At 38.5% G+C, this 115,343-nt stretch carries 97 protein-coding genes, 1 tRNA gene and 1 pseudogene (2 of these 99 cut by a window edge); 47 read left to right on the top strand and 52 right to left on the bottom strand.

The annotated features are described in order from the left end of the window. The 4 genes from VOI17_RS14830 to VOI17_RS14815 form a co-directional block, all read right to left on the bottom strand. On the bottom strand, positions 1-2,702 hold the 5' portion of the coding sequence (locus VOI17_RS14830; protein ID WP_323758010.1) for an Ig-like domain-containing protein. Its footprint begins 2,230 nt before the window's first position; 2,702 of the gene's 4,932 nt are visible here — the first part of the coding sequence; it begins with the start codon at positions 2,700-2,702; its stop codon lies off the left edge, out of view. Between the two features lie 306 nt (positions 2,703-3,008). Further along, positions 3,009-5,540: a M14 family metallopeptidase gene (locus VOI17_RS14825; protein WP_323758009.1), complete on the bottom strand. Its 2,532-nt coding sequence runs from the start codon at positions 5,538-5,540 to the stop codon at positions 3,009-3,011. A gap of 79 nt (positions 5,541-5,619) precedes the next feature. Next, complete coding sequence (locus VOI17_RS14820) at positions 5,620-6,825, bottom strand: hypothetical protein (protein ID WP_323758008.1); 1,206 nt, start codon at positions 6,823-6,825, stop codon at positions 5,620-5,622. A gap of 75 nt (positions 6,826-6,900) precedes the next feature. Further along, positions 6,901-7,398, bottom strand: a complete 498-nt coding sequence (locus VOI17_RS14815; protein ID WP_323758007.1) for a hypothetical protein — start codon at positions 7,396-7,398, stop codon at positions 6,901-6,903. A 168-nt stretch (positions 7,399-7,566) separates the two neighbouring features. Between VOI17_RS14815 and VOI17_RS14810 the strand changes: the two genes are divergently transcribed. After that, on the top strand, positions 7,567-8,109 hold the full coding sequence (locus VOI17_RS14810) for a 2'-5' RNA ligase family protein (protein ID WP_323758006.1): 543 nt from the start codon (positions 7,567-7,569) through the stop codon (positions 8,107-8,109). Here VOI17_RS14810 and trhA read toward each other — a convergent pair. The 11 genes from trhA to VOI17_RS14755 all read right to left on the bottom strand — a co-directional run bounded on the left by trhA (position 8,106) and on the right by VOI17_RS14755 (position 21,214). Next, positions 8,106-8,759 (bottom strand): PAQR family membrane homeostasis protein TrhA, encoded by a 654-nt coding sequence (trhA, locus tag VOI17_RS14805; protein ID WP_323758005.1) that lies wholly within the window; start codon positions 8,757-8,759, stop codon positions 8,106-8,108. The two genes, VOI17_RS14810 and trhA, sit on opposite strands and share 4 nt — an antisense overlap. Continuing rightward, positions 8,749-9,567, bottom strand: coding sequence for an ion transporter (locus tag VOI17_RS14800; RefSeq protein ID WP_323758004.1), 819 nt, complete (start codon positions 9,565-9,567; stop codon positions 8,749-8,751). The genes trhA and VOI17_RS14800 overlap by 11 nt, the downstream gene beginning before the upstream one ends. A 92-nt stretch (positions 9,568-9,659) precedes the next feature. Next, the gene (locus tag VOI17_RS14795) at positions 9,660-12,665 is read right to left on the bottom strand and encodes a DNA polymerase III subunit alpha (protein WP_323758003.1); all 3,006 of its coding nucleotides are present in this window, start codon (positions 12,663-12,665) and stop codon (positions 9,660-9,662) included. 89 nt (positions 12,666-12,754) lie between these two features. Continuing rightward, positions 12,755-13,264, bottom strand: coding sequence for a hypothetical protein (locus VOI17_RS14790; RefSeq protein WP_323758002.1), 510 nt, complete (start codon positions 13,262-13,264; stop codon positions 12,755-12,757). 85 nt (positions 13,265-13,349) lie between these two features. Then, positions 13,350-15,641, bottom strand: coding sequence for a hypothetical protein (locus tag VOI17_RS14785; RefSeq protein ID WP_323758001.1), 2,292 nt, complete (start codon positions 15,639-15,641; stop codon positions 13,350-13,352). After that, on the bottom strand, positions 15,638-16,711 hold the full coding sequence (locus VOI17_RS14780; protein WP_323758000.1) for a S8 family peptidase: 1,074 nt from the start codon (positions 16,709-16,711) through the stop codon (positions 15,638-15,640). Before VOI17_RS14780 ends, VOI17_RS14785 begins: the two co-directional genes overlap by 4 nt. Beyond that, positions 16,711-17,679, bottom strand: a complete 969-nt coding sequence (locus VOI17_RS14775) for a hypothetical protein (protein ID WP_323757999.1) — start codon at positions 17,677-17,679, stop codon at positions 16,711-16,713. Before VOI17_RS14775 ends, VOI17_RS14780 begins: the two co-directional genes overlap by 1 nt. Positions 17,680-17,780: 101 nt before the next feature. Beyond that, positions 17,781-18,443: a TIGR02594 family protein gene (locus VOI17_RS14770; RefSeq protein ID WP_323757998.1), complete on the bottom strand. Its 663-nt coding sequence runs from the start codon at positions 18,441-18,443 to the stop codon at positions 17,781-17,783. Between the two features lie 109 nt (positions 18,444-18,552). Continuing rightward, on the bottom strand, positions 18,553-19,764 hold the full coding sequence (dinB, locus tag VOI17_RS14765) for a DNA polymerase IV (protein WP_323757997.1): 1,212 nt from the start codon (positions 19,762-19,764) through the stop codon (positions 18,553-18,555). Between the two features lie 441 nt (positions 19,765-20,205). Next, on the bottom strand, positions 20,206-20,670 hold the full coding sequence (locus VOI17_RS14760; protein ID WP_323757996.1) for a hypothetical protein: 465 nt from the start codon (positions 20,668-20,670) through the stop codon (positions 20,206-20,208). 16 nt (positions 20,671-20,686) lie between these two features. Next, positions 20,687-21,214: a Panacea domain-containing protein gene (locus VOI17_RS14755; protein ID WP_323757995.1), complete on the bottom strand. Its 528-nt coding sequence runs from the start codon at positions 21,212-21,214 to the stop codon at positions 20,687-20,689. A gap of 303 nt (positions 21,215-21,517) precedes the next feature. Here VOI17_RS14755 and VOI17_RS14750 point away from each other — a divergent pair, with 303 nt between their 5' ends. The 3 genes from VOI17_RS14750 (at position 21,518) to VOI17_RS14740 (ending at position 23,906) form a co-directional block, all read left to right on the top strand. Further along, on the top strand, positions 21,518-21,847 hold the full coding sequence (locus VOI17_RS14750) for a helix-turn-helix domain-containing protein (RefSeq protein ID WP_323757994.1): 330 nt from the start codon (positions 21,518-21,520) through the stop codon (positions 21,845-21,847). Positions 21,848-22,246: 399 nt separating this feature from the next. Further along, complete coding sequence (locus VOI17_RS14745; RefSeq protein ID WP_323757993.1) at positions 22,247-22,816, top strand: hypothetical protein; 570 nt, start codon at positions 22,247-22,249, stop codon at positions 22,814-22,816. Positions 22,817-22,994: 178 nt separating this feature from the next. After that, complete coding sequence (locus VOI17_RS14740; RefSeq protein ID WP_323757992.1) at positions 22,995-23,906, top strand: hypothetical protein; 912 nt, start codon at positions 22,995-22,997, stop codon at positions 23,904-23,906. 557 nt (positions 23,907-24,463) lie between these two features. On the opposite strand, the pseudogene VOI17_RS14735 reads toward VOI17_RS14740, so the two are convergent. Beyond that, positions 24,464-24,730 (bottom strand): annotated as a pseudogene (locus VOI17_RS14735) (type I restriction endonuclease subunit R, EcoR124 family); the annotation flags it as partial. Between the two features lie 113 nt (positions 24,731-24,843). Between VOI17_RS14735 and VOI17_RS14730 the strand changes: the two are divergent. The 11 genes from VOI17_RS14730 (at position 24,844) to VOI17_RS14680 (ending at position 39,774) form a co-directional block, all read left to right on the top strand. Beyond that, entirely contained in the window at positions 24,844-27,666 is a 2,823-nt protein-coding gene (locus VOI17_RS14730) for a DEAD/DEAH box helicase family protein (RefSeq protein WP_323757991.1), read from the top strand. 4 nt (positions 27,667-27,670) lie between these two features. Next, on the top strand, positions 27,671-31,033 hold the full coding sequence (locus VOI17_RS14725; protein ID WP_323757990.1) for an AAA domain-containing protein: 3,363 nt from the start codon (positions 27,671-27,673) through the stop codon (positions 31,031-31,033). Between the two features lie 12 nt (positions 31,034-31,045). Then, positions 31,046-31,312, top strand: a complete 267-nt coding sequence (locus tag VOI17_RS14720; RefSeq protein ID WP_323757989.1) for a WYL domain-containing protein — start codon at positions 31,046-31,048, stop codon at positions 31,310-31,312. 79 nt (positions 31,313-31,391) lie between these two features. Then, a complete protein-coding gene (locus tag VOI17_RS14715; protein ID WP_323757988.1) occupies positions 31,392-32,063 on the top strand; it encodes a DUF433 domain-containing protein in 672 nt (223 codons plus the stop codon). Continuing rightward, positions 32,060-32,485, top strand: a complete 426-nt coding sequence (locus VOI17_RS14710; protein ID WP_323757987.1) for a hypothetical protein — start codon at positions 32,060-32,062, stop codon at positions 32,483-32,485. Before VOI17_RS14715 ends, VOI17_RS14710 begins: the two co-directional genes overlap by 4 nt. An 82-nt stretch (positions 32,486-32,567) precedes the next feature. Next, the gene (locus VOI17_RS14705) at positions 32,568-34,061 is read left to right on the top strand and encodes a restriction endonuclease subunit S (protein ID WP_323757986.1); all 1,494 of its coding nucleotides are present in this window, start codon (positions 32,568-32,570) and stop codon (positions 34,059-34,061) included. Beyond that, positions 34,058-34,990 carry a GIY-YIG nuclease family protein gene (locus tag VOI17_RS14700; protein ID WP_323757985.1) on the top strand — a complete coding sequence of 311 codons (933 nt, stop codon included), beginning with the start codon at positions 34,058-34,060 and terminating at the stop codon, positions 34,988-34,990. The genes VOI17_RS14705 and VOI17_RS14700 overlap by 4 nt, the downstream gene beginning before the upstream one ends. 202 nt (positions 34,991-35,192) lie before the next feature. Beyond that, on the top strand, positions 35,193-36,482 hold the full coding sequence (locus VOI17_RS14695) for a hypothetical protein (protein WP_323757984.1): 1,290 nt from the start codon (positions 35,193-35,195) through the stop codon (positions 36,480-36,482). Next, complete coding sequence (locus VOI17_RS14690; protein WP_323757983.1) at positions 36,479-38,008, top strand: class I SAM-dependent DNA methyltransferase; 1,530 nt, start codon at positions 36,479-36,481, stop codon at positions 38,006-38,008. The genes VOI17_RS14695 and VOI17_RS14690 overlap by 4 nt, the downstream gene beginning before the upstream one ends. A gap of 453 nt (positions 38,009-38,461) precedes the next feature. Next, positions 38,462-39,298, top strand: a complete 837-nt coding sequence (locus tag VOI17_RS14685) for an SOS response-associated peptidase (protein WP_323757982.1) — start codon at positions 38,462-38,464, stop codon at positions 39,296-39,298. 71 nt (positions 39,299-39,369) lie between these two features. After that, positions 39,370-39,774, top strand: a complete 405-nt coding sequence (locus VOI17_RS14680) for a hypothetical protein (RefSeq protein ID WP_323757981.1) — start codon at positions 39,370-39,372, stop codon at positions 39,772-39,774. A 2-nt stretch (positions 39,775-39,776) separates the two neighbouring features. On the opposite strand, the gene VOI17_RS14675 is transcribed toward VOI17_RS14680, so the two are convergent. Next, the gene (locus VOI17_RS14675; RefSeq protein WP_323757980.1) at positions 39,777-39,938 is read right to left on the bottom strand and encodes a hypothetical protein; all 162 of its coding nucleotides are present in this window, start codon (positions 39,936-39,938) and stop codon (positions 39,777-39,779) included. Positions 39,939-40,355: 417 nt separating this feature from the next. Here VOI17_RS14675 and VOI17_RS14670 point away from each other — a divergent pair, with 417 nt between their 5' ends. Then, complete coding sequence (locus VOI17_RS14670) at positions 40,356-41,330, top strand: carboxypeptidase-like regulatory domain-containing protein (RefSeq protein ID WP_323757979.1); 975 nt, start codon at positions 40,356-40,358, stop codon at positions 41,328-41,330. 266 nt (positions 41,331-41,596) lie between these two features. On the opposite strand, the gene VOI17_RS14665 is transcribed toward VOI17_RS14670, so the two are convergent. The 4 genes from VOI17_RS14665 to VOI17_RS14650 all read right to left on the bottom strand — a co-directional run bounded on the left by VOI17_RS14665 (position 41,597) and on the right by VOI17_RS14650 (position 44,985). Continuing rightward, a complete protein-coding gene (locus VOI17_RS14665) occupies positions 41,597-42,640 on the bottom strand; it encodes a DUF6371 domain-containing protein (RefSeq protein ID WP_323757978.1) in 1,044 nt (347 codons plus the stop codon). A 124-nt stretch (positions 42,641-42,764) separates the two neighbouring features. Continuing rightward, positions 42,765-44,171 carry a DUF3987 domain-containing protein gene (locus tag VOI17_RS14660; protein ID WP_323757977.1) on the bottom strand — a complete coding sequence of 469 codons (1,407 nt, stop codon included), beginning with the start codon at positions 44,169-44,171 and terminating at the stop codon, positions 42,765-42,767. Positions 44,172-44,273: 102 nt separating this feature from the next. After that, the gene (locus VOI17_RS14655) at positions 44,274-44,645 is read right to left on the bottom strand and encodes a hypothetical protein (RefSeq protein WP_323757976.1); all 372 of its coding nucleotides are present in this window, start codon (positions 44,643-44,645) and stop codon (positions 44,274-44,276) included. A 61-nt stretch (positions 44,646-44,706) separates the two neighbouring features. Next, on the bottom strand, positions 44,707-44,985 hold the full coding sequence (locus tag VOI17_RS14650) for a hypothetical protein (protein ID WP_323757975.1): 279 nt from the start codon (positions 44,983-44,985) through the stop codon (positions 44,707-44,709). 129 nt (positions 44,986-45,114) lie between these two features. Between VOI17_RS14650 and VOI17_RS14645 the strand changes: the two genes are divergently transcribed. After that, positions 45,115-45,780 carry a helix-turn-helix domain-containing protein gene (locus VOI17_RS14645; RefSeq protein ID WP_323757974.1) on the top strand — a complete coding sequence of 222 codons (666 nt, stop codon included), beginning with the start codon at positions 45,115-45,117 and terminating at the stop codon, positions 45,778-45,780. 52 nt (positions 45,781-45,832) lie between these two features. Here the strand turns inward: VOI17_RS14645 and VOI17_RS14640 are convergent, their stop codons facing one another. From VOI17_RS14640 to VOI17_RS14625, 4 genes are all read right to left on the bottom strand, one after another. Next, on the bottom strand, positions 45,833-47,020 hold the full coding sequence (locus VOI17_RS14640) for a site-specific integrase (RefSeq protein ID WP_323757973.1): 1,188 nt from the start codon (positions 47,018-47,020) through the stop codon (positions 45,833-45,835). 137 nt (positions 47,021-47,157) lie between these two features. Next, positions 47,158-47,229 (bottom strand) — tRNA-Arg (locus tag VOI17_RS14635). Between the two features lie 204 nt (positions 47,230-47,433). After that, positions 47,434-48,069: a DUF2202 domain-containing protein gene (locus VOI17_RS14630; RefSeq protein WP_323757972.1), complete on the bottom strand. Its 636-nt coding sequence runs from the start codon at positions 48,067-48,069 to the stop codon at positions 47,434-47,436. Between the two features lie 108 nt (positions 48,070-48,177). Next, positions 48,178-48,792 (bottom strand): DUF3365 domain-containing protein, encoded by a 615-nt coding sequence (locus tag VOI17_RS14625; protein ID WP_323757971.1) that lies wholly within the window; start codon positions 48,790-48,792, stop codon positions 48,178-48,180. Between the two features lie 138 nt (positions 48,793-48,930). Between VOI17_RS14625 and VOI17_RS14620 the strand changes: the two genes are divergently transcribed. Beyond that, positions 48,931-50,388: an FAD/NAD(P)-binding oxidoreductase gene (locus tag VOI17_RS14620; RefSeq protein WP_323757970.1), complete on the top strand. Its 1,458-nt coding sequence runs from the start codon at positions 48,931-48,933 to the stop codon at positions 50,386-50,388. Between the two features lie 223 nt (positions 50,389-50,611). Here the strand turns inward: VOI17_RS14620 and hflX are convergent, their stop codons facing one another. Further along, positions 50,612-51,811 carry a GTPase HflX gene (gene hflX / locus VOI17_RS14615; RefSeq protein ID WP_323757969.1) on the bottom strand — a complete coding sequence of 400 codons (1,200 nt, stop codon included), beginning with the start codon at positions 51,809-51,811 and terminating at the stop codon, positions 50,612-50,614. A gap of 166 nt (positions 51,812-51,977) precedes the next feature. Between hflX and rfbC the strand changes: the two genes are divergently transcribed. From rfbC to VOI17_RS14545, 14 genes are all read left to right on the top strand, one after another. After that, entirely contained in the window at positions 51,978-52,523 is a 546-nt protein-coding gene (rfbC, locus tag VOI17_RS14610; RefSeq protein WP_323757968.1) for a dTDP-4-dehydrorhamnose 3,5-epimerase, read from the top strand. Continuing rightward, positions 52,520-52,729: a CpsB/CapC family capsule biosynthesis tyrosine phosphatase gene (locus VOI17_RS14605; RefSeq protein ID WP_323757967.1), complete on the top strand. Its 210-nt coding sequence runs from the start codon at positions 52,520-52,522 to the stop codon at positions 52,727-52,729. The genes rfbC and VOI17_RS14605 overlap by 4 nt, the downstream gene beginning before the upstream one ends. Further along, positions 52,710-53,261 carry a tyrosine-protein phosphatase gene (locus tag VOI17_RS14600; RefSeq protein WP_323757966.1) on the top strand — a complete coding sequence of 184 codons (552 nt, stop codon included), beginning with the start codon at positions 52,710-52,712 and terminating at the stop codon, positions 53,259-53,261. Before VOI17_RS14605 ends, VOI17_RS14600 begins: the two co-directional genes overlap by 20 nt. Before the next feature lie 5 nt (positions 53,262-53,266). Beyond that, on the top strand, positions 53,267-54,247 hold the full coding sequence (locus tag VOI17_RS14595) for an SDR family NAD(P)-dependent oxidoreductase (protein WP_323757965.1): 981 nt from the start codon (positions 53,267-53,269) through the stop codon (positions 54,245-54,247). 95 nt (positions 54,248-54,342) lie between these two features. Further along, positions 54,343-55,746 carry a tetratricopeptide repeat protein gene (locus tag VOI17_RS14590; RefSeq protein WP_323757964.1) on the top strand — a complete coding sequence of 468 codons (1,404 nt, stop codon included), beginning with the start codon at positions 54,343-54,345 and terminating at the stop codon, positions 55,744-55,746. Then, entirely contained in the window at positions 55,747-56,508 is a 762-nt protein-coding gene (locus VOI17_RS14585; protein ID WP_323757963.1) for a phosphosulfolactate synthase, read from the top strand. 6 nt (positions 56,509-56,514) lie between these two features. Then, positions 56,515-57,453 (top strand): DUF368 domain-containing protein, encoded by a 939-nt coding sequence (locus VOI17_RS14580; RefSeq protein WP_323757962.1) that lies wholly within the window; start codon positions 56,515-56,517, stop codon positions 57,451-57,453. Continuing rightward, positions 57,454-58,221 carry a shikimate dehydrogenase gene (locus tag VOI17_RS14575; RefSeq protein WP_323757961.1) on the top strand — a complete coding sequence of 256 codons (768 nt, stop codon included), beginning with the start codon at positions 57,454-57,456 and terminating at the stop codon, positions 58,219-58,221. It begins immediately after the preceding gene. Between the two features lie 93 nt (positions 58,222-58,314). Then, positions 58,315-60,345: an excinuclease ABC subunit UvrB gene (uvrB, locus tag VOI17_RS14570; RefSeq protein ID WP_323757960.1), complete on the top strand. Its 2,031-nt coding sequence runs from the start codon at positions 58,315-58,317 to the stop codon at positions 60,343-60,345. A 94-nt stretch (positions 60,346-60,439) separates the two neighbouring features. Then, complete coding sequence (locus VOI17_RS14565; protein WP_323757959.1) at positions 60,440-61,210, top strand: hypothetical protein; 771 nt, start codon at positions 60,440-60,442, stop codon at positions 61,208-61,210. 88 nt (positions 61,211-61,298) lie between these two features. Further along, positions 61,299-61,724, top strand: coding sequence for a DoxX family membrane protein (locus VOI17_RS14560; RefSeq protein ID WP_323757958.1), 426 nt, complete (start codon positions 61,299-61,301; stop codon positions 61,722-61,724). A gap of 85 nt (positions 61,725-61,809) precedes the next feature. Continuing rightward, the gene (locus VOI17_RS14555; RefSeq protein WP_323757957.1) at positions 61,810-63,045 is read left to right on the top strand and encodes a cysteine desulfurase-like protein; all 1,236 of its coding nucleotides are present in this window, start codon (positions 61,810-61,812) and stop codon (positions 63,043-63,045) included. 150 nt (positions 63,046-63,195) lie between these two features. Further along, positions 63,196-63,426, top strand: coding sequence for a hypothetical protein (locus tag VOI17_RS14550; RefSeq protein ID WP_323757956.1), 231 nt, complete (start codon positions 63,196-63,198; stop codon positions 63,424-63,426). Further along, positions 63,423-63,827, top strand: a complete 405-nt coding sequence (locus tag VOI17_RS14545) for a type II toxin-antitoxin system VapC family toxin (RefSeq protein ID WP_323757955.1) — start codon at positions 63,423-63,425, stop codon at positions 63,825-63,827. Before VOI17_RS14550 ends, VOI17_RS14545 begins: the two co-directional genes overlap by 4 nt. Before the next feature lie 62 nt (positions 63,828-63,889). On the opposite strand, the gene VOI17_RS14540 is transcribed toward VOI17_RS14545, so the two are convergent. The 4 genes from VOI17_RS14540 to VOI17_RS14525 form a co-directional block, all read right to left on the bottom strand. Further along, positions 63,890-65,794, bottom strand: a complete 1,905-nt coding sequence (locus VOI17_RS14540; RefSeq protein WP_323757954.1) for a DUF3857 domain-containing protein — start codon at positions 65,792-65,794, stop codon at positions 63,890-63,892. Beyond that, positions 65,791-67,704, bottom strand: a complete 1,914-nt coding sequence (locus VOI17_RS14535; protein WP_323757953.1) for a DUF3857 domain-containing protein — start codon at positions 67,702-67,704, stop codon at positions 65,791-65,793. Before VOI17_RS14535 ends, VOI17_RS14540 begins: the two co-directional genes overlap by 4 nt. Before the next feature lie 205 nt (positions 67,705-67,909). Further along, complete coding sequence (locus tag VOI17_RS14530; RefSeq protein ID WP_323757952.1) at positions 67,910-68,515, bottom strand: superoxide dismutase; 606 nt, start codon at positions 68,513-68,515, stop codon at positions 67,910-67,912. 31 nt (positions 68,516-68,546) lie between these two features. Further along, positions 68,547-68,996: a nucleoside deaminase gene (locus VOI17_RS14525; RefSeq protein ID WP_323757951.1), complete on the bottom strand. Its 450-nt coding sequence runs from the start codon at positions 68,994-68,996 to the stop codon at positions 68,547-68,549. Between the two features lie 154 nt (positions 68,997-69,150). Between VOI17_RS14525 and aspS the strand changes: the two genes are divergently transcribed. The 8 genes from aspS (at position 69,151) to VOI17_RS14485 (ending at position 78,890) form a co-directional block, all read left to right on the top strand. Then, the gene (gene aspS, locus VOI17_RS14520; RefSeq protein WP_323757950.1) at positions 69,151-70,896 is read left to right on the top strand and encodes an aspartate--tRNA ligase; all 1,746 of its coding nucleotides are present in this window, start codon (positions 69,151-69,153) and stop codon (positions 70,894-70,896) included. A gap of 75 nt (positions 70,897-70,971) precedes the next feature. Further along, a complete protein-coding gene (locus tag VOI17_RS14515) occupies positions 70,972-73,044 on the top strand; it encodes a GAF domain-containing SpoIIE family protein phosphatase (protein WP_323757949.1) in 2,073 nt (690 codons plus the stop codon). A gap of 17 nt (positions 73,045-73,061) precedes the next feature. Continuing rightward, positions 73,062-73,406, top strand: a complete 345-nt coding sequence (locus VOI17_RS14510) for an STAS domain-containing protein (protein ID WP_323757948.1) — start codon at positions 73,062-73,064, stop codon at positions 73,404-73,406. Beyond that, positions 73,396-73,815, top strand: coding sequence for an ATP-binding protein (locus VOI17_RS14505; protein ID WP_323757947.1), 420 nt, complete (start codon positions 73,396-73,398; stop codon positions 73,813-73,815). The genes VOI17_RS14510 and VOI17_RS14505 overlap by 11 nt, the downstream gene beginning before the upstream one ends. Positions 73,816-73,822: 7 nt before the next feature. Further along, the gene (locus tag VOI17_RS14500; protein ID WP_323757946.1) at positions 73,823-75,739 is read left to right on the top strand and encodes a peptidylprolyl isomerase; all 1,917 of its coding nucleotides are present in this window, start codon (positions 73,823-73,825) and stop codon (positions 75,737-75,739) included. Continuing rightward, a complete protein-coding gene (locus VOI17_RS14495; RefSeq protein ID WP_323757945.1) occupies positions 75,726-76,601 on the top strand; it encodes a peptidyl-prolyl cis-trans isomerase in 876 nt (291 codons plus the stop codon). Before VOI17_RS14500 ends, VOI17_RS14495 begins: the two co-directional genes overlap by 14 nt. Next, a complete protein-coding gene (locus VOI17_RS14490) occupies positions 76,558-77,919 on the top strand; it encodes a peptidylprolyl isomerase (protein WP_323757944.1) in 1,362 nt (453 codons plus the stop codon). Before VOI17_RS14495 ends, VOI17_RS14490 begins: the two co-directional genes overlap by 44 nt. A 5-nt stretch (positions 77,920-77,924) precedes the next feature. Further along, on the top strand, positions 77,925-78,890 hold the full coding sequence (locus tag VOI17_RS14485) for a MoxR family ATPase (RefSeq protein WP_323757943.1): 966 nt from the start codon (positions 77,925-77,927) through the stop codon (positions 78,888-78,890). Here the strand turns inward: VOI17_RS14485 and VOI17_RS14480 are convergent. Together VOI17_RS14480 and pheS are read right to left on the bottom strand one after the other, a co-directional pair. Continuing rightward, entirely contained in the window at positions 78,887-79,750 is an 864-nt protein-coding gene (locus VOI17_RS14480) for a 3-hydroxyacyl-CoA dehydrogenase NAD-binding domain-containing protein (RefSeq protein WP_323757942.1), read from the bottom strand. The two genes, VOI17_RS14485 and VOI17_RS14480, sit on opposite strands and share 4 nt — an antisense overlap. After that, positions 79,747-80,766 carry a phenylalanine--tRNA ligase subunit alpha gene (gene pheS / locus VOI17_RS14475; protein ID WP_323757941.1) on the bottom strand — a complete coding sequence of 340 codons (1,020 nt, stop codon included), beginning with the start codon at positions 80,764-80,766 and terminating at the stop codon, positions 79,747-79,749. The genes VOI17_RS14480 and pheS overlap by 4 nt, the downstream gene beginning before the upstream one ends. 73 nt (positions 80,767-80,839) lie before the next feature. On the opposite strand from pheS, the gene galE reads away from it, so the two are divergent. From galE to VOI17_RS14455, 4 genes are all read left to right on the top strand, one after another. Then, complete coding sequence (galE, locus tag VOI17_RS14470; protein ID WP_323757940.1) at positions 80,840-81,859, top strand: UDP-glucose 4-epimerase GalE; 1,020 nt, start codon at positions 80,840-80,842, stop codon at positions 81,857-81,859. A gap of 106 nt (positions 81,860-81,965) precedes the next feature. Further along, positions 81,966-83,279 (top strand): UDP-glucose/GDP-mannose dehydrogenase family protein, encoded by a 1,314-nt coding sequence (locus VOI17_RS14465; RefSeq protein ID WP_323757939.1) that lies wholly within the window; start codon positions 81,966-81,968, stop codon positions 83,277-83,279. Positions 83,280-83,281: 2 nt separating this feature from the next. After that, positions 83,282-84,265, top strand: coding sequence for a UDP-glucuronic acid decarboxylase family protein (locus VOI17_RS14460; RefSeq protein ID WP_323757938.1), 984 nt, complete (start codon positions 83,282-83,284; stop codon positions 84,263-84,265). 38 nt (positions 84,266-84,303) lie between these two features. Then, entirely contained in the window at positions 84,304-85,701 is a 1,398-nt protein-coding gene (locus VOI17_RS14455; protein ID WP_323757937.1) for a capsule assembly Wzi family protein, read from the top strand. Positions 85,702-85,725: 24 nt separating this feature from the next. Here the strand turns inward: VOI17_RS14455 and VOI17_RS14450 are convergent, their stop codons facing one another. Both VOI17_RS14450 and VOI17_RS14445 read right to left on the bottom strand, forming a co-directional pair. Further along, complete coding sequence (locus VOI17_RS14450) at positions 85,726-87,051, bottom strand: exopolysaccharide biosynthesis polyprenyl glycosylphosphotransferase (RefSeq protein WP_323757936.1); 1,326 nt, start codon at positions 87,049-87,051, stop codon at positions 85,726-85,728. Positions 87,052-87,198: 147 nt separating this feature from the next. Next, positions 87,199-88,698 carry a capsule assembly Wzi family protein gene (locus VOI17_RS14445; protein WP_323757935.1) on the bottom strand — a complete coding sequence of 500 codons (1,500 nt, stop codon included), beginning with the start codon at positions 88,696-88,698 and terminating at the stop codon, positions 87,199-87,201. A gap of 248 nt (positions 88,699-88,946) precedes the next feature. On the opposite strand from VOI17_RS14445, the gene VOI17_RS14440 reads away from it, so the two are divergent. Continuing rightward, a complete protein-coding gene (locus VOI17_RS14440) occupies positions 88,947-89,630 on the top strand; it encodes a hypothetical protein (protein ID WP_323757934.1) in 684 nt (227 codons plus the stop codon). Further along, the gene (locus tag VOI17_RS14435) at positions 89,627-91,306 is read left to right on the top strand and encodes a capsule assembly Wzi family protein (RefSeq protein ID WP_323757933.1); all 1,680 of its coding nucleotides are present in this window, start codon (positions 89,627-89,629) and stop codon (positions 91,304-91,306) included. The genes VOI17_RS14440 and VOI17_RS14435 overlap by 4 nt, the downstream gene beginning before the upstream one ends. Here VOI17_RS14435 and VOI17_RS14430 read toward each other — a convergent pair. The 5 genes from VOI17_RS14430 to VOI17_RS14410 all read right to left on the bottom strand — a co-directional run bounded on the left by VOI17_RS14430 (position 91,303) and on the right by VOI17_RS14410 (position 96,696). Continuing rightward, positions 91,303-92,358, bottom strand: a complete 1,056-nt coding sequence (locus VOI17_RS14430; RefSeq protein WP_323757932.1) for an NAD-dependent epimerase/dehydratase family protein — start codon at positions 92,356-92,358, stop codon at positions 91,303-91,305. The two genes, VOI17_RS14435 and VOI17_RS14430, sit on opposite strands and share 4 nt — an antisense overlap. Positions 92,359-92,392: 34 nt before the next feature. Further along, positions 92,393-93,160 carry a WecB/TagA/CpsF family glycosyltransferase gene (locus VOI17_RS14425; protein ID WP_323757931.1) on the bottom strand — a complete coding sequence of 256 codons (768 nt, stop codon included), beginning with the start codon at positions 93,158-93,160 and terminating at the stop codon, positions 92,393-92,395. A gap of 47 nt (positions 93,161-93,207) precedes the next feature. Beyond that, positions 93,208-93,762, bottom strand: a complete 555-nt coding sequence (locus VOI17_RS14420; RefSeq protein ID WP_323757930.1) for a glycosyltransferase family 9 protein — start codon at positions 93,760-93,762, stop codon at positions 93,208-93,210. A gap of 363 nt (positions 93,763-94,125) precedes the next feature. Continuing rightward, a complete protein-coding gene (locus VOI17_RS14415; RefSeq protein ID WP_323757929.1) occupies positions 94,126-95,517 on the bottom strand; it encodes an O-antigen ligase family protein in 1,392 nt (463 codons plus the stop codon). A gap of 24 nt (positions 95,518-95,541) precedes the next feature. Then, positions 95,542-96,696, bottom strand: coding sequence for a glycosyltransferase family 4 protein (locus VOI17_RS14410; protein WP_323757928.1), 1,155 nt, complete (start codon positions 96,694-96,696; stop codon positions 95,542-95,544). Between the two features lie 341 nt (positions 96,697-97,037). Here VOI17_RS14410 and VOI17_RS14405 point away from each other — a divergent pair, with 341 nt between their 5' ends. Next, complete coding sequence (locus tag VOI17_RS14405; RefSeq protein ID WP_323757927.1) at positions 97,038-97,925, top strand: class I SAM-dependent methyltransferase; 888 nt, start codon at positions 97,038-97,040, stop codon at positions 97,923-97,925. A 191-nt stretch (positions 97,926-98,116) separates the two neighbouring features. Here VOI17_RS14405 and VOI17_RS14400 read toward each other — a convergent pair whose 3' ends face one another. The 13 genes from VOI17_RS14400 to asnB all read right to left on the bottom strand — a co-directional run. Beyond that, the gene (locus tag VOI17_RS14400; protein ID WP_323757926.1) at positions 98,117-99,028 is read right to left on the bottom strand and encodes a glycosyltransferase family 2 protein; all 912 of its coding nucleotides are present in this window, start codon (positions 99,026-99,028) and stop codon (positions 98,117-98,119) included. Further along, positions 99,012-100,259 (bottom strand): oligosaccharide flippase family protein, encoded by a 1,248-nt coding sequence (locus tag VOI17_RS14395; protein ID WP_323758074.1) that lies wholly within the window; start codon positions 100,257-100,259, stop codon positions 99,012-99,014. The genes VOI17_RS14400 and VOI17_RS14395 overlap by 17 nt, the downstream gene beginning before the upstream one ends. A gap of 61 nt (positions 100,260-100,320) precedes the next feature. Further along, positions 100,321-101,391 carry an exopolysaccharide biosynthesis protein gene (locus VOI17_RS14390; protein ID WP_323757925.1) on the bottom strand — a complete coding sequence of 357 codons (1,071 nt, stop codon included), beginning with the start codon at positions 101,389-101,391 and terminating at the stop codon, positions 100,321-100,323. Then, positions 101,388-103,898 carry an SLBB domain-containing protein gene (locus tag VOI17_RS14385; RefSeq protein ID WP_323757924.1) on the bottom strand — a complete coding sequence of 837 codons (2,511 nt, stop codon included), beginning with the start codon at positions 103,896-103,898 and terminating at the stop codon, positions 101,388-101,390. Before VOI17_RS14385 ends, VOI17_RS14390 begins: the two co-directional genes overlap by 4 nt. Before the next feature lie 167 nt (positions 103,899-104,065). Then, on the bottom strand, positions 104,066-105,193 hold the full coding sequence (locus tag VOI17_RS14380; RefSeq protein WP_323757923.1) for an MraY family glycosyltransferase: 1,128 nt from the start codon (positions 105,191-105,193) through the stop codon (positions 104,066-104,068). Positions 105,194-105,282: 89 nt separating this feature from the next. After that, the gene (locus tag VOI17_RS14375) at positions 105,283-105,948 is read right to left on the bottom strand and encodes a sugar transferase (protein WP_323757922.1); all 666 of its coding nucleotides are present in this window, start codon (positions 105,946-105,948) and stop codon (positions 105,283-105,285) included. A gap of 2 nt (positions 105,949-105,950) precedes the next feature. After that, positions 105,951-107,171 carry a polysaccharide biosynthesis protein gene (locus tag VOI17_RS14370; RefSeq protein WP_323757921.1) on the bottom strand — a complete coding sequence of 407 codons (1,221 nt, stop codon included), beginning with the start codon at positions 107,169-107,171 and terminating at the stop codon, positions 105,951-105,953. A gap of 1 nt (position 107,172) precedes the next feature. Further along, the gene (locus VOI17_RS14365; RefSeq protein WP_323757920.1) at positions 107,173-108,027 is read right to left on the bottom strand and encodes an NAD-dependent epimerase/dehydratase family protein; all 855 of its coding nucleotides are present in this window, start codon (positions 108,025-108,027) and stop codon (positions 107,173-107,175) included. Further along, complete coding sequence (locus VOI17_RS14360) at positions 108,024-109,208, bottom strand: glycosyltransferase family 4 protein (RefSeq protein ID WP_323757919.1); 1,185 nt, start codon at positions 109,206-109,208, stop codon at positions 108,024-108,026. The genes VOI17_RS14365 and VOI17_RS14360 overlap by 4 nt, the downstream gene beginning before the upstream one ends. Beyond that, positions 109,205-110,290, bottom strand: a complete 1,086-nt coding sequence (gene wecB / locus VOI17_RS14355) for a non-hydrolyzing UDP-N-acetylglucosamine 2-epimerase (protein WP_323757918.1) — start codon at positions 110,288-110,290, stop codon at positions 109,205-109,207. Before wecB ends, VOI17_RS14360 begins: the two co-directional genes overlap by 4 nt. Continuing rightward, positions 110,280-111,737 carry an alginate lyase family protein gene (locus VOI17_RS14350; protein WP_323757917.1) on the bottom strand — a complete coding sequence of 486 codons (1,458 nt, stop codon included), beginning with the start codon at positions 111,735-111,737 and terminating at the stop codon, positions 110,280-110,282. The genes wecB and VOI17_RS14350 overlap by 11 nt, the downstream gene beginning before the upstream one ends. Before the next feature lie 142 nt (positions 111,738-111,879). After that, complete coding sequence (locus VOI17_RS14345) at positions 111,880-113,997, bottom strand: bi-domain-containing oxidoreductase (RefSeq protein ID WP_323757916.1); 2,118 nt, start codon at positions 113,995-113,997, stop codon at positions 111,880-111,882. Next, a protein-coding gene (asnB, locus tag VOI17_RS14340) for an asparagine synthase (glutamine-hydrolyzing) (RefSeq protein ID WP_323757915.1) crosses the window boundary here: on the bottom strand, positions 113,997-115,343 show its 3' portion. Its footprint extends 546 nt past the window's final position; only the last 1,347 of its 1,893 coding nucleotides appear in the window; its start codon lies off the right edge, out of view; its stop codon occupies positions 113,997-113,999. Before asnB ends, VOI17_RS14345 begins: the two co-directional genes overlap by 1 nt.

Here is a 115,343-nt window from a genome sequence, read left to right as displayed (position 1 = left end):
GTCGTACCAATACTTGTTCCTCCAATAAATACTTCTACCGTGCTATTCGCCTCGGCTGTACCGTTAAAACTAAGCGTCTTATCATTAGTGACTTCGTCCGATCCATCTGCTCCGCTGTCAGCAGTAATGGCCGAAACCGCTGGGGCAGCGGGCGCGGTTGTATCTACTGTTACTGACAGGGCAGTACTGGCCACACTCTCATTGCCCGCGGCATCTTTCGCCTTGGCTGTTACACTATAGGTACCATCGGCTAAGATCGTGCCGCTGTGGTCATAGCTAAAATTGCCTGAACCATCAGCGGTAGTCGTACCGATGCTTGCTCCTCCAATAAATACTTCTACCGTGCTATTCACCTCGGCTGTACCATTGAAACTAAGCGTCTTATCATTAGTGACTTCGTCCGACCCATCTGCTCCACTGTCTGTAGATATCGTAGCAATGCTTGGGGCGACTGGCACATTGCCATCTACAACAAGTGCCTTGTTAGCGCCCAATGATTTAGCTTCAGCGGGGCTGGCCAAAGTCAGTATCGCAGCAATGTCAGCACCATCCTTTATGGTGCCTGAATTAAGCTCCAAAGAAGTGGTAGCTACATAGTCTAAATCGGTAGTAACATCACCTGCTTGCACCGTGTAGTTAAAGGTGAGCGTGGCAGTACCTGAGCCTGAGGCATAATCTGCCTTGCGGTCGGTGGCACCTGTTTCTAAGGTTAATTGTGGCGTGCCCGTCACGGTCACGGCTTTATCAAAGGTAATGGTGATCGGAATAACATCTCCTACCTTAAAATTACCATTTGCCGCAGTACTCGTCACATTAGTCACTACTGGGGAAAGAGCATATACACGCACATGGCCTGAATTAGCACCATTGCCAGCATTTAAATAGGCTCCTATGGCCACTGTTTTACCATCTGCACTTAGGCTGACTGATTGATCCAATCGACCTGATTGATCACCCTCTGCTTCTCCGTCAATATCTGCGCCCACCTGCACCCAAGCGGATCCATTGTACTTATAAATACGAACATGACCTGAAGTATCACCATTACCATCATTTCCCCAAGCTCCAATGGCCACCGTCTTACCATCATCACTCAGGCTGACTGAACTACCTGATTGATCATCAGCCGCCTCGCCATCAATATCTCCGCCCAACTGTACCCAAGTGGATCCATTGTACCCATAAACACGAACATGACCTGAATTAGCACCATTGTCACCATTGTAATTTGCTCCTATCGCCACCGTTTTGCCATCGGCACTCAGTCTGACTGATCGGCCTGAGTAATCACCAGCTGATTCTCCGTCAATGTCTCCACCCAACTGTACCCAAGCGGCTCCATTGTAGCCATAAATACGGGCATGACCTGAATCAGCTCCATTGCCATCATTGAAAGTTGCACCGATAGCTACTGTCTTGCCATCAGCGCTCAAGCTCACTGAAAAGCCTGAGTTATCACTAACCGCTTCTCCGTCAATATCTCCACCCAACTGTACCCAAGCGGCTCCATTGTACCCATAAATACGAACATGGCCTGAGTTTAATCCATTACCATCATTGCTATTAGCCCCCATGGCCACCGTTTTACCATCAGCACTAAGGCTCACTGAAAAACCTGATTGATCACCAGCCACTTCGCCATCAATATCTGCGCCCAATTGTACCCAAGCTGCACCATTGTAGCTATAAATACGAACATGTCCTGAAGCATTACCGTTACCATCATTTCCCCAGGCTCCAATGGCCACAGTTTTTCCATCTGCACTTAGGCTGACTGATCTGCCTGATTCATCATCAGCAGCTTCGCCATCAATATCTGCTCCCAATTGTGCCCAAGCAGCTCCATTGTAGCTATAAATACGAACTTGACCTGAATTAGCTCCATTGCCATCATTTTGATGTGCTCCTATCGCCACCGTTTTACCATCTGCACTCAGACTCACTGATCTGCCTGAGTAATCACCAGCCGCTTCCCCGTCAATATCTAAACCTAGCTGTTGGGTAATTTCTGAGCCTGTTAAGCCATTTTTCGGGAAAACATAAATTTTTAGGTCTTGTGTAGCTATCGCATTGCCATTATTGGCTGTCACGGTCAGCTCATATATGTTGTCGGTATTGGCATCTGCAGGAGAAGACCAGCTAGACAATACGGCAAAAGTGAGTAAACCCGTATTGGTATTGATACTAAAATCTGCCACATCGGTGCCGCTTAAGCTGTAGGTCACATTGGCATCTGTTGCCCCGCATGCACCATCATTGGCATTGACATCTAATACCGTAGTGGCAATCGTAGTCCCCTCCTCTACCACTGCCGAATTGGCGGATTCAAACTCTGGTGTAGCAACTAACTCATATACCGGTATATAGACCAAAGAATTGCCATTATCCTCATCGTTTAATCCTGATCCATAAAGAATATTTTTTTCGTCTTCAAGATTTGAAGAGTTAAAGTCAAATGGGGAGTCATTATCCACTTCTAAATGAGGTGCGTTAGCCGAAGATTGACTACCATAAAAACTTTCAATATTTACCGCAAAGGAACTTTGAACGGATGCATCGTTTTTAGAAAAAAGAAAAGCGGCATCTGACTGTTGAGCGGAAAGTTGATGCCCTGAAGCTATCGCTAAAAAAAATAGTACTAATAATAAGCTGAAAGGAGATTCAAGGACTTTTTCATTCGTGTCAAAAAAAAACATCATCATAAGGAACGTGACTTATTGGTTCAAACTATATGAATAAAGTAACAGATTAAGCATGCTAAATTCTATACATTTCATTTCAATTATGTTATTGGGAGAACAATAGTAAGACGCCACACTTAGCGTTACAACAAATCACCCAATAAAATCCTAAATATCAGTAAATAAAATATTTTTTATCAAAAAAAAAAACAACAATAAATAATCTAACCATATATTAAAGGCAATAAAAGATCAAATAACATATCTGGTTAAACGAAAAGCCCAATCACTCTATTGAGCAATGGGGCTTTTTTATCTTAATTGCGCTTACTGCCCTACAAAGAAAATTGAGTTGGCAACAAACAGCTTTCCGTTCTGCCAGAAGGCACGAAATAGTGGGTTATCGGCCATGTATACAATAGATCCTCTGCCGTAGCTTTCCACACCAAATACGACAGATTTGGCTAATCTTTCTTTGGCCTTATCTCCAGCTACGCCACTCACGTAAGACTCCACTCCTTCGATAATTCCAACATTGCCTCCACCAGCCAAGTAAGCATAACGGCTACTATTGTTTTTTAAGGTGAAGTAATAATCAGGATATCCGAAAGCGAGCGGGTTAGTATTGTCCACTTTCAACTTAAAGATTGCACCCGGCAAACGAGAGCTGGCGAAAAGATCACTTCTGTCGGCATAAGGCGTTAAAGCCTCTTTTTCCTTTTCTTCATCCGTTTTCTTATTGGCGTCCTTCTCGTCAGAATCAGTAGCGTAGGTTTTCAAACTGAAACCATCTTTTCCTGCAAAAGTATTTATAGATCGTTCGATGGCAATGATTTTTCCACCTCCACGTACCCAACTTTTTACGTCATCCATTCTGTTACCTCCCAAAGCACTTCCGTAAGAACCGCTTGGCAATACCAAGGTGTTGTAGTTGTCTAGGTTGATGCGTCCAAAATCGCTAACATCAACCATAGTGATTGGGTAGTTCAACTCTTGTTCCATGAAATACCAGAACTCACCAAAACCAAGTGAAGAAACACCATCTCCTCTTAAGACCAAGATTTTAGGCGCGTCCAAAAATTTCACTCCATTCGAGCCAAAGTCTTTACCCGTTTTCACAAAAGTAGTTGGGGTCGAAGTAAGGTTTCTGTCGTAAGTTTTTGCGGCACTTTTCACAATGTCGTCAAACTTACTGCCCATGTGCATGTTCCCTTTTCTGGTAATGATTAGTGTCCCAGGTGCATAAGAGTTACCTGCCACAGAAAAAGATTCTTCTGCAAATCTTAATTTGATGTCGTTTTTAAGCAAATGCCCTAAGAACTTAGCATCTTCTAACGTTTCCCATTTCAACAAATAAGCCGCTGGCTTGCTACCAACATTCACCTGTCCCTGTGGTTTGGTGTATTTAGCTGGCTTCACATCCATTTTGGTTTCAGTAGCATAAGCGTCTAATCCCATCATGTAAGGCACAGCCCAAGCGGTAATATCATAAGTATCGGAAGTGCTGGCAAAAGTATTTGGTTCAAAGAAGGCTTGAACCAAAACAGCCTTAGGTTGAAAAGCACTAATGATGATATCGCCATTCTGAACACCTGCATTTTCATTTTTACCCGTGAAGTAATTGAATGAAGACACTGCTTTGCTAGAAGAACCAATCCCGTAAACTATTTTTTGACTGTCTAAAAAGTCAGTTAATTTCTTCAGTTTGTCTGGGTGGTTTGTTCCTCTAACGATGTAAGTTTTATACTTTGCTTTAGGGTTGCTCACCCCTTTATTAAAGAAACTAGCAAACTCATCCACCATTTTTTCGCTGTATTTCGAAGCGGTTTCTACAGTAGACATTCCAGTGGTATAATGATGAGCAATCGCATCTTCCAACTTCAAAGTATCTCCTTCATCTGTAAGAATAGCCAAGTCGCTACTTCCCTGCTCGTAAGTCATACCAATAGCTCCGTTGAACATTGGATAAGAGTCACCGTAGCTTGGGTATAGCATATCGAAGCTTTCTTTGGTGAAAAATAACCAACCGTTCTCGTCAAAATACTTGGCGTGGTTTTTACCAATAATGTCTTGAAAATCTCTTTGCCATTGCGTTACCTGATCGTGAACTGGTTCTGCTGCTGGCGCAAAATAATAGGGACTGTTGCTCCCTTGCTCATGGAAATCCACATGGATGTGCGGCATAATAGTGTTGTAGAATTTCATGCGTTGCTGAGATTCTACTTGAGTCTGCCATGCCCAGTCTCTATTCAAATCGAACAAATAATGATTTGCTCTTCCACCTGGCCAAGGCTCATTATGTTCTGCTGCCTCTGGGCTAGGGTTAGGCGTAGTTCCTGCCACCTGATTGATCCAGTTAGAGTAACGATCGCGACCATCAGGGTTGATGCAAGGATCAAAAATCACCACCGTATTTTTCAACCACTCTTTTGAGGTGGTGTTGTCAGGCCTTGCAATTTCATAGAGGGTTTTCATGGCCGTTTCTGTAGAATTGGCTTCGTTACCATGCACGTTATAGCTCATCCATACAATCCCGATTTTCTTTCCAGAAGGCTCGCCTTCCATCAGTTTTGCTCTTTTTAAGTTGTCCGTACGAATGGTTTCCCAGTTGTCAATATTTTCTTGAGATGAAACTATGGCGGCTACTAAAGGACGTAGCTCATTGGTTTGGCCGTACTGATGAATCTTTGTATTGCTCAATTGATTGGTGACGTACTCATAGTAGTCTACCACTTTATAATTGGGTGTAAATCTTGTACCCAATTTATATCCCAAGAATTCATCTGGGCTTTTTAGTGTTTGGGCTTGGGTTCCAAAGCTGAATGCCAGAATCAAAAGGCAGAGAAGTAATTTTTTCATAGAGGTTGAATTATTAGCGAGGAATTTACGGCTATTTAGTTTGTTGCCAAACTTGATTTTTCTGATCGGTCAAATGAGCTTACTTCACCTCAACCACTTTAAGCTTATAAAAAGTAATCAAGTCGGGTTCTTCTTCTAGCTTGCTAATGTCCTGATGCGCCCAAAGAAAGCCCTTATTATCTGCCATATCGAAATGTGACACCTTATCAGGAAGTCTAAGTTCATCATTCATTCTAAGTCCATTTTTTATGATCAGATGTTTCTGTGGGTCTGCCTTCATCAAGCGCTCCCTAAAATCAGGAGAGTCTCGATCAAGTGCCTCAATATCTGAAAGCTTCATTCCTGAAGAGTAGACAATCACTTCAAAATCACCAAGCTTATAAACTCGCTCAATACTTCCGCTTTTGTCGCTAGGGCCACTTTCTCTTTGTTCTTTAAGGCCTATAGGCCCCATTGAAAAACCTTTAAATAATATGAATTCATCAAAAGGTATCTTCGTTTCACCAACTATTTCACCACTTGGCAATTCCACCTTGTACATTGTGGTGTCTCCTTTAAAAGCATAATAAAGAAAGTTACCCTTCACGTCTAGCTCCGGTTTCAGAAAGTAAAAAGCCTTGCCACTTGTTACAAACCTGCTATCGCTCGCTAATTTTCCTACAGGTTTATAGATTTCCTTATCCATACTTTCGGTTGTTAAGCTTTGTTCTTTGGCCAAATAGGGATCTATGAGTGTCATTATTTTACGGTCTTGGTAATATTCTGCGTTTTTATCACTGAACTCAGTTTGTGGCCCCATGTAGGCGACTAGCCGATTATGATCAATCCCTTTTATTTCAAACAAATGATTAAAACCCATGTAAACCATTCCGCCATGAGTAAAATCGGGTTTCATTGATTCCCTTAGATTAAAATCCATGTCATAGGTTTTAACTGTCATAAAGCCCATCAACGCTATACCATCTTCATAAAATTCACCAGAGAGTATATAATCCCCCACAGCTTGAGGATCTCCAGTTGGTCGATCCATCTTTTTTAGCACCACCCCTTCAGGACTTAAAACATAGGCTACTGGTGGGTTGGGCTGAATGGCTAAAAGCTCACCGGTTTGATCATTTACATCCGCGATGGACAGGCCTGAAGAGAGAAGGTTAACTTGGACGGAGTCTACAATTTGTAGTTCATAATTAGCAGCAACCTCTGCCACTTTTTCATTAGAACTACCACAGCTAAAGAGCAAGCTAAAAGCCGATACGAATAAAAAGTAAAGCGAGTATTTTTTCATAAAGTCAATTTCAACTTCGGAAATTAACTTATTTTCCACCTAAAGAAAAATAAATATAGATCGCAACCCATACACTCATTCACCAGCCTCTAATAAAATTGCTCGGGAGTACTTTCCATTATCGCCTGAGCCAAAAAGTAAACGAGTTTCAGACATTTCTTCTAGTTCCAATAGGTAATACTGAGATGCAAAATGATCTCCACTCGCCTCGCCTCTACTGTGCTCTATTATAAACTTGCCTGTGGCTTCATCATAAAAGTACTTTACCGTGGCTACTTGTTCGTCAGGCTCGGGCCAATAACAGCCTAAATCACCCAAAGTCACTTCAACTTCTTGGGCATCGGCTTTGAAAATGTAGACATCATCTCTATAGCAATCATTGAAATCACTCAATTCATTATTACTGTAGTTGGTATAATATGCAGTAACTCGCCAAGATTTTTCAGTATCACCATATACCATTTTTAGTTGCTCGGATGTAAACTTGATTTTTGGAGAATCATCATCGTTTTTACAACCCGTCAAAACAATGATTGAAAGTATAATGGCCAAGAAGTATTTAGGTGCTTGCATAAAGGCTTCAAATTTACGCAGTCGTTACCAAAGGCTGTGCCATAAACCTCACAATTGTAATTTTTTTAACAGAGAATTATTATGCCTAAACACCAAATTAAAATTCCTTGACCAAATGATCCCTGTTCAAAAAAGTAAGCCTAATTTTGAGTGCTAAAACCCACAACTGTGAACCGCTATTTCATCGCTATTCTTCCTTCTGAACCTTTGGCCTCTGAGATCATAAAAGTCAAACAGTATTTCGTGGAAGCCTATGGAAGCAAGGGTGCTTTGAGGTCGCCAGCACACCTTACTTTACACATGCCTTTTCAATGGAAAGAGAAGAAAGAAACCAAACTGATTGATTTACTTACGCAGACAACTAATGTAAACCCTTTTAAAATAGAGCTTGATGGTTTTGGCGCTTTCCCCCCTAAAGCAATTTTCATTAAGAATAAGCCTTGTGCCGAATTAAGCGCATTTCAGGAACAGCTCACCCGTTTTACTTGGCGCGAAATGAAGCTCTTTAACCCAACACATAACCGTGGTTTTCATCCGCACATAACCGTGGCTTTTCGAGATTTAAAGAAAGAAGGCTTTTATAAAGCCTGGCCAACGTTTGAACACAAGAATTTTGAGGGTGAAATTGAAGCTAATTCTTTCTGGCTGCTGAAACACGATGGCAAACAATGGCATCCGTTTCACGAATTTGTTTTCAAACCTGAAAATTAATTTCCGAAGGGAAGCACATATAAATAGACTGCTGCAAAATGAAATGCAGTTCCACCCATGACAAAGAGGTGCCAAATGGCATGATGGTATTTTAGTTTGCGCATCAGGTAAAAAATCACGCCTGCAGTGTAACACAATCCGCCATAGAGCAACAGGTTTACAGCATCGGGTGAGATTAATTCTGACAATCGAGAGAACAGGGTAAAGCCCAACCAACCCATTCCCAAATAAGAAATTAGTGAAAGCGCTTCGAGTTTACCTGTAAAGAAAATCTTGAAAATAGTGCCAACAAAGGCAATCGCCCAAACCGCTATAAGCACATTAATTCCCAAAGCTTCTTCACGCAGCACCACCCAGCAAAACGGAGTAAAAGTACCTGCGATTAAAACGTAAATGGCAATGTGATCTAGCTTCTTATATAATGATTTCCGTTGTTGGGATTTAACACTGTGATAGGCCGTTGAAGCGGCATAAAGCAAAACCATGCTCAGGCCAAAGACCAAAAAACCAACCTGTTTTTCAGTCGCATCCGCTGGAGTTTTCAGTAGTAATAACGCAGTTCCAATAATTGCCAAAAGAGCCGCAATTCCATGCGTCCATGCATTGGCCAGCTCCTCTTCTGGAGAATAGGCTTCTCCCTTATTTTTCATCTGGAAGTATTAACTGTGTGCCGCAAAATTTACAGTAGTGCGAGACGGCTTCATGCCCAGTTTGATGGCAGTTCGGGCACTTTACTTTCTTCCTTTCCGCATTGTCCTTGGTCAGTTCTGCCGTCACAATTCCTGTAGGCACGGCAATAATCGCATAACCCATAATCATAATGAACGAAGCCAATGACTGACCAATGACGGTTTGCGGGGCAATATCTCCATAACCTACCGTGGTGAGTGTTACAATGGCCCAATACATACTCACCGGAATACTGGTAAAGCCATTTTCGCCTCCTTCAATCATATACATGGCCGTTCCAGTAATCATTACTACCGTGAGTACAGAACCTAAAAACACCGTGATTTTATGCCGACTTGCCTTTAAAGCCCTGGCCAATTGTTCGCCTTCACCCACAAAGCGGCCTAGTTTTAAAATTCTAAAAACCCTGAGTAATCTTAATGCTCGAATGATAAGGAGGTACTGAGTTCCGGTAAAAACTAAGCTGATATAAGCAGGTAATACTGCCAACAAATCAATGATTCCGTAAAAGCTAAAGGCATATTTTCTAGGCGTTTCCGAAACGTATAAGCGTAGAATAAACTCAATGGAGAAGCCAATGGTGAGTACCCACTCTGCTATTTTAAAAAGCTGACCATAATGATCGTTGAGTGACTTAACACTTTCCAAAATTACTGCCAATACGCTAATTACAATGGCCCAAAGCAAAGCCACATCAAAGGCCTTACCCGCAGGGGTATCGGCTTCAAAAATTATGATGTAGATCCTTTTCCTCAGGCGTTTGTGCATACTCAAAAGTAGCAATTATTTGGAGATTCATGTATTATCAAGGGAATGCCGTCAGGTTTTTGAAAACCTAGTGAGTGTACCTGTATTGAAGTCTACCCATTACTCGCATGCCTTGAGGCCAATGCCAATCGTGGATCATGAATAAATGGAAGCTTTTGCATGTCTACAACTTCTAGGCTGAAAAAATCGAATTCCTCTACCACCTTGCCTGTAATTTCATAAATTCCTTTTCCTCTGAAAGGATGCTTTGCTGCTACTGGCGGAAAGTGCGTACTGTCTACAAAATAGCCTTCGCGGTCAATCCAAGTACCAAATTGCATTCGTTTTCCACCCGAAGTGGTGGTGCTTTTTACATGGATTAAGTAGCCCACCATTCTCACCAGCTTGTTTTTATGCTGCTCCATTTGTCTTGCCATTACTTCTTTGTGTGGCTGCTCTTTTAACAAATGGAAAGGATTACAAAGTGGAAAACCGAGCAACTCAATTTGATCGAAAGCATCTTCCAACAGATCATAGTTGAGTTCAGGTAATTTATAGTGTTTTACTTCTGGGTCGAAAAGCATTTTGGTTGGCTTGGTTTTTTTCTGCTGCCCTAGTTTCAGGTAAGCCTCCCAAAGCAATTCCTTTTTGGTGTAGCCCGTAAAACGAAAAGCATTGATTCGGATAAGCAAACTCAGCTGGTCGAGTGAAATTTGCACCCTTTTTAAAAAATGATCGAAGCTCATAAACACTCCGTTCCTTTGCCTTTCTGTGAGCACTTCCTGTACCGTGTTTTGCTCTAGCGCTCCAATAAATGCCAAACCCATAAAAATTGTATTGCCATAAATGGTGCAGAGTTGTTCACTTTGGTTTACACAAGGCGCTTGAATATCGGCACCGTGCATAAAAGCCTCGTGCGCATACAACTCCACACTGTAAAATCCTCCTCCGTTGTTCATAGTGGCCACCATATATTCCCTCGGATAATAGGCTTTCAGAAAAAGGCTTTGATAACTTTCGACCGCATAGCTGGCCGAATGCCCTTTGGCAAAAGCATAGCCCGCAAAGCTTTCAATTTGTCTCCAAATTTCTGCTGCCAACTGATGAGAATGGCCTTTGGCCGCGCAGTTTTCAAAATACTTATCGCGTACACTTTGAAATTCTTCTCTAGAACGGTATTTCCCCGACATGCCCCTGCGCAATACATCGGCTTCCGCCAAAGTAAGGTCGGCAAAGTAATGCGCCACTTTAATTACATCTTCTTGGTACACCATTACACCAAAGGTTTCTGGCATAATGCTCAGCATGGTGGGGTGGGCTTCTTTTCGTTTTTCGGGGTCGCGAAAGCGCAGAATGTATTGGCGCATCATACCTGATTTGGCCACCCCAGGCCGAATGACAGAACTGGCCGCTACCAAGCCCAAATATTCTTCCACCCTCAGTTTTTTGAGCAGCATGCGCATGGCGGGCGACTCTACATAAAAGCAACCAATGGCCTGTCCTTCGCGCAGCATGGCTTTGATTTTTGGGTCTTTTTTAAACTGAGCAATATTATGAATGTCAAAATTCGGGTCGTCAGGATGGTTTCTGGAAATGATTGACAAACTCTCCTTGATCTTTCCCAAACCGCGCTGACTCAGAATATCGAATTTATATAGGCCTACATCTTCAGCCACTACCATATCGAAATGAGTGGTAGGAAAACCCTTAGGGGGAAGATAGGTGGCAGTATAATAATGGATAGGCTTTTCCGAAATTAGGATTCCGCCTGCGTGAATACTCAGATGGCTGGGGAAATTCTCGATGTAATTTCCATAGCGCAAAACCAGCAAATGTAGCTCGTCCAAGTCCTCCACTTTAGCGGATTGGATATGATCAATTTCGTGTGGAGGCACACCGAGTACTTTGCCCAGTTCACGCACAATGGCCTTGAACTGAAAAGTACTATAGGTCGCCAGTAAGGCTGCATTTTTAAATTCCGAAAAGATGAAACTGGTGATGTCTTCTCTGTCTTTCCAAGAGAAATCAATATCGAAATCAGGTGGATTTTTCCTGTAAAGGTTGATGAAACGCTCGAAATAAAGATCGAGTTCTATGGGGTCTACATCGGTAATGCGCAGCAAATACGCCACCACAGAATTGGCACCACTGCCCCGCCCCACATAGAAATAGTCTTTGCTTCTGGCATACTGACAAATGCGCCAATTGATCAGAAAATAAGACATAAAACCTTGTTGCTTGATCACCTCCAGTTCGGTTTGAATACGGTCTAGAACTTTCTGGGTAGACTGCGGATAACGATAGTTAAAACCTTCTTTGCAAAGCCTTTCCAACATTTGATAATCCGCCTCGGGGCTACCGCAATAAGTGCGCTGATTCTTATTCAGGTTTTCCCCTTCAAAATCAAAATGGATACTGCATTCAGCCAATAGCTTTTCGGTATTGGTGACCATATAGGGATGATCGCGATACAATTTCTTTAATTCATCCACAGGGCGAATGAAATCCTCCGCGCTGCCTTCTTCTGCCTTGGGTAGTTTGCTCAGCAGTGTATTGTTATCGATGGCCCGCAACAAACGATGGGCATTAAAGTCCTTTTTCAGAACAACTCTTTCTCCCGTTTCCTTATCAATTTTACTTCTGAATGTGACCGTTGGCAACATTACCAGTTTGCTCTTCTCCATCTGATGTGGTGGATAGACCAGCTTAATTAAATCAGCAGGTTTTATACCAATAAATTCATCTTCGCGAAGCGAAAAATGGGTGTATTTCTGAAAAGGGTACACCACAAAAGCATACTGAAAAGCTGGAGCTCTGGACGGAATACATTCGCCCGAATGAAGAAACCGAGAGAGGTAATCATTGAGTTCTTTAAAACCCTCGTTGTTTTTGGCAACCGCCACAAACAATTGATCTGCTCCATTTCTGAAGTCAATTCCCAAAACTGGTTTAACTCCATATTTTGGTGCCATTCGCACAAAATTGAGACTGGCAGCTGTGCTATTAATATCGGTTAAGGCAAAAGTGTGTATCCCTGCCCGCTGCATTTGAGCAAGCAGTTCGGCTGTTTTAACAGTACCGTATTTAAAGCTGAAATAGGAATGGGTGTTGAGGTACATTTATTGTTTTCTAGCTAAAGCCTTGAAAACAAAAATACTAATTATTTTAGCGCACTAAAATAATTAGCTAAATGCCTGACGAAAGGTTATTAATTGGATAAACCCAAACTGGAAAAATCTATTTTTTTATCATCACTAGTAAAAAGCACACCATCGCCACCAGGAGTTAATAATCTGAAAGATCTTTCGCTGGTAGCATAGTAATGAATATTGCCATCAAAGTACTTCCAAATTTTTTCAACATTCATACCCTTTCTAAGTTCGGATATTTCTTTTGGTACTCTATTTTCAACTAAATAGAATTCCTTAATCGCCCCGGCCAAACTAGAAGCCGCCCGAGCATCCGCCTTTCCTCTTTGAAAAGTAAGTCTGTAAATTAAAGTGTCTGAAGAAATAAATTTATCATCCAATAAATTTACTTCATATAGTAATTTAACCTGATTTTCTCTAATCTGACTATCTGAAATTGACAACGCCTCTTTTATCAACCCATATTGAAACTCTTTCAAGCCAATATCTCTATCCTTCCCCCAGCCGATTAATCCACTCAATATTGCCCCAATCAATCCAAACAGTCCTGCTTGAAGCAAAAAACCCATAATGCCTAACTTTATTTGACTCTTTATCTATACTGCTTTTCATACATAAAGTGTTTTATGTTAGACACTTAACTTTAAGTTAACGCTACCGCGTTTTCGAATAAAAATTTAATACTGGAATATCTATTGCAATGAAGAACTGAAATCGTAGTAGTGAACTTTGTACATCTATTTTTGGTAACGTTAGATCTTCAGGAGTCAGCTCTACTTTCCTCAATTGTGGAGAATATTGAGCCCCAGCGCCAAAAGAAATAGGCGCCTTTGGTACACCATAAACTAAATAGAGCCCAGGAGCAAAAATATTTTCTAGCTTGATCTCTGGCAATTCAGACACTGATGCCATAGTGGAATTACCATTGGCATCTTTAATAGCTACCGAATCAGCTACATTAAATCTAAAGCTTGCCAACGCACCAATATCAATTAGAGAAGCAAAAGCGGAAAAAGAGGAGTACTTGTTTTTTATACTCTTTCGCCCAACACTTATACTAATGCCTACAGGGGTTGATAATCCAAAACCACCACTAAATTCATTTTTCAGTCCAATCGGACCGTCATTCAATTTTTCACGACTAAAGGCCGGACCAACATAAGCATTAAGCGCTAGATTGAATACAGTCTTCTTCTTAATCGAAGAGCTACCAGCGGGAAGAGCCACCGCTGCAATCATATTCTTCACTTCTTCCGAGTTTTGTGCCTCGGCAATACCTGCCGCAAGGTTTCCGTACTTCATTATTAATTGAGGTAGCTTCCCCAGCTTAGCCTCTAAAGAGACTATTTCTGATTTTAAAGTATCTGGAATTTTAAGCGTTTCTAAGGACTTAATAAGTTCGTTTAAATCAGGCATGTTACCCGAAGCCAAAGACTCGTAGTGTTTTTCTAAAACAGAAGCGTCTATGCTATCTCCTAAAGCATCAATCGCTTCCAATAAACCTTTCAGTTGCCTCTTAAAATCAATGATAAAGGCACTCTTTGCCGTCACTTCTCCTGAGGGTTTCTTTTTAATTTTTCGCAAGTCTTTCACTAAATCATCGACACTATTAATCGATGCATTATATTTAGCAAGATCATTGACAAAACCCTCAGAAAGGATTGTGCTAAGGTCAAGTACTGCAGGGAAGTATTTCTTTTGAGTAATATTCAGATACAAACCCCCTGACGTTCTGGCGATTGAAAGAAAATCTTTAATTTCCGCCTCTTGCTCAACCCCTATAAGTTCAGATAATTTATCAACACCTCTGAACTGCATTGCTTGCTCCATGAGGTCTAATGCTGCACTATAGAACTGAAAGTGGTTTTCATAATTTTTACTATCACTTTGGTTTAATGCTTTAACAGACTTTAGGGCTTCATCCACACGCTGTGCGTTCGCGGCAATCTCTGATATATAATTTCCTAATGCCTCTTTTTTTAATTCTGTTGTATGAACATCATCTAAAACTGTTCTAAAAGACAAGTCATCCTTGAATTCAATACCATCTGCCTTTTGGTAAACGAGTCCCAAATAGATTTTAAAGGCAACCTTGTCCTTAACCAGCAATGCCACTGAATCTGAAGGCACCCAATACCTTTCCTTCTGCTTTGACCTCAATGATTGGGAAATCAAATCTATACTTTCAAGAGATGGCTTATAATATTTTATGGGTGCGGTTGTTTTTGCTTCATTCTTTAGTCTCGTTATAACATCTCCGGGGTGTTTCCCAGATTGAAGATCTTCAGCAATAAGCAGCGCATCATTTAAAACAAACTTTACAGTAGGGTTTAAGTCGAAATATTTGTCGAGTTCCGATGAGTTTATCAGTCTTCTCAGGTTGGGTATTATGGTTTTGAGATCCTGAGTAAATGTCTCTCTCAACATATTGAGATAAGCAGAAATGTTATAGATCTCCTGATCAATGCTTTGGAGTAAGTCGTGAGTCTTAGGAAACATTATATTCAGTTCCTCAATTGAGTCCAATTCACTCTTAAACTTCTCGAAAAAGGTAGCCGTAAGTTCTTCTTTGGTTCGCTCCACTAGAAATTTAGCTAGGCCATCTGCAAAGTTGGTGACATTGATGCCACCAATCCCACCCAATAAGTCTGATTCTATTTTATTGAAATTCGATGAACTTTGAGCATTCAACGGAGCCACTCTGAAAAAAGGATTATTACCAAATACGTCAGAAACTTTAGATGGATCTTCAGTATCTAAATATTTAGCTAGAATTTCAGATGCTCGTTTATTAGCGGTATCCGTTACTGGAAAAAAAAGTATGCCATTTCGCTCTATGAACTTCAGTTTTTTCAAATCTAAAGCATCGTAATAGGGCATTTGCGCCTTAAGTGTTAAAGGTAAAAATAGTAATATCGCTAACAGTAAAATTACGCATTGTTTCATGAGTTGATCATTTCTAAGGCTAATAATGGGTTTATAATTTTTATGTTTTGAACAGAAGAATCACTACTGTCAATTAACATCTGTTTTAACTGGTCGGATTTAAAATCAGCATTTAATTGTCTAGCTCTTTGAAGCAGCAGGCAAGCAATGCCCGCAACAAAAGGAGTTGCTTGGCTCGATCCAGAAAGTGCCCTGTATGCGTTATTTGGATAAGTAGATAAAATATCTTTACCTGGTGCAAATAGCTCTGTGTAATTGGTATTGATAGAGTCTGAAAGAGGCTCTTGGCTTTCTGTACAACCACCTATAGAAATTGTAGAGTCAAACTTAGCTGGATAGAGCACATCGCTACCTGAAGCACCTGTCCTGTTGCCTGCCGCACATATCACAAGAATGGATTTAGCTGCGGCTTCCTCAATCGCTTTCCGAATATCAGTATTTAGCTTTTCCACCCCATTACTAATTGAAATAATATCCAAGTCAAGATCAATGGCTTTTCTTATTGCGTTAGCCATATATTGTGGCTGATCTCCATCAACATCATCGGTTATTTTCATAAAGAAAAAATCAGCATCAAAAGCTATCCCCTTAGTGCCAAAGCCATTGCTAGTCGACTTTATTATTCCGCTAACATGAGTGCCATGACCAGTGTAGTCATTAATATTTCCACTTTGTGTACAATCAAATAGCTGATTTGTTGATATTATTAGATCTGTATGAGGTAGGTCGATACCGGAATCAAGTATACCTACCTTTATCCCTTTTCCAGTAAGGCCTTGACCCCATAATTCATGAAGGTGGTAATCTCTGTGCCACCAAAAATTTGAGTCTTGATATAACCTATTTGAAATACCTAGCTCATTGATTTGGCTAAAGCCTCCACTCCATAAATAGTCTCCATTCTTGTCTTGATACCAAGTACCGTTGCCGTTAATTACTTGGGCATTGGTGTTAATTACATTAATCACCTCAACCTCAAAGCCAGGATACAAAATTCCCTTTTTATTACCCGACTTGATCCAAGGTTCGTTTGCTCTTATGTGTACTTCTTGTGTTGCTTTGACTGTCATTATCCTACAGGTTGAGGTTTTATGATTTTGCTTTGATTTTGCTGAGTGGTATTTCTAAGCTTATTAACTCTGCTGATCACATCATACCAAAATGGGGCTCCAAAAGAAATGGCCAAAACAGACAAAGCCATTCCAAAAAGAGCCCATAGCATTCTTAAGCCGCGCTCTTCGTAATAAGCCCAGCCCTGAGGCCATCCAAGCCCAAGCAAATTAATAGACCCCTCTAAGCTCCCACTGTAGAATTGAGTCAATTTTTCTTGAAGCGTGTCGACACCTTTTTTCTCTTCCCCCTCTTTTGGATTAGTTTTAAAGTATTCAGATGCTGAGTTTGCAAATTGAATTCTGAGTTGTTCATTTTGAGAAAGTGTTTCGTAGATTCTTACAGTATCAATATTAAATAACAGCACAAGTATCACACTGGTAATCAGAGTTACTTTTTTAATCTCTCGACTGAACCAATCTTTCATTCGATCACCTTGTTCATCGAACCAGCTTTCAAGCTTGTTCTGAAACTCTTTTATATCTTCACTGGCCTCTTTTGAGAAAGTCTTAATTAGACCAAGTGTTTCTGAGCCCTCAGGATTCTTAAAATTATCTTTGCCCACCTTATCTATGGACTGAGTTATTGTATAATTATCAAAATTTGACTCCCGCCCTACCTTTTTGGAGTCACCTCCAGTTCTTAGAACATCCATCAATACTTTAGAGAACTTATCGCTACTCAAATTAGAAAACCCCTTATTCCCATTTTCTGAAAGTCCCTTAATTAAGGGGTGTTCAAAAAAGAACTTCGATAAGCCTTGACCTTCTGAATCATCTAACAATTTGACAATACCTTTCTTAAGGTTTTTAGCTCTCAAGTCCATCTTTGAGGAAGCGTACTCCACCAAAAGCGTTACGAGAGTGCTGAATAAGAAGAACAGAAAGGAAAAACCTAGGACTATATCTAATATTTGTGAGTTGATCATGATCTATTGGTTTAGATAAAATGCTTCGTCTTTCTCTTGCCTTGTTAAAGTGACTATCTTAGTTGAGGTCATATCTTCTATGAATTATTCCACCCAGAACCCTAGGTTTGGAGCAAAGACTCTAACACATTAACTGATTGCTGTCCGTAAACCCCATCAATGGTCAGCCTGTTATTGGCTTGCAGCAGACGCAAAGCATCTTCGGTTTTTTGCCCGAAAACGCCATCGGGGTCTCCGCAAGGACAATGCAGTTGATTTAGAAGTTCTTGCAGCTTCATTACCTCTGAACCTCTGCTTCCTTTTTTCAATACAGGCTTGGGTATGGATAATTTCTTTTGTGCCTCAACCCTTCTAAAGCCTAGCACTTTTTGGGCATCATAGGCCGCTACTGATACGCTGTTAGCTTGATTTCCTCCTAGGCAAAAAACTTTATCTCCCTTTGGAGAAAAGCCTAAGAAAAAACCGACATGTCCTTTCCATGAGTGAACACTTTCTCTCCAAAATACCACAATATCTCCAGGCAATGGATCATTAACTTTCGTGCCTACCTGCATCCACGATCTGGCATTCGCTTTACCACTTTTTATATAACCCAGGCGATGGCAACAGAAATTAACAAATATACTGCACCACGGAGTTTCATCATCTTTAATGGTTTCGAAGCCTGAATCTTGGGCGTATTGCAGTATTTTTTTCTCATGCTCCGACCCTGGAATCTCACTTACACCCAATTCTTCAAAAGCTATTTTCAACAACTGACTCATACTTAACTCTAGTTATATATGATGAAGTAAGTAATTAAAAGCCTTATGAGAAATACCCACAAATAGGTATTTAAACACATAACTCAATGACAAAGAGCTGTTTATAAGATTATCTCCTCCTATTCGGCAACAGCGGAGGTGGTTCGCCATTAAAAGGATTAAAACGGCTGATGGTCCGAGCTTCCATACCGGCTGCGCGCATGACCACTCTATCTCCATATTTGTCGCGCATTTTGTCCATGGCATGATAAAGGTTGAGTTGCTCTTCTATATCTTCAAAAAGGTTAATCTGGTAACTTCCTTCTACCAAATGGCTAAACCTGACGCCAATCAGTCTGACTAAAAGTCGTTTATGGTAGAGTTTATTAAACAACTCCAGCACCTTAGCAATCAACACATGGTCTGCGGAAGTATATGGAATTCGGGACTGTAGTGTATAAGTGTTGAAATCGGAATAACGCACTTTGACAGTAACGCAAGAAGTAAGTTTTTGTCCCCTGCGCAACTGAAAGGCAAGGTTTTCAGCCATGGCCAGGAGTATACCTTTGAGTTTAATCACATCAATGGTATCTCGGTCAAAAGTTCTTTCGGTAGAAATTGACTTGCGTTCGTTGTAAGGCATCACAGGCGAATTGTCTAACGCCTGGGCTTTCTTCCAAATGCTCACTCCATTTTTACCCAGTACTTTTTCCATCAGTTCCATGGGCATTTCCTGAATGGTTCTGATCTGCTTTACCCCCAAACTGTACAGTGTCTGCTGCGTTTTTTCGCCCACCATAGGAATTTTACTGATGGAAAGCGGGGCAATAAAGGGCATTTCATAGCCCAAATCGACCTTTATTTGGTTGTTGGGTTTTGCCTCGCCCGTAGCTATTTTAGAAATGGTTTTGTTCTTCGATAAGCCGAAAGAAATAGGCAGCCCTGTTTCTTTGGTAATCCTTTTCCGCAGTTCCGAAGCCATGAGATAACTATTGAAAAACTTATCCAAACCTGTTAAATCAGCATAAAACTCATCGATAGAGGATTTCTCATAAAGTGGAACCGTCTCTTTTATAATCTTCGTCACATCCTCAGAATAGTTGGTATAAGTGGCAGAATTGCCTCGAATTTGAATGGCATCGGGACAAAGTTCTTTGGCCCGTTTCATAGGCATGGCCGAATGCACACCATAAGCACGTGCTTCATAACTACAGGCAGCCACCACCCCACGATCGGTAACTCCCCCAATAAGCACAGGTTTACCAATAAGCCTACTATCGAGCAGGCGTTCAACAGACACAAAAAATGTATCCATATCGAGATGAAGGATTGTTTTTTCCAATTCAGTAGTCTTTCCAAAAGCCAACGTAAATCTAATAATTTTAGTTAACTAAAATTATTAGATTTTTTAATTATAAATACTAAAGTAGTTAAGGGTTATTAGTTATGAGGAAGTAGACTAGGGGCGCGAGATGTCATCATGAGTTTATTTTGTGTTGAATATCATTACTGTAAGTACTGTAATTCGATTCAAAATAAATCGGAGGGGCGAGGCTATTATTGGGATTTAAAATAACCGAGTTCATTATTTAAGTTTTTTACCAGAACCTTAAATAAGACGTCTATGTCATAGAATATAAAAAGCCCCGATTTATGTAAAACCGAGGCCTTTTAGTGATCCCGACAAGAGTTATCAACTGATTGATTAACAGTTAAATATAAGAAAATTGGGTGACATTATGGGTAACATTATTATTCTCTCTTTTTACCAGTCCAAAAAAAATTAAGCTCCCAATAATTGAAATTCCTTAAGTTGCTTAGGCGTAATTGTTGGTGCAGAAACTACTTTTTTAATAACCTCTTTAACATCTGCCTCATCCAAAAATCCCAAATGATTATCGAAGTTATCATTAAAGCATTCTTTAATTCTATCACATGAAAGTCTAGTTATTTGGCTACAATTTACCAAACTATCATGCTTCAGAAACCCATTTTTACTTTTGAAAATATAGTGTTGTAAATCTTTAAAAACAGAATCATTTTGCATTAACCCGTTGTTTCTAGGGGTATTAATACAGACTGATCCAATAAAATCTCCAGATGGATTTTTCCCAAGTATTACTAGATACTTGACACTGCCACCTTGTTTAAATAGGTTACTGATTTTAATTACAGACCCACGTATAATTCTTTGTTCAATTAACTTTTCTTTATCGTTGTTCCCTAATAAATCCAGTAAAGATGGCATCTCAGGGAATTCAGAATTAATCTACAAAATGATTATTTTCGAGAGAAAGGGTTAGATATTCTAATGCAGCATTTGAGGCACCACCAGCTTCAGCAATTTCTTTCAGTTCCATAATTCTTAGACCAGATCTATTGGTGGCTCTATTCCATGCATCATCATGGGACTCATTGACAAGTTTAGGAGTAGGATAATTTCTAAAAGTATGGAGAGAATAATCAAGTGCCTCAATCATCGAGGGAGATAATTCATCCATATCTGGTTCAGCCAAAGGAGTTACAGTATATTTTTCAACCTTGAAAGAATCATCAAAACCTGAAAGAATATTATTGGACTTTTTGCCCAAGGACTTAAAGGTGTCATAGATAGTAGTTGGTACTGGCCCATTTGGTAACGCACAGTAATCATCATCCAGAATTGGCCTACCATATTTGGCCAAGTGGTATCTTTCGGCTAAATAAAGCAACTTGAAAGCTCGTAAGTAACCATCTACACCTATATCATTATAGATGTATAAAAGTACTGATCTTGCTCTCTCCGAGTCCATTGGGTAAGTTTTTATGGATTATTTAAAAACGCTGCAAAGGTACATAGTGAATATACAATATACAACAATCGTGCAGTTTTACAATTTATTATCAAATCAACCCTTTCTCAACCCTCAAAAGAACCTTTGTAGACTTGCTTCGCCAGCTTGAAACTCCCCCATGATGAGAGCAATCCCACGGCTACTAGTGATTGAGCTCGTTACCGCCTCCGCCTACTTCAAAAGAATTTTGCTAGCATACCAAGTTTTATCATCAAACTGAATTTTATACCACTTCTTTTATGTAAAATTTAATCAAATCGTATGGAAAATCCCTTTGAAGTAATTATTGAAAAATTAGAATCAATTGAACGCTTACTTAAACAAAACAAAGGAGGTGATGAAGTTACAGTTACTGACAAGGAAATAATGAACGCGATAGAGCTTGCGGATTATCTATCTATTTCAATGAGTCAACTTTATAAGCTAACCCATAACATGGAAATACCATTTTATAAGCCAACTGGAAAACACCTGTATTTCAAAAAATCAGACATCATTGAATGGGTAACAAAATTCAGAATAAAAACGGATTATGAACTAGAGCAAGAAGCCGCCAATCATATGCGGAAAATAAGAAGGCCAAGGCTCTAAATTGGTCGATTTTTAGTTAAAACCCCTTATTTGAATAGTGCCAGCTATACTAAAACGATCGTTTTAGCATATTTTAATTTAATATTATCCTTTGATAAAAATAAATGGTGTTGTCACTTCTAGCAAAAATATTAGATTGTACCATCAAAAATAGGCTTAGCACGTCTGAAACACTTAATCAAAACCCAGAACAAATTGCGAGAGATCGAATTGACCACATGCTCAAAGAGTCAGGATGGCTTGTTCAATCGGAAGGTTACGGGCCTGTTGTGGAGTTATTAGAGAGGATCAAAAGGAAGAAAAACAGAATACATAAACCTTCAAGCACGATGCTACAAATACAATATGTCCAAGGGGGAATACAGACGAAACAGATTTTAGATAATTTAAATAAGGAATATGCAATACACTCAGGAATTTATCTCTGCAGTATTAGAGGTCTTTAAGGAAGTAAAGGAAAATACTAGGACTGTATGGACTTCAGAAGGTCAAACTACATTGAGAATTAAGGCCGCTGATTTTCTTGTTGGAGAGGACTTAATCAAGACATCATCCAATGATGAAAGACTTCACTTAATTACAAATAGAGGTGAGAGTTACTCCTTTGAAGAATTAAGTCAATATCTTGAAGCGGAGCTACAGGATTATTTAAATGAATTAGAGTTACTAAAAAAAAAGAATGAAATCGAAGCCGCAAGAATTAAAAGAGAAGAGGAAAAGCATGATCTCGAAGTAAAAGTCCTCAATACTACCCTTTCAAGTAACAAAAGAGAAAAATATTTCAGGTGGTTAGTAGTCGGCTCATTATTAATTCAAACAGCAAGCTTTTTTTTACCGGAAGGTCCATTTAAAACAACTGAAAAAGAAGAAAGCAAAGTAGAAAGAGACATTAAGCCAAATTTGGACCTAAATGAAAAGAATGACTCGGTTTTGGTTAAAGAGGATACAATTGTGAATCCTAGAGAATAAGGAAAGCCCATTTATTGGGGATCATACCTCGCACAAAAGGAAGCATCAAAGACTTGACTCGACTGATGCCAAAATTGAGCAACAGTATGATTTAATACTCAATGAAATTTACACTTCTTATTAGGTGTAAAAAGGGGATATTGGTGATTGTTAATTTTAGTTGTAAAAACACTGAATAATGAAAGAATTATTAACTCTACTAGTACTATGTTGTTTCAGCAACTTTGTAAGTGGTCAGTTTATCCCTATTGAGTTTCACGGGGTTCATATAAATAGCGATCAATTAAAAGAGGATGCTGGCTGGAGTCAGTATGCTGATAAAGAAGGATACATGGTTTCTAACTCCATTCAAGGGTTTGATGCTGTATTTCAAAAAAAGTCATCCGAAGGAGTACAATTCAGCTTTGGCAAAAAGAATCCAACCTATTCATTCTATAAGAGCGTACTTTTTGATATTTCAAAGGATTTTGGTGCGGTGAAAAACGACCTGAGTATTGGCGAAGTCGATAATATGACACCTGACCAATTAGATAAATCCATTAAGAGGGGATTAGTATCAATAGATAAAACATTCATTACTCGGGGAACATATGTATCAATTGAATGGAACAATGAGTCGTTCTATGTTAAGTTTAGCACCCCTAAGATTGACAAACTAATTACGAATTTATCTCAAAGAATATTTTACGGGGTAAAAATAGACAGCACTAAATATGATAGAAAAGAATGGACAAAAATTGACAATGAACTTCGGCACAAAAGCGAATACTCTAGTCCATTCGAATATATAGCGTTAGATACTACCAATCAAGACGCCTCAATCTACATGTTCTATTCTGGTTTCGCTGGACTACATTTAATAAAGTCTACTTATCTAGAACTAAAGAATCAAAGTGGGCACAATTTCGATTATAATTTTCTACATGAAGAAGACTGGTTAGCCGAATTACTGACAGGGAAGGAAATTTCTGATATGTGGCTTGATGTAGAAAATGAACTACTAATAACCTTTTCTGTCGAAAAATTAAAGCTCTCTATATTGTTCATCCACACCAATACGGAAATATACAAAAAGGCAATTAAAAGATAGGTAAAAAGAGACTCATTCCACCCTACGGGTATCTAAATATATTAGTGCTAATTCGATTCTTGGAGCTAAATGCATTAGCTTTTTTAAATGGATTTGAAAACAGGTTTTTACATTGTCGAGGTCAATGATTCGGTCTTTTATTTTCTTTATGTGGCACAAAAAAAGGATTGAATATCCTATCAGATTGACAACTCAAGCCCTCAAAATTTGGAAAGCGGTGTAATGATACTGCATATAATTTGCAGCTTAATTTATGGATTTAAACATGCCAAAGAAGATTTCAAAAGACTCTCCTCTTGAAAATGTTAAAATTAGTAAGCTTGCAAAATTGGTGGCATTAATTCGGGCATTCAATAACTTAAAAAAGAATACTTAGAAAATGAATTTTATGCAACCGAACAAGCAGAAAGAGAGTACACCAGACTCATCTCAGAAGGATGGGGATCAAGAGAAAAAGCCACTAACAATGCTTCAAAATATGGCGATATTGAGCAAGGTAATAAGGGTGCAAAGAGAGAAGAGAAAGTAGTAAAAAATGGAAAATGGTACAGAGCCGACTTGTTTTTTGACTTATTGGCCGTTTTCAGATTGGCCAATAGTTTAAGAATGTAAGTGACATTGATTTCATCACGGTGTATCAATTCCAGTTCAAAGTCTACGTATTCCAGAATAGAGACTTTCTCTTTGTCGTTTCCTTGCTTTACTTTTTCGTGAAGGTCAAAGTACTTGCTTTTGTAATCTTCGAACTGTTGTTCAGGCATGGCCACAGCTTTAAAATGGACCATTTTTAAATTAAAACCCCTCATTTGATAAGCTCTATCCATACTAAAATCATCGTTTCAGTTTATTTTAACTGAATATTATCCTTTGATAGTGACAAATGGTGCGGTAGCTTCTAGCAAAAAGATTAGATTGTACCTTCAAAAATAGGCTTAGCATGTCTGAAACACTTAACCAAAACCCAGAACAAATTGCGAGAGACAAAATTGACCAAATGCTCAAAGAGGCAGGATGGTTGGTTCAGTCGAAAGACACCGTCAATTTATCTGCGGGAATTGGTGTAGCACTACGAGAAACCAACACCGAGTCAGGTTCTGCGGATTATATACTTTTTGTGAATGCTAAAGCGGTTGGGGTAATTGAGGCAAAGGCTGAAGACTTGGGCTATAAACTATTACAAGTAGAAGAACAGTCGGCCAGATATGCTAAGGACGCCATCAAGATTGGCAAATTCACATTAGAAAGTGAGAAGCCATTCGTTTATGAAAGTACCGGAACGATAACAAGATTTACAGACTACAGAGATCCAAAACCTAGAGGACGAAACGTGTTTTGGTTTCATAAACCTGAAACTTTTGCCGAATGGATCAAGCAAGGGAAAAGCCTAAGAGAAAGATTTTTGGCTACGCCTGCTTTGGATACAACTGGACTCAGACCGGCACAGATTAAAGCAGTCAATAATCTAGAATATTCCTTTAAAAAGAATCGCCCAAAAGCCTTAATTCAAATGGCTACTGGGGCGGGAAAAACATTTACAGCAGCAACATTCGTATACCGACTTTTAAAGCATGTAGATGCCAAGCGCATCTTATTTCTGGTGGATACCAAAAACTTGGGAGAGCAGGCAGAACAAGAGTTTATGACCTTTCAGCCCAACGATGACAACAGAAAATTTACGGAGCTTTACAATGTACAGCGTTTAACTTCTAGCTACATCGCTTCCGACAGCCAAGTATGTATTTCCACAATTCAACGCCTTTACTCTATTTTAAAAGGAGAAGAATTAGATGAAAGTGCGGAGCTCGATAATCCAGAAGAAAACTCCTGGATCAAACAACAACTGACCAAAAAACAGGCGATTCCTGTCGAATACACACCAAAAGTACCAATTGAGCAATTCGACTTTATTGTAATTGATGAATGCCATCGTTCCATCTACAATTTATGGAAACAGGTACTTGATTACTTTGATGCTTTTCTGATCGGATTAACTGCCACGCCCGACAAACGCACCTTTGGGTTCTTCAATGAAAATGTGGTTAGTGAATACACCTATGAAGAATCGGTAACCGATGGAGTGAACGTACCTTACGATGTATATACCATAGAAACCGAGATTTCGAAAAAAGGGGGATTAATCAAAGCAGGTTGGTTTATAGATAGACGAGATAAGCTGACCCGAAAGAAAAGGTGGACTCAAGAGGATGAAGACACTGAATACAAGCGCAACGACTTGGATAGAAAAGTGGTCAACCCGAGCCAAATCCGAAATATTATTAAGGGATACAAACGAGCACTTAAAACAGAGATCTACCCTAACAGAGTGGACAAAGATGGTGAATACGAAGTACCAAAAACATTGGTATTTGCCAAAACCGATAGCCATGCTGATGACATTATAAAAATCATCCGTGAAGAGTTTGACGAGGGAAACGACTTCTGCAAAAAAGTAACCTATAAAATCGAAGAAGACCCAAAATCAGTGCTGAATAGGTTTCGAAACTCTTATTATCCACGTATTGCTGTAACAGTAGATATGATAGCTACTGGCACAGATGTAAAACCTTTGGAGGTGTTACTCTTTATGCGTGACGTAAAAAGTGTCAACTACTTTGAGCAGATGAAAGGCAGGGGAACTCGTACTATTAATAGCGATTCATTACGACTAGTTTCTCGCACTGCTAAAAGTAAAACCCACTTTGTAATTGTAGATGCTGTAGGCGCTATAAAATCTAAAAAGACAGACAGCAGACCTTTAGAAAGAAAGCCTACCGTTGCCTTAAAAGATTTATTAGGTGCAGTGGCCATGGGCATAGCAGACGAAGATTTGTTCTTATCATTGGCCAACCGCTTAATCCGGTTAGAAAAACAAATCACTGATAAGGAAAAAGAGAAACTGCTAGAATATTCGGATGGTAAAAACCTAAAGCAAATCACTAAGGAATTACTCACCGCCTACGACTCGGATGAAATTGATAACAAAGCGCAGGCAGAAATTGATAAAATACCCATAGAAGACCGCACACCTGACCTCATTGAAAAAACTAAGCAAGCAACACAGGCAGCCCTTATACAACAAGCTACATCTACCTTTAACGGAGGGTTGAATGATTACCTAGAAAATGTTAGAAGAGAGCATGATCAAATTATAGATAGTTTAAACATTGACACCGTTACTAAATCAGAGTGGGACACTACTTCAGTAGACAAAGCGAATGAAATAGTAAAAGATTTTAGTGCCTACCTGGAAGCTAATAAAGACGAAATAAAAGCCTTGAGTATTTTCTACAATCAGCCTTACAACCGTAGAGAAATCACTTTTAAAATGATCAAAGAGGTGTTTGATAAATTGACTTTAGAGAAACCATTATTAGCCCCTGACTACGTGTGGAATGCTTATGCAACTTTAGAGCATGTAAAAAGTGAGCCGCCAAAAGATGAACTTACTGCATTGGTTTCTTTAATCCGAAAAGCTTGTGGGATTGACAGTGATTTGAAAGCCTTTGACAATACCATTGAAGTCAATTTTAACAAATGGATTTTTGACCAACACACTGGAAACCGTAACCGCTTTACACCAGAACAAATAGACTGGTTGAAGATGATCAAAGACCATGTGGTGAGTAGCTACCATATTGATCTAGATGATTTGGATTATACCCCTTTCGACAGTCAAGGTGGTAGAGGTAAAATGTTTAAGCTTTTCGGAAACGAGATGAATGAAATTATTAGCGAACTAAACGAAGTGCTTGCCGCTTAACAAAATGGGATTTCACTCTTACTTAGTCGAAAAATTCAATACAACACATGAAAACCGATTTTTTAGGCATTTGAATAGTAAGCTTAATCAAGCTTTTAGTGATAAAGATGGAAGCCATGTTTTAATTGGAAATGTAAGTGTTGACGGACAATCATTAGATGCAATTTTCATTAAAAGAGGTGCTATCATAGTAATTGATTTTAAAGATTACTCTGGTGAATTAACATTCTCAGAAAATGGACCATGGAAAATAAAATACAAGAACCAGCTTGTTTTTGTTTCAGGAGGTGCAGTATCGAGAAACCCATTCCAGCAAGTTAAGGCCTATCGCTTTTCGCTATTTCCTTTATTAAATGAGAAGGAGTCTGAAATACTTGAGCCTAATCATACAGTAAATTGGGATCATACCAATGCCATGATTCTCTTTCATGGGGATATTAGATTTGATTCAAAAGAAATTCCGGACAGGGCGAAGAGATTCTTTCATATTACTGACTTCAAGAATATTGTCAGAAGTTTAAACGACTGTTACTCTGACAAACTAGAATTGAGTGATACGGAAATTGATAATATTCTAAAAGTACTTAATGTAGGCTTTGAAACTCTTTACTCCGATGACGAAGACCTTGAAGATTCTCAAGCACTAGAAAGCAATTCTTTAGCCCCAGTTCGACTTGATAGAATTAGACAGATCATTCCTGATGAAGCATTTCAGAATGATTTTGTCAAGGCATTGAGCTTTTACTATTCTATGATAGGAATTGAAAGGATGAAAGATTCTGAAATATCAGAAGTTCACCAATTCCCAATCGATTGGTCTAAAGTTGAGCCTGATTACTTGACCATAAATCTTGAACAGAACGAGAGTTTCCATGATGTTTTCAGAAAGAATCAATCTCAAAGGTTTCCAAAAAACTTATTCTTGAGCATTGATTTCCTTATGGAAGGAAAACAGGTTCCACTTTTATATAACATCATAGTTTCCTCTGAGATAGATGATATAAGAGAGATTAGAGTTAATCTAAACGATTTTATTCTATTCAAAAAAATCTTACAGGAACTCGATTTAACAGAAGATACTATTGAAGAATTAACAGTCCTTATAAATGAAGCAGAAAATTTAGATAAAAGAATTTTTAGTATCAGGGAATATTTGGATGTTTCATTAGAAAGGCTGCAAAACCTATCTCTTGGGCTTAGTTCAGAAAGTATTTATACCTCACAAATGCAAGCTGAACTTAGACATTTAATTGTTGGCAAGACTGCTATTGAAGGAGAGTTATTTAAACAGTTCATACTTGGTCAAGAAATTAAAAACTATAATAAGAAGCAGATCACCCGCATAATCCCAATAACACCTTTAAATCAATCTCAAAGAAAAGCCATAGATCTAGGTTTGAATCAACCTTTGACTGTAATTACTGGCCCTCCAGGTACCGGTAAAAGTCAAGTAGTATCTAACCTTATTGCCAACATAATTTACAATGGCAAAACAGTGCTTTTTGCTAGTAAGAATAACAAAGCGGTTGATAATGTTCAAGAAAGGTTATCCGACCTTTTAGATACAGATTACTTTTTGCGATTAGGCAGTTTTAGTCAAATTGAAAAGCTAAGCGAAACGCTTGGTGGAATAATTTCTGATATTAAAAATGATTCATTAGACGACTTCTCCTTCGAATTAAAAGAATCTAAACAACATATGAATTCTATTTTCGATGAGGTTAGATCCAAAACTGAGAAGATTGAATCGATCCCCATTATTGAAAAAGAATTAGAGATCTTAAAAACAAAGGAAAATATACTCAAGAAGGATTATACGACTTGGCTAGAGAATAAGTCGCCTAAATTGATTGAAGCTTTTATTGAAAATGCCGAAAAAATTCAAGTAACGAAAAACGAATTGAATGAACTTCAAAATGAGATTCAGAAAGCAAATACAGGCCTTTTTAGTAGACTTAGATACTCTTTGTTTAAAAAGAAGAATGTTAAAGATCGTGTTGCAAAAATTAATAATGAATTACCCGAAATAATATCAAGAATAGTTGATGATCAAGCCCCAGCGGCTAGAATAGACCTAGATGAGGGGGATGCCTTTTTGGCTAATCTGGAATTGATAAGAGACCTTCGTGAAGAAGAGGACTTATTAAAGGATGATCACTCAAAAAAAACAAAGGCATTAAAAGATGTTCAGAAAAAAACAAATTCACTAAAGAAGACACTTGCAATACTTGAAGAAAATAAAGAGAAGTTTATCGCAAGAATAAGTGAGTTAAAAAATGAAATTCAGGATAAAGGAATTGAGTTGCTTCAGTACTTTATTCATGAAGAATTAAGGAATGCAGACACTAGGTTTATTAGTGAATATTTGAGCTATGCAAAAAATGGACTACCAAAGGCTCATTTTGACGATGTTGATGATTTCAACCTAGTAGCTAGTAAGTTCCTCTCGGTATTTAAAGCAATTAGTATCACTAATTTATCTATTAAAAAGGCTTTTTTACAAGAAGCTCAATTGTTCGATTATCTAATAATAGATGAAGCAACACAATGTGATATAGCCTCTGCAATACCAATGATCTATAGGGCTAAGCAAGTGGTTATACTCGGAGATCCTCTGCAGTTACCACATATTACATCTGTTAAGAAACATGAGCAAGATTTTGTAAGGCAACAGTTAGAACTACCAAATGTAAGGTTTAATTATATCGAAAATTCGCTCTTTTCGCATTGTGATATGATTGCTCAAAAATCTGGTTTTGATAGCGTATTTCTAGAAGAACACTATCGATGCCATCCAGATATTATAGGGTTTAGCAATAGGTATTTTTACTTACCAAAAGCAGGACAAGAGTTGGTGGTTAAAACTAATAAAAACGACTTTAAATATGGTAAGCCTGGAATACACTGGATTGATGTTGTTGGAGAGGTTGAGGCAAAAAACAGGAATAAAGCTGAAGCGGCTAAATGCACTGTTTTAGTTCAGACTTTAATAAGAGAGAATCCGAAGGCTAGCATAGGAGTCGTTACCCCTTTCAAAGATCAAAAGAGACTACTTGAAGACAAATTGGAAAATGAGAGAAATAGTCATGATTTGGTGATTGACACTGTTCATAGGTTTCAAGGAGATGAGAAGGATATTATGGTTTTAAGTATAGTGTTGACAAATGGGTCTAGGCCTTCTCTGGCTAACTTTATAAATGAGTATCAACCTTATCTATTAAATGTTGCAATTACGAGAGCAAGAAGTGCTTTATACATTGTTGGTAATAAGGATTATTGCCGTAGTCTAAAGTCTGGATATGGGGGTGCCTCCCTCTTAGGAAGGTTAGTCGACTATGTTGATCAATTAAAAAATTCATCAAACTAATTTTTTTTGAAAATGGGACTTTTAGACTTTTGGAATAAGCCTAAAGCAGGTATTAAAGAGACATTATCTCAGGCAATCAGTTCTGGTATGGCAATAAAAATTGAGTACAGAAATTATGATGGTGCATCAAGCAAACGAAAGGTAAGCAAGGTTCAATACCATAATGAATACCAAGCGGAAGGCTATCATAATGCTCATATTAGAGGCTACTGCCACCGAAGAGAAGAGGAAAGAACATTCAAAATTGATAGGATTATCTCTATTGAGTTAGTGCGTTAATTAAAAAAATTCAGTGAGATTGACTCAAAATAAGATATGATTTAAGTGCGTAATTCATACATTTACTATGCAAACACTAATGAAATTCGAGAACAAATTTGACATAGGAACGGGTTGCTATACAACTGCTGATATAGCTAAAATCCTACATGTACCTTACAGTAAGGTACATACTTGGATGGTAATCTATTGGGATGGCAAACTGGGTAAAGAACTTGGTCGGAATTACTCGTGGCAAGCCGGTAATTCCAAGGCAGTTAGCTTTCATACCCTTGTCGAATTTTATGTAATGATGCTTCTATCTGAAGCAGGTGTTAAACCTAAAGAGGTACTCAAGGCGCATACTGTTCTTTCTGAAACCTACAATACACCTTTCCCTTTCGCACGGAAAGAACTTTTATCTGGAATAAAAACAGACGGAAAGAGAATTTATCTCCATTTTGAAGGAACAACTATTGACTTAGATGGATCAGGTCAATTGAATCTTGACTTTATAAAAACTTTTTTTAAGAACTTAGATTTTGATGGAAACGAAATAGCAAGTCGTTTTTGGCCAATGGGCAGGAAGAGTTCTATTGTTGTAGATCCAGAAAGGAAGTTTGGCCACCCTATAATTGACGGTCATAATATATATCCGGAAGTTTTGAATGGAATGTACAAGGCAGGCGATGCGCCAGAATTTATCGCTGCTTTATACGACATATCACCTAAGGCGGTAAAAGATGCCATCGCCTATTGCCAAGCCGCATGATCATTTATGTAGATGAAAACTTAGCCCCTGTACTGGCCAAGGGCTTTGATATACTCCAAAAACCACTCAATAAAGACCCTAAATACAAATTGAGAGAACCGATTGAGGTAAGATCAATTGAATTAGAATTTGGATCAGGAATTAAGGATGAGGAATGGATACCTCTTGTAGCTAAAGATAATGCTTGTGTTATTACCCAAGATTTGAACATAAATAGAATTCGTCATCAACGTGAATTGTGCGAAGCACAAGGTTTAGGTATGTTTTACCTAAAGCCTCCATCGAAAAATGGCCTTTCTTATTGGGATCAGTTAAAACTTATAGTGAAACATTGGGAAGAGATAATTAAAAAAGCGAGTAAGGAGGAGAGACCTTTTTCGTATAAAATTTCACAGGGTTCATCAAAACTTCAAAAGATCTAATGAGAAAAGATTGGGAAAGATCTTCCAACTCTTCGGAAATGAATGAAATAATTAATGAACTCAATCAAGTATTAGCAGTATAATGGCATTAGGATTAACACCATATCAAATCATTGAAAAGGGCACTCATCCACAATTAGTTATTGCTGATGAATGGGAAAGAGTAGAATTAAAAAAAATCGCTTCTGTTCAAAACGGCTATGCCTTTTCTTCTAAACTATTCAATAGAACTGAAGGCATGCCGCTAATCAGGATTAGAGATATTTTTTCAGTCGAAACCGAGAATTTTTATCTAGGCGAATACAATGAAGATTTTGTTGTAAACAAAGGAGATATAATTATCGGCATGGATGGAGATTTCAAAGTCTCTAAATGGCCAGGTAATAAAGGATTATTGAACCAACGGGTTTGCAGAATTCATTTTAACTCAGCCTACTATGAAAAAGCATTTTTATTTATCTGTATTCAACCTTATCTAAATGCAATACATAGCGAAACGTCTGCTGTAACAGTAAAACATCTCTCTTCAAGAACAATTAGTGACATTCCTTTCCCTCTACCACCCCTCCCCATCCAACGCGCCATAGTAGCCAAAATAGAAGAACTCTTTTCTGATTTAGACAAAGGCATAGCCGACCTCAAAAAAGCACAAGACCAATTAAAAATCTATCGTCAAGCGGTGTTGAAAAAAGCTTTTGAGGGGGAGTTGACGAAGGAATGGAGAAACAGCAACACCTACACAATGCAAGATTTCTTGCAAAAGCTGAAATTAGAAAAACTGAAGGCTATCAAAGAAAAACTAATTCCGAAAGGAGAGTATTTCCCTAAATATGAATCGAAAGACCTGACATACAATCCTCCTCAGAATTGGATTACTCTTCCATGGAAAACGCTTTGTGCTAATAATAAGTACGCTATGAAAAGAGGGCCGTTTGGCAGTGCTTTGAAAAAGGAATTCTTTGTCGAAAAAGGCATTGTAGTTTATGAGCAAGGACACGCTATTAATGATGAACCATATCGCCATAGATATTACATAACAAACGAAAAATTCAAAGAACTAAAAGCTTTTGAAACAAAGGCAGGAGACATGATAATAAGCTGCTCCGGAGTAACTCTTGGTCGAATTTGTCTATTACCTGAAGATGCTGATATAGGAGTAATTAATCAAGCCCTGCTAAAAATAGATATGGATGAGTCTATTATGTTAAAGCGTTATTTCATTCAACTATTTAGATCAGGATCATTTCAGAGATTAATTTTTCAAAAATCATTAGGTTCTGCGATGCCCAATATGGTCGGTATGGCTGAATTAAAGGAAATTCCGATTCCTATTCCTCCAATTGAAGAACAACACCAAATATTAAAAGAAATCGAATCTCGCCTTTCTGTATGCTATAAGGTAGAGGAAAGCATTACCGAGAGCTTAGAAAAAGCCAAAGCACTACGCCAAAGCATTCTAAAAAAAGCCTTTGAAGGCACGTTGCTTTCCACAGCAGAAATAGCCAAATGCAAGCAGGCAGAGGATTATGAGCCGGCTTCGGTTTTATTAGCGAAAATCAAAAAGGAGAAATCATGAGTCTAGACATCATCACTCACTTAGTCGGGCAAAAAACACCCTATGAAGAGATTAACTCATTTTCCAATAAACCGGGGATATATGCCCTCTTTTTCATTGGATCGGATTTTCCTTTGGAAAACTGCAAGCCCAAACAGGATCAAATTATCTACATCGGTAAAACAGAATCGAGCCAAGCCTCTCGGGATCGTGATACACACTTTGCCGATGGCAAAACAGGCAGCTCTACCCTACGAAGAAGCTTTGGCGCTATGCTTAGGAAGAGCCTCAACCTTATACCAATTCCAAGAGGGCTTGCTGACATAGAGAAAAAGCGAACAAGCCATTACAAGTTTGATGAAGCATCAGAGAAAAAGTTGAGCCAATGGATGAGAGCGAACTTAGCTTTGTCTTTCCATGAGCACAATGGTTCTTTGTCAGCACTCGATGAACTAGAAACGCGTCTTATTCAGATGCAAGTGCCATTGTTGAACATCGATCGAAAGAATCAAGGTAATCCATCTAAGTCAATCATCAGTGCGTTACGGAAAGAAACAGGAATGATCGCTTATGGCGATCCTCATAGTGACCCTAGCCCGAAAAAGAAAATTGTTAAAGCAACAGCACCAAGGGCTATATCAGCGGATGTACACAAATACGAAGACATTTGGAAACAAGTGATTCCAACAATATTAGATGCTCTTAAGGAAGGTAGATCAACCGATATTTATATCGGAAAAGCTCCTTTTGCCGCAGTCGGAAACCGGAAATCCTATACGTTTAACCTAGAATTAAACAATGGCCAAGTAGCTAATAACATTAGTGGAAGTGCCGTTGCAAGGGATTTGGCCAGAGTGTTATCTAACCATTCAGAATTCATGAAGCTGTCGAAAGGCAGACAATTAATAATCCGATTGGATAAGCAGTTTACCCTTCAGGTGAAGAGTTAAATTGGAATAAAAATTAAAACTTAGATTAAGGATGGCAGAGAGTTATTTTTCCGATATCCAGTTTTGGAAACTTGGGTGTAATTGGGATTCGAATGAGCCTAGTTTCTACAATGTACTTATTCGAAAAAGTTTTGTAATAGGTTATGAATCGAACGGGATTTATAAGCAGGATGACATAGTGTTAATCGCTGAGGGGCACTCCGTGAAAGCTATCGCAAAGGTTAAAAGTAATGCCATTCCTATTTATGATAATAAAGAATTAGTTAGCGAATTCAGTGCTTATAATGTCAAGAGGTTCGATAAGATATCTTATTACGATGCAGAAATTTTAGTTCTAAGCAACCAGCAAGTATTCAAATACAAGTTACAACAAGGAATAGTAAAAGTTCATTTAGAAAAAATAAAGAAAAAAGCAACTGAATTATGGTTGGGTTCAAAAGCTATTCCGGACAAGCGAATTATGCGGTTAACTTGGAATTCAAACAATTGGGAAACTCCAAGTGGACACTCTTGGCGTCCAGAAAATCAAGGTAATACCAATATTGCATACGAGAACCAGTATGGCTATGGCCACGAGGAATGGTTGTTCAATGAAAGGTTTAGATTAGATGGATATCAGTATGGTTATGTAAGAGGGGTAGATGGCCTCTCACAGAAAGCTGAACGAATTGACCAGATAACACTTTATACAATAAGAGACGATCAGCAAAGATGTTTGGTTGGCAATCTCTATAATGTTGAAATAATTGAGGGGTATGAAGAAGAATTAGCTAAAATCGCACAATTGCTTGAGTCGAATCATGCCACAATGAAGGCTGAATTAAAAAGTGTAAATGCTGACTACAGAGTCTTCCGAAAAGGTGAATACTCTCCGAATATTAAATTTAAATGGAATGAAGCGGAGTTATTCAATGAACCGTTTTCAGTTGATTTCCTCGATGGCCCTGAATTTAACCGATTTATGCCATATCATTTATCTGAGGAATTAGAGGTGCTACTCAAATCATCATTTGCGAAAAAAATCAAATTTGATTTTCAGAGTGGTAAAGCTTCAAGTCAAAGTGAGTATACCAAAACAACTTCTGGTAAGCAATCTAAGGTGATAAGAAGGCATAGTGAGATCACCGATAATCTATATGATTACTTAATTTTAAAAGGATTCGGTAAAAGACAGATATCGGTAGAAAAAACTCGTGTAGGAGGTGCCATTGTTGATGTTGTACTGAAGCAAAATGACGAGTTTGATTTATTTGAAATCAAAACAAGCAATACTGCTCTCAAAAACATTAGACAGGCAATAGGTCAGATCTTTGAATACGCAATGCTCGATGCTGATATCACTTGCAATCGTTTAATTATTATTGGCCCTGCTCGAATGAGCGATATTGAAAAGGCCTACTTTGAAAGGCTCAAAAAGTTGATTCAAATAGACTTAGAATATTGGGCTTATATACCAGAGGAAAAGGAAATTAAAAACAAGTTCAAGGAATGACAGACTCTACAATAATTTCAAAAATTTGGAACCTCGCTGGCGTATTGCGTGATGATGGGGTGGGCTATGGCGATTACTTGGAGCAAATCACCTATTTGCTGTTCCTTAAAATGGCAGACGAGCTCAATAAGCCGCCATACAGCAAAGGCCTTGTTTTCCCCAAACTGAAAGATGTCGATGGCAATGAAATTCCTGATGGCGAAATCTGTGATTGGGAAACACTTTCTGGCAAAAGAGGTGCTGAGCTGGAATCATTTTATAGCCAATTGCTCCGTAGTTTATCTACTGAAAAAGGAATGTTAGGTCAGATTTTCACCAAGAGTCAGAACAAAATTCAAGACCCTTCCAAACTCTTAAAAGTCATCGACTTGATTGATAAAGAGAATTGGAATATGATGGGTGCCGACATTAAAGGAACCATCTATGAAGGGCTGTTAGAAAAGAACGCTATGGATAGTAGCGGCAGTTCTGGAGCAGGACAATACTTTACACCAAGAGCATTGATCAAAGCCATTGTTGCCTGTGTTCAACCAAAGCCACTCAAAACTATTGCAGATCCAGCTTGTGGTACAGGTGGTTTCTTCTTGGCAGCTTATGATTGGGTGATTGCAAACAATTCGCTGGATAGAGAAGAAAAGGAGTTCTTGAAGAATAAAACCTTCTATGGCAATGAGATTGTAGACAATACCCGTAGAATGTGTTTAATGAATATGTATCTCCATAATATTGGAGATATCATTGGCGATACTCCGATTAAGTCTACCGATGCATTGATTTCTGATGATGGTTTTAGAGTAGACTATGTGCTGGCCAATCCTCCTTTTGGGAAGAAGAGTAGCATGACCATCACCAATGAAGAAGGTGAAGCCGAAAAGCAAGACATGAGCTACAACCGTCAGGACTTTTGGGAAACAACTTCAAACAAACAATTGAACTTCTTGCAGCATATTAAAACTATGCTAAGGATTAATGGAGAAGCTGCAGTTGTTTTGCCTGATAACGTCCTATTTGAAGGAGGTGCTGGTGAAGAGGTTCGAAAGCAATTGCTGAAGACAACTGAGCTTCATACAATTCTACGCCTACCTACTGGTATATTCTACGCACCGGGAGTAAAAGCTAATGTATTGTTCTTTACCAATAAGCCTGCGAGTAAAGAAGCCTGGACCAAGGAAGTTTGGTTTTACGATTACAGAACCAATGTGCATCATACCCCGAAGAAGTCACCGATGACCATTCAGCATTTGGAAGACTTTATTGAGCTATATAAGTCAGAAAACCGGAATAAGAGATTGGAAACATGGGATGCTGAAAATGAAGATGGTAGATGGCGTAAATTCACGTATGAAGAAATCGTATCAAGAGATAAAACCAGTTTAGATATATTTTGGCTCAAAGACAAAAGTCTAACTGACTTAGACAACTTACCTGATCCGGACGTTTTAGCGAATGAAATCATCGAAAACATTGAATCTGGTCTGAATAGCTTCAGGGAGATTATGCTCACAATTAATGGCTCAGAAGATTAAACCTTAATATTTCATTTAGTAAATCTAAATTTGAAAGGCTACTGGAGACAATAGCCTTTCTTGTTCCTAATTCTTTCTTATGAATACTCATACCTCAGGGAGGTAATAGGATATTTCTCTTCAATCTTGTCTCATGCAATTTTAAGATTAAGAATTGCGTTTGCAAACGCCATGAAAGCCTGCCATAGTAAGATAAACGGCACTTTCCACACGTTTAAACGCACCATCAACGGCACTGTCAATGCGTTTAAACGCACCATCAACGGGGTGTCAATGCGTTTAAACGGAGAGTCAATGCGTTTAAACGCACCATCAACGGGGTGTCAACGCGTTTAAACGGCCATGAAGCTTTTTCCATTATCTCCTTTATTATCTACTTTTAATAAAGTACTATTAGCCAATGCTTATGATTGGTTGTATACTTTTAAGCCAGGAAGGGCTAAATAATGATATATGTGCTATAGCTATTCGATGTCCTACAAAGAGGAAATGGAGGTCAATAAGTTTTACCAGAAGTTAACCGGTAACGAAATTCAAAAGCTCCTAGATTTTGGCAATCAATTTTACTTCATGGATGCCTACAAGGATTGGCACCCTTCTATGCCTGTAATCACTCAAGATAAGCCTTCAGAGATACAGTTTTTCCATTGGGGTCTGATACCACCATTTGCCAAGTATATAGAAAAGGATGGGAGGCATTTGCACCCTTGGGACTTTGGTAATTACTATTCCAAAACTGCCAATGCAATGATGGAAACAATGGCTGAAAAACCAACATGGAAGAGGCTTTACAAAACAAGAAGGTGTTTAGTTTTAGCGACTGGCTTTTTCGAGTTCTATCACCATAGGAATAACAAGCAAACCTATCCTCATTTGATTAGTCTCCAAGACCACCCAATGTTTGCATTTGCTGGCCTATGGGACAGTTGGAACGACACTGATACTGGTGAAATCATCAATTCATTTAGCATACTTACTACTAAGCCAAATGAGCTAATGTCAGTGATTCATAATAACCCTAATGCACATAGCGGCTCTCGAATGCCTGTAATTCTATTGCCCCAAGAGTGGAGTAACTGGTTAGAGGAAAGCCAAACGCTTGAAGGACTAATGAAATTTGCTAAACCTTTCCCAAGTGATGGCATGAAGGCCGTCCCTGTACGACAAGGATTAAAGGCTAAAACCGCGAATGCCAACATTCCAGAAGTGTTAGAACCAATGGAATACGAGGCGTTAAAAGGAGGGTGGAAACATTATGCTCAATCATTTGAACAAGGCAGTTTATTCTGAATTAGTGAAAACTAATATATTTAGTTCATTACTAATTTGATTATTATTTTACCTTCTTGTTACTTTGTTCTATGAAGGTTGAAGCGGGTAAATATATTGTGCAGTTAAGAAGACATGGGCTAGAATCCATCCACCATTTTCTTAAAATCTGGAAAACGAAACAGGGCTGGTGGTTTCAGACAGATCATAGCGCTAAGCAGTTGATTGATAAGGATGATCATAATGCCTTTTTAGAAGATATTCATGTAGAATTTAACCTCTCCAACTCCTATCATCCCAAATTCGAAAAAATTGAGATAATTGTAAAGGCAACCAGTGACAAAGGTACATCTCATATTTTCACCAGTAGATCTGGAGAGCAGTTTGAAAAAATATTCAAATGCTTCCCTGGCTTAGTAGATCGGTTTTGGGCTGATAAATATAGGAAGGAGAAAATATTCAAGTACCTGAGCAAAGGTCATCACAAGCCAGAATAGCCTTAGTTTATCCTGGTATTTGACTTTACGTCCCTCTCTTCTAGTATGGTTTCCTTGGGTTGTGGTAGATAGGACTCGTAGGCCTCATACAGTTCTTTCCGATCCTTCACATCATTCAGGTAGAATGGATAATGGCCGTCAATTGGGTCAAAAACAATAAACATTAAAACGTTATTCCATTTCTGGCGATACTTAACCCAATCCGTTCAGACTGAGTCGTTCATTTCAAACGTAGTCTGGTGTGAACCTGTAACATCTAATGACATAAGCGATTCTACAAAGAAATCCCTGTGACTCAAATTATTTTGATTAAACCCCGTTTGCGAACGTCCCGAACGACTTGACCATGGCGTTCGCGAACGCCTAACGAACGCCCCAAAGCTGCAGTTTCCAAACGGCTAAAATACCTGCAACGGCTTAATCCAAATCGCTTAAAGTTTCTAAGTAAACTATGGTTAACCGATTAAAACTCTCACAACGGAACATTATTAAATAATAATAGCCAAATACCACACTATTATTATTACATTACTGTCATATGTACTTGTAGTATTCACTGATTTCACTAAACCATCTTTATCATGAAATACATTATCATACTTTTAATGCTGTGTTTATCAAACCTAATATTTGCTCAAAAAATTGTTAATGGCATTGTTCAAATTGAGCCAGGTAGTCCTTTACCTGGTGTCTCAGTATTAGTTCCAGGCACTCAATCAGAAACTTCTACTGATATTGATGGTAAGTTCAGTATTACAATTCCTGAAGGATTTAACACACTCAAATTTACCTACATAGGGTTTAGTACTCAATATGTTGAAATAAATTCGGATTTTTTGACAGTTAGTCTTACACCATTAGATGCAGATGACATTGGAGAAGAAGTAGTAGTTACTGCAAGCGGTAGTTCTCCCGTAAGTTTTTGGTATGGAGCAGAAGCCTCATATAATTTTGTCGGAGATGGTAATATTGAAAATTTTGTCGGTTCTGCACCGATTCAAATTGGTGATTTCAATATTATATCAGACAAGTTCATTTTATATCTCACAGGCAACATATCGAATATTGCTTCTGAAATCTCAGTAGACACTGAAAAAAATATAAATGCTTTGGTTCAGGGATCAAGAGGAGTGAGTATTGCACTTACCCCAACATATATAATTAAGAAGGGAACCTTAGCCAATGATGCTTACCAATTATACACATATGCCAATGTGGGCTTCAAGTATATGAGTTTAAATGAAGGCACAAATGATGAACAATTGAACTTTAGCCAATCAATATTCAATGCGGGAATTGAATTTGAGGGACTCTCTTTGAATAATGACAGCCAAGCTAAGAAGCCTGTCCAATTATTTATTGGGCTATTTCAAACAGGATTTAATGAGGGGCTTTATGAACAATTGACTGGGGAGCGTAAGAGAAAATTATCAGGTGCAAACATGGGTATTACAGTTCCAATTCCTGGCCTACCTTTAGGGTTTAGAGCCTCAACAATATTCATGAAAGATCAAAAACCAATTTGGACTATCGGTTTGATGATTAGAAATAAGTGAATGCTCCATAACGTGTATTAAAGTACTATAAAACTGTCATCAGTAGGATTATTATGTACCTAAAAGACAAATCAAATTACAATACGCCATGTGAGGTAACTGCCGTTTTCAAACGGCTGAAACGGCCACCATTGGCGCTTGCAACGCCTTGTAATGGCCTATTGTGCCGTTCGCAAACGGCACAAACGTGATAAAACGGCTTGACTATGTGTTAAAAACGGAATGGCGTAAACTACTTTTAATAGGTGAATTCACTTGCTGAGGAGTTATTTGTCCATTTTGAACGCTCTCCAGTCTAGCTTTATCAAATAATCAGCTAAATCTAAACCTGCTTCTCGTTCTTGATCGTTCGCATTGCGTTCAAGCAAATCTGAAACGGTGAACGTGGTACCTGGCATTTCTTTTTCAAATTCTACAGCCTTGTTACTCCACAATTTGAAGGCATTGCCCGTTTTAGATAGATCCGGAAAGAGTATTATCCTACGCCCTTTCAGTACTTTGCACTTCTCCAGCTTTAAGCTGCTGAGGTTAAAAACTGCCAACCAAAGAAAGTTATCGGGTTGATCAGGTAACCCAAAGTACAGCGTTGAGTAGATTGCCGTTTTAGGAGCCTCTACAAGTGCTATCGGATTATCCGGATACTTATCTAGTAAATGTTCACCGAACAGGCATGATACCTTTGATTCGTTCTTTAAGTAATCCTTTAGCCATTTTGGCATTTCATGTCCCTGTTTTAGGTAATGCTTTTCAGCAATGGAATGCAGGAAGTTTGTTTTAATAGTGTGGTTCTGTTCATCAAAGGTTTTTACCTGAACAGCCCGAACGTTCCCCGAACGATCTATGTAGGGAATTGTAAGTGCACCCGACAGATAGCCTTTGTTTAATGTACCGAGGTAATAAAGCTCTATTACTTTCTCCACATCCTTCTCAGAGAAGGGGAAAGGAATGTTTTTCAGAAGGTTTTGGATGAATATGTTGCGTTTATATCCGTTTGCTAATAGCGTTAGCTGAAGCACAGAAAAAGGAACGAACGCCTTCGCGAACGGGAGAACGGGGGTTGATTTACCCATACCTACATTAACCTTTCCGCCCTGAAGGTCTTGATCTTTAATTACATAACCGTCTTTGTATGGGTTGAGATGGTAACCACAATTAGCTTCACGATCACAGCGGCCGTACTGCTCAGGCAGATAGTCTCCAGTTGCTTTTTCTACATATCGGACAAAGCGCTTTTTACCACAGCTAGGGCTGGGGCAAATGTGCTTCTTACTTCCTGGTTCAAGTTGATATGATGGATTTATAAATTTCATTTTATCGTGCCGTGTGCCATTCGTGCCTTTTATGCCTTTTTCTAAATTTTAAAGATGCCGTCCATGCCTTTCGTGCCGTTTTATCACAATTGCGGTATGAACGGCACAAAAGGCACACGGCACGTTATGTTGCCTTTTCATATTTTCCTTGATCAAGTTTTACTAGCAGTCCATTAATATCCCAGTCTCTTAAATATTTTCGAACTGTTCTGTCCTTGATACTGTGCTCATCGCCTATTCTTTCAGCCTCGTTGGTTTCAAAAGAATCAGGAAGGGCTAAAAAGAATTGTTTTTTCTTAAGAGGAAATACATCCGTTGGGTCTCTTTTCAAAAGATGAGAATGCATTTTCATTGAATGCTCAATGAATGTTTCTGCTAACGCTACAGCAATATCAAAGTCCTTTCCTGAACATACTTGTTGGTTGTTAGAATAGTCTTGACGCTCCCAAGTGCGCAGAACGGTTAGTATTGAGGCTATTCGGGTAATAATTATTGCTGATCTGAATATGATACTCTTGACATCTGAGCCAAACGATCGGACATAATACTTAGTCAATTTCTCGTATAAGTCCTGTAATTGATTCTCCTGATCTGGTTTCCACGAAAAACGTACCTCACCCCATTTTTCGCACTTTTCATAAATCTGTAATAATTCCTTTGAATAAGGCTCTAATTGATCACTATAGGGTATTGGTTTTGATTTACTGCCAAAGACGTTCCTAAACTCTTCATCCCCATCGAAGTAATAGAACATAAACCGACTGAATAAACCATCTTCAGAGTTTGGGATAATCCCCCTTAACTGCCCAGGTGTACCGCTCAATGCTACCGAAAGGCAAGGGTCTTCAATTTCTTTATAATTACCCGGTCCCTTTCGGTTTTGAGAATGTGTTTCATGCTCAAAAGCCTTTCTCAACACATCACTATACCCAGACCAATCTTGCTTTAGCGTATTGCCTAATGTATCGGCTTCAGACTCAAAAAGAATGGAACTTTGCATGCGTGCCATAGTCTCGACAAAAGAGGCACTACTACTATTCGCTGGAATGAATAAGTATTGGTATTCTGGTTCTAATGGTTCAGCCGAATATAGTCTATCTTTAGCTGGAGTTGCTCGATATAGAGAAAGCTGTGATTGATAATCCTCTTTTTTCAGGTCATTTTCCTTTATGTATCTTCTTTGAATAGGTTGGGCTAGAAATTTACCATAATTCATTTTTCCTTTACCGCTGGCTGCTGGAGCGATTATGAATAAGAAAAGGTTATTCCAGTACGTCTTCCCATCGTGTTGAAATTTTACTCCAGGCATACAGCCGCTTAATACGGTAAGTGTACTCGCAAGAAATACATCCTTATCTCTACCTTGATCAAAAAAGGCACATGTTTCTCTCAGAAATTTTGGAAGTATTTTATAAATGTGCGCAGGAAAGAGTGGTGTCTCAACCTTGGCTAATTCACCCTTATGATTCTCTATTTCCTCAACTAATAGAGTAGCTGTTTCAAGACTTTCATGTTTCGGTTCAATGGACATGGGGAGATTGAATTGGACGTGATGAATAAGTATGAGGAGTCATACACTGGTTGTTGATTTGAAAAATTAAGTTTTGAAAAAGGGGCATCAAGCCCCTAATAATTATTCTGTAGTAGTGGTTGATAATTCACCCCTAATTCCTAAGAATTGTTCCTTCCAGTAGTCTCGCTCCTTTTCATTAAGAGCAAATTCCTTTTTAAGGGCAGTAATGAACTCTTGAAAGTTCGATTGTTCTTGTTCTTTGAACCTAGAGGCCAATGCCATATAATGACGAATAGTCCTTTCGCCCTTCGCAGTTATGTTTTTATTTATACAAGACTGTCTCAGGCTCTCTATGTGTTCTTCCACATGATGACTAATGCGCCAGGTGTTATGGATATCTTGGATAGAATCAAGAATTACGCTTTTCTGATTTTCCGGTAGGTCATTGGCTAAGGTTCTTAACCTTTCCAAAGAATTTTGTAGATTTGTCATGATTATAATTTGTTAATTAGATTACTTAATTGAAAAGGCATGGATTGCAGTCCATGCTTTTTTATTCCGCCTCAAAGTACCTCGCAACTTCAGTTACTGGCACATAGATTTTTCTACCTCCATTTGGCCTAACAGTTTTCACCTTTCCATCAGCAACTAATTCATCGAATTTCGATCGAGCAATTTTAACTCTGCCCATAAATTCTTTAGTAGTCAGGTATTCGGATTGATCTGTATTAGTTGAATCATGCTTCGCCCGTAATGCTTCGAGTATTCTTTGCTGTCCAAACTTGAGTTCGTCAAACTCACTTTTAGGGATGATTAGAAACTGATTTTCCATTGTAGTTATTTTTAGACTATTTTAATTATTTCAAAACTATTTCTAATTAATTAGAAACGCAAGGGATTGAATAAAAAATAATTAAAGAACAACTAATATAGTCTCCATTCAAATATACTATATTTGAAAATGGACTATGTTCTGAAAAAAATTAAGGAATTAAGAGTTTCTAGAGGATTGAGTCAAGACCAAATGGCTGAGGCTATTGGTGTAAATCAATCAAATTATGGTAAAGTAGAAAGAGGAAGCTCTCAAATAACACTTAATAAGCTGTTTGAAATTGCCAAAAAGCTTGATACCCCTGTTTTTATGCTCCTTTATAACGAGGACAAAGATGAATGGCCATTTTTTGACAAGGAATCAGAAGTTACAATTGAAGCATTAAAAAAGAAAAACGAACTACTGGAGAAGGAAAATGAGCAATGGAAGGAAATTGTAGAATTACTCAAAAAGAATGTTGAATTGCTAAAGCAGAGTTTTGAAGAGGGAGAGCTTACTAAGAGGAATGAACAACTTTGGGAAATAGTCAATCACCAAAAAGCCGAATACACCAAGCTCGAAAAGGAATTTAAAGAATTACATGAAACTAAACAGGCCATTGACAATCAAACTTTCAAGTCAATTATTCTTAACCACAAATTCAGAAAAAAACTTATTGAATTAGGGTTTGAAGGCGTCAATGAAATTGAGAAAGAGGTTGCCCTAACATCTATTAAAGAGGAGGATACAGAGCCCGGAGGAGTTTTCCAGCGATTAAAGACAAAATTTGGACTAGTAGACCCTAACGAACGATAAGCGCTTGAAAATCTACTCCACATTTAAAAGGCTAAGGAACTGCTATCATTTATTATTCAGTTTTAAACTCAACTGCTCCAAACCCATTCAGCTCATTAATAAAGTGGCTTGTGCTTATATCAAAATAAGTCTTTGTCGTTTTTGAATTTTGGTGGCCAGCCATTTTGGCCACGTATTCCCTTGGATAGCCCTTTGATATTAACAGTTCACAAAATGTATGGCGACCAACCTTGTTATAAAGCACCTTTTCTATTTTGGCCATTGGGCCAATTATTTTGAGTGCTCTGTTAAATGCCTGGTCTACAACTGTTGGAAATACCAAGGGAGAATCTTCAGCTTTGTACTTATTCAAAAGCCTGATTGCTTCTGGAAACTTGTACAAAGGCACAATATAGCGGTAGCCATTTTTAAACCTTTCACTTACCAGTAATAGCCCAGCTTCAGAATTGATAAAATTCTCGGCCGTTAAGCCACGTACATCACTATAGTATAGCCCAGTTAAACACTGAAAGACAAACAGGTCTCGGTGCAGCTCTAAATATTGTTCTTCCTTTTTCTCGAACTTAAGGTTTACCAATGCTTCAATTTCTGATATGGTAAGAGCTGTTCTTTTCACCACTGAAACTGGCACCTCCAGCTTGACCTCAAAAAATGGATCACGAATTAAATAATCGTTTTTAAGAGCATGCCTGGCAATCTTCTTAAATGGATCAAAGTACTTGGTTACGGTTGAGCCCACCAGTCCTTTATTTAAAAGAAAGTCCCGGTACTCTAAAATGAGACCTTCCCCCAACTCTTTAAACTTGATTTTTGGATTGAACTCTTTGATATGCTTCTTGAAGGTATTGTACTTCTTACGGGTGTTCGGTGATTTAAACTTGATGATCTTCAAATAGTGATCTATATAATCATTGAAAGATTCCTTGTCTCCCTTTCTTTCAAAAAATTCGGACAGCTGCCGGAAAGTTACTGGACGATCGAGAAAGTACAGCTTGTTTACGTACTCTTGGAGTTCTTGCATTCGGTCCATAAGCGCTTTGTTAAACAAATGGTTTTGCGGATGGCTATCCTTCACCCATTTGTTTTCTCTCCCTTGCCAATATTTACTTTCTAGTTTGGGAAGGTTGGGATTAAAGAACCGGATCTCCCTATCGATTGTCACCCGTAGGTGAATAGTGTAGAGATTGCTCTTGGTTTTAGTTTTGTTTCGGTTGAAAATCGGCTTGAATGAAACTCCCATAGTTGTATAACATTTTGGATAACAATTTACGGGAATTAACAAGATAGGACAAGAGAACTAACATGCCTTAACACCAAATAAGCCACTGTTATTCAGTGGCTTATCTCTTGTTTACACTTGTTAGTTAGTGTTAAGTGTGATCCCGACAAGAATCGAACTTGTATCTAAAGTTTAGGAAACTTCTATTCTATCCGTTGAACTACGGGACCATTCCTTTTTTTGGAGGAACAAAATTAATTAATAATATGTGTCTTTCAAGTAATTTGGGAAGATCGCTTTAGGAGACTTTACCACAAAGACAGACGCTTCTCTTGGTAAACAATGATAAAGACAACCAATGGCTAATAAAACCCTGCTGGGGATAGATTATGACAAATGTAACAGGAGTTTATAGATACCCAGCTGCTCTGAAATTAAGAATTGATGATCGCATCAAATTCTTCTTGAGTTAAATATTGAGGGATATAAGCAATATTTTGATTTTTTAAGTTCAGCACAAAAGATTTAAGGTGATTTTTTGACCCCTTCATCAAATTTTCAAAAACTAAAATAATGTCTTCATTATCCACATTGGAACCTAACTCTCTTTGAAGGTCCAAAATATCAATTTCTTCAATAGCCGCACCTACTTTAAGCGCACTCTCTAAACTTACCGATCCAATCTGAATTAATTCTGTATACAATGTTTGAAGTTCTTGATTGACGAATACCCCAGGAGCACTATTAATTGCGGGATCCTCCAATTTATATTTATTTAAGAGTGTTCGTACTGCGTCTGTATGAGACTGCTCGCTCGCTGAGATATTATTAAAGATTTTTGATGACCAAATCGTATATAGATGATCATACACATCCCTTGCTAATTTTTCTTCCTCTCGCATAAATAAAAGCGCCTCTATTTCAGTTTCACTCAAAGGCTCTACTGGAAGTGCCCAAATTTGTATATTGATTAATTCATCGTCTGTAGTAATCATCTCATCACTGGAATCACTACACGAGAGCGTTACCACGGATAAGCTTAACAATATGTAATTGAATAAATTTTTCATGATCTATGATATTTTTATTCAAATAAAGCCAATTGCCAAATGAGTATTGGCAACATTTGTTACACCTGTCAAGGGAAAAACCGGGTTCCTAAGGTTAGCAGAAAGAAGTTACTTGATATTTTTTAGGTAATTGGTCAGCTCACTGATATCAAATGTGATACTCCATATTCCTCTCAAATCACCCATTTTATGATTTAGAGCATTGTCATTTGGGTACAATTCCTGTATCGACTTTAGTGTTTCTGAAGTAACCTGACTACCTGCCTGACCATGACAGTTCAAACAAAGAGGACTATCTAATAAAATTGGTTTAGCATAGAGTACCTGCTTCTCATTAATTACTTCTACCACAGGGTTGAGATCGCCATCATTTTCCAGCGATAAAGCATATTGCTCAAGTATTGCTCGTTCCACATCTGAAGGTTCATCCTTCTGATTCCTAACCCTAAGCGAAGCTCTCTTAATAATAGCATTAGGTGCTATTTTCAATGTGTCAAGAATGGGATATGCGGCCAAATTGCAAAACTGCACCGCAGAAGTAACTCCATTATCTGAGATCGATTTTTTCAATTGGCTACCGAGTGTCTTTTGTGCCAAAATTGAAATTTCACCCCCCTCATTCATCGCCAATTCTGTTAACTCATTAATAGATGGTGTGGAAGTTCCTTTATGATTAGTACAGCCCGTTACAATCAAAATAAGTGGGATTATTAGTCGCCTCATAATTCTATCTTTTTCAATAAAGTAAAACTAAATCAATAGAAAGTTCTGTAACAAATGTTACCCTTATTTTTTATATGTAACATTTGTGTCATAATACTATTATTACTAGTCGTAAACTTGTTCTATAAATAGAGCAACATGTCTAAAGTCGTAATATTAGGATCGGGAATAGCGGGTCATACTGCCGCTTCCCATTTGAGAAGAAAGCTCTCAAAGAAACATGAAGTGCTGGTCGTTTCGCCAAACCGGAACTACCAATGGATTCCCTCAAATATTTGGGTGGGGATAGGAAGGATGCAACCAGAGCAGATTATTTTTCCATTGGAACCGCTCTACAAAAAGAAAGGCATCAACTTTAAGCAAGCCAAAGTTGTGTCATTCCATCCTGATGGAGATGACAGTACCCCACCATACGTAGTTGTGGAATATGTTTTTGGTGAACAGAAGGGGAAAACAGAGAAAGTTGCTTACGACTACCTCGTCAATGCAACAGGACCAAAATTAGCTTTTGACTTAACAGAGGGACTTAACCCTGGTACAGATGATGTTTATTCCGTCTGCACCTATGATCATGCACAGCATGCCGCAAGTGGATTGGAAAAGCTAATTGAAAAAGCAAAGAATTCCTCCTCCAAACTAAAAGTACTTATAGGAACAGGGCATGCAAAAGCTACCTGTCAAGGAGCTGCTTTTGAATATATTCTCAATGTAGAGCAAGAACTAAGGAGAAGAAAGGTTCGGGATAAAGTAGCCATAAAATGGATTACCAATGAGTCCTCTTTAGGAGACTTTGGCATGGATGGAATGCTGCTGTCTTATCAAGGGAAACCAATGAAATCAAGTGATATGGTAGAAATGGTTTTCCGGGATAGAGAAATAGAATGGATTTTAGGGGCAGGTGTCAATAAAATAGATCAAGGAAAAGCCTTCTATGAAAATCTCGAAGGAGAACACAACACCGAAGAGTTTGATTTCGCCATGCTGATTCCAGCGTTTTCGGGTCATGGATTCAAAGCTTATGACCAACAAGGAGGAGATATAACTCCTAAGCTTTTCAAAGGCTTTATGGTTGTAGATGCCGACTATACCGCCAAGCCATACGAGGAATGGACAGTTCAAGATTGGCCGGAAACCTATCAGAACCCGAACTATCCAAACATTTTCGCGCCAGGCATTGCTTTTGCGCCACCGCATAGTATTTCAAAACCTAGAAAAAACCCGAATGGAACAGAAATATTTCCAGCACCTCCAAGGACAGGAATGCCATCAGGTATTACAGCTAAACTAGTAGCAGACAATATTATCGATTCCATCAAAAGCGGAAAAGAGTCATTAAACCATAAAGGTTCCTTAGGGAATATGGGGGCAGCATGTATTGCTTCCGCAGGTTATGGGCTTATAACTGGCAGTGGCGTTAGTATCACAACTTTCCCTATTGTTCCAGATTACAAAAAATATGAAAAAACAGGCGGAAGGGACATTAAAAAGACATTTGGAGATATTGGGCTTGCCGGTCATTGGGTAAAGCTTTCCCTACACTATGCATTTATTTACAAAGCCAAAATGAAACCATTTTGGTGGTTAATTCCAGAATAAAATACCATGAAACAAACCATAACAAAGCGCCAAAAAGCGTACATGCGTAATCCAGTCATCCAGTTTTTCAAATTTATTTATTTGAATGTTCGGATCATTAGGATAGTAGCGGGCGGACACGGGGGTACTAGGAAATAAGAATTTATTCTAAAGAAAAAACGATAATCACCTCATTCTGATAGACCCAAAAATAACGGTCTATCAGTTGAAGTATATTAATCCTTTAATAATATGTGTCCTTCAAGTAGTTGGGAAAAATGGTCATGTGCTGTTTTTTCACCTTCTCGAAAATCACTTCACGCATTTCTGCAATGTTCTCTTTTTTCTCTGCCGAAATAAACACAACGCTTTCACCTTCAGCATTTAAATAGGTTTTTTTCAGCCTTTCCAATGTCATTGGCGGATGTTCCATTTCCTCCTCTATTTCTGGATCTAAAGATTCAACCAACTTGTCAATTTTATTGAAAACGATAATTGTTGGTTTATCTGCTGCACCAAGATCTACCAAAGTTTGGTTTACCGTTTCCATCTGGTCTTGAAAATAAGGGTGCGAAACATCTACTACGTGTAAAAGAATATCAGCCTCTCTTACCTCATCCAAAGTAGATTTAAAAGATTCGATCAAGTGTGTAGGCAGTTTTCTAATAAAACCTACGGTATCGGACAACAGGAAAGGAATATCGTCAATGGCTATTTTTCTAACCGTGGAATCCACGGTAGCGAAAAGTTTATTTTCAGCCAATACATCCGCTTTGGTCATTAAACGCATAAGGGTGGATTTACCCACGTTGGTGTATCCAACCAATGCCACACGCACAATGCTCGTTCTGGATTTTCGCTGAACTGCATTCTGCATTTCAATTTTCTCCAGCTTCTTTTTCAGTACATCAATCTGATTCCTGACAATCCTACGGTCAGTTTCAATTTCCATTTCACCAGCCCCGCCTCTTGTGCCCGTACCACCTCTTTGTCTTTCTAGGTGAGTCCACATTCTGGTTAATCGAGGTAGCAAATATTTGGATCTTGCCAGTTCCACCTGAGTTTTAGCTTGGGCTGTTTGTGCACGATAAAGAAAGATATCTAGGATGAGTAAACTACGGTCGTAGATTTTAACTTCCAGCTCCTTTTCTAAATTTCGTAACTGAGAAGGAGAAAGGTCGTCATCAAAAATAATTGTTTTAACACCTTCTGCTATACAGTAAGTTTTAATCTCTTCGAGCTTACCCTTACCTACAAATGTCCTTACCTCTGGCCTTTCCATCCTTTGTGTAAATGACTTTACAACTTCAAGCCCCAGCGTTTCGGCCAAGAAGGCCAATTCATCCAAATACTCTACTACCTTTTCCTCGGGTTGGCCTTTAGTGATGAGCGCGACCATCACTGCTGTTTTTTCGTCCGTATCCGTTGTTAAATATCCTCCCATAAAGCATCAAAATTACTACTTATCGAAGCCATTTCTAAATTCAACCCAGAAATTGCGTCATGAAACTAAAAAGTATAAACACCATTTAAGGGTATAATAGTTTTGTAACACCTTATCGTTTGATAAGAAAGCTTAACAGCTTAAGTTTGAAAGGAATCTTTTAGCAATGAAAATTATAGAAACAGGCTTTGATGGCCTTTACGAAATTGAGTCTACCGTGTTTGGAGATGACCGAGGGTATTTTTTTGAATCTTATCGAAAAAAGACTTTTGAGGACCTCGGAATACAAACCGACTTTGTTCAAGACAACGAATCGTTTTCTGTGAAGGGTACATTACGTGGGCTTCACTTCCAAAGTGAACCTTACGCACAAGCAAAACTCGTTAGAGTAGCGTTGGGCAAAGTAATGGATGTGGCAGTAGACCTAAGGCCTAACTCTCCTACTTTCGGAAAACATCATACAGTAATTTTAGACGCCAAAAGACATAATCTATTCCTCGTACCTGCCGGTTTCGCTCATGGTTTCTTGGCTTTAGAAGACAGTGTTTTTTCATACAAGTGTACTAACTATTACAATAAAGCATCAGAAGGCGGTATTTTATGGAATGATCCAGAGCTAAATATCGACTGGCAAATAGAAAACCCAATCGTGTCTGAAAAGGATAAACTTTTACCTAATTTTGTAGCCTACAAAAACGCACCTTTATTTTGAGTATACTTTCTTTTTTAAAGCCAAAGGATACTTCTCCCGCCTCTGTTTTGCCTATCAAAACAGACATTCATTCGCATCTAATTCCTGCGATTGATGACGGGGTACAGTCTATTGAAGAATCGCTAACGGTTTTACGCGAAATGGAAGCCATTGGCTATGAGAAGGTTATCACCACCCCCCCACTCCATGCCTGGCACATACGATAACTCTCCAGAGAATATTTATGCTGGGTTGGAAATCATGCGTGAAGCAATCAAAAAAGAAGGTATCAATATTCAGCTAGAGGCCGCCACAGAATATTACCTCGATGAATCGTTTGTAGAGCTGATAGACTCAGGAGCTCCATTAATGACTTTTGGCAATAAGCACGTTTTGTTCGAAACCCCTTTTATGAACATGCCCCCACAATTAAAAGAAGTCACCTTTAAGCTGAGTTTAAAAGGTTATAAACCTGTTTTTGCCCATCCAGAACGCTATTTATACTTAATGCAAAGCGAATATTTACTGGATGAATTGATTGATAGAAATGTAATTCTACAGTTGAACATCATTGCGCTTACAGGTTGTTATTCTAAGCCTGTGCAAAAGTTTGCCGAAAAACTCATTGACATGAAAGCGGTGAAATTAGTAGGCACCGATTGTCACAATATGGGGCATATTGAACTGTTGAAAGAAGCGGTGAAAACAAAGTACTTTAAAAAATTAATGGATTTAGATCTTCTAAATAATTCCCTTTAGAACTTATGGTTTTTGTCACTGGCGCTACGGGCCTACTCGGTAGCTTTATTTGTAGAGAACTCATTAAAAATGGGGAGTCCATTCGGGCTGTCAAACGCGGAAGTAGCCAACTGACTTTGATTGAAGATATTGCCGACCAAATTGAATGGGTAGATGGCGATATGAACGACACCACCTTTCTGCTCGAAGCACTGGAAGGTATTGACGGAGTAATTCATGGGGCTGCGATTATTTCTTTTGACAAAAGAGATGAGGATCGAATGTACAAAACCAATGTACAGGGCACTGCCGATCTGGTAAACGCATGTTTAAAAGCTGATGTAAAAAGCTTTGTGCAAATAAGTTCTGTGGCCGCCTTGGGCAGAAAGCCTGGACAGAAATTTATTGACGAAAAAGACAAATGGGAAGGCACAGAATATGACTCCATTTATGCACGATCCAAATATTTACAAGAACTGGAAGTTTGGCGTGGCGCTCAAGAAGGCTTGAATGTGAAAATTGTAAACCCTTCCGTAGTATTGGGCCCCGGCTTATGGGGTAGCGGAAGCACTTCGGTTTTTAAATATGCTTACGACAGCAAAAAATTTCATCCAGAAGGTACCATCAATTTTGTGGACGTACGCGATGTAGCAGAAATCTGTGTTAAATTACTAAGTGCGAATGTTCAAAACGAAAGGTTCGTTCTTAACGCAGGCACAAAAGAATTTAGAGATTTCTTTACCGAAGTGGCTAGCCGATTTGGCAAAAAACCACCCACCAAACCAGTTCCTTACTGGATGCTCAAAGTAGCCGTAAAATTAGAGTTTGTACGTTCTAGAATAATGCGCCAAAGTGCACTAATCACAAGCGATACCGCCAAGCTATCACGTATGCATTATCACTTCAGAAATGATAAAGTGAAAAAAGCTTTAAACTTTGAGTTTCGCCCTGTGAACGAAACTCTAGACTGGAGCGTTAGAGAACTTAAATCTATGCACAACCTTTAAAAAACAGGGATATAAACGGATCAGGAAAAAAAAGACAGGGCCATATAGTTTGCCATTCATTTATTCCTTACTTTGAATAAACCTTTCGAAAATAGATGCAAGAAGACTATCCTAGCAGAGAAGAGGAACGTGGGCTGATCAAGAAATTCGAAGAGCAACTCAAGCAAAAGACATATAATTTTTTCGATATCACTGAATACGAAACGATTATTCAGTATTACATCGATCACCTTCAATTTGGCAAGGGCTTAAAAGCGTGCAAGCTCGCCATTGATCAATTCCCGTTTTCTCAAGAAATAAGCTTGCTCATGTCGCAGTGCTACATTGGTAAAGAAAATTATCAAGAAGCCCTTAGGGTGATTGATGAAGCTCAAAATTTGCATCCGAATGATGTGGAATTGAACACCGTGAAAGGAACCATTTATTCCTTTTTAGGTGAGTATAAAAAAGCAGTTGAACTTTTGCTCAGCACATTGGATTATGCCGAAGACAAATCAGAAGTATATTATAATGTGGGCCTTACCTACCAAACCAATTCCAAATTTGAAGAGGCAATAGGACATTATAAAAAGGCCATCGAGCTTAATTTAAATCACGAAAGTGCACTTTACGAGCTTGCTTATTGCCTAGACGTTACAGGCAAATTGGAAGACAGCGTTGATTATTATAAGCAGTTCATCGATCAAGATCCTTATTCTACCTACGCATGGTATAATTTGGGAATCGTATTAAACAAGCTCGAACGCTATGAAGAAGCGATAAAAGCTTACGATTATGCTTTGGTCATTGACGATACATTTTCATCGGCTTGGTTCAACATGGGTAATTCCTACATGAACATTGACAAGTATGATGAGGCGCTAGAAGCATATAAGAATACGCTAACGAATGAAGGCCCCTCAGCTGAAACCTACTGTTGTATTGGCACCTCTTATGAAAAACTCGAGCAATACGAGTTGGCCATGAAGTATTACCGAAAATCCACAAAGCTTGATCAGTTTTATGAAGATGCTTGGTATGGAATAGGTTGTTGCTTGTCTGAACAAGACAAGTACTATGAAGCCATTCATTTCTTTAACAAAGCACTAAAGTTGGACCCCGAAAATGCGAACTATTGGCTGGCTATAGCTGATGCTGAACAGCACGTAGGCAATATCGTTTCCAGTTTTGAGGCCTATCAAGAGGCCGCCATGCTTGAACCCAACAACGAAATGATTTGGCTTGATTGGTCGCTCATTCATTACGAACAAGGAGAGCATATAAAAGCCATCGAATTGATTGATAGGGCTTTGGAAGAACTTCCCGAACATTCTGACTTAATGTATAGAATGGTGGTTTACCAAATATCGGCAGGTAGATACAAAGAAGCCTTTGCTTATCTAGAAAATGCTTTAATTTTGGACTTTGAAAATCACGAAGTACTTTTTGATTTCTTTCCTAAAATTGAAACCCAAAAAGCATTATACAAGATCATTGATCAGCACCGAAATAAAATTTAAATGCACTACTTTTTAGATAACCTGCCCGAAAGGACACAGAAACCAAGAGAAAAAGGCTTCACCATGGTCATGGACAAAGGCCTAAGTGTTAGACAAGCGGAAGATTTCCTTAGCGTTAGCGCTGACCATGTAGACATAATTAAGTTAGGCTGGGCTACCTCGTATGTAACGGCTGGCCTAGAAGATAAGCTTAATGTATTTAGAGCTGCAGGAATCCCTTTTTACTTTGGAGGGACACTTTTCGAAGCCTTTGCTGTCAGAAATAAATTTGACGATTACAGAAAATTACTAGACAAATTTCAAGTTCCGTTTGCTGAAGTATCTGATGGTTCATTGGATATGGATCACGATAAGAAGTGTGAGTATATCACTGAATTATCCAAACAAGTTACTGTGCTTTCAGAAGTTGGTTCCAAGGATGAGGAGAAAATTATCCCTCCGTACAAATGGATTGAACTGATGCAGAAAGAGCTAGATGCTGGAGCATGGAAAGTAATTGGTGAGGCACGTGAAGGTGGTAATGTTGGCCTTTTCAGGTCAAGCGGAGAAGTTCGTTCAGGTTTGGTTCAAGAAATTCTAACCAAAATTCCTTTTGAAAAAATCATTTGGGAAGCTCCACAAAAAGCGCAACAAGTGTATTTCATTAAGCTGGTTGGCGCCAATGTAAATCTTGGAAACATTTCACCAGAAGAGTTGATTCCACTTGAAACCATTCGTTTAGGTTTAAGAGGAGATACTTTCAGTCACTTTTTGGACAAATAATTAAGAATGAAGAACCTTAAGGAATTCATTCTCCTTTACTTCAAGGGTATTGCCATGGGTAGTGCTGATGTGGTTCCTGGAGTTTCGGGCGGGACGATTGCCTTTATTACTGGCATTTACGAAACCCTACTGAATGCTATTCGCAGCGTTGACCTTCAGGCACTTCAGTACCTCAAGAAATTTCAGATTAAAGCGCTTTGGAAGCATGTTAATGGAAACTTCTTATTGCCACTTTTAGCGGGAATTGCCACCAGTGTTCTCACACTAGCAAAAGTAATTACCCATTTGTTGGCCGAGTATCCAATACAGGTTTGGTCTTTCTTTTTTGGTCTTATTGTTATTTCAGCCCTGATTATCCTAAGGGAAATCAAACATTGGAATATTAGCGTTTTTGTGGCCATTGCCTTGGGCATTGCTGCTGCTTACTTCATTACATCTGCCACTCCTGCTGAAACGCCAGAAGCCTATTGGTTTCTATTTATAGCAGGTGCAGTGGCCATTTGCGCCATGATTTTGCCCGGTATTTCAGGGGCATTTATTCTTCTTATTTTTGGGAAGTATGAGTTCATACTATCAGCGGTAAAGGAATTTAGAATTGTAGACATTGCCATTTTTGGCTTGGGTTGCATAGTGGGCTTACTCAGTTTTGCCCGTTTAGTGGGTTGGCTTTTCAACAAATATCATAACATTACAGTAGGTATTTTATCAGGGTTTATGATTGGCTCATTGAACAAAGTTTGGCCTTGGAAAGAAGCCATTGAGACCTATATAGACCGTCATGGTGACTTAAAACCTTTGGTTGAAGCTAATATTTTACCCAATCAATATTTCGCAAAGACTGGTGCCGAACCTTTCTTTTTAGAAGCCATTTTATTTGCTGCTGGTGGCTTCCTGATTGTATTGGCAATGGATAGAGTTGCAGCTGCGCTAAACCCTAAAAAGTAAATGCGAAAATTTGGACTGATCGGTTACCCTCTCGGCCATTCGTTTTCGAAAAAACACTTCTCTGATAAATTCGAAAAAGAAGGAATAGAAGCCGAATATGAGCTTTACCCTCTTGAGGATATTGAGGAATTTCCTGCCTTAGTAAAAAACACAAATGGCCTAGAAGGCATTAATGTTACCATTCCTTACAAAGAATCGGTAATGAAATTCCTTGATGATGTGGATGAAAAAGCCGCTGCCATTGGCGCAGTAAACACCATTAAAATCCAGAAAGGAAAACTGAAGGGCTTTAACACCGATTACCTGGGCTTTAAAACTTCGTTAGTGAAGTTTATTGGCGCCAATCCTATGCCCACAAACGCCTTGATTTTAGGAACAGGCGGGGCTTCAAAAGCAGTCCAAACTGCGCTTTCAGACTTAGATATTCGATTCAAATTGATCTCCCGCAATCCACAAACAGATGAACTTTCATACCAACACTTCAGCACCTCAACACCCCAGCACTCCAACACTTTAACAGCTCAACACCTCAACACCTACAAACTCATCATCAATACCACGCCATTAGGCATGGCTCCTCAAATAGATAGTCTTCCAGACTTACCTTACCATCAACTAACTACCGATCATTTTCTCTATGATTTGGTATATAACCCACTCATTACCGCTTTTATGCAAAAAGGAATTGAAGCCAAATGTTGGGTAAAAAACGGTTTGGAAATGTTACATGGCCAAGCTGAAGCCTCATGGGAAATTTGGAATAAGTAAGTTTTCCTCACTGCCGAGTTCACTCAAAAATTGCTGAACTAAAAACAACTGAAAGAGGTTTTTGTTGCTAACACTTTCCCTTAGTTTTGCCTTATGGATTTCAAGCTTGCTTCTGACTTTGTACCTACCGGTGACCAACCTACAGCCATCAAGGCCTTAACCGAAGGTGTTAATGCAGGAGAAGCTAGCCAAGTGCTATTGGGTGTTACAGGCTCTGGTAAAACCTTTACAGTAGCCAACCTTATTCAAGAAGTTCAAAAACCCACCTTGATCTTAAGCCATAACAAAACCTTGGCAGCCCAGCTCTATGGGGAATTCAAGCAGTTCTTCCCAGACAATGCGGTTGAGTATTTCATTTCATACTACGATTACTATCAACCTGAAGCCTTTATTCCGGGTAGCAACCTTTTTATAGAAAAAGACCTTTCTATTAATGAAGAAATTGAAAAGCTAAGATTGAGTGCTACTTCCGCCTTACTTACAGGCCGAAGGGATGTGATTGTGATAGCTTCTGTCTCCTGCATTTACGGTATTGGAAACCCAGAAGAGTTTGGTAAAAATGTGATTACACTACAAGTAGGTGATGCTATTTCACGCAACAAACTTCTTTTTGCCTTTGTCGATATTCTTTATAGCCGGACAGAGGCTGAATTCAAACGGGGTACTTTTCGGGTAAAGGGCGACACCGTAGATATTTTCATTGCTTATGGCGATTTCGCTTATCGTATATACTTCTGGGGTGATGAAATTGAGGCCATACAAATGATTGACCCAATGTCAGGAATGAAGATCTCGGACGAAAAAATCATCACCATTTTCCCTGCCAACCTTTTTGTAACTGGAAAAGATGTATTGAACCAAGCCATTCTTGAAATTCAAGATGATTTAGTGGAGCGCCTCCACCAGTTTGAAGAAGATGGCAAATTCTTAGAAGCCAAAAGACTGAAGGAACGGACTGAATTCGACCTAGAAATGATGCGCGAATTGGGCTACTGCTCTGGCGTGGAAAACTATTCACGCTATTTCGATAGACGCGAAAGAGGGCAAAGACCTTTCTGTTTGCTCGATTATTTTCCAGAAGATTTTTTAATGGTAGTTGACGAAAGTCACGTAACACTACCGCAAGTGCGGGCCATGTGGGGTGGCGATAGATCAAGAAAAGAAAACTTGGTGGAATACGGTTTCAGGCTACCATCAGCCATGGATAACCGCCCGTTAAAATTTGACGAGTTCGAAGGTTTGGCCAAGCAAACAGTTTACGTAAGCGCTACCCCGGCCGATTATGAACTTAACCTTACTCAAGGCGAAGTGGTAGAACAGGTGATTCGTCCTACTGGTTTACTCGACCCAATTATTGAAGTAAGACCTAGCCCCAACCAGATCGATGATATTCTGGAAGAAATTGACATTCGTGTGAAAAAAGATGAGCGCGTACTCATTACCACTTTAACCAAGAGAATGGCCGAAGAGCTCTCTAAGTATTTAGAAAGGGCCAATGTTAAAGTCCGCTATATCCACTCAGAAGTAACCACCTTGGATAGGGTTGAAATTCTGCGTGATCTAAGACTTGGTGTTTTCGATGTACTGGTAGGCGTAAACTTATTAAGGGAAGGGCTCGATTTGCCAGAGGTTTCATTGGTCGCGATTTTAGATGCCGACAAAGAAGGTTTTCTTCGAAATGAACGCTCTTTGGTACAAACCATTGGCCGTGCTGCAAGAAACCAAAACGGTATGGTGATTATGTATGCCGACCGAACCACGGTTTCCATGCAGCGCGCCATTGACGAAACACGAAGAAGAAGGGCCATTCAACAGGCCTATAATGAGGAACATGGTATCACGCCAACTACCATTCATAAATCGAAAGAAGACATTAGGAACCAAACTTCGGTGGCAGATTCTAGAAAACAGAAAAAGAACTACTATACTGAAAACGAAAGTATTTCCATAGCTGCCGATCCTGTTGTGGCGTATATGAGCAAAGAAGGGATGGAAAAAATGATCCTCAAAACCCAAAAGTCGATGGAGAAAGCCGCCAAAGACCTCGACTTTATCGAAGCCGCCAGACTGCGTGATGAACTAGCTGAATTGAAGGAGTTATTAAGAAAAAAACAATCACATTAACTGCCCTTTATCTGTCTCCAAAAATATTTCTGTTCTTCTGCTGTGACCTTTTCTAAAGTTTGCGTCAAATGGCTAAAACCACAGAAAATAAAACATGAAACAGCAAATTATCATTGGAGTAATCATCTTGACATTGTTCAGCTGCTCTAATGAAAAAGAGAAAGAAGTATTGATGAGTGAAAACTCAAACCTTGTTGCCAAAATAGACAGCCTTTCTTTAGAAATAAAAAGCAGCCAAAAAACTTCTGCTACTTTATTCAAGGCCATGACATTAATGGATTCAATTGATTTGGGCAGAAAAATGCTCAGAGTAACTTTAGAGAACAGCGATTCTCAAGAAGACTTTATCGCGCATTTAACCGAGTTGAAATCTTACATAGCTCAAACTTCTCTTCAGATTTCGAGCTTAGAAAAGTCACTGAAAACCTCGACTTCAGCGCAAAACACTTATGCGAATAGCTTAAAGAAATTGAAGGCAGATTTTGAATCGCAAAAGAATGACATCGCCTTGTTAGAAGCTCGTTTAGATACAGAAGCCAACAATAACCAGAAGTTAGCAGCATTGAACAACATTCAATCAGAAACCATTTTGAATCAAGATGAAATGATTGAAGCAAAAACAATGGAATTAGAGCTTTTGGATCAGCAAATTTCAGCAATGAAATCGGCCTTCCAAATTAGTGAGGCAGACTCTTATTATACCAGAGGTGAGGCTTACTCTCTTGCTGCACAGAGAACAAAACTGGCGCCTAGCAAGAAGAAATCTACTTACAAACAGGCTTTAGAAAACTATCAAAAAGCTCTTGAATTAGGTAGAGAAGACGCTAAGCCTAAAATTGATTTGATTGCTAAGAAATTACATTAATAGGTTTTGAATTTTTGTTTGAGAGAAAGGGGTGTCAAAAGCATCCCTTTTTGTTTTTTTCAAGCCAAGGAGTCTTTACTTTGCTGGTATGAAAGCACATTGGATAAAAGTGTTATTGAGACTTGCCTTAAGTATAGCATTCCTTTCCGCAGTAGCCGACCGTTTTGGGTTTTGGCCTGCAGAAATTTCTGTATGGGGAAATATGGAGACTTTTTTGACCTACACTAGTAGTATGGTTCCGTGGGCACCCGAAAGTTTAGTACCCTTTATGGGGTGGAGCGCTACAATTCTAGAAGTCCTATTTGCAGTATTACTTATCCTTGGCTTCAAAACTAGGCTTACCGCGCAATTGAGTGGTATTCTGCTACTGATTTTCGGTCTATCAATGGCCTTTTCTTTCGGTATAAAAGCCCCGCTTGATTATTCAGTATTTTCAGCAGCTGCTGCCGCATTCGGGCTTTCATTAATTAAAGAGCCGTTTCTAGAGGTAGATCAATTCATTGGAAAAAAGTAAAGGAGTTTAACTCGTCCACCATTTAAAAACTAAGGGTAGCAGAGATCGCTACCCTTTCTTATATTATCCGTCTAATTACCAACTTATGAACAGCCCTCAACTCGATCTCGATTTTGTTAGAAGTTACTTCCCTGCCTTAAAAAACGGTTTCGTTTTTATGGACAATGCCGGTGGTTCTCAAACCCTAAAACCTGTGGTCGATAGAATTTCGGAATACCTACTCAACTATGATGTACAGCACGGAGCTTCCTATGAAATTTCGCGTTTGGCAGGAGAGAAAGTCGATTTTGCTACTAAAGAAATGGCAAAACTCGTGAATGCCAAAGACCCAAAAGAAATTGTGATGGGTCACTCCTCCACCATGATGTTTAGAATTTTGAGCCTAACGCTTTCAAAAGCATGGAAAGCCGGAGACGAGGTAATTACTACCAATTCCGAACATGAGTCCAACTGCTCGCCATGGATGGACCTACAAGAAAAAGGCATTGTGGTGAAAATTTGGGAGGTAAACCCAGAAAGCCTTGAGTTTGAAATCGAAGATCTAAAGCAACTGCTTTCAGCCAAAACAAAACTGGTGACTATGGTGCATGCTTCCAATATTTTAGGCACCATCAACCCAATAGCCGAAGTGGCCAAAGTGGTGCATGAAGCTGGAGCGCTATTCTGTGTGGATGGCGTTGCACTGGCTCCTCACCGCTTAGTGGATGTTCAAGCTTTGGATGTCGATTTTTATGTATTCAGTTGCTATAAAGTATATGGACCGCATTGCGCTTTGATGTATGGAAAACTGGAAATTCTGGAGGCCATGGCAGGCATTAACCATTACTTTATCACAGAAGTGCCTTACAAACTTCAACCTGGCAATAAGAACTTTGAACTGACCTATAGCATGGCTGGACTGACGGAATATTTGAGAGATGTTCACGATCATCATTTTTCAAATGACACCAAAGCGGATGACCAGATAAAATTTCAGAAAAGCTTCGATTTATTTGCCGCCCATGAAGAAGCGTTGGCCAATCGCTTTATGGATTTTCTAAAAACTAAAGACACGGTAACCACCCTTGGCGTGCAAAATGGGGATCAGAAAAGAAGAGTATCCACCATTGCTTTTCATCATGATACTTTAAAAAGCGAAGCCATTGTAAAGCAAGTAGACCCGCACCGCATTGGTATTCGTTTCGGTGATTTTTATGCCAAAAAATTGGTGCAATCCCTCAACCTAGAAGCCAAGGGCGGCCCAGTACGCGTAAGCTTTGTGCATTACAATACACTGGAAGAAGTGGATAGGTTGATTGGGGTATTGGATAAGGTTCTATAGTATCTGTTTGACATTAGGTCAAATTAATAGGGTTTTAAGGAGTCGAATTCGACCCTTTTACTTTCAAAATGACCTTCAAACAGATTGTAGGCTTGAAATGAATAAATCATAGAATTACATAAACTGTCGAATTCTTCTTATTTTTAACTTATGAACGTCAGAAACAAATTAAGAAACAGTCTGATTAGAAAAATTCAGATGCTTTCCACGGATAAACTTACCGAGTTAAGTAAAGAGTTGAATAAAATTGAAAGTAAATTCAAATCAAAAGAAGAAACCCTAAAGCTAGCTGGCTCTTGGAGTGATTTGAGTGAAGACCTATTTTCTGACCTTACAGAAGACCTTCATACCAGGAGGAGTAACGACCGTCAAATTTTATGACAGAGTGTTTAGTCGATACTGATATACTATCCTTTTATTTTCGAGGTGAACCTAACGTTGTTCGGGAATTCACCAAATACCTAAAAGAATACGATCAAATCAACATATCAATCATTACCTATTTTGAAATTATTGGAGGTCTTAAATTCAAAAACGCTCAAAAGCAACTCAATGATTTTGAAGAGTTTGTAAGCAACAATACAGTTATTCATTTATCAGAGGAGTCTGCCAGAATTTCCGGAGGTAAATATGCTGAACTTAGGCAGTCAGGTATTACTATTGGAACATCCGACCTCCTCATTGCTGGAATTGCTATGGAAAATGATCTTACATTAGTGACAAATAATGAAAAACACTATGCTCCAATAAAAGGCCTGAATATCAAAAATTGGAGACTTTAGCCAGACAAAAAACCACCCCTTTGTAGAGGTGGTTTTGAATAAGGCAATATTTATAATCCATTCTAAGTCGAACCAATCAAAACCAGTTTACTTCTATCAGTTCTTGATATTTCTCTCCTAAAATCTCGGTAATCATTGTATAACTCCGCTGAGTACGTACCCTTTTTCATTTGAATGCTCCTGATATAAGTCAGTTCATTGGTTTCCACGTCAAACTGGTAGCTCACATTATATTCCCCAAATTCTGACTTATGAGTCACCGGTTCGGGTTGAAATTCCAGTCGATAGCTTTCTGGGATTTTGAATTTTATGGAATCAGTATTTACATAAGCATACTTAAGCACAATGGGCGATTCACGATCTTCGATTTTTGGAGGAACGTACTCTTGCCTGGTAAGTAGGTTGGGTACAAAAAATAATCTTTCCCCAGATTGAGAGGCATATTTTCTTAAACCAATGCTAAGCGTTTGCTTGAGGGTAGGGTTCTCTGACTTTTCACGTTCAAAGCTGAAATCACCTAAATCAAATGCGGGAATGTCAATACTATTTAACAAATGTTTCCGCTGGTCTTCTTTCCCCGCTTTCACTACCATCGCATAATCATCGTAGCGTCTTCCTTTATATATTGTTTCTATAGATGCTTGCCCATTTCCCTCTTTGTCAAAAGCTACCTCACCAACGCGCGTTTGGGTATTTACTTCCATTGGGTAGCTCGGTGTTTTGATTAATTTTCCACCGTCTTCAGTAATCATTAATACATGTCTGTCGCTGGTAAAGCCTCCTAAAAAGTTAAAGGGCGCATCCTGACTTGTACATTCCAGCCATACGGTATCTTTTTCCATCGGCACAGAAAGAATTACATGATTGAACTGGCTGCTTGGAAAGTCTGTAATAATATCATCTTCATCTTCCCCCGCACGAACAAGAGTATAGTTAGACTTGATTCCAACACTTTTTAACATGCTATAGGTAAAGTAGCTTAGGGCCTTGCAATCGCCATAACCAGTTTCGGCAACATCGGTAGCCTCAAAAGGTTGGTAACCTCCTATTCCAAGCTGAATACTCACGTATCGGGTATTGGATTGGAGGTATTCGTAAATTAATTTTATTTTCTCTTTATCATCTGAAACACCAGCCACCATCGATTTTAGCTTAGACTCTAACTCGACAGGTAATTGATCGCGTCCATTATTCAATTTATTGATCCACATTCCAAAAGACTTCCAGCTATCCATTGAACCACTAAACCCTTCCATACTAAAAGTGGAAGGAGCCAAAAGCACATGTGGGCTCATATCGAAGACAGAAGAGCCAAGGTATTCCTGCTCTATCGCTGGAAGATTAGAAACTTCCCATTGATATGTAATACCTGAATCATTGGTATTAATTACTGCCTCTCCATCATAATGCTCTTCTCTATATCGAAGGCCATAGGCAGGAGGTGTACGTACCTCTAATGTACCCTTTTCAACCGCCAAGCCTGGAGCTGATCTTAAGCCCCAAACGGGGTAATGTAAAGAAGATTTTTCGATTTTCTCAAATTCAATTTCAATCGTATATGGTAACTCAATATCAGAAGCAATGTACCCTTTCAATCGATTAGAATCGTAGAGAGACCCAGAACTGGTAATGTTCACATCTTCTATTTCGGAAGATTTTACTTTTTTTACCGACTTCCCTTCTGCATCAAAAAGGGTGATTTTGATGCTTTTAATTTTATCCAGTTTATCATAAAACTCTATAAACTGCCCCCAAGACTTCCCTTCTTCTTTAAGAATAGTAATGGCCTTCTTAACTTGGTAAACAGACAATTCTTCATTTTCAATAGTGAATTGACTATCCCAAGTTCTTACAATCGCATTAGCCCCCTTCTTAAGGTTCTCTGGTATTTTGCTGACAGCATAGTCTTGCGCATAAACTGAAGCTATACTGAGATACAGTACGATAATAAAAGTGATGCTTTTCATGGCTTAACTTTCTTTTTCTTAAATACAATTTGCCCTTCCTGCTTGGCTATAACATGATTAAAAAACTCTTTGAGCAGAGGATATTCATCGGGTAAATAGCTTGTTTTATACAAGTTCAAGCGAACAACAACCTGGATTTTATCTCCCTGAATGGCAGATAGGTAACTGTACTTACCTCCATTATCAGGCAACGCAATATTCTTACTTTCTGGTAACTCTTCTACTTCAAAGCCTTCTGGAATAGCAACATTAAACATGTACATATTAATTATGGGTGCAGAAAATTCAACTGGATAAAGCCGGGTTTCAAGCTTAAAAGGGTTTTCCTTGATGAATTTAGTTAACACTGGATTCACAAATATTTTATCCCCAATAAAACTCACACCACTCTCTCTTGTAAAGTCAAACTGACCCTCTACATTATCCTTGGCCTCATCCGCATATTTGAACGAAACGTTTTCAATCTCACCATCAAAATCTTCAAAAACATCCTTCAAATCTTCTTCTTCGAGGTCAGCAATAGTGCTCTTCGTTCGTGTAGAGGCTGTTCCTCTAAACACTACGCTCACATCTCCTTCTAAAATATCGTCATCATTTACCCGTAAATTACCCGTTACAATTTCAGTATCCATTTCCTTATTCAAACTCAAGTCAACCCATTCTGGCCCGGTTAATGTAATTTTGAGTCCCTGACCGTTAAGGCAACTCGTTGGGAGTATATTATAGGGTCTAAGTTTATTGGTAGCATCCATCAAGTAAGTTTTACCATCTATCGTTGCCGAGGCAATAGTTCTATTGAATTGTTTGATCAATGGAACATATGTATTTAAATAGCCATGCGCCCGCGTGCTTAGAATCACGGGATCGGCACTAATTCCCGCATTTCTCAAAAACATAATAAGTGTCATGTTAATTTCTGGAGCCGAGGCCTTTTTGTCTCCCCAAGTCTGACGAGGACTATCATACATGTAGAGCCCTGTTCTTTCATTCCATTCATAATTGTCTCTAACAAAATTGAAGATATCAATTAGACTCGCTTCATCATTCTTCCATTCCTTTTCGTCAGGATATATTTTTCTTATTTGACCACTGGCCTCCAATGCCTTACCAAAGGCAACGTCTTCAAGTAAATCCTTATTAATTGCCTCCCAGTTTTCCATATATACCTCTTTAAAGTAACCAGGTATATCAATGGCCTTAATTTCAAACTCAATTTTTGACCTGAAATTTTCCATGGTTGCGACATAAGGTTCATTATCTAAGGAAGAAACATTTTTCATTACGATATGCTGTTTACCAAGAGAATTGTCGACAAATGCGGGTTGGATATAGCCCTTCATCATCGTTTGATAATCGCCATACCTTGGTATATCAATCTCGTATTCAGAGTATCTAACAGGAATTGACGTTTGGAATATCCATGCTGGAAGACGGGAGAAATCACCAGTTTTTCGCGTATAAGTATATTCTATTATAGATCCCACTTTAACATCTGGGAGGGAAGCCTTTTTTGACCAAAGGTCATCATTGATTTTCTCATCAACCCAATCCTTCTTCCCCATTTCAGTGGTTACTATTTTTCCATCGACCAAATTGTGAGTAGCAGCTTTTAGCTTAGTAATTCCGTTACCTTTTAAGTAGTCAAGTTTTATATCCGCCCACTTAAAACCTTCTTCTTTCAATATCTTAATTCGCACCAGTTGTGTGAGGTACATATCGAAACTACTCTCATTAAATATTGCTCTTCCCTTATCTACTAGGTAAACCGCAGCAGCTCCTGAATCGGGTGAATACACCGTCATTTCCAAATCCGCTTTATCTATTTTCCCAAATTCGTGGGATTCGACCTGCGCTGTGACATTAAAATAGCTCAAACACAGAATGGCGACACACAAGATTACTCGTTCCATTTTTAAAAAATTATAAGGTTAACGTGTCAAAATAGGACAACCCCCTCTTCAACACAAGAAAAAACTAATATATTCACCCTATTATTTTAAATAAGTCCATCAATCAATTGATAGTGTCTTTTGACTGAGGTCAAAAACAATATTAATAAAACAAAAAACCACCCCTTTTCAGAGGTGGTTTTGAATTCATCAAGATTTTAGAATCTTACTTTCCTTCGTTGTATCTTCTGGTTACTTCGTCCCAGTTAATTACGTTAAAGAAAGCGTTAATGTAATCAGGTCTTCTGTTTTGGTAGTTCAAGTAATAAGCGTGTTCCCAAACATCAAGACCCAAAATTGGCTTTCCGCCACAGCCTACATTTGGCATCATTGGGTTATCTTGGTTAGGAGAAGAGCAAACCTCTACTTTGCCACCTGAGTGAACGCAAAGCCAAGCCCAACCAGAACCGAATCTCGTAGCTGCTGCTTTTGAGAAGGCCTCTTTAAAAGCATCGAAAGAGCCAAAAGCTGAATCGATTGCTGCGGCTAAATCGCCTGAAGGCTTACCGCCACCGTTTGGAGACATTACTGTCCAAAAAAGATCGTGGTTAAAGTAACCGCCACCGTTATTTCTTACTGCTGCATTGTCAGTATGATTGGCCAAAAGCTCTTCAATACTTTTGCCCGCCATTTCAGTACCTTCAATTGCTGCGTTCAGGTTGTTGGTATAACCTGCATGATGTTTATCGTGATGGATTTCCATCGTTCTTGCATCCACGTGCGGTTCAAGCGCGTCAAATGCATATGGTAAATCTGGAAGTTTAAATGCCATGTTTATTTATGATTTTATGTTGAACAAAAATTTATGGTCTCAATTTAGAGAAAAACGACTTCATAAGCGCTTCGCTCTCTACTTCTAACAAGCCTCCTACCACTTCTGTTTTAGGATGTAGCAAGTTTCTTTGGTGAATGCTGTATCCTCTTCGGATATCCTTGGCTCCGTACACCAGTTTGCCGAGCTGCGCCCAATATTGAGCTCCGGCACACATGACGCAAGGCTCTAACGTAACATACAAAGTACACTCTTTCAAATATTTCGCCCCCAAATAATTAAAGGCCGAAGTCAATGCCAGCATTTCAGCATGGGCAGTAACATCATTCAATTGCTCTGTTTGGTTATAGGCCCGAGCAATAATTCGTTTTTCAGCAACTACCACCGCCCCAACAGGAACTTCTCCCCTGTCGAAAGCCATTTGGGCTTGCTTTAAAGCCTCACCCATGAAAAACTCGTCTTTATGTACTGATAGTTCCAAAGTTCAAACGTTTTATTTACCCAACAGGCCATTGAAAGCAAAAATCTTTTCAGAATAAGTAAAGATTAAAAGTCTCTTTCGATTGAAGCCTAATATTAGCCCCATTTGCTAAAACAATTACTAAATTTGCGGCTCAATTTTACGAAAGCATACCATGTTAAGAACGCATACCTGTGGCGAATTAAGAGAAAGCAATAGCAACGAGCAAGTTACACTTTGTGGTTGGGTACAGCGGTCGCGCGATAAAGGCGGCCTTATGTGGACCGACTTAAGGGACCGTTACGGCATTACTCAGCTTTCTTTTGAAGAAGGAAGTACCCCTGCTGAAGTGTTGGAAACTGCCAGAAAACTTGGGCGTGAATTTGTTGTGAAAGCCACTGGGACCGTAGTAGAACGCTATTCTAAAAACGACAATATTCCTACAGGAGGCATCGAGATTAAAGTAGAAAGCTTAGAGATTTTAAATGGCTCAAAAGTACCTCCATTCATTATTGAAGACGACACCGATGGTGGTGAAGAACTCAGAATGAAATACCGCTACTTGGATTTACGTAGAAATGCGGTGCGCAGTAAGCTGCAACTGCGCTCTAAATTGGCCATGGCGGTTCGTAATTACTTAACCGAACAAGACTTTATTGAGGTTGAAACGCCTGTTTTGATCAAGTCTACGCCTGAAGGAGCGCGTGACTTTGTTGTGCCTTCTAGAATGAACCAAGGTGAATTCTATGCGTTGCCGCAATCACCACAAACCTTTAAGCAGCTGCTAATGGTTTCTGGTTTCGACAGGTATTTCCAAATCGTAAAATGCTTTAGAGATGAAGACCTTAGGGCCGATCGCCAGCCTGAGTTTACTCAAATTGACTGCGAAATGTCTTTCGTAAATCAAGAAGACATTCTGAATACCTTCGAAGGCATGACCCGCCACATGTTCTCTGCCGTAAGAGGTGTAGAATTGGGCGATTTCCCGCACATGACTTATGCCGATGCCATGCGCAAATACGGAAACGACAAACCCGACATCCGTTTTGGGATGGAGTTTGTTGAACTGAATGAGCTGGCACAAAACAAAGGTTTTAGCATTTTCGATCAGGCAGAATTGGTACTTGGAATTTGTGCCGAAGGTTGTGCTGAATACACCCGTAAGCAGTTAGATGCCCTTACCGATTATGTGAAAAGACCACAAATTGGTGCCAAAGGTTTGGTGTATGTAAAATGCAATGTCGATGGCACTTTCAAATCTTCAGTAGATAAATTCTATGCTCAAGAAGACTTAAAAGCTTGGGCAGATAAAGCAGGCGCCCAAGCGGGTGACTTAATTTTGGTACTTAGCGGAACCACCAACGAAACCCGCAAGCAAATGAGCGAATTACGTTTGCACATGGGTAAAGAATTGGGTTTACGCGATAAAAATACTTTCCAACCACTTTGGGTAATCGACTTCCCGCTATTGGAATGGGATGAAGAAACGAAGCGTTTCCATGCCATGCACCATCCATTCACTTCGCCAAAGGCGGAAGACATGGCCTTGCTCGATACCGACCCAGGAAAAGTGAGAGCCAACGCTTACGATTTGGTCATCAACGGTGTTGAAATTGGTGGCGGTTCTATCAGAATTCACGACCGTGCTACACAGCAGCTGATGTTCAAACACTTAGGCTTTACTGAAGACGAGGCTAAAGCCCAATTCGGCTTTTTAATGGACGCTTTCGAATATGGTGCACCTCCACACGGTGGAATTGCCTTCGGTTTCGATAGACTTTGCGCCATGTTTGGTGGCTCTGACAGTATCAGAGATTACATCGCTTTCCCTAAAAATACTTCGGGCCGCGATGTAATGATTGACTCGCCATCTACCATTGATGAAACACAACTCAAAGAGTTAGGGATAAATTTGAGATAAGCCGTTTACTTAAAACTTAGTTTTAAGATTTGGCCGTAGTGTTAAATTCGTAAATTCGGGCGCGTCTAAAAACTGATGAAAACCAAGCTTACAAAAAAATTCTACATGCGTATTAGCCTAGCGATATCCACGCTACTCTGGCTAATCATGACGCTATTGGATGTTTTGCAGGTTTTAGCGGTAAGAAGTGATGTAGATTTAGGCATTTCTCCAATCGTTCCGGTACTTATAATCGACTTCTTTTTTGTCTTTGTGGTATTGTTTTACCGCCTTAGAATTACAAAAGTAGAAAGTACAGATTTCATCGATTATCTCTGGCGAGTATTTGCCATTGGCCTTATTGCTACATTAGTCTCACTTGCCCTTGGCCTGTTCAACAACTCCATTGCTGATTCGGCATTGGCCAATAATCCATTTTTAGAGGAGGTGTTGTATAGTATCCGCTTCGGATTAATTTCCGTATTCCTCGTTTCTACTTTTACGGTTTGGAAAAAGCTTATTCTGTACCAAAAGTCAAAAAGACTAGTCATCTGGTGGAATGTATTTGAAGGCGTAATACTGCTTTCCATATTTTTCAACCTTATAGGTGGAGACCTACAAACCAATGATCTATTTAAAATCCTTTTCGGTGTAATTACCCTAATGGCATTAATACTATCGGCCAATTTAAAGTGGGTGGCTTTTCTCAATTTTAAGCAGAAGTGGAAAAGCATTTTGCTCATTCTACTTATCACCATTTACTTGGGTTATTTCTTTACCTCAATATATGTTCCAGGGGAAGAGACGATGGATATCTTAAAGTCGATAGACAACCTCTTTATTGTTTCGCTGTTTGTCTTCTTGCTTTTCTACAGCATTTTTTCACTTTTGGTGATCCTCTTTAACCTTCCTACGTCTTCTGTTTTTGAGAAGAAAATGGAAGAGGCAATCAACTTCCAGCGCTTAAGTCAATCCATTCAACAAGGTGAAAACGAAAACCAGATTTTTGATATTTTGCTAACCAGCTCCATGAGTGCTGTATATGCTGATGCTGGTTGGCTAGAAATTGAGCGTAACAAACAAGGTACAGAAGAGTCTGAAATCAGAAGAAAAAACCTTAGCCCCACAAACCGACTAGAGGTAATAGAGCAAATAAAAGTGAGCAAGCAAAAATATGTGCTGAAAAACCCGCTTTCAAAAGCCTCAGAACAAGACCAAACGCTTATCTTATTTAAGAAGTCAAATTTTAGATCAGTACTAATTGTTCCCCTAATCATTCAAGAGAAAATAGCGGGGCACATGTACTTACTCAATGAGTTGAGCGATGGCTTCAATAAAGAGATGATTAACATCATCAATACCTTTGCCAGCCAAGCCAGTATCTCCATTGAAAACTTCCGCCTTTTGGGTGAAGCATTAGAAAACGAACGCTATAAAAAAGAACTTAACATTGCTAAAAAGGTACAGCGGGCACTTTTACCTGTAAACCTCGATCATAATGATTCTTTTCAGATTCATGCCTTTACCCAAGCGCCAGATGAAGTTGGGGGTGATTATTATGATACCTTCAGACTGAGCGAGCATAAGTTTGCAGTTGTCATTGGAGATGTTTCTGGAAAAGGAACTTCGGCAGCTTTCCACATGTCGCAAATGAAGGGTATTTTTCAAAGCCTAGTTCAACTGGACCTCGCACCTGACGAATTTTTGGTCAAAGCCAATAAGGCTTTGAGTGGCTGTCTAGAGAAAACCTCTTTTATCACGCTTTCGTATTTTGTCATCGATACCGAGCATAAATCGGTTGAGTATTCCAGAGCTGGCCACTGCCCAACATTATTTTATTCCAGCCAAAACTCCAGTGCCGAATTCCTTGAAAACAAAGGACTTGGACTTGGGATCCTACGGAATGACAGCTTCAAAAACTATGTGTTCGTCAATAAAATGACTTTCCAAAAAGATGACGTCATAGTACTGTATACCGATGGCATTTCAGAGGCTTCTAACAATAGTGGCGAGGAATTTGGTTATGACAGAATGAAAAAGATATTGACCGACAACGCAAAGTTCGATGCAGTTTCAATTCAAAAAACATTTATTAAAAAGCTCTTTGAGTTTTGTGAGGATAAAAATTTAAATGATGACTACACGATGGTGGTGATCAAGTTCAAATAAAGAACGTATAAAAGCTTATGTTAGAAATTGTACAGACCAACGAAAACAATTACATCTCCATTGCCGTAACAGGAGATGCAGATGCCAGTTCTTCTATCAAGTTGGACAAGGGGCTTCGCTCGGCTTTTGACGAAAGTCACAGTAACATCATAATAGATTGCACTAACCTTAATTATATTTCTTCTGCTGGATTGGGCGTATTCATGTCCTACATCGAAGAGATAAATCAAACCAATACCACCTTTGTTATTTACGGCCTATCCGAAAAAGTGCTGAAAGTTTTTGGCATTCTCGGTCTAGACCAGTTGCTTATACTTAAAAATACAAAAGAAGAAGCTTTAGTAGAATTAAATGGCTTATAGTTTTAACATACCGTACAGCAAAAACAAACTCAGGTTAATGAGAAAGTTTGTAACCGAAGTGTTACATGAACACTCTGTGCCTGATATTGAAACCAATATGATGGTATTGGCGGTGGATGAGGTATGTGCAAACATTATTATCCATGGTCAATGTTCTGACCTTGAAGATTATGTAAAAATTTCAATCAGCTTTAATAAAGAAGGCGTTTGGTTTGATATTATTGACAAAGGGGCTGCTTTCGATATTATAAAGTACAACGAGCCTATTTTAGGAGATTTAATTCGAACCAAACAGAAAGGAGGCGTGGGCATTATGTTGGTAAAGAAAATCATGGACAAAATAGAATTTGATTCAAGCCCGAATCAAAATACCCTACGTTTGTTCAAAAAAGTGACTTTCGAAAAGTAGCCCTATCATGCGTTTCCTTGTTTTATTGATTTTCTGTTTCTATTCCTTTGCTCCAGTATCAGCTTTTCAAAGCAATACCAATGTCGCTCAGATCAATGGAACCCCTATTTCAAAAGCTGAATTCCTCTATGCTTTTCATAAAAATCAAAAGGCAGATACACCTATCATTTACGATTCACTCGAAAAGTATTTGAACCAATACATTGATTTCAAGCTCAAAGTATTAGCTGCCAAAAAAGCTGGGATTGATGTTTCAGAAGCTTTTCAAGAGGAGTACAATGGGTATATTGCCCAAATTCAAAAGCCTTATTTGCAGAACCCAGTATCAGAGGAGAGCCTTATTTTAGAGGTTTACAACCGACTGAAGTATGAAGTGAATGCTTCACATATTCTAATTCGAATAGCCAATGAATCCAACCCAATGGATACGCTCGCGGCTTATGAAAAAACTGATAGTCTTAGAAGCTTAGCTGTAAATGGAGCTGATTTTTGGCTTTTGGCTAAAAATAACTCACAAGACGGATCCGCCAAAGATGGTGGAAGCTTAGGCTGGTTTACTGCCATGTCCATGGTTTATCCCTTTGAAAATGGCGCTTACGAAACTCCTGTGGATGGCATTTCAAAAATTATTCGTTCGCAATTCGGCTATCATATTATTAAAGTCAATGACAAGAGGCAAGCCAAAGGCAGAATAAAAACATCACACATTTTTCTGACTAAAAACGATCGTTCAAGGGAAAGTGGAAACCAGTTGATCAAAACAATTTACGATTCTATTCAAAATGGTGGAGACTGGAAGGCGCTCTGCAAACAATATACTGAAGATAGTCAGACACAACTGAATGGAGGGTCTCTTCCTTTTGCAGGAACAGGGCAATTGCCTGAAGAATTCTTGAATGTGGCCTATAGTATAGAAACTCCAGGCGACATTGCCACTCCTTTAGAGGCCTCATACGGCTGGCACATTATCCGCCTTGATGCCATAGAACAAATGCCTTCTTTGGAAGAGTTGAGGTCAAAGATTTCTGAGAATATCAGACGATCAGGAAGAAATCAATTATCGCCAGAGGTATTGGTCAATAAACTAAAACATGAAAATGGGTTTGAACAAGACTTACCCAGACTTCAAAATACCATTGCTCAAATTGCAGCTGTAGGTTTACCTAACATAGATTTAGCCAGTTTGTCTACCCAAACAATTTTCAAAATAGGTGAAAAAGAAGTCCCATTTTCCGATTTTTTCAATTCATTGGGCAATGCAAATCAAATTACCTTAACCTCATTATGGAACCGCTATATACTCTTTGAGCGAGAGGAAATCATACAGTATGAAGACAGTTTAGCAGCACAAAAATATCCAGAATACGGCTTTTTACTTGATGAGTACAAGGAAGGATTAATGCTTTTCGAAATTATGGAAAAAGAGGTCTGGAACAAAGCTGCAGAAGACAGCATTGGCCTTAACTCTTTTTTCAAATCAAACAAAAAGAACTATGTCGCTCCTGAAAGAGCTTCTGTTTGGGTAATTGAGTCTGTAGATTCTGAAAGCCTTGAAAAGGTGTCTAGTAATTTTACATGGAACCAGAATATGTCCCTTGAAAAAACGTTAAAGGCTCAGCTTGATCCTCAAGTATTTAGTGCGTTAAAAATTGCTAAAAGAACATATCAACGAGATGATTTACCTAATTTCGCGCACAACTGGAAAGAACAGATTCTTTTTAGTCAGCCAGCTGAAAATCGAATTTACGCCATTGAAGAAATAATTCCTGAAGGGCTATACCGTTTAGAGGAAATAAAGGGCCTTGTTATGGCAGACTATCAGGATTGGTTGGAAAAGGATTGGGTGAAATCTTTAAGAAAGGCCAATAAAATTGACATTGACACTAAAATATTGAGGCAAATCGCTTCTGATGAAAAAAGGTAAATACTACATATTGCTCATCACTTTACTTGCGGCTAGCTCTTGCGAGTTTCTTGGTATGGAATCTGATAACAATGTAGATAATACCGAAAACCTTGTGGCTAGGGTGGGTAATACCTTTTTATACAAAACCGACATTAGTGATTTAACCGATGCAAGTATGTCTTCAGAAGACAGTGCTAGAATCACAGAACGTTTTATTGATACTTGGATTAAGAAAGAACTGTTTGTTCGAGAAGCTTCAAGCAATAGCAACATTGATCAAACAGAGATTCAAAGAAAAGTTGAGGCCTATCGCTACACACTTATTTCTTATGAATACCAGAAATTAATGGTGGAACAACAGCTCAGTCGAGAAGTAAGCGAAGAAGAAATAAGGCAGTATTACAGTGACAATATTGAAAATTTTCAACTTAGACAGAATATTTTAAGAGGCCGATATTTGAAAATTTTGCAAGCCGCACAAAAAAAGGCAGACGTAAGAAGGTGGATGAAGTCTGATCGACCAGATGACTTAGAATCACTCAAGTCTTATGGATTTCAATTTGCAAGCGACTTCTCTCTGCAAGATTCTACTTGGATTAATTTTGATGATCTCATCAAAAATTCACCTTTTTCTACTATTGAAAATAAGATTCAGTTTCTAAGTAGAAACCGATATGTTGAAGAATCAGATTCTCTCTATCTTTACCTTTTCAGAATTCATGAATTTAAGCTGTCTGAGCAGGTTTCTCCATTGGAGTATGTTAAGGAAGACATTAAAAACATTATAATTAACAAGCGTAAGGTAGAGATTGCCAAGAGTCTGGAGAATAAAGTTTATGAAAGAGCAAAAAGAAATGAGGACTACGAGATTTATAAATAAGGGATTGACGGCAATACTGTTTACGGTGCTTTCACTCAACTTAGCTTTTGGGCAAGAAGTGGTAGATAAAATTGTGGCCAAAGTGGACAATCACATTATTCTCAAAAGTGAAATTGAACAAGCCTATGCTGGCTTTTTATCCAGCGGTGAAGCGGCAAATTTTACAGGTGATGCCCGATGCTATATTTTAGAACAGATCATCGAAACCAAACTTATGTTGGCCATGTCTGAATTAGATTCGGTGGATGTCGATGCAGGAAGAGTGGATTATGAACTCCAAATGAGAATGCAGAATATTATTGCACAAGTGGGGTCAGAACGTGCTATTCAAGAGGCCTATGGAAAATCTGTCGATCAATTGATGGAAGAGTTAAGACCGAATATTGAAGAGCAGTTGAAAATAGGGGCACAAGAAGAAAACATCTTGAATACGGTAACCGTAACTCCCGCTGAAATCCGTAAGTTTTTCAATAATATTCCTAAAGACAGCTTACCGCTTTTCAATACTGAATTTGAAATAGGGATCATCATTAAAAAGCCTGAGCCAAACGAAGCTGAAGTACAGAAGGCAAAAGATCAGTTGATGAAAATTAGAGAAAGGGCCATGAAAGGCGAGAATTTCGAGGTATTGGCCATTGAAAATTCTCAAGGCCCAACTGGCCCAAACGGAGGCAATTTAGGCATGGCAAAAAGAGGGCAATTTGACCCTGCTTATGAGGCTGGTGCCTTAGCATTAAAACCTGGAGAAATCTCAATGCCAATAGTTTCGTCATTCGGAATACACCTCATTCAGTTGATAGAAAAACGAGGAAACGAATTCAATTCACGCCACATCCTTATTACCCCTAAGCCAACAGAGCAAGACGTTCAAAAAACTTCCAATCTTTTGGACAGCCTTAGAACCCTTATTTTATCCGACAGTATAACTTTTGCCGCTACTGCGAAACAATATTCCGATGATGAGGGTACAAAGGTAAATGGTGGCTTTTTGAGCGGTCAGTTTGGAACAAACAGAATCCCATCAGACGCGCTAGATCCGACCATGTTTTTTATCATTGATGAAATGAAAGAAGGAGATATCTCCAAGCCTGAAATCATTGACATGCCGGATGGTTCAAAGGCGGTTCAAATCATATATTTCAAGTCCAAAGTAGGGCCTCATAGGGCCAATATGACGGATGATTATGAAAAATTAAAAGCAGCCACTTTAGGAATGAAAAAAGCTCAAAAAAGAACTGAGTATATTAAAGAAAAAATGAAAGAAGTTTATGTGATGGTTGACCCAGAATTCAATCGTTGTGGAATAACGAATAATTAATAAGAATGGAAGAAATAAAGTCGGAAGTAGCCCTTGCAAATAAGTTTTTTGAGGATTTCAATATTCTTAAAAAGGAAATCTCAAAAATAATAATTGGTCAAGATGAAGTGGTTAATCTACTTTTGACTTCAATTTTTTGTCAGGGTCACAGCCTCTTGGTCGGAGTACCCGGCTTGGCCAAAACTTTATTGATTAGCACAATTTCTTCGGCCCTGGATCTGAAATTCAATAGGATTCAGTTTACTCCAGATTTAATGCCTTCAGACATTCTAGGGGCTGAAACGTTAGATAAGGACAGAAATTTCAAATTTATTCAAGGCCCAATCTTTGCCAATATCATTTTGGCAGATGAGATTAACAGAACACCACCTAAAACACAGGCTGCTTTGTTAGAGGCCATGCAAGAGTATGCTGTAACAGTTGCTGGACAGACAATCCCGTTACAGAAACCATTCTTTGTATTGGCTACGCAAAACCCAATTGAACAGGAAGGAACCTATCCTCTGCCAGAAGCTCAGCTAGATCGTTTCTTGTTCAATATTCAATTGTCATACCCATCATTTGCTTCAGAAGTAGACATTGTAAAAGGTACAACTACTGATGAGCAAAAAGTAGTCAATAAAATACTCGGTGCAGAAGAAGTACTGGCTTACCAACACTTGGTACGTAGAGTACCTGTTGCAGATAATGTAATTGAATACGCAGTTAATCTCGTGCACAAAACTAGGGTTGAATCAGAAAGAGCTCCTGCCATTACAAAAGAGTATGTGGAATGGGGAGCGGGCCCAAGAGCCTCCCAGAATTTGATTATTGCTGCCAAATGCAATGCCCTACTCAATAACAAATATTCACCTGATATTGAAGATGTAAAAGCGGTTTCGAAACCAATTCTACGTCATAGAATCGTGAGAAACTTTAAGGCAGAAGCCGAAGGTATTACCATCGACAAATTGATTGAAGAATTGCTCTAAGCCGAGTAATCGTAAAAGCCTTTTCCAGATTTACGACCATTATGACCCGCATCTACCTTTTGCTCTTGAATGCGTGAAGGTCTGAATTTCGAGTCTTGATGAAATGCGTTGAACATTGATGTGGTGACTGAGAAATTAGTGTCGACACCAATTAAATCCATCAACCTAAATGGCCCCATTTTAAAACCAGAAGCTTCTACAAGTCGATCGATTCCTTTGACATCGGAAACGCCTTCTTCTAGCACTTTTAATCCTTCAACATAGAAATTACGCGCCACTCTGTTAACAATAAAGCCAGGAGCATCTTTTGCCATAACTGGCACTTTTCCTAATGCTTTCGCCAAGTCAAAAACAACTTTAGAAGTTTCATCTGAAGTAGCAACACCAGAAATCACTTCTACCAATTTCATGATATGGGCAGGGTTGAAAAAGTGCATTCCTACAAAGCGTTCTGGATGCTTCAAATCTCTGGCAATTCTTGTAATTGGAATTGATGAAGTATTTGAAGCCAAAATGGTCTTCTCAGAATTCAGGTTTTCCAATTTCTCAAATAGCTCTTTTTTTACATCAAGCCTTTCTACTATTGCCTCAATAATGATGTCTGCCTTAAGCTGTTCAAAATCGGTGCTAAAAGTGATATTGGAAAGTGCTTGATCCTTTTCTTGAAGGGTAACCTTACCACGCTCAATCCCCTTCTCGAGGTTCTTTTCAATATTCAGTTTGGCCTTATCCAGAGCTGCAGTTTGAAGGTCGTACAATACAACGCTATAATCCGCTAAAGCAGAAATCTGAGCAATTCCTTGCCCCATAGTTCCAGCACCTACTACTCCAACTTTCTTAATGTCTTGTAATTTCATCATAGCGAATTGAATTGCTTTAAAAAGCGAATGTCATTTTCTGTAAACAAGCGTAAATCCTTAATACCATACCGAAGCATGGTAATACGTTCGATACCCATTCCAAAGGCAAATCCTGAATATACAGAAGGATCTATTCCGCAGCTTTCTAATACGTTTGGATCTACCATTCCAGCGCCACCAATTTCTACCCAACCACTGTATTTGCAAATGTTACAACCCTCGCCATGGCATATCTGACAAGAGATGTCAATTTCGGCACTAGGCTCTGTGAAAGGGAAGTATGATGGCCTGAAGCGCACCTGAGTCTCCTTAGTATACATCTCCTTAGCGAAATGATAAAGCGTTTGCTTTAAATCGGCAAACGAAACACCTTTGTCAATGTATAAGCCTTCCATTTGATGGAATACACAATGCGCTCTAGCTGAAATTGCCTCGTTTCTAAAAACCCTTCCTGGAGAAAGTGTTCTGATTGGAGGTTTTTCATTTTCCATCACCCTGATCTGAACGGATGAAGTATGAGTTCTCAAGGCAATGTCAGGGTTCTTCTCTAAAAAGAAAGTATCCTGCATTTCTCTCGCTGGGTGATTTTCAGGGAAGTTTAACGCAGTGAAATTATGCCAATCATCTTCAATTTCTGGTCCCGAAGAAACATTAAACCCAATTCTCTCAAATATTTCAATGAACCTTTGGCGCGTAGCCGTTAAAGGATGAATTGTTCCAAATTGACTTTCAATAGGCGGCAAAGTAAGATCTGCGTGATCTTCAGTCTTCTTTGACCCTGACTTTAGGTTATCAATATGGAATTGAAAACGATCTTCAGCCAAGTTCTTTAATGCATTAACATCCTGACCATAAGCTTTCCTTTCTTCAGCAGGCACAGTCTTCATATTACCAAAGAGTTCTCCAATAACACTTTTACGGCTTATGAACCTCATCCTAAAAGCTTCAAGCTCAGTATCAGAACTTACCACAAAGGCTTCTACTTCTTTCTTAATTTCTTCGATCGAATTCGACATATTGCATTAGTATTTCGATACAAAAATAGGGTTTGATATTAATTAATCCCTCTAAGCTTCTAAATTTGTATTTATGCAGAATATCCTTGTTACAGGTGGTGCTGGTTATATAGGTTCACATACAGTGGTTGAGCTCCATAATGCGGGTTATAACCCTATTATAGTCGATAATTTATCTAATTCTAGAAAGTCAGTTTTAAATGGACTAAAGAACATTACGGGTAAAGACTTTACTTTTTATCAAATTGACTGCAATAACAAAGAAGCTTTTAGACAAGTTTTTAAAGCACATGAGATTTCAGGCGTAATACACTTCGCTGCATATAAAGCAGTTGGAGAATCAGTTGCAAAGCCTTTAGACTATTACGAAAACAATGTAGGCTCACTAATGACCCTTATTCGTTTGATGAAGGAAGAAGAAGTTGAAAAATTAATTTTCTCTTCATCGTGCACGGTTTATGGCCAACCTGACCAACTCCCTGTAACAGAACAAAGTCCTAAGAAAACAGCAGAATCCCCATACGGGAACACAAAACAGGTCTGTGAAGAAATCATTGAAGACACATCAATTTCTGATAAGTCATTTCGAGCCATTGCCTTGCGTTACTTTAATCCTGTGGGAGCACATCCATCCTCCGAGATTGGAGAATTACCTTTAGGTATCCCAAATAATTTGGTCCCTTTTATCACTCAAACTGCGGCAGGCTGGAGAGAACAACTTACCGTGTTTGGGGATAATTATGATACTGAAGACGGCTCTTGCGTGAGAGATTATATTCATGTTGTGGATTTGGCCAAAGCCCATGTTAAAAGCTTAGCGTATTTAACACTCCATTCAAAATTGTCTTTCGATATCTTCAATATTGGAACAGGAAGAGGCAATACCGTTTTGGAAATGGTGAATACATTCGAAGAAGTCTCTGGAGTTAAGTTAAACTACAAAGTGGGTGAAAGAAGAAATGGAGATATAGAAAAAATCTATGCTGATGTTACCAAATCGACTGAGACTTTAGGTTGGCAAACCGAAAAGTCATTGAAGGATTCACTAAAAGACTCTTGGAATTGGCAAAAGACATTAACTAAAGATATTTGATACTTATCTAATATAAGTTAACGCCCATCTGAGAAATCGGTGCATTCAACTAATTTCAATTAATAGGACCCTTATTTATCAAACCTTTGTCAAAAAAAAATAAGTAATGAAAATAGCAGTAGTAGGAACTGGTTATGTAGGTTTAGTAACAGGAACATGTTTTGCCGAAGTAGGTATTGACGTAGCTTGTATTGATATTGATCAAAAGAAAATTGACGGTCTTAAAGAGGGCGTAATGCCCATATATGAGCCTGGTTTGGAAACCATGGTGAAAAAGAACTATGACAAAGGCCGTTTACATTTCTCTACAAATTTAGCAGAGAGCATTCAAGGTTGTGAAACTGCTTTTATTGCCGTAGGAACTCCTCCAGGTGAAGATGGAAGTGCGGACTTAAAATATGTTTTGGCCGTAGCCAGATCCATTGGTGAAAATATGAATAACTACATGGTAGTGGTCACCAAAAGTACCGTACCAGTAGGGACAGCTCAAAAAGTAAAAAAAGAAGTAGCAGAGGCTTTAAAAAGAAGAGGAGTAGACATTCCATTTGATGTTGCTTCCAACCCCGAGTTCTTAAAGGAAGGTGCTGCGATTGCAGATTTCTTAAAGCCCGATCGAATCGTTGTGGGTGTAGAATCAGAAAAAGCCGAAGAAATGATGAAAAAGCTTTATAAGCCTTTTCTTCTTAACGGACACCCTACCATTTTCATGGACGTGCCATCTGCTGAAATGACTAAATATGCCGCAAACTCGATGCTTGCCACTAAAATTAGCTTCATGAACGACATTGCTAACCTCTGCGAGATCATGGGTGCCGATGTAAACATGGTGCGCAAAGGTATAGGCAGCGATAATCGGATTGGAAATAAGTTTATTTACCCAGGAGTAGGTTATGGAGGATCTTGCTTCCCTAAGGATGTAAAAGCCTTAATTAAAACAGCAGAAGATAATGGATATACCATGTCCGTTTTAAAGGCCGTAGAAGAGGTAAATGAACGTCAGAAATCTGTAATGGTCACGAAGGTTAAGTCCCACTTTGGAAGTGACTTAGCTGGTAAAACATTTGCGGTATGGGGTCTTTCTTTTAAACCTAAAACCGATGATATGAGGGAAGCCCCTTCTATTGTAATCATCAATGCATTATTGGAGATGGGAGCCAAAATAAAAGTTTATGACCCAATTGCAATGGCAGAAGCTAAACACGACCTGAAAGACACTGTCACCTACGCAAAGGATGAATATGACACACTTATCGATGTAGACGCCTTGCTTTTGGTTACAGAATGGCCAGAGTTCAGAGTTCCAAACTTTGATGTTGTGGCAAGATTGATGAAATCAAAAGTGATTTTTGATGGAAGAAATATTTACGACAAGGAAGAGGTTAAAAGTCTTGGTTTCGATTACTACGGCATAGGTATATAATTATGAAAAGAGTTTTAATTACAGGCGCGGCAGGGTTTCTTGGTTCTCATTTATGTGATCGTTTTATAAAAGAAGGATATCACGTAATTGGTATGGATAACCTTATTACTGGTCACTTATCAAATATTGAGCACCTTATGCCCCTAGAGCAATTTGAGTTTCATCACCATGATGTTTCAAAATTTGTTCATGTAGCAGGTAAACTCGACTATATACTTCACTTTGCCTCTCCTGCAAGCCCAATTGACTACCTAAAGATTCCGATTCAAACTTTGAAAGTTGGCTCTTTGGGCACTCATAACCTTTTAGGATTAGCGCTAAATAAGGGTGCTAGAATGCTAATTGCTTCAACTTCAGAAGTATATGGTGACCCGATGGTTCACCCCCAAACTGAAGAATACTATGGTAACGTAAACCCAGTTGGCCCAAGAGGTGTTTATGATGAAGCTAAAAGGTTTCAGGAAGCAATAACCATGGCATACCACACCTATCACAAGTTAGAAACTCGAATCGTAAGAATATTCAACACCTATGGGCCACGTATGCGCCTGAATGATGGCCGTGTATTACCAGCCTTTATTGGCCAAGCTTTACGCGGTGAAGATTTGACAATCTTTGGAGATGGCTCTCAAACAAGGTCTTTCTGTTATGTTGATGACTTGGTAGAAGGAATTTATAGACTTTTATTATCAGACTACGCACACCCCGTAAATATTGGCAACCCTGATGAAATTACTATTTCTCAATTTGCTGAAGAAATCATCAAATTAACAGGAACTCAGCAAAAGGTGATTTATAAGCCATTACCAAAAGATGATCCAATGCAGCGACAACCTAACATTGACAAAGCCAGAGACATACTAGGATGGGAGCCTAAAATATCGCGTGCTGAGGGACTAAGAATAACATACGATTATTTCAAGTCATTTTCAGAAGAGAAGCTTTTCGATAAAGATCACAAGAATTTTGACCACTATATAAAATAAGCCTACAACTAAGGCTTGTTATTTAGTGTCTCAATTACATGCTCACAAAAATAATCTTAATCCTATTTGCCCTGTTCTATGGGCCATTTTTATACGGATTCCAATATTCGAATGACTCAATTCAAAAATCACATACCCTTGTAGTAAAACAGGGATTAATCTCGTCAACAAATGGTTCAGTACCGTTCTGGATGCGAGGAAATAATAGTCAGCGTTTTAAAAATGGGGAGGCAAATTTTGTCTATAGTAATCTCTTTCTTAATAAAGACATAGGTAGAACAAATAACCTCAACTATTTCTATGGGATTGAGTGGTCAGGGATTGCCTCTGACAAAGAATATGGAAACTTAATTCAAAATTATATTGGGCTAAGTTACTCAAGCTTTATTTTTACTGTCGGCCAAAAAGAAGAGTTTTTCGGTTACAACCCAGCACTCGGTTTTGGAAATCTCGTGAATGGAAATAATTCACGCCCAATCCCCAAGTTATCCTTACAAACTCGTGATTGGTTTCCACTCATCAGTTCCTTTCTTAGTGTAAAAGGATATATTGCCCATGGATGGCTTGAAGCTGACAGGTATCAAAGTGGTGCTCTTCTTCATGAAAAATATCTTCATTTCAAATTTAATACAGAAAGCCTGCCCATTCAGTTTAATTTTGGAATAACCCATAATGCGCAGTGGGGAGGTCAAAACCGTGAGAATAACCTAAGACAGCCTACAGGGTTTTCCAATTTCATGCGGATTTTACTTGCGAGCAAGGGGGGCCGGAATGCTCTTGACACAGATAAGATCAATGCCCTTGGCAACCACCTTGGCACATGGGATCTGCTGTTAAAAATTAACATTAGTGAAAATTGGACTATAGAAAGCTATATTCAATGGTTATGGGAAGATGGTTCTGGGTTGAAACCAAAGAATTGGAATGCTGGGGTATATGGGTTTTCTATAAACCAGATAGATGAATTGGGTTCTTTAAATAAACTAGGAGTTGAGATAGTTAATACCTCTAATCAAGGAGGCTCACTTAGTGGGCTTGGCGCAGGCCCTGATAATTTTTTAAATAACAGTGTTTATCGAAATGGATGGACCTATAATAGCCAGCTCATTGGGAGTCCTATTTTCCTCATTATCAACCCAGAAAACACGCTTAGCAATACGATAAATAATGTAATAACTGGCCTCAGTTTTTACTCTCAAGGCCACATTCGAAATTTTAAATATACTCTTTCATTTAGGCAGTTCGTAAATTTTGGAAGGAAGCATATACCGCTAAACACCGCTTTAGAGCTTAGCTCCGTTGCACTAAACACTAGTATTAATATCAAAAAAAATAACTTATTAATTGGTACAGAATACAACTGGAGCAATTACGCTCCTCCACATATTGGTTTTAGGGTAGAGTTTCAGAAAGAAATTATGCTGAGAAAAAGATAATCTAAAAAACTCTCAACATCAAAACTAGTAAGCCAGCTTTTGCCCCTTCATCAGAGCATAAATTGTAAGAAAAATAATTTTAATGTCTAATACGAAAGACCAATTCTGAAGGTAAAACCTGTCCAGTCTCACCCTAGAATTCATTTGATAGTAATCGGTTATCTCGCCTCTAAAGCCCATGGCTTGCGCCAAGCCCGTAACTCCTGGCTTATAAGCATGTCGCTTAGCATACTTTTCTATTTTACTTTCATAAGCCTTGTTGAGAGAAAGTGGATGGGGCCTTGGTCCCACAATTGACATGTTACCAATCAATACATTGAAGAATTGCGGAAACTCGTCCAAGCTTGTTTTCCGTAAAAAAGTACCAAACCTGGTTATCCTTGGATCATTCTTACTGGCCCAAACGAAATCAGATTCATTATTTTTCACCATGGTTCTGAATTTATAACAGTAAAATGGCGTATTCCCTTTACCATGCCGGAGTTGTTTAAAAAGAATTGGCCCTTTGGATTCTAACTTTATAATCAAGCCAAATACAGGGTACATCCAACTTAGAAAAAACACAAAAATCAGAAAAGCAAATACCACATCGAAAGCACGTTTCACAAAAGTGTTTACCTTGGCATCTAGTGGTAAGTTATTAACGTCAATTACTGGTACCGCATCATACCTTCGAAGCACAAAGTTCTTAATCGCTTCGGTTTTGAATTCTGGTAAGAGTTTTACTCTTTTTAAACTACTCTCTCCAATCTCAATTGCCCTTTCTAATACATATTTGGGAGCTCTCTCACTCACATAAATATGATCTACATTGTCAAGATTTGCCTTCAGAAAATCTTTGAAGTCTCCCAAATATGAATACTCCTGATTCTTGCTATTAGGATCTCCATAAAACCCAAGACATCTTATTCCATAGTGGCTTTTCTTTTTAAGCGTCTCAAATAACTTAGTCCCTAGGTCATCATAACCTAGTATAATGGCATACCTGATATTACCACCAAATTCCCTGTACTTATCTAGCACAAGATGAACCGAAACCCTATAAATGGTTAACCAAAGGAAGAGAAGCAGAACTAAAGTGGTCAAAAAATGACGTTCCAAAGATTCAGATTCAGAAAACAACCAAAAAATTGAAATAACAGAGATGAAAATGAATACGCTAAAAAAGGCTTTTTTAAATGTGGTGTAGTAACTTACTGCTCTGCCAATTTTATAATCTTTATTCAGGTATGAAATAATCGGCCAAGTAGACAAATAAATTGTCAATAATAAGAGGTACGGTTTACTAACAACAAACTGACCCTCAGCTACATACACTGAACTAAAGAAAATGATTGTTAAAACAATCATTTCCCCTAACACAAATAAATACGGAAAGTATCTGTTAAACCTTTTTCTCACCACTTGAGAATTATTTTTATTTCAATTATATCACAAAAAAAATATTGCCACAAAGATATTAAAACAAGCCAAACCTTTCACATGTTGTGCCTTGAATTAATAATTTGACAATCTATATAGGGCAGAAAGTTCAAAGCCAACAGCCTGATACAATTGCCCAAAATCGTTTGCAAGCCTTATATTCAATGACAATGGCTTTATTTCAAGCACTTGTTCGTAATTAACTTCAATAGAAGTATACCATTGTTTTTTAGCTGGTAGAAAAACATATTCAAAATTAGGGTCTCTATCTATCCCTCCCCAATTAAATCTACCCTCATACAACCCCGCATAAGTACCGAAGTTTTTTGAGTATGTCAATAACCCTTTATAGGTAATTTTAGAAGTAAAGCTTCCCTCAATCCCTATATGTAGTGCTGATAATCTATTGTTAGCAATAGCCACACCGTAATCTGGATACGGTTCAAGAAAGTTAAGTGTATGCTTAAAAGTTAAAATCAATGGATTTCCAATTACTTGATCATGGTATGTCCAACCCGAACGATACAAATAGTTATTGTAGATATCATCTCTTTCACCAAATTCATTGTTCCTGTTTTCTTCTTCCGTTTGAATATCATCTGTGGGATCTGGAAGTCCACGTCCACTCTGCCATTTTGTTCTTACCACCTCGATATAGAGCTTATTTACTAAAGATTGGTCCTCTGGCAAAGCCCATTCCAACCCAATTAAAAAATCCTTAAAGCTTATGAATTGGATACTACCGGCATCTTCAAATGGCTTTTGATAATTTAGGCTCAGTGTATGATCTCCTACTCTTTTTTTGAAGATGAATTCTGTTAAACCAAGATGATTACCAATGGCATTTCCCTCGCCAGCGCTTGTACCATCTGGATTATGAATGCCTCTCCCCATAAACACCCTGAAATAGTCGTTTAAACTACTCGGCTGTTTATCTCCTTGAGGTGAAATACCCCCATACTGAGCAAAATGAACAATCCCAGATGAGATTTGTAAACCAATTAAATCGTCTAAATCAATCATCCCATAAAAGGTCTTACCATGCAAGAGCGCTTTTGAAATGTACCGATCTTTTTCCATCCACCTTTGACTCAAAGAACCTCTAAACTTCAAATAACCATGCGTGAAAGGAACTGACTTGTATTTATTCAAGCTAATTTCAAGCATTGGAATTGGTAGTGCATTTTCGCTCAATGCCAGTGACCCAGATGACAGATCAGCGTGTAAACCGCCATATGTTTTTTTGACTCTTCCAGCGCTAAATTCCCAGTCTTCAAATTTTGCCCCTAAATAAAGGGTTGATAATCTTTCGTTTCTAAAACTCAAGCCTGAAGAAAGCGTCCAAGACTCGCTCATTATTCTTTTATACTGTAGCTCCCCTTTCAGAAAGACAGGCGCATCACCATCAACTTCGCCATACTGGTTATTAACAAGGTAATGAGGAGCAAAGCTCTTGGAGGAGAGAAGAGTTCCTGATTGAATTTTCAGGTCTAGCGTGTCAAGTTTAGCTGAAACATCCTGAGCCAGCGTCACTTTATAAAGAATCAGGAATATGCCTAATAAAAAGAGTCTCAATACAATTAATTTTAATCCTTCAAATATATCAAATCCCACATGTATTTCTCTAGTCGATCTTTATTTTAAGAAGGATCTTATTCATAATAATGAGCATGAAAAACTTATGGCTTCAAAATTAATCTTAAGTATTACTGTTGCTCCTGTTACTTTACTCTGCATATTTCATGGCATTTCTTACTTATTCAGAATAAGTTTCCCATTTTTGATGGTTCCTTAACAATTATAAACCTGCGTTTACTGATTAAATGAATAGAAAGTCCATCAACTATATCTTTTGCGCTTTTGCTTTGTTATGTTTTTCGTGCGAGGACATTGTACCCGAGGAAGATCTTATTTACTTCAACGACTTTGATAATGGGGATTACGCAGGTATTTCAGGCGTGAAGATTTCAAGCTTTGATGGCGATTTTGTGATGGGTAATTTCAATAATAATGGATTTCAACTTTCTTTAGATAATTTACCTGATCATGAATATGTAAGAGTTTCCTTCGATCTGTATATTCACGATTCTTGGGATGGAAATACAAACGGAACAAACCCTTTGGGAGAAGACCATGACGCTTGGATATTAGAATTTGATCCAAATGAAAACCTAAAATCCTCTGAAAAATTATATTTCGAAACAACATTTTCGAACGGGCTATGTATTCCTGGCTTCTGCTATAGCCAATCTTACCCGCGTGAGTTCCCCTTTCCAAATGACTCAAAATTAGAGGCTTTTTCTACCAGTCTTCCGGGTCTTTGCGCATGGAAAGATTCTCCAAATGGCACATCTCTATACAAGTTTGACAAAGTCTTTCTACATAAAAGAAATAGTACAACTATAAGTTTTTATGATAGATTAGTACAACCAAATTCCGATAACCCATTATGTGATGAAAGCTGGTCTTTAGACAATTTATCGATAAGCGTTTTTAAGAAAAGATGAAAAAAATAATATTGTTAATCTATACTTTCTTACTTTTTGGCAGCCATCTATTTGCCCAAACGATCCCTTTAGGATCAGCGGTTGTCCAAGATTATTTAAGAAGACAGCAGCTACTTGGGAATCTTGATTCTTCATTTTCATTTAATTATCGACCATTAGTCTTTGGAAAGAACGGTCTTAAGGTCGACTCCTTAGTATTTGATACCAATAACTACTTTAAAACCATCACTAGTTTTGATGGTAACAAGGGCAAATTAAAAGTTTTACCCCTAGATTTCAGGCTAGCCTATGATAGCGATCATCCTGATAGCAGAAATGACGGAGCAATGATTCGCTCAAGAGGTTTTCAAACCTATTTAAGTGCGGGAATATATTCGGAGTGGGGTCCGCTTACAATTCAGTTGAAACCAGAATTAATATTTGCAGAAAATAATAGATATCAGGGCTTCCCATTTAAGCCTCGCCATTTTGAGAGTACATGGCAATCTAGGTATGTGTTTTTTAATCGGATAGATGAACCTGAACGCTATGGAGATGGTAATTATACACAAGCCACACTTGGCCAGTCAAGTATACGGCTAAATCAATGGGGTTTATCTTTGGGTCTATCCACTGAAAATATTTGGTGGGGGCCAGCCATACGTAATAGCTTAATGATGAGCAATAATGCTCAGGGATTTCCGCACATAACCTTTAACACTCAGCGACCAATTAAAACTATCATTGGCTCATTCGAAGGACAAATATTGACAGGCCAACTTAAAGCGTCTGGATTTAACCCTCCCTATGTTGACTCCCTATTTAGCGGACAAGTACAGTTTGCCCCAAAACCGAATGATTGGCGTTATTTTCAGGCAATAAGTTTCTCTTATTCCCCAAAATGGATTCAAGGGCTTTCATTTGGAGTGACAAGATGGGTTCAGCAGTATTACGCAAATGCCAAAGCAGGAAAAGACTATTTTCCTGCGGTTTCTGGCATATTTAGGGGAAAAGACCCTAACGAATTTGGATCTGAATTACGACAAGATGAGGCGGCAAGCCTTTTTGGACGATGGGTCTGGTTTGATTCTAAAGCCGAAGTATATTTTGAATTTGGAAAGAATGATGCTGCCATCAACTTAAGAGATTTATTAGTTGACTCCGATCACTCAAGAGCCCTAACCATAGGCTTCAATAAGCTATTTCCAACATCCAAGAAAGATGAATTTTACCAATTCAATTTTGAATTAACGCAAATGTCACAAACGGAGAGCAGGTTTTTTAGAAATGCTCTATCCTGGTATATCCATGGTGTTGTTCGAGATGGGTATACGAATAATGGAGAGGTGCTTGGCTCAGCCTTGGGCCCAGGGGGTAATGCACAATATCTCGAAGTTTCGTGGGTAAAAGGTTTAAAGCGGATTGGCGGAGCCGTTGAAAGATATGTTCATAATAACGACTTTGCTACTTTCACTTTCTCGGGTGATTTCACAAGGTATTGGGTGGATTATAACCTACATGGTTTTGTTGAATGGCAATTTGACAAACTATTACTAAGAGGTTCCTTATTCTACACTAAGTCACTGAACTATCAGTGGGAAGTTATATTTGACCCTAATGCTTCTCCATTTCCTTACTATCCAGGGAAAGATCGAGATAACTTTAATTTAGACATCAACTTGGCTTACACCTTTTAAGAAGGCATTCTCAGTACCCATGAATCATGTATTTCCTGAAAGGTAGTTCTTAGGTCCTTAGTGATATCCCAATTTGGATAATGATCCTTCATTTTGCTTAAATCCGATATGTAGCAAATGTGATCTCCTGAACGGTTCTGCTCAGAATACTTATACTTCATTGGTTTCCCTGAAATTTCAGAGATCAAATCAAAAGCTTCGAGAATTGAGACGGAGTTTGATCGTCCACCACCTAGATTATATACTTCGCCAATCCTCGGATTCATCAAGAACTCTTCAATAAATCTTGCCACATCATACGAGTGTATATTATCACGCACCTGTTTTCCTTTGTATCCAAAGATTGTATATTCTCTTTCTATCAAATTACACTTGATTAGATAACTGAGGAAACCGTGCAATTCAACACCACTGTGGTTTGGACCAGTTAAACAGCCTCCTCGCAGACAGCAAGTAGGCATGTTAAAGTATCTGCCATATTCTTGAACCATCACATCCCCCGCCACCTTTGAGGCGCCAAAAATGGAGTGCTTTGATTGGTCAATTGTGAAGCTCTCTTTTATACCATTGTAATACTCATCGTCCGTATAATCCCATCTCTTTTCATGCTCAGTAAGGTTAAGACTATTTGGTGCATCGCCATATACTTTATTTGTTGACATATGAACAAAGGGTACACTAGTAGAAACTCTTCTTAGCCCTTCCAAAAGGTTTAAGGTGCCCACGGCATTAACATCAAAATCATCAAAGGGCCTCGAAGCCGCCAGATCATGGCTAGGTTGTGCTGCAGCATGAACAATTGCATCGGGCTTAACTTTCTGTAAAAAGTCACCTACTTCAGCTCTATTCCTAATATCAATTACATGATGCGTATAATTGCCGTACGACTCTTCTAATCTTTTAGCATTCCATTGAGTATCACCTGCACTGCCGAAAAAATCGGCCCTCATGTTATTGTCTATTCCAATAACCTCCCAATTTCTTTGGGCGAAAAAACTCACAACTTCACTGCCTATTAAGCCTGCAGAACCCGTTACTAATAATCGATTCATAATGTATGATTAAATGTTTTTCAAAGAGATCGGACTAATACGGCCTCCTTAAAAAATACCTATGTTTAATAAATTTTAATATAAAATGACTATTTGTTATAAAATACCTTTTTGCTAATCTTTTTGGCTCCTGAGCTAGCCTATATAACCACTCGAGTCCATTTTTCTGCATCCAACTAGGCGCCTGTTTTACCGTTCCTGCATGGAAGTCAAAAGCGGCACCAACGGCCATCATAGCGGCATTCACCTTACCTTTGTGGTGAGCCACCCAAAACTCTTGCCTTGGGCAACCTCGGCCTACAAGTACTATGTTTGCTCCACTACTATTTATTTTCTCAATATCTTCAAGATCTTCCTCAGTAGTTGCCTCTCTAAATCTATCGATATGTACCCCGCATATATCCACGTCTGGATAGTCCCTTTCAATAAATTCTTGAAATTTAGATAAGGTATGTTCAGTACTTCCGTAAAGGTAAACTTTCAAAGCCTTTTCATTTGCTTTTTTCAGCACCCAGAGCGTGAGCTCTGGACCATAAACCCTATCCTGCATTCCTAGTTTATAGAAACTATTGAGCGCCCACCTCACAGGTTGGCCATCCGGAACTATTAGGTCAATATTGTTTATTACTTGCCCCAATTCAGAATTGGTAATGCTAGTCATCAATCCATGCACAGCAAGGGCAGAAACACCGAAACTACATCTTTGAATACCATTTTCCACAATGATTTCTGAAGCGAGTTCATAATCTACATTCGCATATTCAGGTACAAATAATTTATACTTCTTAAACGGTAGGCTCATTTCAGTTTTGTCTCAATTACTTTAACGTTTTAAAAATTATGCAGCTCCTAATTAACTTGATTAAGAATCGTAGATGCAGCTTTCAAAACAGTTTTCACTTCAATACTATTCATATTCTGAAATTGATATGGCAAGTTATATAAATCTCGATATTCAAAAGCTTGATTTGAGAAAACAGCTACTTGGCCAGGGTTTAGAGAGTATCTTGGATTTGTAGGTCCATAAAGAATAACAGATGGCACATTAAATACCCAAGCCGCTTGTTCGGCAAACGAGTTTACTCCAATTAGCAGTTTGGCATGCTTTACTAAAAGTAAGCTTTCATAAATATTAGTTTTACCCCTGAAGTCTACCACTCCTTCTAAAGGGGCATTATCTTGTGTGCCAATATGATAAACGGCATAACCCATAGCCTTGAGCTCTTCCACAAGGTGTAACCATTTATTTTGATCCCAATTTTTCTCTTGAAACCAAGCACCTGCTCCAGATTGAATAACGAGGTACTTTTTATTCTCAACATGATCTCTTAAAAAGTCTTTATATTCTCTCTCATCAATGGAAATAGCTTGATGATTTTTATGTTCGTTTAATACACCTGCCATTTCCTTCATTATAAGCCTACAGTGAAGTGGTTTCCTTATTGTCCATGGAAAGAAGTCATAGTGGCTGTAGCTCAACCAAATCACGGGAAAAGTTAAACGTGAATGCTCAGTAAACTGTACACCATCAAACACCTCAGGGAATCCCGAGCTCACCAAAATTCTTGCTTTTGGGTATTTATGTTGAATAACCTTAACCACTGATGAAGCCATAATAGCATCTCCAAACCCACCATCTCGAATAATAGTTAGACTCTGGTTATTAAAAAATTTGAGAAAGAACAAAGAGAGTTTAGTAATGAAGTACTTTCTCACAGCCGAAAAATGTTCTCTAATACTATATACTCTGTTCGTTCTCACGCTTATTTATGATAAAACTTGATACTTCTTATTTCTTTGGTAAATGGTTTCTGCATAACCAATAAACCACCATGAAATTAATGATACATATATATATGCTTCAGCGTTAGCTGTGAATAAAGGTAATAGTAATCCGAATTTGACTGAAGCCGCAACGAAGGGAATGACTGCTTCTTGTCTGCTTCTTGATAAGCGGAAAGCCCTCCACGAGTCACGGATACCAAAAAAGAGCATTCCTATGTAAATTAATGCTCCAAGAAAGCCCAGTTGAACACCATAGATCAAGTATTGATTCTCACCACCTACAATCAAGCTTTCTTCGACTCCTCCAGCATTACCGCTCATTGCCAACCCAATCCCCATTGGGTTTGACAACATACTCTCCACTGCTTTTAGCCAATCCACGATATGAGTCAAACTGGAAGAGTTTTGAAATGTAAGTGTATCGATAACAAAATACCGAACTTCATCAGCGGCAAAAAAAGAAATATATAAAACTATACAAACCGCAACGGCAATGGCTGCTTTCAAAATCTTATAATACCTCATTAAAAAAGCTATAAATATGAGCATTAAAAAAAAAGCCACAAATGAAGCTCTAGAATATGCGAGTAAAACACAAATAAATGAACAAGCTAGAATTACAAAGTATTTACTCTTGTTTGTTTTATATGGAACTGAAAGCAAATAAATAGTACTCAAGGCAACCGAAATGAGCATAGAGGATGAAAGCTCCAATGGGTTTGCGAAAAATGAGCCATACCTTGGTCGCCCACCCTCTGCCTCGAAGGTCCAATTAAGACCATACGTACCTACGGGTTCAAAATCCTTCAAATGTAAATTATACTTGGCATAGCCTACTAAAGTATGAAAATGAGTACTGAAAACCCTTTCCAAAATAATCAGCCCACACGCTAAAACAGTCATGATAAATATGACGTTGAAAACTCTATCCCAATACTTAAAGTCAATTTTGATCTGACGACCAAAAAAGTAAAATATCCCTATTAACAAGATATTTTTTAAATAGACGGCTCTATTGGTAAATGTGGCTTCGCCAACACCCAATACAAAGAAGATAAAAGAGAGCACAAGAAAGGAAAGAAAAAGGCCATCCAAAAAAGATATTTCCCACTTCCTATTTAGCATGTTTCTTTGGCCAGATATCCATACACCAAGAGCTCCAAAGATTACAATCTCTTTAGAGTATTGAATCAAATTAACTAAAATAGGCAATTCAAAAGCATCGTAATTAAAGGTTAAAAAAAGTGCATAAATAGGGAAAAAGATTACGGAAAAAAGTAGCACATATTCAAACTTTCCCCTAAGGACAGCATCGAGCACATAGAAAAATAATATGGAATAAAGTATTAAAAGAAAAGTAGCAACGATAGTCATTCGATTATTTTATCATTAAGTCAACTAAACGAGTGATCGAGAGCTCAATACTTCATCATAAAGGTTTATCAAGTTTTCATACCCTTTTTCTTCGGTATAATTTTCCTTATAATCTACATAGGCCCGTTCTCCCAATTGGTTTACCAATGTGGGGTTTTCTTCCATCGTTTCAATAGCATCTATCAACCCACTTTCAATTTCATATTTAAGGCCATTAACCCCATCATTAATCATGGAAGCCATGGCCCCTCTATTTCTTGAAATTACAGGTTTTTTTAATGAAAAAGCCTCAAGAATAACCATTGGCATTCCCTCATAATATTTAGAAGGGAAAATGACAGCTTTGCACTTTCTCATATTTTCCAAAACAACATCTCGGTTTCTTTCCCCTAAGTGTTTGACATTCTTAAAATCACGGAATATCTCTGGATTATCTGATTTACCAATAAGAATGAATTTGGAATGTGTATTTCTTCTAAACAAATAAAGTAAATCCTGAAGTCCTTTTGAATCATTTAGTCTACCAACAAATAGGAAAAAATCTTCCCGAACAGTCACCAAATTATTCTCAGCCAGAAAATTGGGTTTGACCACAACTTTGTCTTTTAAGGTATCTCCAAAAACTTTCTCTTTCTGAAACTCGGTCAAGCATACGTATCGATCAATCAGATTATCCCAAGTTCCTTTATTTCTATGATATTGGATTACATGAGCCTGAGCGGCAGTTGCAAAATATGAGTTTCTATAACACTTAAATTTAATAGAGTTATAAAGGCTCTTATTCAAACACTTTTCACACACCTCCCCATTACGAAATAGAAGGCTATTAGTACATACCATTTTGTAGTTATGCAAGGTCTGAACAACTGGTACATTTTTAGACTTACAAACTTCATAGACAATAGGTGTAATCAAAGGAAATGTATTATGCACATGACAAATATCCGGCTTCTCCTTTTCAATAAATTCTTCTAATTCCTTCCCAATGGATTTTGAGGAGTGAAGAGAACTCAATATTTTGATCTTATCTAATTTTGAATATTTATCCAAATCAGAGTTATCCTTGATAAACTGAATTACACAATGGCCATGACGCTCCAGTATTTTTTTCTCTTCCTCAACAACGGTTTCCTCTCCCGTCTTTCCTTTATATATATTGTGAACTTGGAGAATTTTCATTGAACCTAGCTTAGTAGACAATAGTTAGTATGATTAAAAAATTATTAAATTTTGATAATTACAAACCGTTTCAAAGTCAATTGAATGATGACTACTTGGTTAAGCCATCGCGCAAACCTCTAACCACAAACTTTAGGTAAATAAATCTCCTATGCAAAACAAAGTACGCAATATACCCACAAATCTTTAGTCCTTGGCTGAGCCAAGAGGCAATTTTACGGACCCTTTTTACATAGTTGTTCACAGAAAACGAGTGACAGACAAAATTCTCATTTAGGATACTATTGATAAAAAATCTATATTTTTGATGATTCATAGATACACAGCAAGAGCAGGCAAATATGATAAAAAATCACGGTTATTTAGAGTTTCCTGATATTCACAGATATTCAGTTTCAGAAGGTCTATCTGAAGAAGTTTTAGTGGCAGCCTTCAAGGTTGAAGAACACTATCACCGACTCTTGCTTAGTGAAAAGAATTTTGACAAACGAGTAAAATTATATGATGAATTCTATTCTAAGCTTATTCCTATTTATGGTAGAGATACTAGTTTAATTAATGGAATAAACGACAAGGATAAATACGTAAAGTTATTCGCAAAAGAACTGGAGAATGCTTCCGTTGTCGACTACGGGAGTGGTCAGGGATATATGCTTCAAAGTATAGAGAGACACCTAAAAACCAAAAGCCTGACTGGAATAGATGTGGTAATTCCTAAAAGTCTCAAGTCTCATAAAACAATCCGTTTTATAGAGTCTAATATTGTTAATTATGAATTTGATGAAAAGTTTGATGTTGCGTTTTCCGATAATGTCTTAGAACATCTTGTTCCAGAGGACGCTGATATTCATCTGAAAAACATATACAATCATTTGAACCCCAATGGAAAGTTAATAATAATAATGCCTAACAGACTCTTCGGTCCTTGGGATGTTACTCGCATTAAGGATTTTTCTCAGTCAGGAAAACTGGCCGCAGAAGGAGGCCATGTAAATGAATCTACACATACGGAAATGGCAAACCAACTTAAGAAGATTGGATTCAGAGAGGTTTCAACTATTTTGCCCATCCCCAAACTCAAATATTCTCTTTTCAAAAGAGTAAGAATAGCAACTCGCTGGGTAGAAGCAATAGAAAATAACCCCATCCTGCTAAGATTATTTAGAAGCATCAAGTTACATGGCGTATGTCAACTAAAGTTTCCGGTAATTTTGATTGCAAAGAAATAATGACCTTAAGCCCTTTTTGTCTTTTGATTGTAAAATCAAAGTGATTTCTTTCAATTAAGATAGGCTTTATTCACTAGATGGCACTGTTTCAGGAAAGCAGTATTACCTCCGCCCAAAACTGCTTTCAAAAAAATTGCCTCAAGGATAGAATACTCTGTACTGAATCTTAATTCATAATGTGATTATCAACTTCATTTTGTTAACCCATCCTTAAACCCTTTCAGGGCAGACCTTAGCTTGTTAAACCGACCTCTGAAAATGAAGTAAGCCGAATAGCCAGCCAGTTTGAAAAATTGATAACCCCAAACGCCTACGGGGTTAAAATAATCCTTGTGTTTTCTAACCAAAAATAAATGATTTCTGGCGTGAAGGTAATGCATAAAGGGCGACAGAAACCCTTCTTTCTGCTTGGTGTCACTTTTTAAAGAGGCCATGGAAAGGTGAAAGATTACACTTTCTGGAGCCACCATTAACTCATACCCTGCTTTACGCATTCGAATGGACCAATCTACATCTTCATGGTATGCGAAGAATTTATTATCCAAAGCACCAATCTGGTGGATAACCGAAGACCGAACTAAAATACAACAGCCGGTGATCCAATCCGTGTCTGACTTAATGCTTGACCTTACTGTGTCTAGCTCTTGATATAAAAAACGTGTTTTCGACAATCCAAAGAACCGATCAGTATCTCCACCTGCACTCCATATCAAGTCTTTCCGATTCAATTCTAAGATCAACGGCTGAACTGCAGCGACTTTATCATTCCCTTCTATAGCCAAAAGCAATGGTTCGATAAAACCTTCCGTAACTTCAGTATCATTATTCAAAAGCATAATATACTCAAAGCCAGCATCCAAAGCTCTTGTTATTGCTATGTTGTTGCCTCCTGTAAAACCTAGGTTCTCTGTGTTCTGAATAAAAGTAACTTCTTTAAACTTCTCTCTAAGTTTAGGTCCCGAATTATCTGCTGAAGCATTGTCTACCAAAAAAATATTTATGCTTGGGAAACCCGTATTCTCTAAGCTATTAATGCATCTAACCGTAAGGTCAAAGGCATTCCAGTTCACCAAAATGATTGCAATTTTATTTATTCCCATCATTACTCAACACACAATACTTCTTTAATAAATAATAATGCACTGCAAAACTTAACACCTCTGAAAGAAGTAGTGCCACAGCCAGCCCATAGCCTCCGTAATAATAACTACCCAACATGGCAATAACAAGCATAAAAATTGCTGTTACCCAGGTAGCTTTGGCTAAAATTTCCTTCCGCTCTGCTACTAAAATTTTAATCATGTTGGCAACGTTCAACATTCCGAAAAACGGAATAAAGCATAATAGCCTTAACACATTAGCACTATAATCAACATACTCACCACCTAAAATTCGGATGATATAGGAAGAAGTAATTGCGAACCCCAGTCCAACAGCAAAGGTTAATGCCAGACCACTTTTATAAGCTTTAGATAAATACTCGTTAAAATCAGATTCATTCTCATGATAAAGCCGTGAAGCGCTCTGCAGAATAGACTGGGTTAAAAAAACAGGAATCATTCTTAATAAAAAGGCTACTCGTTGCGCCAAGTTATACCTTCCAAGCTCTACTTCGGAAACAAAATTACTTAGAATAATATAACCTCCATGAACTGAAAGGTGTCCGCCAATGGTTGAAAGGAAAAACTGAAAATTCTCCTTTATCCTTATAAATACCTTTGCAGCGTTGACCCAATAAAACCTGAGCCCCCACTTTCGGTAGACAAACACTAACAAACCGAAATTGACAATGACGGAAGAAACTCCGAATAAAAAATTAACCCATTTAGCATCACTGCCTTCTTTGACTACTATTACTACGGCAATTAAATAAAACAGCTTAGATATGGCATTGGCAACTGAGACCAGGGAAAGCTTGTCGAGCCCCTGCAAAATAAACATCGGAAACAGGGCTTCCCCTAGTAAAATCACTAACGAAAGGGATAGTATTGAGGAATAATCAGGAAAAAAATTGAACCCATATATGGCGATTAATATCAACAAACTGAGCACGACAGAAAGCATCAGCTTGGTAACTATAATCTCATTTACCAACTCTTGCTGTTTATCGGTATCTCCTAATGTTAATGCTAGCCGCTTTGGCCCGTTTAAATGGAAACCATAATTAACAAGTACGCTTAAGAACATTACAACCGTAAGCCCCAAACCGACTAGGCCGAATTGGCCTTCACCTAAGGTTTGATAAAGTAATGGTGTGATAACAACTGCTACAAGGACATTTACTCCTTGGTTTAGCGACAAGTGAAAGAAGTTAGCGAAAGAAACGCTCTTGATTATTTTTCTAACCTCTTTGATAACTAGCGGGGCTCTTGATTAAAATTATGTGAGAGTTAAATCAATCTTCTTGACTCATAACAGATGTATAAATTCGCATTAAAGTAAAGTAACTCACCATTAGCAGTCCACCTAAAACCAACCCAATCACCAAAGCCTTATACCACTTCATATGGTCGTCTTCTAGGGGCAAAACAGGCTTATCTATTCCCTGTATCAGAGGTGTATTATTTCGGTTAGAAATTTTCGCGATTTCTAAATTTTTAACAATCTCCTCATATACAGCTGATGAAGCCTGAACATCTATCATTATTTTTTGCCTTGGCACATATGCCATAGACTTCAAAGAATTAAGGTAAGGGTTACGCTCATCAAACTGAGCTAAATCACTTAAGGACTGATCTAAAACCTTTTTAACGCTATCTGCCTGATAGGCCAATACTCTTAAATTTTCACTGGTCTTTTTTGTTTTCACTGCTTTATAAAACTCGTTTACATGCTGAACTAAAGTTTCATTAAACTTTTTAGAAAACAATTCATCATTAGAGGTATATGCTACGCTTAATATAGTAAGCTTTCGGCTGGGCTTTGAAACAACAAGGTTTCTTTTTCTGATATCTTTTACCACTTCCTTCAATACGCTATCATGCCTCACAATCATATTGTCTTTAGGCATCTCAAAATTGACACCCGCTTTTGCCCACTTTTTGTCCAGTTTGTTTTCACGGCCATACCAAGTTATGAGTCTTTCAACACCCATTTCCGATTCACTTTTTGTCAAAAGCGTCTCCTTCATCATGGTATATGACATATAGAGTTCCGTAATATTATCTAGCTGGAAAAGGCTGCTCTCCCCTCCTAAAGAGGACCCCACATTTACTCCAGCCAAAGAAGCCAAAGAGGATAACTGCCCTAAACCTCCACCAGATTCATCCTCGAGTGTAAATGTAGTTTCAGCTTTATAATTTATTTTTCTAACCAACTGATACGTGAAAAATAACCCCCCAATAACAATGGCACCAAGAATAATTTTTGCCCATACGCTGAACATGGCTTTTGCCCATGCCTGAAAATTGCGTATCAGGCCAGCAATAGATATTCGCTCTTCATTAATATGGTGATGTTCACTCATTTTCCAGAAAAATTGATTTGACTAATAAGAAGGGCTAAAGTGGCCAAACCACTAGTGATACCAACGACCTCAGAAATAGCGAATGGCAGTTTAGGGGGTTTTGAAGGCACAATAATTTCAGCCCCTGGAGATACACGAGGATATGTCTTGAAAAACAAGAACCTTTTTGTCTTCGCTACATCCCCATTGGCGTATATAACGTACGTATTTTTTCGTTGAGCTCGGTTTCCAAAGCCACCAGCCAAGTTGATAAAATGCTTGAGACTTCGGTTAGATTCATAAACCACTGTGGTGGGGTAAAGCACTCTGCCCCTTAGTCTCACCGTTTCTTGTTGTTTCGGAAGAACAAGCACATCACCTTCCTCAAGTATAAGGTTAAATTTAGATTTCGGATTTTCAATAATCTTCTTCAGATCGATTCCAATAGCATCAGAGTTACCAAGTTGTACATCTCCAAAAAGCGCATTACGTTGGACAATTTCTCTGAGTCTTTCCTTTTTCGCGTAGAATGGATCTCCTTCCGTGTCTAAGTTTTGTTTATCAAGCTCATCAAGTTGCTGATTAAGCCTAGCCACTTGTGCCAACTCCGATTCAGATAATGAAGGGTCTCCTTCGGCATACCTGTTGAGAAGTGCTTCCAAGGCCTGAACTTTTTGTTCAATATTGCTTATCTCTGAATGGAATTCCGTTTTTCTTAGCAAAGTTGCTCCCTCTATATATGCATACTTATTTAGACCTCCTGCTCGCTCTAAAAGACTTGATATTCTCTCGGTTTGATTCTTTATGGCATAGTTGCCCGGATAGACTACCTCCCCTTCTATGGCAACAAATTTTTGAACAAAGAAATTCGGGTTCTTTCTTACAATGATATGATCAAAGGGCTCAAGTTCAAAAGCTTTATCTGTGCTATTAAGCGACAGATTTCTGTCAACATCTACAACGAAAACCTCTGATACATTCCCAACTTGAGCATCACCATATCTTCGTGTGATTTCAATTTTCGATTCCGATGCTGAAGACTTAAAGCCTCCCGCCAAAATCAAGATATCCTCAACTGTCATGTCGTTTGAAAACCTAAAAATACCACCAGAGTTTACCTCACCAGAAACCTCCACATAACTCTCTTCTTTCAATTCATAAATAGAGAATATTTGAACAACATCTTCACGCTGTAATTGAACATCATTTGAAGTCCCATCCATTAAGTCCTTCAAATTGATGGAAATAGTTTCTGTAGATAAATCAGGATTTGTTCTAATAATTAAAGCCCTGCTTAGACTGGCATCACCCTTCAGTCCATCAGCCTTTTCAATAAGTTGTTTGGCTGTTAGCTCTCCAGAAATTGAATACTGTCCTGGGCGGAAAACTGCGCCCTTAATTTGAACTCGATTTGAGAAGCGGTCTAAGACTTGTTTAACTTGATAAACATCTCCTGGCTTAGGAGTAAAAACTGCATACTGATTTTCAAAAACATCGGCAACCACTTTCTCTTTGCCCACATTCCTTACTACACTTATTTGTTCTGAAAAAGCATTCTCATTAAATCCCCCTGCATACCTTATTAGATCGGAAAGGGATTCATTCTCCTTTAATTCATAAATAGCTGGCCTTTTCACAGCACCACCAATTATAATACGGTTGGTATATGGGTCAATAACAATTACATCATTACTCTGAAGCCGTATATTACTCTTGCTATCTCCCGAAATTAAAAAATCATAAGCATCAAGTTGAGCAACTAGCTTATCTTCTCTAAACACTTTGATATTCCTGAGTGTTCCATTTTCGGTTACACCACCCACGGAATACAACGCGTTAAATACTGTGCTAAATGCACTTAATGTGTATGTGCCTGGAGTAGCAACCTCCCCAACCACTGTGATATTAATAGACTTGATTCTTCCTAAAGTAACAGAGATAAATGTTGAAGGAGAATCTCCTTCCAATTCAGTAATTACCTTGGCAAGTTTATTTTTTATCTTGGCCTCAGCAGCTTTAACATTGAGTCCGGACAAGAAAATAGGCCCAAAGTTTTCCAAAATAATACTCCCCTCAGGGTTTATTTCAGCCTGATAGTATTGTTCTGAGATTCCATAAATATCAATAAAAATCTCATCCCCTGCTCCTAGCACATAATTTTCTGGAGTCGGAATATTCAAGCTCGACACAAAACCATTTTTTGCAGTGCCATTCTGAAAAATGGCCAAACCAAAAATCTCAGAGGGCAATAAAGGCTGATTTTCAGAAATCAATGCTTCCACATTGGTTCGACTTGACCTTTCCGTTGGAGTTGACTCAGCCCTAGACACTCTGGAACTTTGTATTTTATTCATCCTTTGACCTAGTTTTGATATTTCAGTCAATGACACCCCTTGTCCCTGTGCAGCAGCAAACAAGTCTTGCTGTGAATAGCCCATTGAAGATGCCTTTTGCATCATGCTTTGAATTTGCTCGTCTGAAAGCTCATCCACCTTAATGGCTGTAAAATCTGGCAGTCCTTGAGCCATTACCGGCTGGTTAAAAAGCAGGGTTAATAATCCCAGAATAAGAAATGAATATTTAATTTTTTGACCCATTTGTTGGTGATTCCGTCTAATTCGTATGCAAGATAAAAGAAAAGCCAAACATAAGAATGTTTAGCTGTTAAAGCATTCTACTCTAATGTCTTCGTTTTTTAGCCTACCGACTTTGTAATTGATACTACTTTCGCTTCTTTTCTATAAGTTCTATTTCTTTCCTTCAGTTCTTCCTTGCGCTTATCAATCATCGATTTAAAAATAAGCTCAGTAATTGTTCCTAAAGTTAATGCAGTAACTATAAGTGCGGGAAGCACAATCGCATCTGAAAAACTTTTTAACACTAAAGTCAATAAAACAAAAATCACGTTCACTGTTACCAAAATACCCGTGGCCTGAGCGTGGTTGCAGCCCAAACGAAGAAGAATATGGTGTAAATGAGTCCTATCTGGATGCATTGGAGACTTCCCTCTCAGCATTCTCTTAATAAACACTCTCAAAGTATCATAAAGCGGTACAATTAATACTCCTATGGCTGGCCCAACAAATGCATCAAATCGGAAAGGGTGCGCTGCTTGTAGATTGTAGTTTAAATCAATGAATTTTATTGATACAATTGATAGAAAAAAGCCAATCATCAATGAGCCCGTATCACCCATGAATACTTTTGACGGAGCCCAGTTAAATTGTAAGAAAGCCAACAAGCCACCTAACAAAGAAAAAGATAGAAAAGCATAAGCATCAGCCCCTACCAAGTAGAACCAGATGCCAAAAAATAAGGCGCTAATTATACCAATAGAGCCAGCTAAGCCATCAATTCCATCAATGAGGTTATAGGCATTTGTTATAACAATGATTGTAAATACAGATAGGATATAGCTAAAAATTGTTGGAATTTCATATATTCCAAAAATTCCATAAAGCGAAACGAGTCTAATATCGCACACCGCAACTATAATAAGTGTAGATGCTATTTGTCCAAAAAGTTTTTGGAATGCCCTTAGATTAATCAAATCATCTCTAAAGCCAATTATGAACATTATGGTCAAGGCACTAATTACATACTTGATCTCTTTAAGTTCATCAAAAGGCATCCAAATAAAAAGCGAGATTGCGAACCCAATATAAATTGCCAATCCACCCATTGAAGGTGTATGTACAGTATGAATCTTTCGCCCCCCAGGAGTGTCCAAAAAGTTACGCTTTTTGAACGCTTTGATAAAAACAGGAAAGATCAAAAAAGTTATTAAAAAAGACGTACCTCCCAGTAGAAAAAACTGTTCCATTAAATTCTGTTATTCTCTGTAAAGTTAAACAGTTAAACCAAGTATTGAAAGGCGTGAGATCAATTAATAAATAACTGAGCCCGTTCACTTTAAAAAGATGGTTTAGGAGGAAGGGACCTAAATACTCTATAAGGTAAGTCAGAGCTTGAGAATAATATTACCCAAGCCGTCAGAAATATGATTTTTAAGTCCACCCACATTGAGGCTCTTTCTTGATACCATAACTCTAACTTGCCTTTATATGGGGCGATAGTATTTTCATAATAGGTATGGGGATCCAAATTACTATTAAAGATAAGAGACTCCTCATCTCTAAAAACAATCGAACCTATACCCGTTAGACCAGGTTTCACATTGTAAACGAGCCCTCTCACCTCTTCAGAATAAGCGTTAAATGTCTTATCAACCAATGGTCTGGGTCCCACTAAACTTATGTCCCCCAACAATATGTTAAATATTTGAGGTAGCTCATTGATCTTTGTCTTTCTCAAAAACCCACCCATTGGTGTAACTCTAGGGTCATTCCTTAAGGTTATAGAGCCTGAGCCCATATTTGGGCTATCCTTAAGCATGGTCGCAAACTTAAGAATCTCAAAGTACTTGTTATTCAAGCCTATTCTCTTCTGCTTATAGAATATATACCCTTCACCCGTCAATTTAAGCCCTATCATAATTGGCAGTAACAGCGGGAGAAGAATTATTATTGCTATTAAAGCAACCGTCATGTCTAAAAGCCTTTTGAAAAATTTATACATAGTTACATGCTTTGATCCAGGTTTTTACCCTTTTCGATATGATCAAAATTAGGAAGATAAGTTTTCAATACCTGAACAACACTCGCCTTTGATATCGTTTCTGAATTGAATGCTGATTCTAGATTAGAAAATATTTCCATCAACTCTTTTGTTGATTTCCTTTGAGTATTCTTTATTACCCCCAAACCAGAGAAACTATCAACATCTAGTTGCTCATCGTCAGTATAAAATTCTTCAAAAGACTTTTCACCTGAGGTATTCGATTCGAAAAAATACACTGGGTAAGTGCTAGAATTGGTTTTCAATTGTGTAGCCTTTTCTCTCGCCTCATCTTCAGTTGCGCAGACATCCGCTTCAAAACCCAATTCTTTTAACAAGCTTATCGCTATGGACGAAAAGGTTTTCATGTTCTTATTATAATCTAGCTTTGGAAAGAATATTTCTCCCGAATCACCTAAAAGACAAGCTAAAAGGCAAATTTGTCCTGACTCTTCAGGTGACACAAAATACCTTTTAATATTCAATGGGCTTGAGAAGGGTTGTTGTTTGGCCAATCTCTCCATGAAACCAAAGGGAAGACTACCATTAGAAAATGCCACATTCGCAAACCTTGCTGTTGAAATTCGTAACCTATCAGAGTACGCAAGAATTAAATCCTCCATTAACTTTTTGCTGGCTCCCATAACATTAACCGGGTTTGCAGCTTTATCCGTTGAGACACAAAAGAAGTGTTCTGGAGGGTTTTGAACCAACAGATCTAAAAGCCCTTTGGCCTTGAGCACATTGTTTTGAATCATTGCCTCGATGGAATAATGATCCTTTTCACTTCTTACATGTTTGTGAGCAGCAAAGTTGGCGACAATGTCAAAAGGACCTGATGCAAGGAACATCTTCTTAAAAACAGGATCCGAAAAACTTATAGGGTATGTTTTAAGGTCATCAGGCACATTAAGCCCTACTGAACTTCTAAGGTCTCTAACAAGTTCTGTTAGACCGTTTTCATTAATATCAACAACGTAAAGCTTACTAATATTAAATTTTAAAAGTGCCTTTATAAAAGATGAGCCAATAGTTCCTGCTCCACCAATAACCAAAGCCGACCTCCCTTCTGTTTTTTCTGTTAGCCTTTCATGAAAAGTCAACAAATCCTTCGAGAAAAGGCTTTCCTTTCTCTCCGTTACATACTCTGATATAAATCGATCAACATTGAATAATTTACTCATTTCAATTGTTTTTAGCCATTAACCGAATCCCTTCTTCAAATGAAAAAGGTGGTTCAAAGTTCAATATATTCCTTGTTGCACTATCATCGACTACAAGAGAGCCAAATAGTCTCTTATATATTTCAGGTGCTATTTTTTTTATCGTAAATCTCACCAGCCCTGGAATTGAAATCAGCTTGATTTGAATGTTCTTTCCTTTGGCAATTTCTGAGATGAGTCTTGAAGTAGACACTGGTTCGGAGTCTTGAATTAAAAAAGTCCCTGACTTACTGGTTTTTATTACCCTGTCTAAAAGCGCTACAAAATTGTCCAGCCCCAGCATACTTCTCTTGTTATTAATATTCCCTAAAGGGATGTATTTTCTCTTTTCAACCAAGGCCATGAGTTTCTGCATGTTGCCCTTTACACCCTGCCCATAAATGAGTGGTGGACGAACAATAGAAATTCCAAAATCTCTAGTTTCCAAATTTTTAAGCGCCTCTTCAGCCATGAGCTTGCTCTTACCATAAGCATCATTTGGCCTACATGCAGTCTCTGGAGTGAGTAATTCATAATCATCTCCATATACCTTAATTGTACTCACAAAAATAAAGTGACCTACTCCGGCTTCTTTGGCGGCTTCTGCCAATTTCTTAGTGAGCTCATAGTTCACTTCAAAATAAAGAGAGTCATCTGTCTTCTCCATTCGGTGAGCAATTCCTGCCAAATGAAGAATTACGTCTACACCCGAGAAATCTAAGTCTTCGATCTGAACATTCTGGAGCGAAACCGTTTTTATTAAACATCTGTCCTTATTGCTGACACAGAAGCGTTGCCCAACAAAACCAGATGCACCTGTTATAAGAACTGTCTTCATATATTCTGCTCACCTTTATTGGCACTGGCAATTATACTCTCAGCCATTTTTTCCATTATATTCTTACGGCTGAATGCCGATATGAACGCTGATCTTCTTTGGTTTTTGAACTCAAAAGATTTAATCTTCGACACGAACGTTTCAACATCTCCAGGAGCAAAGAGAATATAATTTTCTAAGTTTTCCTGAATGAACTGATTTGAAAACCCAGCAACACCTGCTATTATGGGCTTATCATAGGCTCCGTATTCAAATATCTTTGATGGGAGCACTTTTTCGAAGGCTTTAAAATCATTTAAATGCAGGAAAAGAAAGTCTGATTTCATGTAATAATCCTTCAGAACAGCTCTGCCTACTGGCTCAATGAGCTCAATATTGGTACTTCTTGTTTTTTCAATTTGATCTATTAGTTTGCCTTTTGCACCCCCATCACCAATAATCACAAACTTATAATCATCACCTAGCGCCTTAGCCGCTTGGGGAATAATTTTATGTAAACCCTGCCCCTCTCCAATATTACCAGCATAGGTTATGATAAATTGATCACTAACTCTCTCTTTGGATTCAGGGAGATTTAAGAATTCATCGTCAATTCCATTCGTGAAAAATGAGTACGATGGGTTTTTGAATTTTTTAAAATACCCTTCAAAGCCACCTGATACGAGGTTAATATGATTGGCCTTTTTAAAGGTATATTTTTCAACTTTTCTGAGAACAGGCAAACTGAGCGTTTTCAATATTTTGCTCTCGAGCACCTCGTTCATTGTATCGGTAAATATATCTCTTATATCAAGATAAAGATTGACCTTATGTTTGTTCGCTAGGTATCTTCCTAAAAAGGCCGTAAAAAGACGTGAAGAGGACGCAAAGACCAAATCATAGTGATTTCCTTTGGTCAACTTCAGTGCATTAAAGAAAAATGTTTTAAACGAATTAATTTGATCCAAAAACCCACTTTGATGATCTGGGATAGGAATTCGTTGAATAAATAGCTTGTCTCTTTGCTCAACCTCAAGGGCGTCTTCTTTGAAAGACTTATAACGATTTGGCATGGTCGTAATCACATGGACCTCATCGCCTTCTTTGAGTTTTCTATTTAACTCGTAAGCCAAGGGTGTATTTCTAAAAGAACCAGCACAAAGGTCTGGTTCAAAATAAAAGGTCAAATAAAGTATCTTCATAATTTATTCAAGCACTCTATTATCCTCTCTGCAGTTTTCCCATCCCATAATTTAGGAATCTCCCCCTTCTTCCAACTTCCTGAAAATAGCTTCGCCATCGCTGGTCCTATTGATTTTGGATTAGTTCCTAAAAGCTCATTGGTTCCTAGTTCACAAGTCTCAGGCCTTTCCGTATTATCCCTGAGGGTCATACACGGAACGCCCATTACCGTTGTCTCTTCCGTTATCCCTCCTGAATCGGTAATCACAGCCTTTGCTCGCTCTACTAGGAAGTTAAATTCCAAATAAGGAAGTGGTTCGATCAAGTGTAAATTATCGTGTGTGATCCCTAGGTTTTCGAAAACTTTCGCGGTTCTTGGATGAATTGGAAAAACCAGAGGCATTCCCTGAGAATGATCTACAATCTCTTGTATTAGACCTTTTAACTTATGCTCCTCATCAACATTTGCAGGTCTATGCAAGGTCATCACGATGTAGCCAGACTCGTTAAGTTTTAATTCATCCCAAACCTCAGGCTTCATAAAACGCGACCGATTTTTAAGCAAAGTATCAATCATTGTATTACCCACGAAGAAGATTCTCTCATCTTCAACGCCAGCCCTTTTCAAATTACTATTCGCTCGTTCAGAGGTAGTGAAAAAGTAGTCCGTTATACTATCGGTAACCATTCTATTTATCTCTTCGGGCATCGAGAGGTCAAAAGAGCGAATGCCTGCTTCTACGTGAGCCACCTTAATGTTTAATTTCTTTGCTGCAATCGAGCAGGCCATTGTGGAGGTTACATCACCAACTACCAAGGTTAAATCACAAGGCTTTTCTAATAGAAGGGCCTCATACCTGACCATAATCTTAGCGGTTTGCTCCGCTTGGGTTCCAGAGCCAGACTCTAAATTCACATCTGGATGAGGGATATTGAGTTGCTCAAAAAAGTCACCTGACATCTTCTTATCGTAATGCTGTCCAGTGTGGACTAGTCTATATTTCAGTTTTGAACCACTAACCTCAGCTTTTTGAATCGCGTGAATTATTGGTGCAATTTTCATGAAATTAGGGCGAGCCCCAGCAATAATATCAATCAGCATATTGAATTTCTATTTGGTTTGTTTCACTTGGTTTCAGTACTAACTTTTTTGCCTCCTTTAAACGGTTGAAACCATCAGCATATTCGTAACTCTCAAGTGCAAAGGAACAAAAGCCCTCTAACTTAATCCTTATTTTATCTGCAAAAATATCATTTCCTAAAACTTTCAATTGAACATCGGGATGAAAATGTAGAATAGAGACTGTAGACTCCATCATTGAACTGCTTCCCTCTAAAATATCCTCAATACAAATAGCGCTTTGACTAACGCTGAATTTTCGTTTAACACTTAGCCCTTTTTTCTCAAACCCAGTATGTTCCGCTTCAATTTGAGAAGCCGAATCATTCAATAAACGAACCTTAGCCCGTTTTGCAACTCTAAAGCCTCCCCATACTTCAGAGGAATTGGTGTTACCTAAAGAAACACAGTTATGAGAAATAGTTGACCTTTCTAACTGTCTTCGTTGGTTCTTCTCATAAGTAGAAATACCAACATCAACAATAAATGGCTTTCCCTTAAGGTTTAGTACAAAGTTTAACTCATCGGCATGCGCATGGCCTGGTTGATAAGAAGGGGTAATCGCCCCTACATCTACAATGAGTTCCATATTCTCATTAAAAAATTTCCTATACCCAGAATCTGAAAGAGATACCTCTTTTTTCCAGTCAACGCTCAATAGTTTTGCATAATCTAACAACTCTTGGGTTGTAGGAGCAATTCTCTTTGTAGCGTCTTTTAAGCAAGGAATTTCTCCATTTCTAAAAGTCATCATATTCAACCATGACAGCATTGATTGTGCCACAGCCTTGAGCTCTTCCAGCAATTCTTTAGACTGCCAAGTATTATTTTGGACCAGATTGATAGTGTCGAGTAATCTAAAAAGCAAAATCTGGTGATACATTGGAGACCGTTCATAGTGTGCCCCATCCGAAAGGATTTGCTCACTCAGTTGTGCCATTAAAAGCTTTTTGGCTTTCTCATAAAAGCTATCGTTTTCAAAATAATAGGCTCCAAAAAACAATGAAAATGCATTTTCCAGTAAATGGTTTGCCAAAATATGGTACTCCAAATTTGACTCAAGAATTTTGAACTGCTTATAAAGACATTGGTCTATCTCATTCTCTTGAATGTTATTAATTGATAGAAACTTTATCCAGTTAATCCCTTTTAAGGAGATAGGATAAGGTTCTAGCCCACCTTTCAAGCCATCATAGCTGTCACAGTAATCTTTTATGAGTTTTTTGCCCGAATCAGAACCGGTTTTCGGGTCGAAAAGAAAATCGAAATAATTTAAATTGTAGTTCCAAAGTTTGCCTTTCCCTTCATAATTCCAATCCACCTTTCCGATGAATTCGTGAGGTTGGTTTAGGAAAGAAAATTTCAAATCTTTCTCAGTCAACCATTCAATGCTAGTCGCCTCTGGACTGAAAGGAAAGGCTGCAAGCACAAGCCGATCCTGAATTGGTTTATAACCCCGAAGGTTACCAAAAGAAATAGGGTCAAAGACCCTATTTCTAACCTTATAATATATCTGATAAAAAACCTGTATCCGTTTTAAGTGGACCACAGTATTAATCATCAATTTCAGTCTAGTCCACATCTACCCAAGCTCCCATTTTTAAACTTTCTACTGCCAAAATACTGGCCTTACTCACGTTAATAACTTCGTTAACCGGGATAATAGAATCACCTCCGTTTTTAGCAAATTCGCTTAAACGTCTAAATTGTTCTACGTGACCTTTATCTTGTTTGGTCTTTAATTTACCAAAGCCTTTGGCACCAAAACCTTGCGTTATCCTAAAGTTATCACACACAAAAGTTCTTTCTTGAGAATAAACCTCTATACGTTCCTTTGAATATGACTTGGCTCCATTCGCAAAATAATTAATGGTTCCGTTAGATCCATTTTCAAACCTTAATAGAATAGAAGCATTGTCTGTATTTTCCTCTGGATTCTTGCCCATAGCATTCATACAAACTGAAACTACTTGGCTACCTGTCAGATATACTAAAAGGTCTATATAATGGCATGCTTCTCCAATAATTCTACCGCCACCAACTTCCATGTCGTGGATCCACACATCTTTAGGGATAAAACCAGCATTCATGGTGGCACAAACGTTAATTGGCCCACTGGCTTCTCCTAGTGCTTTCTTTATTTTCTCCATATGGGGAGAAAACCTTCGATTGAAACCTACCACTACTGACTTCTCCGACTTTTCGGCCTGAGCAATAATATCATCAACCTCAGTAAGCTTTAAGGCTAATGGTTTTTCAACGAAGACATGCTTACCTGCCTCTAAACAAGCCAATGCCATTGAAGCATGAAGGTTATGGCGTGTTGTTATCAACACCAACTTAACCTCATCGTCCGCTAATATTTCTTTGTAATCACTAGTGGCAAAATTAACCCCGAACTTGTTCGCTAGTGTCTTCGCACTTAAGCCACCAGAGCTCGCAATGTATTTAACAGGAGTGTCGTTTTTCTTCAAGGCAGGCAAAATCATTGCATTGGTAAAATTACCAGCCCCAACGATTCCTAAAGCTCCTCCTTTTCCCTTTCCAGCCCCTACTTCTACTTTCCTTGTGGGGGTCTCTTCTTCATTACTATAAACTAAAATTGAGGCTACAGATTTGGACGTACCTATAGTTCCGTAAATCTTATCAAAGTCAGCAAGTGGTATTTCTTCGGTAATTAGAGGTTTTACATCCAGTTTTCCATTAGCAATTGCCCCTAAAACTGTTTGAAAGTTTCTCTTTTCCGTCCAGCGAACAAATGGGAGTGGATAATCTTGCCCTTTTTGTTCATAGTCGTCATCATAACGGCCCGGCCCATAGGAACAAGATACTTGAAAAGTAAGCTCCTTTTCGTAAAAATCAGCTCTTGAAATATCCAAGCCAATTACACCAACAAGTACAATACGACCACGTTTTCGGCTCATTTTAGCCGAATTAGAAATAATGTCGTTCGTTTTATTTGAAGCGGTAATGATTACTCCATCGGCACCTACTCCGTTGGTATGCTCTTCAACTATTTTTACTTGATCAGCCCCAGCGCTGAGGTTAATGGCTTTTATACCTTTAGCTGTAGCGATATCTACTTTACTTTGATCGTAGTCAAAACCTATAACATCGCAGCCATTGGCGATCAATAATTCTGCCGTGATTAAACCAATAAGACCAAGACCGATAACCACTACGGTTTCGCCCATTGTTGGGTTCAAAAGGCGAATGCCCTGAAGTCCAATAGCACCTATGATCGTAAATGAAGCCTCACTATAAGATACATTGTCAGGAATTCTGGCAACAAGGTTTTCAGGAATACAAACAAATTCAGCATGATTGCCATTTGAAGCTACCCTATCACCAACCTTGAATTCTTTAACCCCTTTACCGACAGCTACAACCTCACCCACGTTGCAATAGCCCATAGGTAGCGGTTGGTTAAGCTTACTAAATACGGCTTCCAAGGTTGGCATCAAGCCATCTGTCTTAATTTTATCAAGCACCATCTTCACCTTATCTGGTTGCTGACGTGCCTTAGATACTAAATTAGATTTGCCAAATTCAACAAGCATTCTTTCTGTACCCAGCGAAACTAAACTCCGTTGCGTCTTAATAAGAACAGCCCCAGTTTTTACTAATGGAGCTGGCACTTCTTCAAGAATAGTTTTGCCTGTCTTTAGGTCTTGTATTATTTGCTTCATCAATTAATTCTTCCTTTTGAAAACTGCCTCACCCAACTATCAATGGCCAATATCGCCCAGATAGAATAAGATGCGTCAATATCTCCTTTTTTATTGCTTTCAACTAGAGCATTTACTTGAGCGTAGTCAAAAATGTTAAATTTCTCAATATTTTCTCTACTCAACCTCGATTCAACTAACTCCGACAGGTCTTCTGTAATCCATTTTCTAACAGGCGCACCAAAACCTGCTTTGGAACGGTATATTACTTCCATTGGTAAATACCTTTCTGCGACTTTCTTGAGTATATATTTTGTGACTTTATTCTTAAGCTTAAGCTCCGGAGGTATCTTATAACTAAAGTCAACTAAGTCATTATCCAAAAATGGCACTCTTATTTCGACCCCAGCAGCCATTCCCATTTTATCGGTATAATTGAAGTTATGGTCAACCAAAAAGGTGCTCATTTCCAAATGGAGCATTTGATTGAGTGAGTTGTGTTCTTTAGGAATCTCATTAATCTTAGACCTAAAAAAGCTGTACTCATCAAGTGTATCTAGCTTCTTCTTAGCATCTGCTTTAAAAAGACTTTTTACCGTTCTCCAGTCAAGCCAATCAAAATAGGTAAATAGTCTGTCCTTCTTAGATTTTCTAAGCGTCCCTAAAAGCTTTTTTACCCTTCGTTTATTCGGTGTACTAGGTTTTAATAGACTGGCAAAACCACCAGCGGTATTCAGTATAAACTGAGGTATCTTAGAAATTTTCGCCTCATATTTTAGCATCTGATGTCTTCTGTAGCCAGAAAACACATCATCTCCTCCAGCGCCACCAATCAATACTTTGAAGCCCATTTCAGCAGCCCTCTTGGAGATGTTTAGTACATTCAAAGGCGCTGGGTCAGCTTGAGGCTCGTCCAAATGCCAAATCATGCTATCAAAATCCTTAGCAATATCAACGTCTGACGATACTACTTCTAGTTTGACATCTAAGTGATCGGCAACTATTCTAGCATAATCCAAATCATTACTAAAGCCTTCACTTTTGGCAAAGGTGGTAGTATCAATAGTAAAGCACTGAATATCTTCCTCAGGACGTAACTTTCTTGCTATCGCGACCAAAAGGCTACTATCTAAACCACCGGAAAGGAAGAACCCTACAGGAACATCGGACAAAAGTTGTCGCTGAACTGCTTGAACCAATAGAGCATCTAGGCTATCAACTAGTTCATCCTCCGTTGCAAGATACCTGGTTCCATCGAACGTCTTTGTGGAGATGAATTTTGATTCAGTACTGATTACTCCATTGTTATTGGAGATTGTACAATACTCACCAGGAAGCATTTTCTTTATCTCCTTTGAAGGAGTTCC

The sequence above is a fragment of the Roseivirga sp. genome (genome assembly GCF_034669765.1).
Classification (GTDB): Bacteria; Bacteroidota; Bacteroidia; order Cytophagales; family Cyclobacteriaceae; genus Roseivirga.
Note: the sequence above shows the minus strand (reverse complement) of the source record. Positions and strands in the feature narration are given on the sequence as shown.

Bases quoted from the DNA above. Each gene is read 5' to 3' on its own strand.
- rfbC (WP_323757968.1), top strand. From the start codon at position 51,978: ATGAAAATTATAGAAACAGGCTTTGATGGCCTTTACGAAATTGAGTCT.
- VOI17_RS14490 (WP_323757944.1), top strand. From the start codon at position 76,558: ATGAAAGAGCAAAAAGAAATGAGGACTACGAGATTTATAAATAAGGGA.
- VOI17_RS14820 (WP_323758008.1), bottom strand. From the start codon at position 6,825: ATGAAAAAATACTCGCTTTACTTTTTATTCGTATCGGCTTTTAGCTTG.
- VOI17_RS14575 (WP_323757961.1), top strand. From the start codon at position 57,454: ATGCGAAAATTTGGACTGATCGGTTACCCTCTCGGCCATTCGTTTTCG.
- VOI17_RS14800 (WP_323758004.1), bottom strand. From the start codon at position 9,567: ATGCACAAACGCCTGAGGAAAAGGATCTACATCATAATTTTTGAAGCC.
- VOI17_RS14365 (WP_323757920.1), bottom strand. From the start codon at position 108,027: ATGAAGACAGTTCTTATAACAGGTGCATCTGGTTTTGTTGGGCAACGC.
- VOI17_RS14705 (WP_323757986.1), top strand. From the start codon at position 32,568: ATGGCATTAGGATTAACACCATATCAAATCATTGAAAAGGGCACTCAT.
- VOI17_RS14725 (WP_323757990.1), top strand. From the start codon at position 27,671: ATGGGATTTCACTCTTACTTAGTCGAAAAATTCAATACAACACATGAA.
- VOI17_RS14710 (WP_323757987.1), top strand. From the start codon at position 32,060: ATGATCATTTATGTAGATGAAAACTTAGCCCCTGTACTGGCCAAGGGC.
- VOI17_RS14465 (WP_323757939.1), top strand. From the start codon at position 81,966: ATGAAAATAGCAGTAGTAGGAACTGGTTATGTAGGTTTAGTAACAGGA.
- VOI17_RS14345 (WP_323757916.1), bottom strand. From the start codon at position 113,997: ATGAAGCAAATAATACAAGACCTAAAGACAGGCAAAACTATTCTTGAA.
- VOI17_RS14770 (WP_323757998.1), bottom strand. From the start codon at position 18,443: ATGAGTCAGTTGTTGAAAATAGCTTTTGAAGAATTGGGTGTAAGTGAG.
- VOI17_RS14420 (WP_323757930.1), bottom strand. From the start codon at position 93,762: ATGGCAGGTGTATTAAACGAACATAAAAATCATCAAGCTATTTCCATT.
- uvrB (WP_323757960.1), top strand. From the start codon at position 58,315: ATGGATTTCAAGCTTGCTTCTGACTTTGTACCTACCGGTGACCAACCT.
- VOI17_RS14480 (WP_323757942.1), bottom strand. From the start codon at position 79,750: ATGATGAAATTACAAGACATTAAGAAAGTTGGAGTAGTAGGTGCTGGA.
- VOI17_RS14745 (WP_323757993.1), top strand. From the start codon at position 22,247: ATGCAATACACTCAGGAATTTATCTCTGCAGTATTAGAGGTCTTTAAG.
- VOI17_RS14680 (WP_323757981.1), top strand. From the start codon at position 39,370: ATGAAGGTTGAAGCGGGTAAATATATTGTGCAGTTAAGAAGACATGGG.
- VOI17_RS14665 (WP_323757978.1), bottom strand. From the start codon at position 42,640: ATGAAATTTATAAATCCATCATATCAACTTGAACCAGGAAGTAAGAAG.
- aspS (WP_323757950.1), top strand. From the start codon at position 69,151: ATGTTAAGAACGCATACCTGTGGCGAATTAAGAGAAAGCAATAGCAAC.
- VOI17_RS14785 (WP_323758001.1), bottom strand. From the start codon at position 15,641: ATGAAACAATGCGTAATTTTACTGTTAGCGATATTACTATTTTTACCT.
- VOI17_RS14685 (WP_323757982.1), top strand. From the start codon at position 38,462: ATGTGCTATAGCTATTCGATGTCCTACAAAGAGGAAATGGAGGTCAAT.
- VOI17_RS14415 (WP_323757929.1), bottom strand. From the start codon at position 95,517: ATGACTATCGTTGCTACTTTTCTTTTAATACTTTATTCCATATTATTT.
- VOI17_RS14585 (WP_323757963.1), top strand. From the start codon at position 55,747: ATGCACTACTTTTTAGATAACCTGCCCGAAAGGACACAGAAACCAAGA.
- VOI17_RS14455 (WP_323757937.1), top strand. From the start codon at position 84,304: ATGCTCACAAAAATAATCTTAATCCTATTTGCCCTGTTCTATGGGCCA.
- VOI17_RS14600 (WP_323757966.1), top strand. From the start codon at position 52,710: ATGCCTGGCACATACGATAACTCTCCAGAGAATATTTATGCTGGGTTG.
- VOI17_RS14450 (WP_323757936.1), bottom strand. From the start codon at position 87,051: ATGATTGTTTTAACAATCATTTTCTTTAGTTCAGTGTATGTAGCTGAG.
- VOI17_RS14655 (WP_323757976.1), bottom strand. From the start codon at position 44,645: ATGACAAATCTACAAAATTCTTTGGAAAGGTTAAGAACCTTAGCCAAT.
- VOI17_RS14760 (WP_323757996.1), bottom strand. From the start codon at position 20,670: ATGCCATCTTTACTGGATTTATTAGGGAACAACGATAAAGAAAAGTTA.
- VOI17_RS14505 (WP_323757947.1), top strand. From the start codon at position 73,396: ATGGCTTATAGTTTTAACATACCGTACAGCAAAAACAAACTCAGGTTA.
- VOI17_RS14545 (WP_323757955.1), top strand. From the start codon at position 63,423: ATGACAGAGTGTTTAGTCGATACTGATATACTATCCTTTTATTTTCGA.
- VOI17_RS14425 (WP_323757931.1), bottom strand. From the start codon at position 93,160: ATGAGCCTACCGTTTAAGAAGTATAAATTATTTGTACCTGAATATGCG.
- VOI17_RS14500 (WP_323757946.1), top strand. From the start codon at position 73,823: ATGCGTTTCCTTGTTTTATTGATTTTCTGTTTCTATTCCTTTGCTCCA.
- VOI17_RS14595 (WP_323757965.1), top strand. From the start codon at position 53,267: ATGGTTTTTGTCACTGGCGCTACGGGCCTACTCGGTAGCTTTATTTGT.
- VOI17_RS14530 (WP_323757952.1), bottom strand. From the start codon at position 68,515: ATGGCATTTAAACTTCCAGATTTACCATATGCATTTGACGCGCTTGAA.
- VOI17_RS14535 (WP_323757953.1), bottom strand. From the start codon at position 67,704: ATGGAACGAGTAATCTTGTGTGTCGCCATTCTGTGTTTGAGCTATTTT.
- VOI17_RS14560 (WP_323757958.1), top strand. From the start codon at position 61,299: ATGAAAGCACATTGGATAAAAGTGTTATTGAGACTTGCCTTAAGTATA.
- pheS (WP_323757941.1), bottom strand. From the start codon at position 80,766: ATGTCGAATTCGATCGAAGAAATTAAGAAAGAAGTAGAAGCCTTTGTG.
- VOI17_RS14750 (WP_323757994.1), top strand. From the start codon at position 21,518: ATGGAAAATCCCTTTGAAGTAATTATTGAAAAATTAGAATCAATTGAA.
- VOI17_RS14740 (WP_323757992.1), top strand. From the start codon at position 22,995: ATGAAAGAATTATTAACTCTACTAGTACTATGTTGTTTCAGCAACTTT.
- wecB (WP_323757918.1), bottom strand. From the start codon at position 110,290: ATGCTGATTGATATTATTGCTGGGGCTCGCCCTAATTTCATGAAAATT.
- VOI17_RS14405 (WP_323757927.1), top strand. From the start codon at position 97,038: ATGATAAAAAATCACGGTTATTTAGAGTTTCCTGATATTCACAGATAT.
- VOI17_RS14755 (WP_323757995.1), bottom strand. From the start codon at position 21,214: ATGGACTCGGAGAGAGCAAGATCAGTACTTTTATACATCTATAATGAT.
- VOI17_RS14510 (WP_323757948.1), top strand. From the start codon at position 73,062: ATGTTAGAAATTGTACAGACCAACGAAAACAATTACATCTCCATTGCC.
- VOI17_RS14700 (WP_323757985.1), top strand. From the start codon at position 34,058: ATGAGTCTAGACATCATCACTCACTTAGTCGGGCAAAAAACACCCTAT.
- VOI17_RS14630 (WP_323757972.1), bottom strand. From the start codon at position 48,069: ATGAAAAATTTATTCAATTACATATTGTTAAGCTTATCCGTGGTAACG.
- VOI17_RS14670 (WP_323757979.1), top strand. From the start codon at position 40,356: ATGAAATACATTATCATACTTTTAATGCTGTGTTTATCAAACCTAATA.
- VOI17_RS14640 (WP_323757973.1), bottom strand. From the start codon at position 47,020: ATGGGAGTTTCATTCAAGCCGATTTTCAACCGAAACAAAACTAAAACC.
- VOI17_RS14380 (WP_323757923.1), bottom strand. From the start codon at position 105,193: ATGGAACAGTTTTTTCTACTGGGAGGTACGTCTTTTTTAATAACTTTT.
- VOI17_RS14650 (WP_323757975.1), bottom strand. From the start codon at position 44,985: ATGGAAAATCAGTTTCTAATCATCCCTAAAAGTGAGTTTGACGAACTC.
- VOI17_RS14690 (WP_323757983.1), top strand. From the start codon at position 36,479: ATGACAGACTCTACAATAATTTCAAAAATTTGGAACCTCGCTGGCGTA.
- VOI17_RS14775 (WP_323757999.1), bottom strand. From the start codon at position 17,679: ATGATCAACTCACAAATATTAGATATAGTCCTAGGTTTTTCCTTTCTG.
- VOI17_RS14555 (WP_323757957.1), top strand. From the start codon at position 61,810: ATGAACAGCCCTCAACTCGATCTCGATTTTGTTAGAAGTTACTTCCCT.
- VOI17_RS14780 (WP_323758000.1), bottom strand. From the start codon at position 16,711: ATGACAGTCAAAGCAACACAAGAAGTACACATAAGAGCAAACGAACCT.
- VOI17_RS14720 (WP_323757989.1), top strand. From the start codon at position 31,046: ATGGGACTTTTAGACTTTTGGAATAAGCCTAAAGCAGGTATTAAAGAG.
- VOI17_RS14660 (WP_323757977.1), bottom strand. From the start codon at position 44,171: ATGTCCATTGAACCGAAACATGAAAGTCTTGAAACAGCTACTCTATTA.
- VOI17_RS14370 (WP_323757921.1), bottom strand. From the start codon at position 107,171: ATGAGTAAATTATTCAATGTTGATCGATTTATATCAGAGTATGTAACG.
- VOI17_RS14375 (WP_323757922.1), bottom strand. From the start codon at position 105,948: ATGTATAAATTTTTCAAAAGGCTTTTAGACATGACGGTTGCTTTAATA.
- VOI17_RS14440 (WP_323757934.1), top strand. From the start codon at position 88,947: ATGAATAGAAAGTCCATCAACTATATCTTTTGCGCTTTTGCTTTGTTA.
- VOI17_RS14515 (WP_323757949.1), top strand. From the start codon at position 70,972: ATGAAAACCAAGCTTACAAAAAAATTCTACATGCGTATTAGCCTAGCG.
- VOI17_RS14590 (WP_323757964.1), top strand. From the start codon at position 54,343: ATGCAAGAAGACTATCCTAGCAGAGAAGAGGAACGTGGGCTGATCAAG.
- VOI17_RS14430 (WP_323757932.1), bottom strand. From the start codon at position 92,358: ATGAATCGATTATTAGTAACGGGTTCTGCAGGCTTAATAGGCAGTGAA.
- VOI17_RS14645 (WP_323757974.1), top strand. From the start codon at position 45,115: ATGGACTATGTTCTGAAAAAAATTAAGGAATTAAGAGTTTCTAGAGGA.
- VOI17_RS14360 (WP_323757919.1), bottom strand. From the start codon at position 109,208: ATGAAGATACTTTATTTGACCTTTTATTTTGAACCAGACCTTTGTGCT.
- VOI17_RS14675 (WP_323757980.1), bottom strand. From the start codon at position 39,938: ATGTTTATTGTTTTTGACCCAATTGACGGCCATTATCCATTCTACCTG.
- VOI17_RS14715 (WP_323757988.1), top strand. From the start codon at position 31,392: ATGAAATTCGAGAACAAATTTGACATAGGAACGGGTTGCTATACAACT.
- trhA (WP_323758005.1), bottom strand. From the start codon at position 8,759: ATGAAAAATAAGGGAGAAGCCTATTCTCCAGAAGAGGAGCTGGCCAAT.
- VOI17_RS14730 (WP_323757991.1), top strand. From the start codon at position 24,844: ATGTCTGAAACACTTAACCAAAACCCAGAACAAATTGCGAGAGACAAA.
- hflX (WP_323757969.1), bottom strand. From the start codon at position 51,811: ATGGGAGGATATTTAACAACGGATACGGACGAAAAAACAGCAGTGATG.
- VOI17_RS14790 (WP_323758002.1), bottom strand. From the start codon at position 13,264: ATGGGTTTTTTGCTTCAAGCAGGACTGTTTGGATTGATTGGGGCAATA.
- VOI17_RS14625 (WP_323757971.1), bottom strand. From the start codon at position 48,792: ATGAGGCGACTAATAATCCCACTTATTTTGATTGTAACGGGCTGTACT.
- galE (WP_323757940.1), top strand. From the start codon at position 80,840: ATGCAGAATATCCTTGTTACAGGTGGTGCTGGTTATATAGGTTCACAT.
- VOI17_RS14435 (WP_323757933.1), top strand. From the start codon at position 89,627: ATGAAAAAAATAATATTGTTAATCTATACTTTCTTACTTTTTGGCAGC.
- VOI17_RS14460 (WP_323757938.1), top strand. From the start codon at position 83,282: ATGAAAAGAGTTTTAATTACAGGCGCGGCAGGGTTTCTTGGTTCTCAT.
- VOI17_RS14795 (WP_323758003.1), bottom strand. From the start codon at position 12,665: ATGTACCTCAACACCCATTCCTATTTCAGCTTTAAATACGGTACTGTT.
- VOI17_RS14540 (WP_323757954.1), bottom strand. From the start codon at position 65,794: ATGAAAAGCATCACTTTTATTATCGTACTGTATCTCAGTATAGCTTCA.
- VOI17_RS14495 (WP_323757945.1), top strand. From the start codon at position 75,726: ATGAAAAAAGGTAAATACTACATATTGCTCATCACTTTACTTGCGGCT.
- VOI17_RS14550 (WP_323757956.1), top strand. From the start codon at position 63,196: ATGAACGTCAGAAACAAATTAAGAAACAGTCTGATTAGAAAAATTCAG.
- VOI17_RS14565 (WP_323757959.1), top strand. From the start codon at position 60,440: ATGAAACAGCAAATTATCATTGGAGTAATCATCTTGACATTGTTCAGC.
- VOI17_RS14410 (WP_323757928.1), bottom strand. From the start codon at position 96,696: ATGAAAATTCTCCAAGTTCACAATATATATAAAGGAAAGACGGGAGAG.
- VOI17_RS14400 (WP_323757926.1), bottom strand. From the start codon at position 99,028: ATGATGGGAATAAATAAAATTGCAATCATTTTGGTGAACTGGAATGCC.
- VOI17_RS14390 (WP_323757925.1), bottom strand. From the start codon at position 101,391: ATGAGTGAACATCACCATATTAATGAAGAGCGAATATCTATTGCTGGC.
- VOI17_RS14385 (WP_323757924.1), bottom strand. From the start codon at position 103,898: ATGGCTCAAGGACTGCCAGATTTTACAGCCATTAAGGTGGATGAGCTT.
- VOI17_RS14620 (WP_323757970.1), top strand. From the start codon at position 48,931: ATGTCTAAAGTCGTAATATTAGGATCGGGAATAGCGGGTCATACTGCC.
- VOI17_RS14815 (WP_323758007.1), bottom strand. From the start codon at position 7,398: ATGCAAGCACCTAAATACTTCTTGGCCATTATACTTTCAATCATTGTT.
- VOI17_RS14825 (WP_323758009.1), bottom strand. From the start codon at position 5,540: ATGAAAAAATTACTTCTCTGCCTTTTGATTCTGGCATTCAGCTTTGGA.
- VOI17_RS14485 (WP_323757943.1), top strand. From the start codon at position 77,925: ATGGAAGAAATAAAGTCGGAAGTAGCCCTTGCAAATAAGTTTTTTGAG.
- VOI17_RS14580 (WP_323757962.1), top strand. From the start codon at position 56,515: ATGAAGAACCTTAAGGAATTCATTCTCCTTTACTTCAAGGGTATTGCC.